Annotated in this window: 99 protein-coding genes (2 of these 99 only partly in view); 52 read left to right on the top strand and 47 right to left on the bottom strand. The window is 60.6% G+C overall.

What is annotated here, in order from left to right; genetic code table 11:
* The 7 genes from AYM40_RS29005 to AYM40_RS28975 form a co-directional block, all read left to right on the top strand.
* A protein-coding gene (locus tag AYM40_RS29005) for a porin (RefSeq protein ID WP_063499528.1) crosses the window boundary here: on the top strand, positions 1 to 246 show its 3' portion. It extends 873 nt beyond the left edge of the window; 246 of the gene's 1,119 nt are visible here — the last part of the coding sequence; its start codon lies off the left edge, out of view; it ends in the stop codon at positions 244 to 246.
* Between the two features lie 108 nt (positions 247 to 354).
* The gene (locus tag AYM40_RS29000; RefSeq protein WP_063499527.1) at positions 355 to 1,485 is read left to right on the top strand and encodes a YncE family protein; all 1,131 of its coding nucleotides are present in this window, start codon (positions 355 to 357) and stop codon (positions 1,483 to 1,485) included.
* Positions 1,486 to 1,602: 117 nt separating this feature from the next.
* Positions 1,603 to 1,935, top strand: coding sequence for a hypothetical protein (locus AYM40_RS28995; protein ID WP_063499526.1), 333 nt, complete (start codon positions 1,603 to 1,605; stop codon positions 1,933 to 1,935).
* Positions 1,936 to 2,099: 164 nt separating this feature from the next.
* Positions 2,100 to 2,663 (top strand): GlcG/HbpS family heme-binding protein, encoded by a 564-nt coding sequence (locus AYM40_RS28990; RefSeq protein WP_236720978.1) that lies wholly within the window; start codon positions 2,100 to 2,102, stop codon positions 2,661 to 2,663.
* Between the two features lie 39 nt (positions 2,664 to 2,702).
* A complete protein-coding gene (locus AYM40_RS28985) occupies positions 2,703 to 3,905 on the top strand; it encodes an acetamidase/formamidase family protein (RefSeq protein ID WP_148662324.1) in 1,203 nt (400 codons plus the stop codon).
* A gap of 102 nt (positions 3,906 to 4,007) precedes the next feature.
* A complete protein-coding gene (locus AYM40_RS28980; RefSeq protein WP_082855371.1) occupies positions 4,008 to 5,297 on the top strand; it encodes an MFS transporter in 1,290 nt (429 codons plus the stop codon).
* Between the two features lie 162 nt (positions 5,298 to 5,459).
* The gene (locus AYM40_RS28975) at positions 5,460 to 6,419 is read left to right on the top strand and encodes a fumarylacetoacetate hydrolase family protein (RefSeq protein ID WP_063499525.1); all 960 of its coding nucleotides are present in this window, start codon (positions 5,460 to 5,462) and stop codon (positions 6,417 to 6,419) included.
* A 63-nt stretch (positions 6,420 to 6,482) separates the two neighbouring features.
* Here AYM40_RS28975 and AYM40_RS28970 read toward each other — a convergent pair whose 3' ends face one another.
* The gene (locus AYM40_RS28970) at positions 6,483 to 7,358 is read right to left on the bottom strand and encodes a helix-turn-helix domain-containing protein (protein WP_158515344.1); all 876 of its coding nucleotides are present in this window, start codon (positions 7,356 to 7,358) and stop codon (positions 6,483 to 6,485) included.
* Between the two features lie 291 nt (positions 7,359 to 7,649).
* Between AYM40_RS28970 and AYM40_RS28965 the strand changes: the two genes are divergently transcribed.
* Positions 7,650 to 8,438 (top strand): alpha/beta fold hydrolase, encoded by a 789-nt coding sequence (locus AYM40_RS28965; protein ID WP_063499523.1) that lies wholly within the window; start codon positions 7,650 to 7,652, stop codon positions 8,436 to 8,438.
* Positions 8,439 to 8,461: 23 nt separating this feature from the next.
* Here the strand turns inward: AYM40_RS28965 and AYM40_RS28960 are convergent, their stop codons facing one another.
* On the bottom strand, positions 8,462 to 8,665 hold the full coding sequence (locus AYM40_RS28960; protein WP_063499522.1) for a hypothetical protein: 204 nt from the start codon (positions 8,663 to 8,665) through the stop codon (positions 8,462 to 8,464).
* A gap of 375 nt (positions 8,666 to 9,040) precedes the next feature.
* Between AYM40_RS28960 and AYM40_RS28955 the strand changes: the two genes are divergently transcribed.
* Entirely contained in the window at positions 9,041 to 11,953 is a 2,913-nt protein-coding gene (locus AYM40_RS28955; protein WP_063499521.1) for an ATP-binding protein, read from the top strand.
* Positions 11,954 to 12,019: 66 nt separating this feature from the next.
* On the opposite strand, the gene AYM40_RS28950 is transcribed toward AYM40_RS28955, so the two are convergent.
* The 4 genes from AYM40_RS28950 to AYM40_RS28935 all read right to left on the bottom strand — a co-directional run bounded on the left by AYM40_RS28950 (position 12,020) and on the right by AYM40_RS28935 (position 18,921).
* Positions 12,020 to 13,558 carry an efflux transporter outer membrane subunit gene (locus tag AYM40_RS28950; protein WP_082855369.1) on the bottom strand — a complete coding sequence of 513 codons (1,539 nt, stop codon included), beginning with the start codon at positions 13,556 to 13,558 and terminating at the stop codon, positions 12,020 to 12,022.
* Positions 13,537 to 14,658, bottom strand: coding sequence for an HlyD family secretion protein (locus AYM40_RS28945; RefSeq protein ID WP_063499520.1), 1,122 nt, complete (start codon positions 14,656 to 14,658; stop codon positions 13,537 to 13,539). The genes AYM40_RS28950 and AYM40_RS28945 overlap by 22 nt, the downstream gene beginning before the upstream one ends.
* Positions 14,659 to 14,722: 64 nt before the next feature.
* A complete protein-coding gene (locus AYM40_RS28940; RefSeq protein WP_236720977.1) occupies positions 14,723 to 16,333 on the bottom strand; it encodes an MFS transporter in 1,611 nt (536 codons plus the stop codon).
* 221 nt (positions 16,334 to 16,554) lie between these two features.
* Positions 16,555 to 18,921: a DNA polymerase II gene (locus tag AYM40_RS28935; RefSeq protein ID WP_063499519.1), complete on the bottom strand. Its 2,367-nt coding sequence runs from the start codon at positions 18,919 to 18,921 to the stop codon at positions 16,555 to 16,557.
* A 171-nt stretch (positions 18,922 to 19,092) separates the two neighbouring features.
* On the opposite strand from AYM40_RS28935, the gene AYM40_RS28930 reads away from it, so the two are divergent.
* A complete protein-coding gene (locus tag AYM40_RS28930) occupies positions 19,093 to 19,518 on the top strand; it encodes a PRC-barrel domain-containing protein (RefSeq protein ID WP_063499518.1) in 426 nt (141 codons plus the stop codon).
* Between the two features lie 185 nt (positions 19,519 to 19,703).
* Here AYM40_RS28930 and AYM40_RS28925 read toward each other — a convergent pair whose 3' ends face one another.
* A complete protein-coding gene (locus AYM40_RS28925) occupies positions 19,704 to 20,714 on the bottom strand; it encodes a DUF2891 domain-containing protein (protein ID WP_063499517.1) in 1,011 nt (336 codons plus the stop codon).
* 208 nt (positions 20,715 to 20,922) lie between these two features.
* Positions 20,923 to 22,119 (bottom strand): amidohydrolase family protein, encoded by a 1,197-nt coding sequence (locus AYM40_RS28920; RefSeq protein WP_063500778.1) that lies wholly within the window; start codon positions 22,117 to 22,119, stop codon positions 20,923 to 20,925.
* A 292-nt stretch (positions 22,120 to 22,411) separates the two neighbouring features.
* On the opposite strand from AYM40_RS28920, the gene AYM40_RS28915 reads away from it, so the two are divergent.
* Entirely contained in the window at positions 22,412 to 23,293 is an 882-nt protein-coding gene (locus AYM40_RS28915; RefSeq protein ID WP_063499516.1) for a LysR family transcriptional regulator, read from the top strand.
* Between the two features lie 142 nt (positions 23,294 to 23,435).
* Here the strand turns inward: AYM40_RS28915 and AYM40_RS28910 are convergent, their stop codons facing one another.
* From AYM40_RS28910 to AYM40_RS28860, 11 genes are all read right to left on the bottom strand, one after another.
* Positions 23,436 to 24,758, bottom strand: coding sequence for an NAD(P)/FAD-dependent oxidoreductase (locus tag AYM40_RS28910; protein WP_063499515.1), 1,323 nt, complete (start codon positions 24,756 to 24,758; stop codon positions 23,436 to 23,438).
* Positions 24,758 to 26,050: an NAD(P)/FAD-dependent oxidoreductase gene (locus AYM40_RS28905; protein ID WP_063499514.1), complete on the bottom strand. Its 1,293-nt coding sequence runs from the start codon at positions 26,048 to 26,050 to the stop codon at positions 24,758 to 24,760. Before AYM40_RS28905 ends, AYM40_RS28910 begins: the two co-directional genes overlap by 1 nt.
* A 73-nt stretch (positions 26,051 to 26,123) precedes the next feature.
* A complete protein-coding gene (locus AYM40_RS28900; protein ID WP_063499513.1) occupies positions 26,124 to 27,734 on the bottom strand; it encodes a DUF3138 family protein in 1,611 nt (536 codons plus the stop codon).
* A 39-nt stretch (positions 27,735 to 27,773) separates the two neighbouring features.
* Complete coding sequence (locus AYM40_RS28895) at positions 27,774 to 28,685, bottom strand: ABC transporter permease subunit (RefSeq protein WP_063499512.1); 912 nt, start codon at positions 28,683 to 28,685, stop codon at positions 27,774 to 27,776.
* On the bottom strand, positions 28,682 to 29,656 hold the full coding sequence (locus AYM40_RS28890; protein ID WP_063499511.1) for an ABC transporter permease subunit: 975 nt from the start codon (positions 29,654 to 29,656) through the stop codon (positions 28,682 to 28,684). The genes AYM40_RS28895 and AYM40_RS28890 overlap by 4 nt, the downstream gene beginning before the upstream one ends.
* Positions 29,653 to 30,816, bottom strand: coding sequence for an ABC transporter ATP-binding protein (locus AYM40_RS28885; RefSeq protein ID WP_063499510.1), 1,164 nt, complete (start codon positions 30,814 to 30,816; stop codon positions 29,653 to 29,655). Before AYM40_RS28885 ends, AYM40_RS28890 begins: the two co-directional genes overlap by 4 nt.
* Positions 30,817 to 31,025: 209 nt before the next feature.
* The gene (locus tag AYM40_RS28880; RefSeq protein WP_063499509.1) at positions 31,026 to 32,147 is read right to left on the bottom strand and encodes a polyamine ABC transporter substrate-binding protein; all 1,122 of its coding nucleotides are present in this window, start codon (positions 32,145 to 32,147) and stop codon (positions 31,026 to 31,028) included.
* Positions 32,148 to 32,220: 73 nt separating this feature from the next.
* Entirely contained in the window at positions 32,221 to 33,663 is a 1,443-nt protein-coding gene (locus tag AYM40_RS28875; RefSeq protein WP_063499508.1) for an aspartate aminotransferase family protein, read from the bottom strand.
* A gap of 61 nt (positions 33,664 to 33,724) precedes the next feature.
* Positions 33,725 to 35,059: a glutamine synthetase family protein gene (locus AYM40_RS28870; protein WP_063499507.1), complete on the bottom strand. Its 1,335-nt coding sequence runs from the start codon at positions 35,057 to 35,059 to the stop codon at positions 33,725 to 33,727.
* A 32-nt stretch (positions 35,060 to 35,091) separates the two neighbouring features.
* Complete coding sequence (locus tag AYM40_RS28865; RefSeq protein ID WP_063499506.1) at positions 35,092 to 35,886, bottom strand: gamma-glutamyl-gamma-aminobutyrate hydrolase family protein; 795 nt, start codon at positions 35,884 to 35,886, stop codon at positions 35,092 to 35,094.
* Positions 35,887 to 36,215: 329 nt separating this feature from the next.
* The gene (locus tag AYM40_RS28860) at positions 36,216 to 36,419 is read right to left on the bottom strand and encodes a hypothetical protein (protein ID WP_035516723.1); all 204 of its coding nucleotides are present in this window, start codon (positions 36,417 to 36,419) and stop codon (positions 36,216 to 36,218) included.
* Between the two features lie 436 nt (positions 36,420 to 36,855).
* Between AYM40_RS28860 and AYM40_RS28855 the strand changes: the two genes are divergently transcribed.
* From AYM40_RS28855 to speB, 3 genes are all read left to right on the top strand, one after another.
* A complete protein-coding gene (locus AYM40_RS28855) occupies positions 36,856 to 37,407 on the top strand; it encodes a cupin domain-containing protein (protein WP_063499505.1) in 552 nt (183 codons plus the stop codon).
* Between the two features lie 89 nt (positions 37,408 to 37,496).
* Positions 37,497 to 38,990 (top strand): aldehyde dehydrogenase, encoded by a 1,494-nt coding sequence (locus AYM40_RS28850; protein WP_063499504.1) that lies wholly within the window; start codon positions 37,497 to 37,499, stop codon positions 38,988 to 38,990.
* 135 nt (positions 38,991 to 39,125) lie between these two features.
* A complete protein-coding gene (gene speB, locus AYM40_RS28845) occupies positions 39,126 to 40,094 on the top strand; it encodes an agmatinase (protein WP_063499503.1) in 969 nt (322 codons plus the stop codon).
* Between the two features lie 186 nt (positions 40,095 to 40,280).
* Here speB and AYM40_RS28840 read toward each other — a convergent pair whose 3' ends face one another.
* From AYM40_RS28840 to AYM40_RS28815, 7 genes are all read right to left on the bottom strand, one after another.
* A complete protein-coding gene (locus AYM40_RS28840) occupies positions 40,281 to 41,900 on the bottom strand; it encodes a T6SS phospholipase effector Tle1-like catalytic domain-containing protein (RefSeq protein ID WP_063499502.1) in 1,620 nt (539 codons plus the stop codon).
* 32 nt (positions 41,901 to 41,932) lie between these two features.
* Entirely contained in the window at positions 41,933 to 42,376 is a 444-nt protein-coding gene (locus tag AYM40_RS28835) for a DUF3304 domain-containing protein (RefSeq protein WP_063499501.1), read from the bottom strand.
* Positions 42,377 to 42,407: 31 nt separating this feature from the next.
* On the bottom strand, positions 42,408 to 43,361 hold the full coding sequence (locus AYM40_RS28830; protein ID WP_063494433.1) for an IS5 family transposase: 954 nt from the start codon (positions 43,359 to 43,361) through the stop codon (positions 42,408 to 42,410).
* Complete coding sequence (locus AYM40_RS40735) at positions 43,294 to 43,653, bottom strand: hypothetical protein (protein ID WP_148662323.1); 360 nt, start codon at positions 43,651 to 43,653, stop codon at positions 43,294 to 43,296. Before AYM40_RS40735 ends, AYM40_RS28830 begins: the two co-directional genes overlap by 68 nt.
* 103 nt (positions 43,654 to 43,756) lie before the next feature.
* A complete protein-coding gene (locus AYM40_RS42810; protein WP_236720976.1) occupies positions 43,757 to 44,254 on the bottom strand; it encodes a MarR family transcriptional regulator in 498 nt (165 codons plus the stop codon).
* 32 nt (positions 44,255 to 44,286) lie between these two features.
* The gene (locus AYM40_RS28820) at positions 44,287 to 45,306 is read right to left on the bottom strand and encodes a VTT domain-containing protein (RefSeq protein WP_063500777.1); all 1,020 of its coding nucleotides are present in this window, start codon (positions 45,304 to 45,306) and stop codon (positions 44,287 to 44,289) included.
* A 379-nt stretch (positions 45,307 to 45,685) separates the two neighbouring features.
* Positions 45,686 to 47,632, bottom strand: coding sequence for a putative bifunctional diguanylate cyclase/phosphodiesterase (locus AYM40_RS28815; protein ID WP_063499499.1), 1,947 nt, complete (start codon positions 47,630 to 47,632; stop codon positions 45,686 to 45,688).
* A 659-nt stretch (positions 47,633 to 48,291) separates the two neighbouring features.
* Between AYM40_RS28815 and AYM40_RS28810 the strand changes: the two genes are divergently transcribed.
* On the top strand, positions 48,292 to 48,570 hold the full coding sequence (locus tag AYM40_RS28810; protein ID WP_006049832.1) for an HU family DNA-binding protein: 279 nt from the start codon (positions 48,292 to 48,294) through the stop codon (positions 48,568 to 48,570).
* A gap of 263 nt (positions 48,571 to 48,833) precedes the next feature.
* On the opposite strand, the gene AYM40_RS28805 is transcribed toward AYM40_RS28810, so the two are convergent.
* From AYM40_RS28805 to AYM40_RS28795, 3 genes are all read right to left on the bottom strand, one after another.
* Positions 48,834 to 49,952, bottom strand: coding sequence for a 3-deoxy-7-phosphoheptulonate synthase (locus AYM40_RS28805; protein WP_063499498.1), 1,119 nt, complete (start codon positions 49,950 to 49,952; stop codon positions 48,834 to 48,836).
* 122 nt (positions 49,953 to 50,074) lie between these two features.
* The gene (locus AYM40_RS28800) at positions 50,075 to 50,881 is read right to left on the bottom strand and encodes a DUF72 domain-containing protein (RefSeq protein WP_148662322.1); all 807 of its coding nucleotides are present in this window, start codon (positions 50,879 to 50,881) and stop codon (positions 50,075 to 50,077) included.
* Between the two features lie 159 nt (positions 50,882 to 51,040).
* Positions 51,041 to 51,772: a TetR/AcrR family transcriptional regulator gene (locus AYM40_RS28795; protein WP_063499497.1), complete on the bottom strand. Its 732-nt coding sequence runs from the start codon at positions 51,770 to 51,772 to the stop codon at positions 51,041 to 51,043.
* A 279-nt stretch (positions 51,773 to 52,051) separates the two neighbouring features.
* Here AYM40_RS28795 and AYM40_RS28790 point away from each other — a divergent pair, with 279 nt between their 5' ends.
* The 4 genes from AYM40_RS28790 to AYM40_RS28775 all read left to right on the top strand — a co-directional run bounded on the left by AYM40_RS28790 (position 52,052) and on the right by AYM40_RS28775 (position 57,904).
* Entirely contained in the window at positions 52,052 to 53,233 is a 1,182-nt protein-coding gene (locus tag AYM40_RS28790; protein ID WP_063499496.1) for an isovaleryl-CoA dehydrogenase, read from the top strand.
* 134 nt (positions 53,234 to 53,367) lie between these two features.
* The gene (locus tag AYM40_RS28785) at positions 53,368 to 54,975 is read left to right on the top strand and encodes a carboxyl transferase domain-containing protein (protein WP_063499495.1); all 1,608 of its coding nucleotides are present in this window, start codon (positions 53,368 to 53,370) and stop codon (positions 54,973 to 54,975) included.
* Positions 54,976 to 55,003: 28 nt separating this feature from the next.
* Positions 55,004 to 55,789 (top strand): enoyl-CoA hydratase/isomerase family protein, encoded by a 786-nt coding sequence (locus AYM40_RS28780; RefSeq protein ID WP_063499494.1) that lies wholly within the window; start codon positions 55,004 to 55,006, stop codon positions 55,787 to 55,789.
* A gap of 87 nt (positions 55,790 to 55,876) precedes the next feature.
* On the top strand, positions 55,877 to 57,904 hold the full coding sequence (locus AYM40_RS28775) for an acetyl/propionyl/methylcrotonyl-CoA carboxylase subunit alpha (protein WP_063499493.1): 2,028 nt from the start codon (positions 55,877 to 55,879) through the stop codon (positions 57,902 to 57,904).
* Positions 57,905 to 57,913: 9 nt separating this feature from the next.
* Here the strand turns inward: AYM40_RS28775 and AYM40_RS28770 are convergent, their stop codons facing one another.
* From AYM40_RS28770 to AYM40_RS28760, 3 genes are all read right to left on the bottom strand, one after another.
* On the bottom strand, positions 57,914 to 58,705 hold the full coding sequence (locus AYM40_RS28770; protein ID WP_063499492.1) for a phosphate/phosphite/phosphonate ABC transporter substrate-binding protein: 792 nt from the start codon (positions 58,703 to 58,705) through the stop codon (positions 57,914 to 57,916).
* 19 nt (positions 58,706 to 58,724) lie between these two features.
* Entirely contained in the window at positions 58,725 to 59,003 is a 279-nt protein-coding gene (locus tag AYM40_RS28765) for a hypothetical protein (RefSeq protein WP_063500775.1), read from the bottom strand.
* Between the two features lie 617 nt (positions 59,004 to 59,620).
* Complete coding sequence (locus tag AYM40_RS28760; protein WP_063499491.1) at positions 59,621 to 60,379, bottom strand: TetR/AcrR family transcriptional regulator; 759 nt, start codon at positions 60,377 to 60,379, stop codon at positions 59,621 to 59,623.
* A gap of 377 nt (positions 60,380 to 60,756) precedes the next feature.
* On the opposite strand from AYM40_RS28760, the gene AYM40_RS28755 reads away from it, so the two are divergent.
* From AYM40_RS28755 to AYM40_RS28720, 8 genes are all read left to right on the top strand, one after another.
* The gene (locus AYM40_RS28755) at positions 60,757 to 61,545 is read left to right on the top strand and encodes an enoyl-CoA hydratase/isomerase family protein (RefSeq protein ID WP_063499490.1); all 789 of its coding nucleotides are present in this window, start codon (positions 60,757 to 60,759) and stop codon (positions 61,543 to 61,545) included.
* A gap of 395 nt (positions 61,546 to 61,940) precedes the next feature.
* Positions 61,941 to 63,041, top strand: a complete 1,101-nt coding sequence (locus AYM40_RS28750) for a porin (RefSeq protein WP_063499489.1) — start codon at positions 61,941 to 61,943, stop codon at positions 63,039 to 63,041.
* 85 nt (positions 63,042 to 63,126) lie between these two features.
* Positions 63,127 to 64,530: an MFS transporter gene (locus tag AYM40_RS28745; RefSeq protein ID WP_063499488.1), complete on the top strand. Its 1,404-nt coding sequence runs from the start codon at positions 63,127 to 63,129 to the stop codon at positions 64,528 to 64,530.
* A 393-nt stretch (positions 64,531 to 64,923) separates the two neighbouring features.
* Positions 64,924 to 66,657: a CocE/NonD family hydrolase gene (locus tag AYM40_RS28740; protein WP_063499487.1), complete on the top strand. Its 1,734-nt coding sequence runs from the start codon at positions 64,924 to 64,926 to the stop codon at positions 66,655 to 66,657.
* A gap of 70 nt (positions 66,658 to 66,727) precedes the next feature.
* A complete protein-coding gene (locus tag AYM40_RS28735) occupies positions 66,728 to 67,516 on the top strand; it encodes an enoyl-CoA hydratase/isomerase family protein (RefSeq protein WP_063499486.1) in 789 nt (262 codons plus the stop codon).
* Between the two features lie 186 nt (positions 67,517 to 67,702).
* Positions 67,703 to 69,439, top strand: coding sequence for an AMP-binding protein (locus AYM40_RS28730; protein WP_063499485.1), 1,737 nt, complete (start codon positions 67,703 to 67,705; stop codon positions 69,437 to 69,439).
* 119 nt (positions 69,440 to 69,558) lie between these two features.
* Positions 69,559 to 71,313 (top strand): FAD-dependent oxidoreductase, encoded by a 1,755-nt coding sequence (locus AYM40_RS28725; RefSeq protein WP_063499484.1) that lies wholly within the window; start codon positions 69,559 to 69,561, stop codon positions 71,311 to 71,313.
* Positions 71,314 to 71,505: 192 nt separating this feature from the next.
* Positions 71,506 to 72,453 carry a hydroxymethylglutaryl-CoA lyase gene (locus tag AYM40_RS28720; RefSeq protein WP_063499483.1) on the top strand — a complete coding sequence of 316 codons (948 nt, stop codon included), beginning with the start codon at positions 71,506 to 71,508 and terminating at the stop codon, positions 72,451 to 72,453.
* A 31-nt stretch (positions 72,454 to 72,484) separates the two neighbouring features.
* Here AYM40_RS28720 and AYM40_RS28715 read toward each other — a convergent pair whose 3' ends face one another.
* The 3 genes from AYM40_RS28715 to AYM40_RS28705 all read right to left on the bottom strand — a co-directional run bounded on the left by AYM40_RS28715 (position 72,485) and on the right by AYM40_RS28705 (position 75,365).
* Positions 72,485 to 73,168: a TetR/AcrR family transcriptional regulator gene (locus AYM40_RS28715; RefSeq protein ID WP_063499482.1), complete on the bottom strand. Its 684-nt coding sequence runs from the start codon at positions 73,166 to 73,168 to the stop codon at positions 72,485 to 72,487.
* A gap of 178 nt (positions 73,169 to 73,346) precedes the next feature.
* Positions 73,347 to 74,420 (bottom strand): maleylacetate reductase, encoded by a 1,074-nt coding sequence (locus tag AYM40_RS28710; RefSeq protein WP_063499481.1) that lies wholly within the window; start codon positions 74,418 to 74,420, stop codon positions 73,347 to 73,349.
* A gap of 60 nt (positions 74,421 to 74,480) precedes the next feature.
* The gene (locus AYM40_RS28705; RefSeq protein ID WP_063499480.1) at positions 74,481 to 75,365 is read right to left on the bottom strand and encodes an intradiol ring-cleavage dioxygenase; all 885 of its coding nucleotides are present in this window, start codon (positions 75,363 to 75,365) and stop codon (positions 74,481 to 74,483) included.
* Positions 75,366 to 75,496: 131 nt separating this feature from the next.
* On the opposite strand from AYM40_RS28705, the gene AYM40_RS28700 reads away from it, so the two are divergent.
* Positions 75,497 to 76,462 carry a LysR family transcriptional regulator gene (locus AYM40_RS28700; RefSeq protein ID WP_063499479.1) on the top strand — a complete coding sequence of 322 codons (966 nt, stop codon included), beginning with the start codon at positions 75,497 to 75,499 and terminating at the stop codon, positions 76,460 to 76,462.
* A 106-nt stretch (positions 76,463 to 76,568) separates the two neighbouring features.
* Here the strand turns inward: AYM40_RS28700 and AYM40_RS28695 are convergent, their stop codons facing one another.
* On the bottom strand, positions 76,569 to 77,027 hold the full coding sequence (locus AYM40_RS28695; protein WP_335341202.1) for a MarR family transcriptional regulator: 459 nt from the start codon (positions 77,025 to 77,027) through the stop codon (positions 76,569 to 76,571).
* Between the two features lie 524 nt (positions 77,028 to 77,551).
* On the opposite strand from AYM40_RS28695, the gene AYM40_RS28690 reads away from it, so the two are divergent.
* The 8 genes from AYM40_RS28690 to AYM40_RS28655 all read left to right on the top strand — a co-directional run bounded on the left by AYM40_RS28690 (position 77,552) and on the right by AYM40_RS28655 (position 87,484).
* Positions 77,552 to 78,523 carry an amidohydrolase family protein gene (locus AYM40_RS28690; RefSeq protein ID WP_063499478.1) on the top strand — a complete coding sequence of 324 codons (972 nt, stop codon included), beginning with the start codon at positions 77,552 to 77,554 and terminating at the stop codon, positions 78,521 to 78,523.
* 22 nt (positions 78,524 to 78,545) lie between these two features.
* Complete coding sequence (locus AYM40_RS28685) at positions 78,546 to 80,015, top strand: aldehyde dehydrogenase family protein (protein WP_063499477.1); 1,470 nt, start codon at positions 78,546 to 78,548, stop codon at positions 80,013 to 80,015.
* A 122-nt stretch (positions 80,016 to 80,137) separates the two neighbouring features.
* A complete protein-coding gene (locus AYM40_RS28680; RefSeq protein ID WP_063499476.1) occupies positions 80,138 to 81,511 on the top strand; it encodes an MFS transporter in 1,374 nt (457 codons plus the stop codon).
* A 143-nt stretch (positions 81,512 to 81,654) separates the two neighbouring features.
* Positions 81,655 to 82,119, top strand: a complete 465-nt coding sequence (locus tag AYM40_RS28675) for a (2Fe-2S)-binding protein (RefSeq protein WP_063499475.1) — start codon at positions 81,655 to 81,657, stop codon at positions 82,117 to 82,119.
* Positions 82,116 to 84,344 carry a xanthine dehydrogenase family protein molybdopterin-binding subunit gene (locus tag AYM40_RS28670; protein ID WP_063499474.1) on the top strand — a complete coding sequence of 743 codons (2,229 nt, stop codon included), beginning with the start codon at positions 82,116 to 82,118 and terminating at the stop codon, positions 84,342 to 84,344. Before AYM40_RS28675 ends, AYM40_RS28670 begins: the two co-directional genes overlap by 4 nt.
* A gap of 91 nt (positions 84,345 to 84,435) precedes the next feature.
* Positions 84,436 to 84,780 (top strand): hypothetical protein, encoded by a 345-nt coding sequence (locus AYM40_RS28665; RefSeq protein WP_063499473.1) that lies wholly within the window; start codon positions 84,436 to 84,438, stop codon positions 84,778 to 84,780.
* Positions 84,781 to 85,052: 272 nt separating this feature from the next.
* Positions 85,053 to 86,204 (top strand): porin, encoded by a 1,152-nt coding sequence (locus AYM40_RS28660; RefSeq protein WP_082855366.1) that lies wholly within the window; start codon positions 85,053 to 85,055, stop codon positions 86,202 to 86,204.
* A 305-nt stretch (positions 86,205 to 86,509) separates the two neighbouring features.
* Positions 86,510 to 87,484 (top strand): amidohydrolase family protein, encoded by a 975-nt coding sequence (locus AYM40_RS28655; RefSeq protein WP_158515342.1) that lies wholly within the window; start codon positions 86,510 to 86,512, stop codon positions 87,482 to 87,484.
* 244 nt (positions 87,485 to 87,728) lie between these two features.
* Here AYM40_RS28655 and AYM40_RS28650 read toward each other — a convergent pair whose 3' ends face one another.
* On the bottom strand, positions 87,729 to 87,986 hold the full coding sequence (locus tag AYM40_RS28650) for a methyl-accepting chemotaxis protein (RefSeq protein WP_158515341.1): 258 nt from the start codon (positions 87,984 to 87,986) through the stop codon (positions 87,729 to 87,731).
* Between the two features lie 322 nt (positions 87,987 to 88,308).
* On the opposite strand from AYM40_RS28650, the gene AYM40_RS28645 reads away from it, so the two are divergent.
* Positions 88,309 to 89,085 carry an IclR family transcriptional regulator gene (locus AYM40_RS28645; protein ID WP_063499470.1) on the top strand — a complete coding sequence of 259 codons (777 nt, stop codon included), beginning with the start codon at positions 88,309 to 88,311 and terminating at the stop codon, positions 89,083 to 89,085.
* 146 nt (positions 89,086 to 89,231) lie between these two features.
* Here AYM40_RS28645 and AYM40_RS28640 read toward each other — a convergent pair whose 3' ends face one another.
* The 5 genes from AYM40_RS28640 to AYM40_RS28620 all read right to left on the bottom strand — a co-directional run bounded on the left by AYM40_RS28640 (position 89,232) and on the right by AYM40_RS28620 (position 93,712).
* Positions 89,232 to 90,098, bottom strand: a complete 867-nt coding sequence (locus AYM40_RS28640) for an alpha/beta fold hydrolase (RefSeq protein WP_082855364.1) — start codon at positions 90,096 to 90,098, stop codon at positions 89,232 to 89,234.
* A 51-nt stretch (positions 90,099 to 90,149) separates the two neighbouring features.
* Positions 90,150 to 91,259: a flavin reductase gene (locus AYM40_RS28635; RefSeq protein WP_082855363.1), complete on the bottom strand. Its 1,110-nt coding sequence runs from the start codon at positions 91,257 to 91,259 to the stop codon at positions 90,150 to 90,152.
* Positions 91,256 to 92,278: an LLM class flavin-dependent oxidoreductase gene (locus tag AYM40_RS28630; RefSeq protein ID WP_063499468.1), complete on the bottom strand. Its 1,023-nt coding sequence runs from the start codon at positions 92,276 to 92,278 to the stop codon at positions 91,256 to 91,258. Before AYM40_RS28630 ends, AYM40_RS28635 begins: the two co-directional genes overlap by 4 nt.
* 49 nt (positions 92,279 to 92,327) lie before the next feature.
* Positions 92,328 to 92,693, bottom strand: coding sequence for a VOC family protein (locus AYM40_RS28625; RefSeq protein WP_063499467.1), 366 nt, complete (start codon positions 92,691 to 92,693; stop codon positions 92,328 to 92,330).
* A gap of 230 nt (positions 92,694 to 92,923) precedes the next feature.
* Entirely contained in the window at positions 92,924 to 93,712 is a 789-nt protein-coding gene (locus AYM40_RS28620) for an enoyl-CoA hydratase/isomerase family protein (RefSeq protein ID WP_063499466.1), read from the bottom strand.
* Positions 93,713 to 94,359: 647 nt separating this feature from the next.
* Here AYM40_RS28620 and AYM40_RS28615 point away from each other — a divergent pair.
* The gene (locus AYM40_RS28615; protein ID WP_148662321.1) at positions 94,360 to 94,698 is read left to right on the top strand and encodes a hypothetical protein; all 339 of its coding nucleotides are present in this window, start codon (positions 94,360 to 94,362) and stop codon (positions 94,696 to 94,698) included.
* A gap of 253 nt (positions 94,699 to 94,951) precedes the next feature.
* On the opposite strand, the gene AYM40_RS28610 is transcribed toward AYM40_RS28615, so the two are convergent.
* A complete protein-coding gene (locus tag AYM40_RS28610) occupies positions 94,952 to 95,647 on the bottom strand; it encodes a MarR family winged helix-turn-helix transcriptional regulator (protein WP_082855362.1) in 696 nt (231 codons plus the stop codon).
* Between the two features lie 243 nt (positions 95,648 to 95,890).
* On the opposite strand from AYM40_RS28610, the gene AYM40_RS28605 reads away from it, so the two are divergent.
* Complete coding sequence (locus AYM40_RS28605; protein WP_063499464.1) at positions 95,891 to 96,181, top strand: DUF4148 domain-containing protein; 291 nt, start codon at positions 95,891 to 95,893, stop codon at positions 96,179 to 96,181.
* Positions 96,182 to 96,471: 290 nt separating this feature from the next.
* Here the strand turns inward: AYM40_RS28605 and AYM40_RS28600 are convergent, their stop codons facing one another.
* Positions 96,472 to 97,389, bottom strand: coding sequence for a LysR substrate-binding domain-containing protein (locus tag AYM40_RS28600; RefSeq protein ID WP_063499463.1), 918 nt, complete (start codon positions 97,387 to 97,389; stop codon positions 96,472 to 96,474).
* A 180-nt stretch (positions 97,390 to 97,569) separates the two neighbouring features.
* On the opposite strand from AYM40_RS28600, the gene AYM40_RS28595 reads away from it, so the two are divergent.
* On the top strand, positions 97,570 to 98,268 hold the full coding sequence (locus AYM40_RS28595; RefSeq protein ID WP_063499462.1) for a pirin family protein: 699 nt from the start codon (positions 97,570 to 97,572) through the stop codon (positions 98,266 to 98,268).
* A gap of 48 nt (positions 98,269 to 98,316) precedes the next feature.
* Entirely contained in the window at positions 98,317 to 98,739 is a 423-nt protein-coding gene (locus AYM40_RS28590) for a DoxX family protein (protein WP_063499461.1), read from the top strand.
* A gap of 136 nt (positions 98,740 to 98,875) precedes the next feature.
* On the opposite strand, the gene AYM40_RS28585 is transcribed toward AYM40_RS28590, so the two are convergent.
* Positions 98,876 to 99,760, bottom strand: coding sequence for a LysR family transcriptional regulator (locus tag AYM40_RS28585; RefSeq protein ID WP_063499460.1), 885 nt, complete (start codon positions 99,758 to 99,760; stop codon positions 98,876 to 98,878).
* Positions 99,761 to 99,861: 101 nt separating this feature from the next.
* Here AYM40_RS28585 and AYM40_RS28580 point away from each other — a divergent pair, with 101 nt between their 5' ends.
* The 6 genes from AYM40_RS28580 (at position 99,862) to AYM40_RS28555 (ending at position 106,108) form a co-directional block, all read left to right on the top strand.
* The gene (locus tag AYM40_RS28580) at positions 99,862 to 100,734 is read left to right on the top strand and encodes a pirin family protein (protein WP_063499459.1); all 873 of its coding nucleotides are present in this window, start codon (positions 99,862 to 99,864) and stop codon (positions 100,732 to 100,734) included.
* 344 nt (positions 100,735 to 101,078) lie between these two features.
* Entirely contained in the window at positions 101,079 to 101,978 is a 900-nt protein-coding gene (locus AYM40_RS28575; RefSeq protein WP_063499458.1) for a LysR family transcriptional regulator, read from the top strand.
* Positions 101,979 to 102,109: 131 nt separating this feature from the next.
* On the top strand, positions 102,110 to 102,784 hold the full coding sequence (locus AYM40_RS28570) for a histidine phosphatase family protein (RefSeq protein WP_063499457.1): 675 nt from the start codon (positions 102,110 to 102,112) through the stop codon (positions 102,782 to 102,784).
* A 186-nt stretch (positions 102,785 to 102,970) separates the two neighbouring features.
* Entirely contained in the window at positions 102,971 to 103,987 is a 1,017-nt protein-coding gene (locus AYM40_RS28565; protein WP_063499456.1) for a phosphotransferase, read from the top strand.
* A gap of 43 nt (positions 103,988 to 104,030) precedes the next feature.
* Positions 104,031 to 104,795: an SDR family oxidoreductase gene (locus tag AYM40_RS28560; RefSeq protein ID WP_063500770.1), complete on the top strand. Its 765-nt coding sequence runs from the start codon at positions 104,031 to 104,033 to the stop codon at positions 104,793 to 104,795.
* Between the two features lie 68 nt (positions 104,796 to 104,863).
* Complete coding sequence (locus AYM40_RS28555) at positions 104,864 to 106,108, top strand: acyl-CoA dehydrogenase family protein (RefSeq protein ID WP_063499455.1); 1,245 nt, start codon at positions 104,864 to 104,866, stop codon at positions 106,106 to 106,108.
* Positions 106,109 to 106,177: 69 nt separating this feature from the next.
* Here AYM40_RS28555 and AYM40_RS28550 read toward each other — a convergent pair whose 3' ends face one another.
* Entirely contained in the window at positions 106,178 to 106,870 is a 693-nt protein-coding gene (locus tag AYM40_RS28550) for a TetR/AcrR family transcriptional regulator (protein ID WP_063499454.1), read from the bottom strand.
* Positions 106,871 to 106,933: 63 nt separating this feature from the next.
* Between AYM40_RS28550 and AYM40_RS28545 the strand changes: the two genes are divergently transcribed.
* Together AYM40_RS28545 and AYM40_RS28540 are read left to right on the top strand one after the other, a co-directional pair.
* Positions 106,934 to 109,063 (top strand): alpha/beta hydrolase fold domain-containing protein, encoded by a 2,130-nt coding sequence (locus AYM40_RS28545; RefSeq protein WP_063499453.1) that lies wholly within the window; start codon positions 106,934 to 106,936, stop codon positions 109,061 to 109,063.
* 569 nt (positions 109,064 to 109,632) lie between these two features.
* The gene (locus tag AYM40_RS28540) at positions 109,633 to 110,784 is read left to right on the top strand and encodes a porin (RefSeq protein WP_082855361.1); all 1,152 of its coding nucleotides are present in this window, start codon (positions 109,633 to 109,635) and stop codon (positions 110,782 to 110,784) included.
* A 46-nt stretch (positions 110,785 to 110,830) separates the two neighbouring features.
* On the opposite strand, the gene AYM40_RS28535 is transcribed toward AYM40_RS28540, so the two are convergent.
* Entirely contained in the window at positions 110,831 to 111,604 is a 774-nt protein-coding gene (locus AYM40_RS28535; protein ID WP_236720975.1) for a Crp/Fnr family transcriptional regulator, read from the bottom strand.
* 181 nt (positions 111,605 to 111,785) lie between these two features.
* On the opposite strand from AYM40_RS28535, the gene AYM40_RS28530 reads away from it, so the two are divergent.
* The 3 genes in view from AYM40_RS28530 to AYM40_RS28520 are tightly spaced (at most 47 nt apart) and all read left to right on the top strand, a layout consistent with a single transcriptional unit that may run on beyond the window.
* Positions 111,786 to 113,429 (top strand): fatty acid--CoA ligase, encoded by a 1,644-nt coding sequence (locus AYM40_RS28530; protein WP_063499452.1) that lies wholly within the window; start codon positions 111,786 to 111,788, stop codon positions 113,427 to 113,429.
* Positions 113,430 to 113,459: 30 nt separating this feature from the next.
* Positions 113,460 to 113,939, top strand: a complete 480-nt coding sequence (locus AYM40_RS28525; protein WP_269465776.1) for a MaoC family dehydratase — start codon at positions 113,460 to 113,462, stop codon at positions 113,937 to 113,939.
* Positions 113,940 to 113,986: 47 nt separating this feature from the next.
* Positions 113,987 to 115,343, top strand: partial view of an alpha/beta fold hydrolase gene (locus AYM40_RS28520; RefSeq protein ID WP_063499450.1) — the 5' portion only. 350 nt of this gene lie beyond the right edge of the window; the window shows 1,357 of its 1,707 coding nt (coding positions 1-1,357); it begins with the start codon at positions 113,987 to 113,989; its stop codon lies beyond the right edge, outside the window.

Raw genomic sequence — 115,343 nt, 5'->3', positions numbered from 1 at the left:
ACCTACCAGGTCACGCCTGCCACGCAGCTGGTTCTCGGTTATCAGCACACCGGCTTCCAAGGCCACACGTGGAACCAGGTGACTGCAGCGGCGCTTTATTCGCTGTCGAAACGTACCCAGGTCTACATCTCCTCGGACTACCTGAAGGCGTCATCCGGTGTGGATGCCGTTATCGGCGGAAGTTTCGCGCCCTCGCTGGCGGGTCAGCAGACTGACGTGCGAGTCGGTATCTATCACGCTTTCTAACCCCGTCCATTTCGCAGATTCGTCTGCGTTGCGATAACCGAATTGGGGAAGTGCTCCCCGCCCCAGCTGCGGCTGGACATTTTAACGACTGATTGGAGGAGTCAACACATGAAACGTACCTACCTTGGACTGGCTTTAGCGGGTACTTTGGCGGCCGGCGCTTATGCGTGGGCGAGCGACGCGGCTGAGACCGCGCCCAAATGGCTTGCGAATATTCCGGTGACGAGCGCCAAGCCGTTCGGCTTCGATATCAGCGCGTCGGCGGACGGCAAGTACTACCTTGCGGACGGGGCAAACGCCACGCTGGACGTATTCGACACGAAGACGGCCACGCTGCTCGACCAGATTAAGGCGGACTTCGCCGGCATTGGACCCAACCATGACAAATCGGGCCCGTCGGGGGTCACCCCGTTGCCGGGCACGTCGCTGGTGTACGTGGGGGACGTCAATGCGGTCAAGGTGATCGACGTCGCCACCAAAAAGCTGGTTAAGACCATTACCGTCAGCAGTTCCGGCATTCGCGCCGACGAGAGCTGTCTGGACCCTGAGCATCACGTCGTGATGTTCTCGAGTGGCGCGGAGGAACCGCCGTTTGCCACCTTCATCAATACGGATAGCCAGGAGGTGATCGGGAAACTCACGTTGAAGGACTCGACTGGTCTGGAGGCGTGTGGGTACGACCCGAAGGGCAAGAATTTCGTGTTGAACAACGACGGTACGAAAGCCAACCCGAAAGGCGAGGTCGATGTGATTCCGGTCGCGTCGGTTCTCGAAGGCAAGCCTGCCATTGCGAACGTATTCACGCTGAAGGGTTGTGAAGGTCCGACCGGTCTCGCAATGGGCCCGGGCAACGATGCCCTGATCGGATGCGATCCGGACGAAGGTGGCAAGCAGACCTCGGTGATCATCGACCGTACGAACGGCAAGACCCTGGCCGAGTTGCCGTTCGGCGGCGCGGACGAAGTCGTGTACGACCCGGTGTCCAACCGCTACTTCCTGGCCGCCGGCCACCGTTCGGCCGACAACGTCTCGCAGGTTGGCAGCAAGACGGCTAAGTTCGACCCGGCGCTCGGCATTGTCGACGCCGCTTCGCGCAGCATCGTCGCGATTGTTCCGACCACGGCGGGTGCCCACTCGGTGGCGGTGGACGGCGAGTCTCATCGTGTCTTCGTGCCGCACGGCCCGGGCCACTCGGAGCAGTTCGCAGGCGCCGGCGTAGCGGTATTCGCAACGCAGTAAGCGACCTGGTAAGCGACCCGGCAGTCGTCCGGCGCGATCGCGCGCGCCGGACGGCGAGACTTCACGGCACCACGATCCATCTATCCTCAGTCATTCAACTTCCAAAGAGACTCAATCATGGTCCAGTTTCGTGCAGTTTCAGCTGCACTCGTCGCATCGCTTGGCTTGATGCTTGTCGACGCGCCTGTGGCGATGGCTCAACAACCGGCCAGCGGGGATCAGGCGTCCGCATCCATCAGCGCCTCAACGCCAAAGCAGGTCGCCAAAGCGCAGCGTAAGGCGGCGCGCAAGGCGCGGCGGGAAAAGAAGAACGCCGAGTTGAAGGCGCTCGAAAAGAACGGCTATCGAGAGTCGGGCAATCAGGATAACTATCCGCAGAACCTCATGGACGCGGAGCGCAAGGCAGCTGCATCGAAACAGGCTGCGCCGGCGTCCGCATCGGGTCAATAACGCGACTGAGGGTGGCGCTGGGGCCGCGTCCTCAGCGATAAGCCCGATCAAAGATTATCGGACTTGTTGGTAAGCGCGCAATCTTTCTGGTTATAGCGACGCGCCCCCCCCGGCATAAGCTTCATCTATCGAGCGTTGCTCGATATGTCATGAAGGAGATCAGCTTGAAATTCTGTCGTTCAACGCCGTCAAAAAAGGCCGTACTGGCCGCACTACTTGGTTCGGCTTGCCTCGCTTTTGTGGCCAACGTTTGCGCCGCCGACACGACCGCGGCGCAACAGGCGGCGTCCCCGCTTGCCAGCTATTCGCTGAGCATGAAGCAGGCAATGAAGCTCGTTGAGATCGCAACGGCAACCGCGCAAAGCCGCCATCTTGCAATGAGTTTCGCCGTGCTCGACCCGGGCGGCCACCTCATCATGGCCGTACGCATGGACGGCGCGCCCTTTGTCAGCGTTGATTTCGCACGCGGCAAAGCCTTCGCCTCCGTTGCGCTCGGCGGTCAGTCCGGCGCGACGCTGGAGCAGCGCTTCAGGGACGATCCTTCGGAGTACAGCAATGTTTCTGGGGCAGGGTATTTCGCCCCGTTTCTGCCGGCACGGGGTGTGTTTCCTGTCTTTGCCGGCGGGCATCTCTTAGGCGCCGTTGGCGCGAGCGGTGCGCCCTCCGAGATCGATGATCAGGTCATCAAGGGTGCAATTGAAGCAATCGGTGCGACGACTGTGCGATGACACGTCGTGTCCTATAGAAACGATATCAGGAAGATATTCATGAAACGCGAAACAGAACAACGCGATGCCGTGGGTGTAACTGGCGCCACGGACGACAGGCATGCTTCGACTAGCGATGCTACCGACGCTTGCCGCCGATCGATTCTGAAACTGGGTTTCGGTGCGTTTGCGGCGGGCGCTTTGGGTTTGTCCGGCGCAGCGCGCGCGCAAAGCGGCACGTCGCAGGAGGCGGCGGTTGCGGCAGCCTCGCGCGAAGGTCAGACCATCAAACTGGTGCCGTCGCTGGACACGGTCAGGGTCGGGCAGATCGAGCCCAGCGCGCCGACGGCGGTCATGATCAAGTCGGGCGATACCGTCTGGTATGACGGTACATGGACCAATTGGGGCAATGAAGCAAAGTACGGGCTGACCTTCAAGGAGCGCGAACCGATCCGCAAGAAGTACCCGAACGGTCCCTTCTCGCTGATTGGGCCCGTTTCGATCATCGGTGCCGAAGCGGGCGATCTGGTCGAGTGCCGTATGTTGAAGATGCGGCCGATCGACTGGGGCTGGAACTCCGCGCCTCCCGGCGTCGGCGCATTGCCGCACGATTTCAAGCCTTATCTGCGCTATCTGAAATTCGACAAGGAAAGGACCGCCGCCGCGTACGTGCCCGGCGTCAATATTCCGCTGAAGCCATTCCAGGCGTATATCGCCGCGCAACCGGCCGGCGAGAAACCCATCAGTGCGAATCTGGCCGGCAATTACGGCGGCAATCTGGACTGTGCCGTGCTGGGTGTGGACACGTCGATCTTCCTGCCTGTGCAGGTGAGCGGCGCGCGGGTGTGGACGGGCGGCTCCATGGGGGCCTCGGGTGAAGGTAACGTCGATCAGACCTCGATTGAGACAGCCTTCGAAGAGATGCGTATCCAGTACATCCTGCACAAGGGCGCTGCACTGAATGTGCCGATGGCAGAGACGCCTGATCACTGGATCGGCTTCGGGTTTTCCGACTCCCTCGAGAATTCACTGGTTGCCTGCCTGCGCCAGATGATCAGCTGGCTGTCCGCCGCCACCGGCATTGCACCGGAAGATTGCTACGGCATCTATAGCGTGGCAGGCAGCTTCCGTGTGACGCAATACGCCAATCAGACCGGGACGGTCTACTCGACCATTCCGCCCAAGGGTATTCACTGCATGCTGCCCAAGCGCATTTTTACCCCCGCGCTGCAGCAGCGCATCGCAGCGTCTATACGGGCCTGAGTCCATGGTGGTGCGTCAGTTCAAGAGGCGTGTGCTCACGCCTGGCTACAGCATGTCAGCCGGGCCGCGTGCCCGCGCTAGAGTTGCAAAGGAGATGATTCGATGATTGCGAAAGACCCAAAACCGTCCATGGAAGGCGGCCTGGCCAAAACACGCCGCATGGGGCCCGTGCTGGCCCTGCTGGTGTGCTTCCTGGTGATCGTTCTGGACGGATTCAACACCACGTCGATCTCCTTTGTCGTGCCGAGGCTCGCTCATGAATGGCATCTGGCGCCGGCGCTCTTCACCACCGTTTTCGTCGCGACGAACATTGGCGCGGCGATTGGTTTCATGATTTCCGGTCCGCTCGCTCAACGTTTCGGACACCGTTGCATTGGCGTCGCGAGTGTTGTGCTGTTCGCCGGGAGCACGCTCGTGACGGCGTACGCGAGCAATATCGCCAGCTTGTCCGTCATGCGCCTTGCCGCGACCGTCGGCTTGGGCGCGGCGTTGCCGATCGCCATTACGGCGGCGGCCGGCATCATTGGCGCGAAGCATAAGGTGGCGGCTTCCTTGCTCGTTACGACCGGCATGTCCGTGGGCGCGGTCGCTGGCGGCATGACCGGTGGTCCTCTGATGAGTCACTTCGGCTGGCAATCCATCTTTGTGACCGGCGGTGTCCTGCCTTTCCTGCTGGTTGTCGCGTTCTTTCGCATCCTCCCCGCGCGCAGCCCGGTGGTCGCGAATGCCGCCGCCGTGCGTGCGTCAAACCCGCTTAAGGCGCTGTTCGAAAATGGTCTGGGCGCCTATACGTGCCTGCTGTGGCTGTTTTCATTCCTGATCTTCATGGACGTCTATGCGTTGCTGTTCTGGGTGCCGACGCTGCTGGTCGACTTCGGCTTCTCCGCGGACCATGCGTCCGTCGGCATGGCGGCCTTCAGTATCGGTGGCCTGAGTGGCAACGTCCTGATGACGCTGGCTGTCACGATGATGACGCTTGCTGGCAGGCTCAGGGTGAAATCGGCGCTGGTTGTGGGCTTGTTGCTGGTGATTATCAGCGTCGGCAGCCTTAGCCAGGTAGCGGTGACGCCGGCCATCGTGCTGCTGTGCATCGGTGTGATCGGTGCCGGGCTGGTCAACGGCATCATGGGCCAAACCGCGCTCGCAGTCGCCTTCTATCCGCCGGAGATTCGTGCAACCGGAGTGGGCTGGGGGCATGCGATCGGGCGGGTCGGTTCCTTCGTTGGGCCGGCGATTGGCGGAGGCTTGCTGTCGCTCGGTTGGCCGGTGCGCGAGATTCTCCTCACCTCCGTTGCGCCGGCTGGCGCCGCGATCCTCGTACTCGGCGCCCTGTCGCTGGTCGGTCGCAGAGCGGTGCAAAAGTTTCCCGATAGCGCCGTGGCGGAGAACTGAGACTCGCCACGTCACGCTTGCTCACTGACACATCGTCAATTGGACTCACGAACGCTCGAAAACGCCAGCGCGCTGCTGGCGCCAACGAGGCACATGGGACCGCGCGCCTACATTCAGACTGCGCATCCAGCTTCTTAATCCAACGCAAAGACATTTTCGATCATGAAGATTATTGCTTACGCCGACGGTGGCCGCATCGCACTCGGTATCGTCACCAGCCCGACTCATTTCGTTGCCGTCTCCGACATTGCGCCGGACCTGCCGTCCAGCCTCATTTCAATCCTGGAGCAGGAGGATGGGCTAACGCGCCTGCAACAAGCAGCACACGGACGGCAAGGCGATCGGGCCCTCGCCGACGTCACACTTAAGCCCTTCCTGGACCGCCCGAACGCGATGTGGGCCCTGGCGTTGAACTTCAAAAGCCATATCGCGGAAACGGGACTGCAAACGTCGATGGAGTATCCGCACCTTTTCATGCGTACGGCTGCGTCTTATGTCGGCGCCGGCGAACCGATTCTGGCGCCGCTCGAATCCGTGGCGCGCGCGTTCGACTATGAGGGCGAACTGGGTGTCGTCATCGGCGCGCCTGGACGTTATATTCCGGTGGAGCGAGCGCTGGAACATGTGGCGGGTTACACCTGCCTCAACGAAGGATCGGTTCGCGAGTTCCAGATGCACAATCGCCAATTCGGCCTCGGCAAGAATTTCGAGGCATCCGGGTCCTATGGGCCGTGGCTGATGACCCCAGACGAATTTGGCGATCCTGCCAGTCACACGATCAAGACTCGCGTCAACGGTGTCGTTCGTCAGAGCGCACCGCTCGACGATATGCTGTTGAGCGTTGCGCAAGTGATCAGCTATCTGAGTCAGGGTTATCGTTTGCGGCCTGGCGACCTGATTGCGATGGGCACGCCGGGTGCGTTGAAGCCTCAGCCGGATGATCTCGAAGGCAACGACCTCTCGCGTCAATACGGTCCCTTTCCGACACCGGGTCTGGTGCATATGCGGGCGGGAGACTGGGTCGAGGTGGAGATCGACGGACTGGGCGTGCTCGGCAATCGCGTAGCCACCGATACGGCCATTAGTGAAAGCGGTCACGCAGTAGCGAAGTCCGCGGCCTGATTGCAGTTACGGCAATCCTTGCTTTCAGGTGGTGTGGGGTCATTCGAGGCCCCACATCCCCGCTCAGCCGTGCTGATTGGCCAGCGTCACCGAATGCCTGCGAAACTCACTGGGTGGCACACCCATGTGTTGTGCGAAGAAACGGGTGAAGTGGCTGTGCTCTTCGAACCCCAGTTCTTCGGCTACATTGGAAAGCGGCTTATCACTAGCTCCAAGCAGCTGGATCGCATGAGACATGCGGACCCAATCGATATAGTGCTGCGGCGAAATGCCCATGCATAGCCGGAATTGCTGGAAGAATCTCGACCTGGACAGGCCGACTTGAGCCGCGACCTGAGCGACGGTGGGATTCGTCACCGACGCATGCTTGATGAAATCCACCGCTTTGCGGATGCGAAAATCGATCGGCCGGCCTGACGGGATGATGCCGGCCGTCAAAGCCGGATCGGCAAAATCCCGACCGAGTGCGGTCACCAGATCCGCAAGAATGGGCATGCAATCGTCGTCCTGGGCGACCAGGTGGTTGGTGATCGCCGCGGCGATACGATCCACGTGATGCCGCACGTCCGGCGTGACGACAACTCCAGCCTTCGGGAAGATGCTCGCGGTGCCGTTTTCAGCAAGTTTCAATTGCTGGCGCAGCCAGGGGGCTTCGATGACGAGGGAAAGGATCAGGGAAGGTTCGTCGTCGCTGCAGCTTTTCGAGTGTTCGATCCACGGATTCAGGCAGATTGCCCGCTCCGCTGTCAGCGCGCAATCGTCTGCGCCGATGCGGAAATTACAGTTGCTTCCGCCAAGATTGAAAAGGAACTGGTATTGGGCGTGAGCGTGAGCGACAAGCGGACGGCTAATCAAGTTCACCGTTGCTCGCCCGAAACTTCCTTGCAAAATCCAGACGGGCTTGTCTCCATCAATTGGTACTGTCGTCATACCCAACATTTCTCCACGTGGAACGAGGCAGTGCATTGCGCTTTGCCGGATTCCATGAATACAAAAAAGACGCTTCGGTAAGCGGCGAGATCTTGCGGCGAGCCAGTCGATTGAACATTCGCGTAGGCGCTACTTAATCAAAAGTAAGGAGTGCAGTCAATGGGTAGAAACCTGCGCTGACATGAAAGGAAGTTTATAAAGTCAGGACGATTTGACAAGCAATCGGCGCTTTTGGTCAGGTGTTCCGGCGCAGCTCGGCTTATATTGAATCCACCGTGTTATTCGAAAGTAGGGATCGGCATGCCGTTTTTTGAACGAGAAGGGATACGCTTCGCATACGATGAGTTCGGCCCTTCCGGGGCGCCCGTCGTTGTCTTTAGCCATGGTTTTCTGATGGACGGCGACATGTTCCAGCCGAACATTGCGGACCTCCAGAGCGAGTTCCGCTGCGTCGTTTGGGACCAGCGCGGTTTCGGGGCAACGGGAACCACGACCCGGCCCTTTAGCTACTGGGACTCCGCGCAGGATCTGATTGCCTTGCTCGATCATCTGGAGGTTGCCTCGGCTTCGCTTGTGGGCATGTCTCAAGGCGGCTTTATATCGATGCGCGCGGCCTTGCTGGAGCCGGATCGCTTTCGGGCGATCGCCCTGATATCGACACGCAGCGATGTCGATTCCGACGCAGTCAAGCAGTCTTTCGAAGAACTGAAAGCGGAATGGGCACGCAATGGGGCGAAAAATGTCGCGCAGAATCTGTCGGCGTTTCTGTTCGGCCCCGAGTACGCGGCATCGGCGTGGATCCGGAAATGGTTGAACGCTAGCGCGGATCACTTCGAACATCCGGTCAATGCCCTTGTCTCCAGGGACGACATCACGCCGCGCCTTGGCGAGATTACCCATACGTCGATCGTATTCCATGGACGCGACGACGCCGCCATCAGCCCTGACTGCGCAGAGGCGCTCGCCGCCCAGTTGCCGAACTGCAAAGATCTCATCCTGGTGGACCGGGCGGGACACACGCCGAATTTGACGCATGCCGATATGGTGAATCCGCCGTTACGGGATTTCCTGCTTCGCTATGCGCGCTAAGTAGAGACACCCGCTCCTCGATTTCACTTGCTGCCCGGCACGCCCGGACTGTTGTCCTGTGGCGCCTGAACCGGTGTATTTTGATCCGAGCCGCCCTGGTTCGCGCCGGGCGGTTGATAGCGGGTGTGTTCGTGGTCGTGATTCACATGCATATGCTCACTGGCAAAAGCCGGCGTAAAAAGGGACATGCTTAAAACCACAACCGCAAAAAACGCAGTGACTTTCATGATGATCCTCTCCGCTTGATCTGAAGCGCGTCGGTTTAACGCTCTATCCATTCTAGTCACGGTGAGAATCAGTGGAAACCCGTGGGTGGCTCGATCTGAGCGATCGCACGTACATTATTCGTTTTATGGACAACAACTTGGCCCTATCGTCGTTATTGGCGTAACCTCGTCGGCACGCACGGCGAAAAAGCGTTTCATGAAGCATGGTCGAGCGGCCCAGGCTCGGACCATTTTTCAATAACGTTGGATATGAGCCTGCATCCTCGCAATTGTTCGAAGGGGAATGGGGCGTTGCCATCGGCACATGACCTGAGCGGATCGCTGTTTCCCAGACATCGTGGTCTGGGATCCACGCTTGACATGTTGAGGCCGGAAATGATTCAGATCGGCAAACTGCAGTTTTTTATCGAACAGCGGGAGCTAAGGCGCGATGGCGCCCCCCTGCACATCGGCTCCCGTGCTCTCGACATTCTCGAACTGTTGGTCAACGCAAAGGGTTCACTCGTCTCCAAAGACCAGATCATGCGCGCTGTCTGGCCGGATACAGTCGTCGAAGAAAACAATCTGCAGGTCCATATCGTCGCGTTGCGCAAGGCTCTGGGTGAAGACCGCGAACTGATCAGGACGATACCCGGCCGAGGCTATCGGCTCCTGTTTGCAGAGGGAACGCAGAACGCGGAGCCGCACTGTGAGCCGCGCAGTCCCCCGGATGAAACCGCTATTGCTTTGCCCGTGCGCGATTTTGCGGTGCCGTCGAGTGCTTCGGTATTGATCGGCCGGCAGGACGACGTACTGGAGGTGACAGCCGCGCTCGAGCGCTCACAGATTGTCACGCTGGTGGGTGCTGGCGGAATTGGCAAGACCCGGCTGGCTGCGGAGGTGGCGAAGGGTCTGGCCGCAAAGTTTCCCGGCGGCATCGTATTTGTCCCGCTTGCGGCCGTGACCGATGCGCGATTCGTGCTGGACGCGCTCGCGACCGCGTTGGGCATGAAGCTGTCGGCAGGCCGCCTGTCGCTCGCGCATATCGCGGACGAAATGCAAGGCAGGCACGCGCTGATTGTTCTGGACAATTGCGAACATGTGATCGAAGCAGCAGCCGAAGCGGCCGTGGTGCTGGAAGGCGCAAGCGGCACCGTGCGTATCCTTGCGACCAGTCGCGAGGCGCTGAGAGTGCAGAACGAAGTGCTGTATCAGGTTCCCGCACTGCAGGTGCCCGACCAGCAGAGCCTGACTGACGAGGTTCTTCAGACCAGCGGGGTCCAGTTGTTTCTTGCGCGCGCTCATGCGCTCGATCCTCGTTTCTCTTCTGACGAGCGCAGCATTTTCCTGACCGGTCAGGTTTGCCGGTGTCTTGACGGCATCCCGCTGGCGATCGAACTGGCTGCCGCCCGCGCGGCCGTACTGGGCATCGACGTGTTGGCGGATCATCTCGGCGACCGCTTCCGGATCCTCACCGGCGGCTGCCGGACTGCGCTGCCGCGGCATCAGACGCTGAAGGCGACGATGGACTGGAGCTACCGGCTGCTCGATGACAAAGAGCGGACGATCCTGCGTTACCTGGGTGTGTTTGTGAACGGCTTCACGTTCGATGCAGTGAACCATGTCATTGCGGACAATCACTGGACGCCTGTCGAAATCATGGACGCACTGGGCGGACTGGTGAGCAAGTCGATGGTGATCCTGGAGTGCTGCGGATCGCTGCCGAGATTTCGTCTGCTGGAAACGACGCGCGCCTACGCGCTGCAACAACTGACCGACAACGGCGAGCGCAAGCGTGCCGCGCTGGCGCACGCCACCTATTTCTGCGAGCTGTTTGACCGCGTACGCAAGCACTGGGCCGAGCGGCCCGTGTCGGACTCGCTCGCGGATTTCTGTCACGAACTGGGCAATTTGCGCACAGCGCTGGACTGGGCGTTTTCGCCGTCAGGCGAACGCTCCGTTGGGATCGAGCTTTCAGCGGTGGCCGTGCCGTATCTGTTCGAGCTCTCGCTGGTCGAGGAGTGTTGCGAACGGGCGCGGCAGGCACTGGACGCGGCACAGGACGAGACGGCGTACGCCGTCTCGCCGATGACGAGACTGAGGCTCGGCGTCGCGCTTGCGTCGGGTCTCGTCTATACCGTCGGACCCACGAAGGATACGCATGACAGGTGGTCCGATGTATTGTCGCTGGCGATCGCCGTCGGCGATGCGCACTTCGAATCCCGAGCCGTGTGGGGGCTCTGGAATGCGCACCAGTACGGTGGTGAAGCGCACGAGGCACTGCTGCTTGCCCGCCGCTTCAATGCGCTTGCACAGCAGCACGGCGATACGACCAATAGGGTGATCGGGCGCCGTATTGAAGGAATCGCGCTGCATTACGCGGGAGAACAGGCCGCGGCCCGCGAGCAGCTTGAAGGAATGCTTAACACTTATGTGCCTGCCGTGCACCGCTGGAACGCACTCGGTTTCCGGATCGATCATGGCATTGTCGCGCGCGCGACACTGGCGCGGGTCCTGTGGGTTCAAGGGGAAACTGAGCGGGCATTGCGGCTGGCTGAGATTGCCGCCGAGGCGGCTCAGGACTACGCACATGAGATGGTGACGTGTTATGTGCTGGTCGAAGCGCTCGTGCCGATCGCGCTCATGATGGGCGAACGCGATATCGCGGCCCGAGCACTCGCGATGCTGCGGGACATTGCTTCCCGCGTGGGGTTTTCGATCTGGCTGAGTGCCTGTTCCTGTTACGAGGAGTATCTGTTTTCCGTCGTGCCCGGTGAGCATCGGCAACGGCTTGCCCTGTTTCGTTTAGCGATCGACAAACTGCACGAGACGGGTTTTCTGGCGCCTTTGACGTTCCTTCTTTGCCGCTTCGCACAGGCACAGGCGGACTACGGACGTTTTGACGAGGCGATGACGGCGATCAACGAGGCGTTGCGGCATTGCGAGCGGACCGGGGAGCGTTGGTACTACGCGGAGATTTGCCGGGTCAAGGGTGCGATCGTCCAGATGACAGGCGGGGGCGGCGATGCAGGGACGTGGTTTCTGGCCGGCTTGGAATCGGCCAGCCGACAAGGCGCGGGGGCGCTCGAGGTACGCGCCGCGAGCAGCCTCGCGAACTGGCTTGCCATGCAGGGCCGGCGAGCCGAAGCCCTGTCGCTTCTTTCGCCTGTGTGCACGCGCTTTCCCGAGCATCGGGGTTGGGGCGACGTGCACGACGCGCACGAACTTTTGCGCTCGCTGAAGGCGCCCACCCTGGCTGATGACAGCCAGCCTTTGACCGGTCCGAACGTCGCCGGCTATTGCAATTAGGAAGTGGGTGTTGTCGGCGAGCGGTTCGTTGCCACTAGCCGACGGCGCCACCTCTTGCTGCCTGCATCACGGATGCTGCGCGGCGGCACCGGAGGTGTCGGCCGCCTCCTGCCAGCCGCCACCCAGCGCTTTGTAAAGCGCCACGAGCGCAAGCGCCGTATCACGATCGCTTTGCGCCAGTTTGTCGTCGGCGGCGTACAGCGAGCGTTCGGCGTCCAGCACCGACAGGAAGTCATTGAGCCCTTGCCGGTAGAGCCGCGTCGCGATAGACACCGCCTCCCGGTCGGCGGCGACCTCGGCAGCCAGCCGCTCATGCCGCACTTGTGACTGCGCGTACGACACGAGCGCAGTCTCGACATCGCGCAATGCCCCTAGAACAGTCCGCTGATACACCGCCGTGGCCTCAGCAGTCCGCGCTTCTTCGGCGCGCATTTCGAAGCGGACCTTACCCGCATCGAAGATGAGCCAGCTGATGTTCGGACCGATCGAGAAATAGCGGCTCGGCGTGGTGAGAAACGTCGACGCGTTCAGGCTCTCCAGGCCCGCCACGCCAGTCAGCGAGAAGTGCGGATAGAGATCGGCCTGAGCGACGCCGATACGGGCGTTCGCGGCGGCAATCCGGTGGTCGGCCGCACGGATATCCGGCCGGCGGCGCAGAAGGTCGGACGGAAGGCCGACAGGCACGTCCGCCACGGCCAACGGAATCGCCTGCGGCGTATCCAGTTGGGCCAGCAGCTGTTCCGGCGGATGCCCAATCAGCGCGCCAATGCGATAAATGGATGCGCGTTCGTCCGCCTCGAATGTCGGGATGGCGGCTTCAGTATCGGAGACTTGAGCCTGCGCGCGCAGGACATCGAGACGCGAGGCGAGGCCGGCGTCGAACTGCGAGCGGGTTAGCGACAGCGAGTCCTGCTGGATGGACAAATTGCTGCGCGCGACGGCGAGTTGCCGCTGCACGCCGCGTAACTCGATGTAGTTGCGCGCAACCTCCGCGAGCAGCGTCAGCTCGACATCGCCGAGGTCCGCGACGGCGGCCTGATACGACGCGTCAGCCGCCTCGACGCCGCGACGCTTGCCGCCGAACACGTCGATCTCCCACGAAGCATCGAACCCCGCCTGCCATAGATTGCCGTTCGCGCCCGGACCGAGGCCGCCGGGCGGTACGCCGACCGGCACGTTTGCGCTGCCATGCGTGCGATCGTATTTCGCGCCGACGTCGACGGTAGGATATTGGTCTGCTCCGGCGATGCCACGCAAGGCGCGCGCTTCGCGTATGCGCGCCTCGGCAACGGCGAGCTCGGGCGCGGATTGCAGCGCGTCTGCCATCAGCGAATCGAGCGTGGCGTCGCCAAAGCCTTTCCACCAGGCGTCGTCCGAGGGTTGCGGTGCTTTCGCCGCGCCGCTTGCCGCGCCGGTTTGTTCGGTAAAGCTCGCCGGCATCGCTGGCTTGGGCGGCACATAGTCGGGGCCCACGGTGCAAGCCGCGAGGAGTCCAGCCGATGCAGTCACGCTAGCGGCAAGGCTGACGACAGAAGTGAAACGGCGCCGCAGGCCATGCTGGAGGCTCGCCGGCTGCGCCGCCGCTAGTTCCCGAAGCCGAGCCATGCCGGGCGCTCCCTGACGAAGATTTCCGTTTCGACAGACATGCCCGGCGAGATCAATTTAAGCGCTTGCCCAGGGTTGTCGAGTTCGATTTTCACCGGCACGCGCTGCACCACCTTCACGAAATTGCCGGTTGCGTTTTCCGGCGGCAGAAGCGCGAAGTGCGAGCCGGTCCCGCGCTGGATGCTGTCGACGTGGCCGCGCAGCCGCAAGTCCGGAAACGCGTCGACGCGGATCGTGACGTGCTGGCCCGGCCTAACATGGGTCAATTGCGTTTCCTTGTAGTTCGCGATCACATAGAGTTTGTCCGGGACCACTGACAATAGCGTTTGTCCGGGCTGCACAAAGTTGCCCTGTTCGACGCTCTTGTTGGCGACGCTGCCGGACTCGGTCGCGTAGATCTTCGTGTACGAGAGGTTGAGCGTCGCCTGCGCGAGCAGGGCTTGCGCCTGAGCGACCGAAGCCTCCGCCGTTTTCACCTGGGCGCGGGCAAGCGTCGCCTGCGCCTGCAATGCGTCGACCTTGACCTGGGCCGAGGTCACGGAAGCCCGCGTGCCGTCGGCGGCCGCCTTGCCCTCATCGACGCGCTCCGATGACACGGCGCGCACATCGGAGACGGATTGCAGCCGCGCCAGATTGGCGACGGCCAGTTTCGCATTGGCGCGGGCAACGTCAAGTTCCGCCCTTTGCTGGCCGATATTGGCGTCGGCCACCGCGACCTGATTGCGCGCCTCCTCCAGCTTGCCAACGGTCGCTGCGACATTGGCGCGCGCCAGATCCACCTGAACGACATAGTCGCGCGGGTCGAGTTCGACGAGGAGATCGCCGGCTGTGACCTTGCTGTTGTCGTTGACATGAAGAGTTTGCACATAAGCCGGGACCTTCGGAATGACCGAGACCAGATGCGCGTCGACATAGGCGTCGTCGGTCTCTGTCTCGTACAGGCCTGGCACCAGAAAATACGCGGCGATCGCCAGCAGGACGATCAGCGCAAGCAGGCCGAGGATCAGCCAGCGTCGATTGTCGGGCAGCGGGGGCGGTGCAGGCGCAATGGCGGAGGGCGGCGTGGTGGCCGGTTTTTGAACCGGTGGCGTTTCGCTCATCGCTGCCTCCGGCCGAGCGAATGGATCGGGTTTGGAACAGACAGGGTTTGCATGGCCGCGCTCCTTATTTTTTGGCTACCGGGGTCGGCGGAATGATGGGGACGAGGCACAGTGCGATTACGCCGACCGCCGCCATGAAGGCGAAAGCGTCCGCGTAGGCGAGCGTGGCGGCCTGGTGCGCGCCTGCTTCGGCGAGCATCCTGACTGCTGCGCGCTGGCTCTCGATTGGAGAATAACCGCCGCGCGCGACCAGCGTCGTGCTCACCGACGCGAGCCAGTCTTGCGTGACCGGATTGTCGTGGCGCAGGTGTTCGAACAGGCGCGATGAATGAAGTGTCTCGCGATGCCCGATGAGAATGGTCAGCAGCGCGACTCCGAGCGACGCGCCGAACTGCCTGAAAGTCATGTAAAGGGAGACGCCGTCGAGCAGCTTGTTCTGCTCGATCCTCGCCACCGTGCCGCTGCCCACGGCGGGCAGCAAGGGCGACAGGCAGCAGGCGTAAAGAATCAGCGGAATGACGTAGTAGTAGCCGGGGGTGTCCGTCGTCAGCAGGCGATTGAACAGGACCATCGACGCAATCAGCATGACGAGCGCGATCACGATCGTTTTGCGTTGGCCGAGTCGCGCGATAAGACCGACCATGAGCGGCCGGATGGCCGCCGCGGTCAACGCATAGACGCATAGGATCTGTCCGGTCTGAGTCGCGCTATGGGTATGGGTTGAAAGATTGCGCAGAAACTCGGGCAGAACGAACAGGCTGCCTGACAGGATCATGCCGGTGAAGACACCGATCAGCGCTGACGATAGCACGTAGCGGTCGCGCAGCAGGCCGAGCCAGAGGAGCGGCGTTCGATTCGCGGGACTCGCCTGCCAGACCACGAAGAGCAGCAGGGCCGCGCCGCTCGTCCAGGCCAGCAGGCGAATGTGAAAGGACCCGAACCAGTCGTCGATTTCACCGCGATTGAGGATGATCTGCAGCGAAATCAGCGCCGTGGCGAGGAGGACAATGCCGAGCCAGTCGGTCCGGATCACGCGGTCGGAGGCGGGGGGCGGAAGGGTCGGAAAGTAGCGGGCCAGCAGCCATATCGCGGCGGCCGCGTACAACAGGTTCGGCAGAAAGATCAGCCGCCAGTTGAAATGGTCCGTGATATAGCCGCTGACCAGGAGGCCCGCGGCGCTTGACAGATAGAGCAGCGTGGAAGCCTTCATCAACGAAGGGCTGCGCTGCGGTTTGGGCATCAGCACGTAGATGCTCGCGCGCCACCATACAACCAGGCCGGCCCCGGCCAGCCCCTGGATGGCGCGCCAGATCAGCATCGAATTCAGATCGGGGGATATCGCACAGCCTATGGAGGCGATCGCGAACGCGACAATGGTCGAGATCAGGAAGCGCTTGTAGCCATAGTGCCCGGCCATCCAGACCGAAACCGGCACGCCGAGAAACAGCGCGCAGCTATAGACGGTCAGCAGCCAGCTCGCTTCGTCCGCCGATACGCCCAGCGTGCCGGTCAGATCGGCCAGCACCAGGTTCATGCTGTCGAATGTGTAGAACTCCATCCCGGTCGCGAGACCCAGGCCCATGAGCAGAAGGCGCGTATGCGCCGGCGGCATGGTGAGCGCCGCCATGGGCGGAGGCGAAGGCGGCACCGAGGTGGGCAGGGCCGTGTCACTCATTGAGGCGCGATCCCGCGACCACGCTGGCGATGGGCGAAAACGAGCCGTGCGGCATGGGAGACTCCTGGGTGAATGGGCGCTGCCGGTACCGCAAATGACGCGCATGAGTATGTGGATGGTGGCGCAAGACGACCTTAAAAGTCCTGAAGGGAGAATAAAAACGTCCAACGGTGCCGGTGCGGCGTTGCTGCCGCCGATGTTTCGACAGCGCGGCGCCCCCGTCAGAACAACTGTTTCTGCCCGGACATCAAGGTCGTAAAGTCGTCGCGCAAGAGCGGCAGGATCGCGTCGGCGACCGGTTGCAACTGCCGTGTCAGATAGTGTTCGTAGTCGATCGCCGAGCGCAAGGTTTCGAGCGGTTCGGGGCCGGCGGTCGTCATCACATAGCTGATCCAGCCGCCGTTCTGGTATTGCAGCGGACGCCCCTGTTGCCGGTTGAACTCGTCGGCCACACGTGCCGCGCGCACGTGCGGCGGCACGTTGCGCTCGTAGTCGCCGAGCGAGCGGCGCAGCCGCTTGCGGTACACGAGCTGATCGTCCAGTTTTCCTTCCAGGGTATCGCGCACATAGTCGCGCACATAGTCCTGATACGGCTGTTGCCTGAAGATTCGCCCATAGAGTTCCTGCTGGAACTGCTGGGCGAGCGGCGTCCAATCGGTCCGCACCGTTTCGAGCCCTTTGTAGACGATCTCCTCGCTGCCGTCCTGCAAAACAGTCAGCCCGGCATAGCGTTTCTTGCTGCCTTCCTCGGCGCCGCGAATCGTCGGCATGAAGAAGCGCTTGTAGTGCCGCTCGAATTGCAACTCGAGCGCGCTCTCGAGGCCGAAACGCGCTTGCAGATTTTGCCGCCACCACGCATTGATATGCTCGACGAGCGCGCGGCCGATACGGCTCGCTTCTTCTTCGCTATGGGCGTGCTTCAGCCACACGAAAGTCGAATCCGTGTCGCCGTATATGACCTCGTAGCCTTGCGCCTCGATCAGCTCACGCGTGGTATGCATGATTTCATGACCACGCATGGTGATCGACGACGCGAGACGCGGGTCGAAGAACCGGCAGCCGGTGGATCCGAGCACGCCGTAAAAGGCGTTCATGATGATCTTCAACGCTTGCGAAAGCGGTTTGTTGTGCTCACGTTTGGCGGCTTCGCGCCCTTGCCATACCTGGCCGACGATCGACGGCAAACAATGGCGGGTGCGCGAGAAGCGTGCGCCGAGAAAGCCCGGCACCGATCGATCGTCGCCGGGATTCAGCATGCCTTCCACGAGCCCCACCGGGTCGATCAGAAATGTACGGATGATCGACGGGTACAGGCTCTTGTAGTCGAGCACCAGCACGGAATCGTAAAGGCCGGGCCGTGAATCCATCACGAAACCACCGGGGCTCGCGGCACCGGCGACGTCGCCGAGATTCGGCGCGACGTAGCCTTGCCGATGCATCCGCGGCATGTACAGATGCGTGAACGCGGCGACCGATCCGCCGCTGCGGTCCGCGGGCAGGCCGGTGACCGTCGCGCGCTCCAACAGAAACGGCAGCAACTCGGTCTTCGCAAAGATACGCGTGACCAGCTCGCAGTCTTTCAGGTTGTACTGCGCAAGGGCGGGCTTGTCTTCGTCGAAGCGGCGCTGGATTTCATCCATGCGCTGATAGGGATTGTCGATCGCCTTGCCTTCGCCCAGCACGGAACGCGCTACATATTCGAGGCTGAACGAAGGGAAACTCCACGTTGCGGAGCGCAACGCTTCGATACCGTCGATGATCAATCTTCCTGCCGCACCCGCGAAGAAATGGTTCTGTTTATGGCCGTGCTCGCGCCATTCCATCACTGCGCCGCCGCGGCCGAGCCGCAGCGGCACGCGATATTGTTCGGCGTGCTGCTGCAGCACACGCAAATCGAACTGCACCAGGTTCCAGCCGATGATCGCGTCGGGGTCGTGCCGTTCCAGCCATGTGTTCAATTTTTCGAGCAACTGGGCGCGGGTTTCGCAGTATTCGAGGTCGAAGTCGACACCGCTGGCGTCGCCGTTCGGCGGTCCCAGCATATAGACCTGACGCTGTCCGCACCCTTCGAGCGCGATGGAATAGAGCTCGGCGTGCGCGCTGGTTTCGATATCGAGCGACACCAGCTTCAAGGGCGGCCGGTAGTTCGTAGCCGGCTTCAATTCGCTGTTCAGCAGCGGGCCGGCATGCTGTGTGTCGCCACCGAACCACACCGGCGCCGTGATGAAGCGTTCCATCATGTAGCGCTCGGGCGGGAAAATGTCGGCCTCGTAGACATCGACACCGCCTTGTTTCAGGCGTTTCTCGAAGCCCGTCAATTGCCGGTACTGCAGACAGTAAAGCCCCATCACCGGCCGATGCTGGAAATCGCGGAGTTCGAGCGGGCGCAGATCGAGCGGCGCCTCACGGCGCAGGATCGTTGCCGCGCGCTCCCGGTGCTCGGCCGGAATGAAGGCCACCGAAGGCTGAGGGCGCAGGCGGATGTGACGGGGCCCGCCGTCGGTTGCCAGCCAGAACTCCACTTCCGTGCCGGCGGGTGTATCCCGCCAATGTCGGGTCAGAATGAAACCCTGTTCAAGCTCAGTCAAACTTGCACCTCTAAACGGGCGTCAGCGCCTGGCTCGATTTTACCGGTATGCGGTTGTGGCCGTTGCCTGTCTGGATGCAGACGCGCCGCGCAGTCTGTATGATCGTTTTGCAGCGCTTCCTGCGGCGCGGGCCTTGCGCCGGTCAAGTCCACCAAGAACGGAGTGAACGATATGACGTTGAGCAAACTTGTTGTTGTGGTCGCCGTAGCTGCAGCCAGCTTTGGTGCGCAGGCGCAAGTTGCCGGTACGCAACCCTTGAGCGTCACGGTCGAGCAGTCGAATGCGCTGCTGAGCGGCTGGAGCGTGAAGAAGAGCATTCTCGGCAAGGCTGTGTACAACGACCAGAACGAAAAGATCGGTTCGATCCGCGATCTGGTGGTGGCTCCCGATGGCTCGCTGTCCGCCGCAATCGTCGCCGCCGGCGGATTTCTGGGCGTGGCGTCGCATGACGTAGCGGTACCTGTCGCTGCGCTGGATATTCGTTCTGGGAATTTCTATCTGGCTGGCGCGACCAAGGATGCCTTGAGGGCGACCCCCGAGTTTCAGTACAACAAGGTTCAGACGCCGCCGAAGCCTAAAAAGCTGACCGGCGAGTAAGGCACGGAGCCGGCGGATTCGCGGGCCCAGTCGCAACAGGCGGTTCCCGACTCGCGCGGTAAAACAAAACGGCAGAAAACGGCGCTCGCGGCGCGAATCGGTAGATTGCTAAAACCGTTTCACGCTTGCGGCGCCGTTTTTGCATTCGTATTTTGCCTTCAATGAGGGCCCTGTCCGGCCACCGTTCACGCTTCCAAAGCGAGCGTGGCGAACGTGCCCAGCCAGTGTTCGCCCATATAGTCGCCGGCCACGTGCGGCAGGGCGCTTTGCAGATGACGCTCGGCCGAATCGAACAATACGGTCCGGCGCACGTCGCCCGCGGGCAGCGCGCGCGCCAGCGACCGCTGGCACCATGCGCGGCTCAGATTCAGGCCATCCAGGTGGGCAATCTTGCCGTCGGTGCGGTCGGTCACGGTGACGGGTTCGAACAGCGTGGCGGGCTTCTTCGCGCCGAGATCCGGCAGAAAACGCCTGAACCATTCGACGAACTGTGCGGGCGGCAACACGCGCCGCATCAACTCCGCCTCCATTAGCGAAGGCGACAGGAACTCGTCGCCGGCGGGCTCCCATGCCTGACAGGCGACATCGTTCAGAAACCAGCGCTCCGCCGTATTCACCAGCAGCGCCTCAAGCGATTCACGCGACGTTTGCCGCGCGAAATCGAGCGTGAGCGCCAGCGCGAATGCCATGTTGAAGTGCGTCCCGACGCGCAACGGGTAGGTCGCTTTCGGCAGAAATTCCTCGAAGCGCCCGACAAAGGCCTCGGTAAGCGGCGCAAAAGTCCTGGACCAGCGCGCGGCTTCCGATAGCTTCAGCGAATGGAGTTGCGCGCTCAGCGCGAGCAGCCACGCCCACCCATACGGGCGCTCGAAGCCGCGGTTATGCGGCAGATCGAGATACGCCAGTTCGCCGGCCACATTCGCTTCGGTGAAATGCGCGTCGACCACCGCGACGATGCGCGCCGCTTCAGGCAGATCGGGAAAGCGGTCGAGCAGATGCAGGATCAGCCAGTAGCCATGCACGCACGAATGCCAGTCGTAGCTGCCGTAAAAAATCGGATGCAATGCGCGCGGGCCTTGCACGTCTTGCGGGCCGGCAAGCGAATGGGTCAGCTTGTTTGGATACTCGCGCGTGAGGTGAGCGAGTGCGAGATTGGCGAATCTGGACGCGAATTCGGGCGTGAGTTGAAGGGTCATCGGCGCCTCCTCAAAAGCGGCATACGAACAGGTACGACAGTATGGTATCGACGATCGGCAATAGTAAAGTGGTCGGCCACTGTGCCTTGAGCGCGCCGTTCTGGTCGTTCCGTTCCAGCAGCGCGGCCGTTAGCCGTGCTCGATCAGCACGTCGACCGGTTGCCTATCGTTCATATGCGGATTTTTCTAATGAGGTGCTCGCGCACGGTTATACAGCGTCGACCAGCTCGCCGTCGCGCGCGACGATGCGTCCGTTCGCCATGACCAGCTTGCGCTTCGGCCGGGCAGCCACGGCATGCGCGACGCATTCCGCATCCACTAGCACGAGGTCCGCGCGTGCGCCGACCCGCAGGCCATAGTCGGCGAAACCGCAACATCGAGCGGCAGCGTCGCTCACACAGTCGAATGCAATCGCGAGGTCGTCGTCGCGCCGCAAGTCGTAGCGCATGCCGATCAGCATCGCGCGCTCGAGCATGTCCGGGACGCCATACGGCGACCAGGTGTCGCGAATGCCGTCGTTGCCGCCGAAGATCGTGATGCCTTTGTCCCTGCAAAGCTTAAGCGGCGGAACAGGGCAAGACGGCGGCGCGCTGGTCAGCAGCGCCACGCGCAGATGTGCGATCCGCTCGAGCAGCGCGTCGCGCTCACGTTCTGGTAATGCGCCGAGGCAAAATGCGTGGCTAACGACGACCTGACCCTGCATGCCCATCGCCTCGACGCGATCGAGCAGCAGTTTCAGCGTGAATGCGCCAACTTCGCCGGGTTCGTGCAGATGAATATCGATCGGCTTGCGGTAGCGTTCCGCGAGTCCAAAGGTCGCGTTCAGCGACGCGACGGGGTCGCCGTCGATCAAGGCAGGATCGAGCGCGCCGAGTACGTCGGCGCCTGCGGCGAGCGCGCTGCCGAGCAGTTCGACCGTGCCGGGACGGATCAACATCCCCGATTGGGGAAACGCGACGATCTGCATGTCCAGCACATCGCGCATCGATTGGCGCGTGTTGAGCACACCTTCGATGTAGCGCAGCCGCGCGTCGGTATCGACGTCGACATGGGTGCGCAGGCGCGTCGTGCCTGCCTGCACGAATGCCCGCGCTAGCGCGAGCGAGTGGACGGCCGCATCGTGTCCCGACGTCTTGCGCCATTCGCGCTCGTTATTGATCCGGTCGATCAGTGCGGGTCCGACCTCGTTGCGATACCACGACCGGCCCCAGTGGCTTTTGTCGAGGTGCGTGTGCCCTTCGACGAAACCCGGCAGCAGCAACGCGCCGCCGCCGTCCTCGGCCAGCGCGCCGGGTTGCGCGTCGACCTGCGGCCCGAGCGCCGCGATGCGACCGTCGGCGATGGATACGGAAACCGTCTGGCCGTCAGCCAGCCGGACATTGGAGAGCAGAAGAGAGCGAGTCATGTTGGTCATGCCGATTCGACGGAAGTGGCAATACGGGCCCGCAGCGCGCGCAGCGCGGCGCTGACGACAATGCTTGATGTTATCCATCTCGCCCGGCATTCGAAAATTAAATGTTCAACTGCCAGTCAGTTAGAAACCGAATACTATTGGTCAGATGTATGCCGTTGTCAGGCGCAGCGTTGCCTGACTGCAGCGGAGCAGCGATGTGCCGTTCATGAGGCCCGCGCGCGATTGCCGGCCTGCCTGATGCGTGATAGAAATCGGCGTCCGCATTCAAGGATCAAATGGTTCGATGAAACACAACGCCAAAGCACGTACACCGTTGTTCGATCTGGATCTGCTGAAGGCCATTGTCATGGTGGCCGATTGCGGCACGTTTACTGCGGCTTCCGCACGGCTTCATTCCACCCAGTCCACCGTGAGCCAGAAAGTGCGGCGCCTGGAGGACATGGCAGGACACAAGCTTCTCGAGCGAGGCAGTCGCGACGTAACGCCGACCGATGCCGGCGAAACCTTGCTCGCCTATGCACGCCGGATGCTGGCCCTCAACGATGAAATGATCGAGGCGCTGTCGGGCGCGACGGTGGGGCTAACTGTCCGGCTGGGCGTGCCGGAAGATTTCGTCGGCGGCCCGACAACCCATATGCTCGCCGCGTTCAACCGCAAGCATCCGCAGGTCAAGCTGGAAGTGACCAGCGGATTGAGCCGCGACCTGAGCAACAGCTACGATCGCGGCGACCTCGATCTGATCCTCGTGAAGCAGCGGCGCAACAGCCGCGAGGCGGTCGCGTGCTGGCCGGAGCAATTGAGGTGGATCGACAGTGCGAAGAGCCCTTCGATCCAGCTTGATCCGATTCCCATCGTCGCGTTTCCGCCGCGCGGGCTGTACCGTGACGACATGACCAATGCGATCGAAGGGCTCGGACGCCGCTGGCGGATGAGCTTCATCAGTTCGAGTTTGAGCGGAATCCAGGCGGCCGTTGCCGATGGTCTCGGCATCAGTCTCCTGCCCGCGCGCGCGGTGACGGCGGACCACGTCGTGCTGACACCGAAAAGCGGGCTGCCTGCAATCGAAACCATGGATATCGCGCTGCTTCACCGCCCGACAGCCGATGCCGCCGTCAAGGAACTCGCGCGTGCGTTGGCGCGTATGTTCGGGCCGCAGCGCCGATGAGGCACGCGAACATTGGCGGCCGTGGTCGTGGTCGTAGTCGTAGTCGTAGTCGTGGTTCTGGGTGTGCAGCATGTGCGGGGGATGCACATGCACAATGGGCGGGCGCTAATAAAGGCACTCAACTCGTTGCCGGAAGAGCCGCCTAGAACAACTCGAGAATCCGGTGATACATCATCCCGAGTTCTAGCGCCGGCCCACGCAGTGCCGGACCGCCCGGAAAGCGCGCATGCCGCAACTGTGCGAACAGATCGAAGGCCGCCGTCTCGCCGGCCATGGCTTTCGCAATCACGCGTCCGGCGATGCCGGTCAACGCGACGCCGTGCCCGGAAAAGCCTTGCACGTAGAAATAGTTCGGATCGATCGAGCCGAAATCGGGTGCGCGATTGCGCGTCACGTCGACAAAACCGCCCCACGCATAGTCGATTCGCACATCGCCGAGTTGCGGGAACACGCCGATCATGCGCTTGCGAATCTCTTCGCCGAGTTGCACGGGCGACGCGCCGGTCGAACTCGCGCGCCCGCCGAACAGCACGCGATGATCAGCCGACAGACGGAAGTAATCGAGAAAGAAGTTGTTGTCGCAAATCGCCTCGCGCCCTTTGATCAGGGCGTCCGCACGCGCTTTGCCTAGCGGCTCCGTGGCGACGATATACGACGCAATCGGCGCGATGCGCGCGGCCACCGGCGCGGGCAATACATCGCCGATCGTCGCATTGCCGCACGCCGCGACGAAGCGGCAGCGCACCTCGCCGCTAGCGGTACGCACTACAGGCCGCGCACCGCGCACGACTTCGATTACCGGCGAATGCGCGAACAGTTGGGCGCCTTCACGGCGTGCCGCATCGGCGAGGCCGAGGCAGTATTTGAGCGGATGCAGATGGCCGGAAAACGGATCGTAGACGCCGGCCAGATAGCGTTGCGAAGCGACGCGTGAACGCACTTCATCGGTATCGAGCCACGAGAGTTTCGTATAGCCCCAGCGTTGCGAGGCCGACTCCATCCACGAACGCAAATCCGGTACGCGCTTCGGTTTGGTCGCCACCGTCAGATAGCCGGCGGTGAAATCGCAATCGATGCCGTAACGCTCGATGCGCTCGCGCACCAAAGCGACACCCTCCACCGACATCGCCCACGCAGCACGCGCGCCGTCGAGACCGAGCTGACGTTCGATGATCTCGTCTTTCGCGAAGCCGACCAGGGTCTGGCCGCCGTTGCGGCCCGATGCGCCCCAACCCGGACGGTGCGCGTCGAGTACGACCACCGATAACCCGCGCGCCCGGCATTCCAAGGCCACCGACAAACCGGAGAAGCCCGCGCCGATCACACAGACGTCGGCCTCCAGGGCGCCGTCGAGCGTCGGATCGTCGGCAAACAGACGCGTGGCGCTCGCTTCGTAGTAGGAGTTGGCGATCAGCGCATCGGCGCGGCGGTCGAGGGTGTTAAAGCCAGGCGTCGGAGCATTCATCAAAGCAGGTCCTTCATTCGGTACCAGGCCATCGCAAGCACGAGGGCAGGGGTGCGCAGTGTAGCGCCGCCGGGGAAGTCGCGGTGACGAATCTTGCCGAACAGATCGAAGCGCGACGCCTGGCCGTCGATCGCCTCGGCGATCAGCTTGCCCGCGAGGCCGGTGGTGTTCACGCCGTGGCCGGAGAAGCCCTGCGCGAAATACATAGTGGGCGACAGCCGGCCGAAATGCGGCGCGCGATTCATTGTAATGTCGACGAAACCGCCCCACGCATAGTCGATTTTGACATCGTCGAGTTGCGGGAAGGTCTTCAGCATATCGCGGCGCATCGCCTCGGCGAGGTTGCGCGGCTCGAAGGTCGAATAGCTGACTTTGCCGCCCCACAGCAGGCGGTTGTCCGGGGCTGGCCGGAAATAGTCCAGCACGAAGCGGCTGTCGCACACGGCCGCTTTTGCCGGCATCAGCGCTTCGGCGCGATCGGGGTCGAGCGGTTCGGTGGCGATCACGTAGGTGCCGACCGGCATGATCTTGCTGGCGAGATCCGGTGCGAGTTCGCCGAGATAGGTATTGCAGGCGAGCACGACGAATTGCGCGTTCACCTTGCCGCGCGCGGTTTCGGCCACATGCCGGCCGTTTTCCTGGCGCAACGCGGTGACGCAGCTGTCTTCGAAAATCTGTACGCCGGCGGCGCGTGCCGCGCGCGCCAGGCCGAGCGTGTAGTTCAGCGGATGCAGATGGCCGCTGTCCGCATCGAACAGGCCGCCGAGGTAGCGTTGCGATTGAACATAGTCGCAGACGCCATCGGCGTCGACATAACTGAAGCGGTCATAGCCGAAGCGCCGTTGCGCTTCGTCGCGCCATTTTTGCAGCGCATCCGTATCGCGCGGCTTGTTCGCCGCGGTTAGATAGCCGATGGTCAGGTCGCAGTCGATCTGATGCTTCGCGACGCGCTCCTTGACGATATCCAGGGTTTCAAGCCCCATGTTCCAAACTCGCTTCACGTCATCCGCGGGCATGAACTTCGCGAATGTGTCGATATCGCAGGCAAAGCCGCCGATCAACTGGCCACCGTTGCGGCCGCTCGCGGCCCAGCCGACTTTCGATGCTTCGAGCACCGCGACCGAATGACCGCGTTCGGCGAGATTCAACGCGGTCGAGATGCCGGTGAGGCCCGCGCCGATCACGCAAACGTCGACGTTGAGCGTTTCTTCGAGCGGGGGATGGCGGGTGGTGTCGTTAGCGGTTGCTGCGTAATACGAGGTGACGTGAGGCTGGTTTGAGAATCGGAGCATAGGCAGAGCATGCGGAAGAGACCTTGGCGCGTGGCCCGCGGTCAAGCCGGGCCACGCGATGAGGCGGGTCGTTTTAGAACGAGTAGATGAACTGCGTCGCGAGCAGGTCGTTGGACTTGCCGTACGAACCGTCGTTCTTCAGGAACACCTGTTTGTTCGCCCAGTCGTGACGGTATTCCACCTTGACCGTGATCTGCTGGGTCGGGTAGAACAACAGATCGAGCGCGGCGTCCTGATGGATTGCGCCCCTGCACTCGAAGCCGAGGCCGCCGTTCGTCTTCGAATTGGCGAGGCAGTCTGCGCCGATGCCGAAGCCGTCAGCCGTGTCCATGCCGTTCGCATTCAGCGCAACGCCGCCGCCTCCGCCGCCGTTCTTGCTGTCGACCAGCAGGTCATAGCGAGCGGTCACGCCCATGCGGCCCACCACCGGCATGCTGAACTTGCGGTGCGCGAGCAGCGACAGGCCGTACCATTGTGCCTGGCCGCCGTTGAATGCGGCGTTCTGCTGCTGGCCGTAGTCGACTTCGGCGTTGTACTGGACGTCGGCCTGCGTGTAGGCCAGATCCGCTTCACCGAAGAAGAACGTGCCGAAGGCGTTGGATGCCTGACCGCCCACGCCGTAGACGAACGAGCCCGGAATCGGGTTGCCGTTGGCGTCGGTTGCCTGTGCGCTAGCCAAAGTCTGACGGCCGATATTGAACGAGCCGCCAATATCCAGCGCGCTCGACCACGTGTAGTCGACGCGAGCCGTGAAGGTCGGGATCTTGTTGCTGCTGCTGATCGGGTCGCCCAGCGCATTGGTGCCCGTCTGCACCACCGAGCCATACGTGCGGTACTGTTCGTTGCCCAGCATGAACTTCCATGCCCAGTTGCTGCCGTCGCCCGTGTAGTTCACGCCGACGCCGACATAGCTGCCCGGATCGGAGAAGTCATACAGCAGGTTGTGCGTGAGCGTCAGCATCTGGTTTGACTGCTGCACTTCATAGCCGCCGAAGCTCGGCATCAAACCGGCCACGAAGGTCGTCGTTGCCGTCACCGGGACGGTCACGACAGCCGTATTCAGAATGTTGTTGCCGATATTGCCGTGCTCGTTGGCCAGCAACGTGATGCCGTTGCCGCGGTTCGGCATCAACGTGACCTCGGCGGAAGGCGCCATCGGGCCGACACCGAAGGTCTTCTTGATGTCGAGGTACAGATCGCCGAACGTACTGTTGAAGTAGTTGTAGCTGCTTTCGTGGTTCGCGAACAGGAACGACGAGCTGCTAGCCGCGCGGTTGTAGATATAGGTCGGATCGATATAGCCCGTCACCGACAGACCCGCGAGAGGGCCGGTATTCTGCGCGTCCACCAGCGAATCGACCTTCAGCTGCTGGTTGGCGAGCTGCTGCTTCATCGAATCGACCTGGTCGTTGGTCAGCGTCGCGCGTGCCTTGCCGTAGTCCGGCGAAGAGATGTCCACCGGCGCTTCCGCGACGGCCGGCGCCGGGGCCGGTGTGGCCGCAGCCGTAGCCGTAGCGGTAGCCGCTTTAGGCTTGGATGCTACCTCCGAGCGCAGCTGCTTCACCTCCTTCTGCAGTGCGTTGAGCTGGGCCTGGAGCGCCTTGATCTGGTCGCTGGTGGCGTCTGCCATGGCAAAGCCAGGCAGACTCCCCGCCACCAACAGACAGATAAGCTTCTTTCTCATGCAAAATTCTCCTTATTGGTCGTATTGCAAAAAGACTTCTTATGCGCTGGCCGTATCGAGCGACTTCCGTACGGCGGCTTGTTGTGGTGCTGACGGCAAGGGGTCGGCGGCTTCGGCGAGTGCGAAAGCCATCTGCATGTCGCGGTTGCGCTTGCGTTCACGCAGCTGCATCCAGCGGTTGACGGCGATTACGCCGATCGTCACCGTGGTGATGAAGATAGTTGCCAGCGCATTCATTTCCGGATTCAAACCGAGGCGCACGCGCGAGAATACGACGAGCGGCAGCGTGGTCGAGCCGGGACCCGACAGGAACGCGGACAGCACGAGGTCGTCGAAAGACAGCGTGAACGACAGCAGCCAGCCGGACATCAGCGCCTGCGAGATCAGCGGCAGCGTGATCAGGAAGAACACCTTGAGGGGCGTGGCGCCGAGATCGAGCGCGGCTTCTTCGAGCGACTTGTTGAGCTCCTTCACCCGCGATTGCACGATGATCGCCACGTAGGACACGCACAGCATCACGTGGCCGATCCAGATCGTGAAAAGACCGCGGCCCTTCGGCCAGCCGAGCATCTGTTCGAGCGCGACGAACAGCAGCAGCAGCGAGATGCCCTGAATCACTTCGGGAATCACGAGCGGCGCGTTGATCATGCCGGCGAACAGCGTAAAGCCTCGAAAGCGTCCGAAGCGGGCCAGCACGAAGCCTGCCCACGTACCGATCACGACAGAGGCGAACGCGGTCAGCAGGCCGATCTTCAGCGACAGCCACGCGGCATTGAGCAGTTCGTCATCCTGCAGCAGCGCGCCATACCATTTCAGCGAGAAGCCGGACCAGACCGTGACGAGCTTCGATTCGTTGAACGAATACACCACCAGGCTGATGATCGGGATATACAGAAACAGAAACCCGATGGTGAGTACAGTCGTGGACAGCGTTTTATTAGGCTTGATCATTTCGCGCCCTCCAGTTCCTTGACCTGGTAGTACTGGAACACGGCCATCGGCACGAGCAGCAGTAGAACCATGGCGACGGTGACGGCGGATGCCATCGGCCAGTCCATATCGTTGAAGAATTCATCCCACATCACACGGCCGATCATCAGCGTGTCGGCGCCGCCCAGCAGTTCAGGAATCACGTACTCGCCGACCGCCGGAATGAACACCAGCAGACTGCCGGCGATGATGCCGTTCTTCGACAGCGGCAAGGTGATGCGCGTGAAGGCGGTCCACGGTTTGCAGCCGAGGTCGTAGGCCGCTTCGAGCAGCGTCAGATCCATCTTCACCAGGTGCGCATACAGCGGCATCACCATGAACGGCAGGTACGAATAGACCATGCCGATATAGACGCCAATATCCGTGTGGTAGAGGCGCAACGGCGAATGAATCATGCCGATGGCCATCAGCGTGTGATTGAGCAGGCCGTCGTCCTTCAGGATGCCGATCCATGCATAAACGCGGATCAGGAACGACGTCCAGAACGGCAGCATCACGCCCATCATCAGCAGGTTGCGCCGGGTGGGTTCCGAGCGGGCGATGTAGTACGCAATCGGATAGCCGATCAGCAGGCAGAAGAAGGTCGAGATCCCGGCCATCTTCAACGAGCTGATATACGTCGCGACGTACAGATCGTCCTGAAGAAGGAACGCGTAGTGGCCGAGCTGCATCGCCAAATGCACCATGCCGTCCTTGACCGTCACGAGATCCGTGTACGGCGGAATGCCCAGGCGCAGATCGGCGAAGCTGATCTTCAGCACCAGCACGAACGGCAACGCGAAGAACACGAAGAGCCACAGGAACGGCACGCCGATCACGGTCGTGCGGCCCGACGGCAGCAGCATGGAAAGGCGTTGTTTCAGCGAGCCGAGCAGACGGCTGCCGGACGGCGCGCCGAGCGCCGCGGGGGAGGAGGTAGTGGGATTGCTCATTGCGTCAGCACCACGCCGCTAGCCGGCGACCAGTAGACGAACACGTCGTCGTTATAGGAAGGGGCACCTTCGCTCATCAGGTGCGAGCTGGAGAGATTCGACACGATCGTCTTGCCGCTCGGCAGGCGCACGTGATACAGCGAATAGCTGCCCATGTACGCGACGTCCGAGACCACGCCGCGCGCCCAGTTGTGCGGCGTAGAAGGCTTGTCGAGCGAGACCTTCACGCGTTCCGGACGCACCGAGATGCCTACCGGCATGCCGAGCGGGCCGGTAATGCCATGGCTCACATAGATGCGCGATTCGAGGTCTTCGCTTTCGACAAAGATGTGATCCGGTTCATCCGCGACCACCGTGCCTTCGAACAGGTTGGTCGAGCCGATGAACTCCGCCGAGAAGCGGCTATTCGGAAACTCGTAGACCTGGCTGGGCGAGCCGATCTGCACGATGCGGCCTTCGCTCATCACCGCGAGGCGCCCGGCCATCGTCATGGCTTCTTCCTGATCGTGCGTGACCATCACGCAGGTCACGTCGACCTTCTCGATGATGTTGACCAGTTCGAGCTGGGTTTTCTGGCGGATCTTTTTATCGAGCGCCGACATCGGTTCGTCGAGCAGCAGCAGCTTGGGGCGCTTGACGAGCGAGCGGGCCAGCGCCACACGCTGCTGCTGTCCACCGGACAACTGATGCGGCTTGCGCTGCGCGTATTTGCTCATCTGCACGAGATTGAGCGCGTCGCCGACGCGTTCCTTGATCTCGTTCTTCGGCACGCCTTCCTGCTTGAGGCCGAACGCGATATTCGCTTCGACGCTCATGTGCGGGAACAGCGCGTACGACTGGAACATCATGTTGACCGGCCGCTTGTACGGCGGCATCGCGGCGAGATCTTCGCCGTCGACAAAAATGCGCCCGGACGTCACCGTCTCGAGCCCTGCGAGCATGCGCAGAAGCGTGGACTTGCCGCAGCCGGAGCTGCCGAGCAGCGCGAACAGCTCATTCTTCGCAATGCTCAGGTTGACGTTGTCGACAGCGGTGCTGTCGCCGAATTTTTTCACGACGTTTTCGATGCGAACGAATTCGTCTGGTTTCGATTTTGTCGTCGATGCGGGGCGGGCCATCTGGGTGGCGCCGGCTGCGCTTTTTTGTGTCGTCGAGTTCATGATGTAACCATTCCTTGCGGATCACGGGCGCAAGTGTCTCCATACGAGGCGCGGAAAGCGGCTCACAAATGCGCTGCGATCGGAAAACATGGGACTGCGCGCAGGTGGGACGCTGGAAGCGCGCAGGCTGACTACCGTTACTGCCATTCATGCGCTCAGGGTTCGAGCGATCCCTGAGCGCGGGATCGATTCTTTTTAATTTGGCTTAATCAATGGCCGGTTTTAAGCTGCGCCCAAAGACGATTTTCAAGGCGCAGAACATCGGTCGGCATCGGCTTCATCAGTGTCATCTTGCTCAACACTTCGTCGCCCGGATAAACGGTCTTGTCCTGACCGACCGCCGGTGTGACGAACTGGCGCGCGGCCTTGTTCGCGGTCGGGTAGAACACTTCGTTGGTGATGGCAGCGTTGACCTTCGGATCTTCGATGTAGTTGATCCACTTCAGTGCGGCTTCAGGATGCGGGGCGTCTTTCGGGATCACCATCACGTCGAACCACAGCAGGCCGCCTTCCTTGACGTTCGAGAATTTCACTTCGTATGAACGCTTGGCTTCTGCAGCGCGGCGGCTGGCGATGCCGACGTCGCCCGACCATGCCACCGCGACGCAGACGTCGTTGTTGGCGAGGTCGTTGATGTAGCCCGACGAGTTGAACTGGGTGATATACGGGCGGACTTTCTTCAGCAGTTCGAACGCTGCCTGATAGTCAGCGGGGTTTGTGCTGTTCGGGTCCTTATGCATGTATTGCAGCGCGGCAGCGAAGACGTCGACGGGCTGATCGAGGAACGACACGCCGCAGCCCTTCAACTTCGACAGATTGGCCGGGTCGAACACCAGTGCCCAGCTATCCACCGGGGCATTGGCGCCGAGCGCCTTCTGCACGGCTTGCACGTTGTAGCCGACACCGTCAGTGCCGTAAGCCCAGGGCACACCGTACTGGTTGCCCGGATCGGCATCGGTAATCATCTTCATCAACACGGGGTCGAGGTTCGCGAGGTTCGGCAGCTTCGACTTGTCGAGCTTCTGATACACGCCGGCCTGAATCTGCTTGGCCATGTAGTTCGACGTCGGGACCACGATATCGTAACCGGAGCTGCCCGCGAGCAGTTTGGCCTGCAACGTATCGTCACTATCGTAGTTGTCGTATTTGACGTGAATGCCGTCCTGCTTCTCGAAGTTCGGAATCGTGTCCTTGGCGATGTAGTCCGACCAGTTGTAGACATTCAGTTCCGTGTCGGCCGCAAGGGCCGGCGTAACCGACAACGCCGCAAAACCCGTGAAGGCGAGAAGCGCGGCCCCCGCGACCGCATGACGAAGATGACAAACGCTCATGGTTTTTTCCCTTGATATGAAGAACCGGCATGAGCGTGATTTGTGGGTGTGCCCATGCCGGAACAAACTGCCGTTACGAAATTCCGAGTTGTTGTGCGGTCGCATCGACGGCTTTTTTGGCCTTCGAAACGATCTCGTCGATTTCCAGCTTATTGATCACGAGCGGCGGTGAGAGCAGCATCCGGTCGCCGGTGGCGCGCATGATCAGGTTGCCATTAAAGCAGAAGTCGCGGCAGATCGTACCGACGTCACCGCCATTGGCGAAACGCTTGCGCGCTTTCGGGTCTTCTGCGAGTTGCAGACCGGCCACCAGACCCGCGCCGGAGATTTCGCCGACGATCGGGTGATTGGCGAAGGTGTCGCGCAGCTTCTTCTGGAAGTACGGACCCGTGTCGGTTTTGACGCGCTCGATGATCTTCTCGTCGCGCAGCAGTTTCAGATTGGCCACCGCCACGGCTGCCGCCACCGGGTGACCGGAGTAGGTGAGGCCGTGATTGAAGTCGCCGTGCTCGATGATCGCTTTGGCCACGCGATCATGCAGACCGACTGCGCCCATCGGCACATAGCCGCTCGTCAGGCCCTTGGCCAGTGTGATCAGATCCGGCTCGAAACCGAAGTGCTGATGCGCGAACCATTCGCCGGTCCGGCCGAAGCCGCCGATTACTTCGTCGGCGACCAGCAGGATGTCGTACTTGCGGCAGATGCGCTGGATTTCCGGCCAATAAGTTGAAGCCGGGAAGATCACGCCGCCCGCGCCCTGGAAGGGCTCACCAATAAACGCGGCGACATTGTCCGCGCCGATTTCGAGGATCTTCGCTTCGAGTTGCTGCGCACGGGCCAGCGCGAATTCTTCCGGCGTCAGATTGCCTTCTGCTTCGCCGAAGAAATACGGCTGGTCGATATGCACGATGTTCTCGACCTTCGAGGGCATCTGTTCGTGCATGTAGCCCATGCCGCCCAGCGTGCCGCCGGCGATCGTCGAACCGTGATAGCCGTTCTTGCGCGAGATGACAAACTTCTTCGAATGCTTGCCTTGCGTCGCCCAGTATTGATGGACGATGCGCAGCACGGTGTCGTTGCCTTCCGAACCGCTGTTGCAATAGAAGAAGTGGTTGAACGGTTCCGGTGCCAGTTCCGCGAGCAAGGCCGACAGTTCGATCACCGGCGGATGCGTCGTCTTGAAGAAGGTGTTGTAGAAGGGCAGTTCCTGCATTTGCCGGTACGCGGCGTCGGCCAGTTCCTTGCGGCCATAACCGACGTTCACGCACCACAAGCCGGCCATGCCGTCGATGATCTTGTTGTCTTCCGAATCCCACAGGTACACGCCTTGCGCCTTGACGATCACGCGGCTGCCGGCGCGATTGAGCGAACCCATATCCGAAAAAGGATGGATGTGGTGTGCGGCGTCAAGTGCGCGGTATTCGGCGGTGCTGCGTTGTTGCGTGGCTTGTGCGCTTGCGGCGGCGCTGGGTTGCGCCGGTTGCACGTAAGCGACTTCTTCTGTTCTGTAGCTCATACTGCCTCCAATTTTTTCGCGTTTGCGGGCGACGTCGTGAATAGAGACCCTGGATCCGGTCTTAAACGTGCAGCAGCAAATGCCGGCGTTCCCACGAGCTGATCACGCGGAAAAACGCTTCGTATTCGGTTTCTTTCAGTGCGAGGTAAGCCTTGACGAATTTTTCGCCGAGAATCTCGGCCATCGGTTCGCACGCGCCCATCAGCGTCAGCCCCTCTTCCAGATTGCGCGGCAACTGGTAGGGCAGTTCGTAACCGTCGCTGAGCAGCGGCTCGGTCGGTTCGAGCTTTTGCGTCATGCCAAGATACCCGGCAGCCAGCGTCGCTGCGATCGCCAGATACGGATTGCAGTCCACACCCGGAATGCGGTTTTCGATGCGGCGCGCGGCCGGGCCCGAATGCGGAATCCGGAAGCCCACCGTGCGGTTGTCGTAACCCCATGCCACGTTGATCGGCGCGGCCATGAAGCGCGACAGGCGGCGATACGAGTTGATGTACGGCGCGAAGATCGGCATCAGCGCCGGTGTGTATTTCTGCAGGCCGGCGATATAGCCGGTGAACATCGACGTGGGCTTGCCGTCCGGACCGGTGAACAGGTTCTGGCCGGTTTCTTCGTCCACGAGGCTCTGGTGCATGTGCATCGCCGAGCCCGGTTCGCCTTCCATCGGCTTGGCCATGAAGGTCGCGTACATCTTGTGACGCAGCGCGGCTTCACGCACCGTGCGCTTGAACAGGAACACGCTGTCGGCGAGTTTCAGCGGATCGCCGTGCATGAAGTTGATTTCCATCTGCGCGGCGCCGACTTCGTGAATCAACGTGTCGACTTCCAGTTCCTGCACTTCGCAGTATTCATAGATGTCTTCGAACAGCGGATCGAATTCGTTGACCGCTTCGATCGAATACGCCTGGCGGCCGGTCTCCGGACGGCCCGTCCGGCCGATCGGCGGTTGCAGCGGCAGATCCGGATCCTTGTTCATGTCGACCAGGTAGAACTCCAGTTCGGGCGCGATAACCGGCTTCCAGCCTTTGGCCTTATAGAGTTCGAGCACGCGGCGCAGCACACGGCGCGGCGAGATGGCAACGGGCGTGCCGTCGAAGTGAACGCAATCGTGAATCACCTGGGCGGTCGGATCGACGGCCCACGGAATCATGCGGATGGTGCTGGCGTCGGGCACGCACACCATGTCCGGATCGGTGACGCCGGTGAGCGTGCCGTCTTCCGGATAGTCCCCTGTGACGGTCTGGATCATCACCGCCTGCGGCAAGCGCATGGACTCGCCCGATTCGAACTTGCTGCGCGGAATGATCTTGCCGCGTGCGATCCCGGCCATATCCGGAATGATCGCTTCGATTTCGGTGACGCGGTTCTTCTTCAGGAATTCGTCGATTTCATGCATGGTTATTCTCTCAGTTTTGGTGCGCGACCGGCTCAGGCATGCGTGGCAGCGGCGGATGCCGCGCCATAGCCGGCCTTGGTGCGCATTCGATCGCGGCAGGCATCGCCGAAGGCGCGAAAGATCGCGGTGGAAAGCGCGTCGTTGGCATGCTTCCATTCCGGGTGCCACTGCACACCCAGCGCGAAGGCACGCGCATCTTTCACACTCACCGCTTCGATCAATCCGTCCGGCGCGGTGGCTTCAGCCACCAGTCCCACGCCCAACCGCTCGACGCCCTGACCGTGCAATGAATTCACACGCGCTTCATTCGTGCCGCCCGCGAGGCGCTGCAACAAGCCGCCCTGCGTCAGCGCGATCGAATGCGACGGTGCGTATTGCACGTCGAGGTCGTCTTCCTTGTTCTCGCGATGGTCGTTCAAGCCGGCCACCGCGTGAACGCTTTGATGCAACGTCCCGCCGAACACCACGTTCATTTCCTGAAAGCCCCGGCATACCGCCAGCACCGGCACGCCTGCGGCGATCGCCGCGCGCAGAAGCGGCAGCGTCGTCGCATCGCGTGCGGCGTCGTGCAGCGTGCCCGGCGCGCTGGGATGACCACCGTAGCGATGCGGCTCGACATTCGAATAGCTGCCGGTAAACAGCAAGCCGTCGACGGCGTCCAGCACGTCCTCGGTGGACTGACGCTCGCCGAGCGCCGGCAACAACATGGCCAGCGCCTGGGAGCCGTCCACGATCGCGGCGATGTACTTCTCGCCGGTGACGTGCGACGGGTGGACTCCCATCATCGTTCTGTCGGCGCTGATGCCGACGAGAGGTTTGTTTCGCATATCGGATAGACGTGTATGTTCCCCGCGGGACGCGGCATGAACAACGTTAAACACAGCGCGACACGATTCCGCAACCGGACGTAAGGCGTCAGGCCACCGGCGTAGTGCAGGCGTCCGTCGTCAACAGAACGCGCCGCGCGTGGTAGTCGGGGGTGGCCGTTCGATTCGATCCGCTGCGACGCGCAACTGATCTGATCCGTATGAGGCGCATAGGAATCCCTATGAGGCGCATAGGCGGCAGACGGCGCCGCACATGCACGAACGCCTGACTCAAGAGAGCGCGCTCACGCAACCGGACAAATCGAACGGCAAAGAAAAGGGGGGAGGCGCTACGGCAGCAGCGAGGCGACTTCGTCCGTGCGTACGGCAATGAAGGCGCGCGCGGAGATGGAGTTGTGACGTCGAACTGAACGGCGGGACAGGATCGTGAAGACGGACAGGAAGCGGCGGAACGCAAGGCTGCCGTTGCTGCCGTCGGCGATGGCGCCGTCAGCGCGAGGACAACTCGCCTGACTACGATTCCATCTCACCAAAGGGCCTCGGACTCTCACGATTACACTCGACTAGCGACGTTGAAAGTATTGAACGCTTGCTCGAAAAACGCACGGGGCGTTTAAAGAAACATCACGCTGGGATGATCGCCTTTGACCTATGCGAACCGGGTTCGCTGCATCAAAAAACACCCTTTCGTGCTTCGTGACGTCGGCATGACGATCGCCTGAGAACCATCGTATACGAGCCAATAATGCCGTCAAATCATTTTTATAAAAGATTTATCAGGGCTTTCCCGGGGGTGTCGTCAGAATCTCAGCCTGTGGGAACATTCATTGCGCACGTCATATTTCGGAATCCTTTCAGGGTTTTCCCCAGCGGCGCGACGATTAAAGTGATTAGAATATTCAACACTCGCGGGTGCAGGTTGCCCGAGCTCACGCGCCTCGATCGTCTCCCATGTCAGAGAACCTAGCGATGTCCATAGAAGTAGCGACCCGCCTGCAGTACATCCGTAAGAAGAATGGCCTGTCCCAGCGTGAACTGGCCAAACGGGCAGGGGTGACCAACGGCACGATCTCGCTGATTGAGCAGAACCGCGTGAGTCCGTCGGTTGGGTCACTGAAGAAGCTGCTCGAATGCATACCGATGAGTCTTGCCGAGTTCTTCACCTTTGAGGTCGAAGTGGAGCGCTGTGTCGTGTCGCGCCGCGCCGACATGCCGAATCTCGGCAATGAGTCGATCGAGTTCTATCTCGCGGGCTCCAGTGTGAAAGACCGCAACATGGGCATTCTGCGCGAGGTCTATCAGCCTCTGTCGGATACGGGGCCGGAAATGCTGGCGCACGAGGGGCACGAGGGCGGGGTGGTGGTTCGCGGTCAGATCGAACTGACGGTGGATGGCGTCACGTGGCTGCTCGACCCTGGTGACAGCTATTACTTCGAAAGCCGTCTACCGCATCGTTTTCGCAATCCCAGCGCGGAGCATCTCTGCGAGATCGTGTCGGCCAATTCGCCGCCCACGTTCTAACGACTCCGCGCCAACGCGCCGCGACGCAGTTCCAGGCAGCTCGAAATCGGAGCCGGCGTGCGTCGAGCGCATAACATTGAGGCATCCTGATGGACAAGAAATCTCTCGCTTTCTGGCAAGACAAAGCCGCTACGCTTTCGATCGAAGGCCGTGCGTTTATCGACGGCGAGTACCGTGACGCCGCAGGCGGCCGCACCTTCGACTGCCTGAGCCCGATCGACGGCAAGCTGCTTGCCAAGGTGGCCGACAGCGGTGCGGCGGATGTCGACGCCGCCGTGGCAGCCGCACGCCGCGCGTTCGATTCCGGCGTGTGGTCCGGCCTCAATCCACGCAAGCGCAAGGCGATTCTCCTGCGCTGGGCCGCGTCGATCCGCGAGCATAGGGACGAACTCGCGCTGCTCGAAACGCTGGACGCAGGCAAGCCGATCGCCGACACCACCTCGGTGGACGTGCCGGGCGCGGCCTATTGCGTCGAGTGGTTCGCTGAAGCGATCGACAAGGTCGGCGGCGAAGTCGCGCCGGCCGATCATCATCTGGTGGGCCTCGTGACGCGCGAGCCGATCGGTGTGGTCGCCGCGGTGGTGCCGTGGAATTTCCCGATCCTGATGGCGTCGTGGAAGTTCGGCCCAGCGCTCGCCGCGGGTAACAGTGTCGTGTTGAAGCCTTCGGAGAAGTCGCCGCTTACAGCGATTCGCCTCGCTCAGCTCGCGCTGGATGCGGGCATCCCCGCCGGCGTGTTCAACGTGGTGCCGGGAGCAGGCGAACCGGGCAAGCTGCTGGCGCTGCATCAGGACGTGGACTGTCTCGCCTTCACGGGCTCGACCAACGTCGGCAAGCTGATCATGCAATACGCCGGCCAGTCGAACCTGAAGCGCGTCTGGCTCGAACTCGGCGGCAAGTCGCCGAACATCGTGATGCCCGATTGCCCCGACCTCGACCGCGCGGCCAATGCGGCGGCCGGCGCGATCTTCTACAACATGGGCGAAATGTGCACCGCCGGTTCGCGCCTGCTCGTGCATCGCGATATCAAGGACGTGTTCCTCGACAAGCTGATCGCCGCCGCGCGCAGCTATACGCCGGGCAACCCGCTGGATCCGCAAACCTCGATGGGCGCGATCGTCGACAACGTGCAACTCGAACGCGTGCTCGGTTATGTCGAAGCGGGCCGCGCCGAAGCGAAGCTGTTGCTGGGTGGATCGCGCGTCAAGCAGGAGACCGGTGGTTTTTATATCGAACCTACCATCTTCGATATCCCGGCTTCCGGGGCGAAGGTTGCGCGTGAGGAGATCTTTGGGCCGGTGTTGTCGGTGATTACTTTCGACACGGTTGAGGAAGCGATCAGGATCGCTAACGACAGCGAATACGGTCTCGCCGCTGCCGTGTGGACCTCGAACCTGACCACCGCGCATGAGGTGTCGCGCAAGCTGCGTGCCGGTACGGTATGGGTCAATTGCTACGACGAAGGCGGGGACATGAATTTCCCGTTCGGCGGTTACAAGCAATCGGGCAACGGCCGTGACAAGTCGTTGCACGCGCTGGAGAAGTACACCGAGCTGAAGTCCACGCTCGTTCGGCTGCGCTAAAGGATTCGCAAGCCAGCGCGGCGGCGCGCAGCAGGGCGCCGTCGCGTTCCCAATGAATCCGAAGCCGGACGCCGTACGCATCACCAGGAAGCCCCGCGTGCGGCTCCGGCATGTTTATCAGGTATCAGGTCATCTATGACTGAACTCGTTTATGGCGACGGCGCGATCCGTCGTTCGTCGCTTTATGGCTCGTCGATCGAAAACACCTATGCGGGTGTGTTGTCGTTCATGCGCCGCAAATACACCCGCGAACTCGACGGCGTCGACGTCGTGGTCTCCGGCGTGCCGCTCGATCTGGCTACCACGTTCCGCTCAGGCGCGCGTCTCGGCCCCGCGGCGGTGCGCGCGGCGAGCGTGCAGTTGTCGGAGTTGCACCCGTATCCGTGGGGCTTCAATCCGTTCGACGATCTTGCCGTGACCGATTACGGCGATTGCTGGTTCGACGCGCACAATCCCATGACGATCAAGGAGTCGATCGTCGATCATGCGCGCACGATCCTGCGCTCGGACGCGAAGATGCTGACGCTCGGCGGCGATCACTACATTACGTATCCGCTGCTGATTGCGCATGCGGAGAAGTATGGCAAGCCGCTCTCGCTGATCCATTTCGACGCCCACTGCGATACCTGGGCCGACGACAGCCCGGACAGCCTGAATCACGGCTCGATGTTCTACAAGGCAGTGAAAGACGGGTTGATCGACCCGAAGACCTCGGTGCAGGTCGGCATTCGCACGTGGAACGACGATTTTATGGGGATCAATATCCTCGACGCCGCGTGGGTCCACGAACATGGCGCACGAGCCGCGGTGGAGCGGATCACGTCGATTGTCGGCAAGCGGCCCGCGTATCTGACCTTCGATATCGACTGTCTCGATCCGGCGTTCGCGCCCGGCACGGGTACGCCGGTGGCGGGCGGTTTGTCGTCGGCACAGGGGCTGGCCATTGTGCGTGGGCTCGGTGCGTTGAATCTGGTGGGCGCGGATGTGGTGGAAGTGGCGCCCGCGTATGACCAGAGCGAGATCACGGCGATTGCGGCCGCGCATATTGCGTGCGATCTGTTGTGTCTTTGGCGGCAGCGGAAAGTGGCTGAACGCCAGGTGTAGCGGCTTGCATTTGAAAGCAGCCGTGCTTGCATTCGACGCGTGTTTTTGTTCGTAATAGCGGCAACCAGCGGCGCGGCGCATCCGGCACATGTTGATACGGATTGCGCTTGCCCGCTGGCCTCGATAGCGGTCGCACGGGTTCTCTGCCACGTTATCGACGACACGCCCGCTCACCGGGCAACGCAGCTAGGCCGCAGCGGCATTGCCAGGTTGGCGGATGCCGCGATTGTTGGCCTGGTAGCTGGATTGGTCGCAATGAATGCCGCGCGGGTCGTACAACGCGCACGGCCACGACGTGAAGTGCGCCACTGAATCATGCACGTATTCCGCCAGCAATCCGTCCACCGCGGATGGCACTGCGTTTTGCTCATCCCACGCAGCAAGAATCTGTTCTTCATAGGCGCTTCGTGGACGCGGTGCCGGTGGCGGCCAGTCGCGGCTGCCGGCGCGCGGATCGACGGGGTTGCGCAGAAACGCGACCCGCTGCACGAGGCGGCGCTGCTCGGCAAGCAGTTGCCGCGCCTGTTCTTCAGGACGGGGCGGGACGTCATAGACCCACCTGTTGGGCGAGCAGGCGGGATGATCGCTATCGGTGGCGGGTGGCACGCTCGCGCAGGCTGTCCGACTGACCTTGCCATAGAGCTGCCCGAGTACGCGCGTGTCGGTGGACTGCCGGGCTATCATGCTGCGCCACTGAAAGTTCAGACGGCGATGGGCCTGGATCAGTGATTCCACGTCGCTGCCGCTCGCAGCAGGCAGGGCCGCCATGTAGCCGCGATACAGGCTCACCACCGGATCGTCGTCACCTAGCTCATAATCTGCGCGTAGTTTTGTATCCATCTGCTCCGGCAGTTGCAGCGGTACGCCAGCACGCAGCGCCTCGGCAAGCATATGGCGCAGCGGGATGCGCGACAGCCGGTTGCTGCGGCCCTGCTCGTCGGGCGCGTAGCCGCCGCCCACGTCCGAATGCACGCCGGGGTAGACGACTTCCTCGCAGTTGGCGGGATAGGCGCGGTCTACCCGCACGGAGTCGAGTGGAAACGCCTGTCTTACCTCGTGTGCGGCGACGTAATGCACGCACCGCTCCACTTCGGGCGGGATCGCCAGTTCCGCACCCCAATCGAGATGCAGTGCGGGTCCGCCGACCGACGCGACCGTATCGAACAGCCCCATGAACCTGATACGCAGCGGCACGCGCTCGCCATCCGGCGCTTTCCACCTCAAGCCACCATCGGTGCGCTCGCACCGGGTTTCAATCAGTTTTCGCACGAAGGCACGCGCCTCAGTAGCTCCACGCGAGAAGCCGAAGATGGCGAGGCTGATGAACTGCATGTATTTCCATGAAGGTGGACTCCATTCGCGTTCGAGGATTTGGGAAAACTCGGCGAGCGCAAACTTGATGCGCATGTCGCCACCGGCGCCCAACCCGAGTCCTAGCATGCCGCCCTGATCATCCCCGAGTGCGTCGGTGTAGCCCATGATCTTACGAATCTTGAACGGTGTGCCAACGCCTGGGATGTAGCGAGCGGATATCCCTCGTTTCTTCCGGTCATCGATCGCAGCCCTGAAGAGTTTGGCGACGTTCGACAGACGGTTAAGCGGGGTGTCCCGGTCCAGATTATTGTTGGTGCCGTCGAAGAAGAAGCTGAGCTTGGGATACAGGCGGCATTTGGCGTCTTTGAAAGAGTGCGGGCCGTCTTTGTTATCCGGGCGAAAGAGCTCACCAATGAGCTTGTCTCCGCCCTGACGGGCGGCCAGCTTGAATTCCTGGTCGGCAATTGGTGCGCCGGCTTGGCGAACAGTCATCTGTTTCCCCTTAAACGCTTTTGATTTGAGAGTTACTGATCGGCGCAGCCTGAAGCAGTAGGCGAAAACGCAAGTTCTGCCTTGTCGAGGTCACGCAGAATCACGCAGACGTAGGCGTCGTCCTTCATCGGATCGCGATCGCTGTGCGGGCCGCTTGCCGGGAAACGGGCGACCACCGTGCGCTGTTCGTCTGGTTTCAGAACTGCTTTTGTCTTCGGATCTTCTTCCCAGCCCCACGTCCACGTGACCGTAACGGGTTGACTCCAATCCTCAAGACCCGGGTAGCAGCAGGCAGCCTTGCCTCCTCCTGATTGCCTCGTTGCATCTCCCGCCCAGTACTTGTCGATAAAGATGTTAAGGAAGCTCTGCACAACTAGCTTTGAAGCGTTACCTTTCACATCGAGCGCAACCTCGGCGTTCAGATCTTTGTTGGTGAGCTGATTGCGAGGGGTTTTCCGCGCTCCGGAGCGCTCCAACCAGACATATGGCCTTCATCGGCCCGGTGTTTCAAGCTTTGCGCAAAGCTCTGCGAGCCATCCATAAATTGCCCAAAGCAAACAGCGTGGTGATCTGGGCGATGTTCTTCGGCAAACCACGATAGCGCGTCTTCATGTAACCGAACTGCCGCTTGAGGATGCGAAACGGGTGTTCGACCTTGGCCCGAATACCCGCCTTCAGGCGTTCGATCTGATCGTATATCGCGTCCAACGAATCACTCAGATCCAGTTTCCTGCGCTTTGCCGGTCGCATTGCAACATGCCAACGCACCGCCTCAGGCTCACAACGCTTTTCGATACCCTGATATCCGGCGTCCGCGTACACATCCGTTTCTTCACCATGCAGCAACGTCTGGGCTACGGTAATGTCGTGAACATTGGCCGCCGTTCCAATGACCGTATGGACCAGGCCCGAATCGGCGTCCACGCCGATATGCATTTTCATCCCGAAGTACCAGTTGCCACCTTTCTGCGTTGATTGCATTTCAGGATCGCGCGTGCCGGAGCCATTCTTTGTCGAACTGGGCGCGGCGATCAGGGTGGCGTCGACTGCCGACCCAGCCTTAAGCATCAGGCCTTTCTCCGTCAGGATTTCATTGACCAGCGCCAGCATTTGCACCGCCAGACCGTGCGTTTCCAGCAGATGGCGGAACCGGAGAATCGTGCTTTCATCCGGCAAGCGGACCATCCCGCCGTCGAGACCCGCGAACTCGCGATACAGCGGCACGTCATAGAGTGCCTCTTCCATGGCAGGGTCTGACAGACCGAACCATTGCTGCATGAAATGAATCTGCAGCATCGTCGCAATCGGGAACGGCGGCCGACCGGTTTTGCCCGTGGGATAGTGCGGCTCGATCAGCGCAATCAGCTTCAACCAGGGCACAACGCGTCGCATCTCATCGAGAAATTCCCGCTTGCGCGTGCGCTTCGTTGACAGATCCAGACCAAGACCAAGTTGCGTCATTACACTGCTCCCCACCTAATTGGCTCTGCTTCCAGGATAGCTCAGCAGCAACGCAATGCCAGGACTTTTGCAGACCTTCCTTAACGGCGTAACGGTCCGTATGATTGATCGGCACCATCGCCATCGCCGCGCCCTCTCCGGCGAATGGGTCATCGGGCAGTCCGGTTCCCGCGCAAGCCGACAGGGTCAGCAATGCACCAACGGCCAAACCGCTCACGCACCGTGAAAGTGCGCCTCCGTTGCCATAACGGATGCTGCGATGTCGGGAAATCGTCTTCAGTTGGGTTGCCATTCACCGTCCGGCCAATAAACAAAGGTTTATCGGATGCTGACCGGGCACGGATCAGATATCACCGCGAGCCCCATAAAAGTCATCCAGTATCAGCGTCCATCTTTCAACGCCCGAATATATAGAGGACTTCTATCGCAAAAAAGCGAATTCGTATGTTGATGGGGTAGGCTCGCGCCTCGACGATTCTGGCGCTCTCATGCACGCGCGGCTGGTTGAATGCAAACCGCTCCAGGCAGGCTTGTTCAATCGGCTTGAAACGCAACCGTCTCACTTGAGGCGTCAGCCCATTGACGACGATCGATCGGGTTGACGCCGGCCTTCGCGTAAGCCGAGCGTATAGGCAACGAGCGCGCCGCTCATGATCGCCAGTTGCAACATCAGCATGTCGCTCGCGCGCCGTTTGCAGGCGTTTGGCTTTGCGCTTGCCGGAAGCGGTCAAAGCAAGCGCGACGGAACGTTTATCCGTGCCGGATTTCTTTTCGACGAGACCCGCGTCCACCAGACCCGCAACGGCGCGGACCGCGGCCGGATGCGAAAGATCGACCGCCTCGCGCAATACTTCAATGGATGAATCGGAATATTGACCGACCGCGTTGAGCATGGCGCGGGTTCAAGCGCCCGCGCTTCCCATCATCACTTCGCCAATCGCGCCCGCACGGTGTACTCGCCCTCGTGGCCCTCGTCTTCCGCCATATGGGCCATCGCCGTCTCGAAGTCGGACGGCAACGGCTCGACCGGATATCCGCGTTTTTCCCACGCGTCGAGGCCGCCCTTGAGCGCGCGGACGTGATGGATATTCTTCCGATGCAACTGCGTGACGATCTGCTTGGCCGTCGCTTCGTTAGGACAGACGCAGTAAACGACAATCCGCCGCTTCAGTAACTCGGGCTGCAGGGGCTCCGGCGAATCGAGATCCAGCAACTGGGCGCCGGCAATCCGGTGTGATTCTTGCGCGCGTATGCTGCGCGGCCGCGCATCGAGGATCAGCGGCGGCTCATTGGATTTCATCAGTTCATCGAGCTGCTCCGGCGAGATGCGTACATGCGCGAGCCAGCGGCGAAATTGCCAGCGGCGCACCCAGCGATAGAGGAGTGCGGCAACGAAGATCGCCGCGAACGCGTCGAAAATCGTGCCGCCGTTATGGCGCACGAGCAGAACGAGCTGCACGATCTGATCGTCAAGCGCCGCACCGCCGATCACCCATACGCTGGCCCACAGCGCCGCGCCGACAAAATCCCACAGCAGAAACACGCCGACTTTGATTGGCGTGGTGCCGAGCAGCGGCGCCGAAATCAGACCGAGGCCGGGCAGGAACTTCGCGATGGTGAGAATCGGCGCGCCGTAGCGTTCATAGGTATTGCGTGCGACGCGCGCGGTGGTGTCGAGCGAGAGCGAGAAGCGCACCAGATGATTCAGCAAGCGCCGGCCGTACGCCCGTCCGGTGAAAAACCACAGCGAGTCCGCTATCAGCGTTGCGCAGACGGCGGCGCCAATGATGCTGGCGTAAGAGGTCTGTCCCATAGCGGCCATGGTTCCACCAAGGATCAGCATCGGCGCCGCTGGAACCGGCAGGCCGAGTTGCGTGACGAGCACGCTCATGAATACGGCCCAGACGCCCAGCGAGGGTGGAATCGCAACCGGAAAATGCCACACAACCACGCTCCTTTTGATGCAATGAAGGATTTGAAACCGTCGGTGCCCAGTCCGTGCCCAGTCGGCGTGCGTTGCGAACACGTCATACATGGTCGGTTCCTGCCGGACAGCGGGAGACCGCACTGCTCGTTCAGCCGGCCGGCACGAACACAGCAGCACAACGTTCGGATTTAAGCACAAGTTGGCAAAAGGGCGCTGCGAGGCGGGCTGAATGCCTGCAAAGATTCAAGTGGGCGGAACGCACCCGCGCTGCTGTCTTACGCCGTTGCGCGTATGAGAGGCTTTCACGTTCCCCACCAGATGATCCTGCCGACCGGGCCGGATGCCGCGGATTGAGAGGAGGTGCGGCAGTGCGCGGCCAGGCTCTCGCCGCATAGCCCTATGCGAGCGACGCTTGTAGATAGTCAGTGACGGCGTTCGCCCGCATCGGCTTGCCGAACAGATAGCCTTGCACCGCACGCGCGCCCAGCGCTTTGACAACCTCCGCTTGCGACGACGTCTCGAGTCCTTCCACGACACACTCGAGTCCGAGGTTCCGGCACAGATCGAGCACCGACTTGACGATCTTCTTCGACGCGCTGTTGGAATCCACGTCGCTCATGAAGCTGCGATCGATCTTGATCGTATCGAAGGGCAGGCGATGCACATAGCTGAGGCTCGAATAACCGGTGCCGAAATCGTCGAGCGAAACACGGCAGCCGGCTTGCTTGATCATCGTGAGCGAGCAGTGGGCCTGCTCGAAATCGCGCGTGACCGCGGTTTCCGTGATCTCGAAGTTGACGTGATGCGCGGGCACGCCGCTGCCCAGCACGATATCGACCAGGCGGCGAGCGCGCGGCGAAGTCGAGATATCGATAGCGGAGAGATTGAACGACAGATAGAGGTCGGACGGCCAGCGCGATGCTTCCTCAAGCGCTTTGCGCAGCAGCACTTCAGTGACGCGCAGAATCAGTTCGGTACGCTCGGCAATCCGGATGAATTCCTCCGGTCTGACCGCGCCTAGCCGCGCATTGTGCCATCGACCGAGCGCTTCCATGCCGATGGTGCGTTGCGTGAGCACATCGTAAATCGGCTGAAACTCGAGGAACAGTTCGGACTCCAGGTCCGCATGGCGGAGTTCCTGGGCGACGAGACTCGAGCGCCGGATCCGCGTCTCATGTTCTCTCGAGAAGATCACAGGCGTGCCGCGGCAGCCTTCCTTGCCGACATACAAGGCCGCGTCGGCACGTTCGAAAACTTGCTGGACCGTCGTGCCTGCTTCCGGAAACGTTGCCCAGCCGATCGTTCCTGTCAGTTCGGCGACATTGCCGGCCACCCGGTACGGCTGGCTGAGTGCTTCGCAGATGCGCTCACCCAACTCGACGAGCGTCTCGTTTTCCAGTTTGTGCTGGGCCAGCACGCCGAATTCGTCGCCGCCCAGGCGCGCGAAGAAGATGCCAGGCTCGGCGAGCGCCAGCAGCCGCACGCCGACTTCCTGCAGCACGAGATCGCCGCTTGCATGTCCATAGATATCGTTGACCTGTTTGAAGCCGTCGAGATCGATCAGCCCGACATTGAAGCCGCCACCGGTTCCGGGCGCGTGTTCCGATAGCGCGTGCAGCGAGGCGAAGAAGCTGCGCCGGTTGGGCAGGTCGGTCAGGCTGTCGATGCTCGCGAGCCGGAAGTTGTCGTCGCTGAGTCTTTGCGTATTCTGCTGGCTTGCCTGCAATTCGCGCTGCGCATGCACAACGCCGGTGAACGTCCGGTAATACAGTTCAATGATGAAGGCGAGTGCGACGCCGACCAGCGTCATGTCGATCGCCATCGCGATGAAGACAGGAGAGCGCGTGGAAACCAGAAATGTCGAAAAGCTCAGGACGACGATCGAAAGCAGAAGCAGGGCAGCCGCGCGCAGATGCATGAGGCAGAACACGCAACCGACCAACGTCGTCGCCATGTAAAACGCGACTTGTGCCTGCTCGTAGGCCGTGCCGTAGGGAAACAGTAGTAGCGACCAGGTGCTGAAGGCGACGGCGAAGAGGCCCGCGAGCCAGATCAGCTTGCGCAGTTCGGGCACGGCCTGTTCGTGCGTCAGAGGCCGGCGCCGGACGCGCCACCAGCGCGCGCAACGGATGACGCACAGCGTGCAGAGCGCCCCGGGGAAATATAGGGACAACCATGCCGGCGCCAATTCCAGATGCGTGACAGCCACAGCCATCGTGTTGACGATCAGGATGAAATAAAGCAGCGGTATCTGGTAGCCGAATGCCTGGAGTTGCGAGCGCACGAGTTCAGGGTCGCCTTCCGCGACCGATAGCGCTTCTCTCAATCTGGCTAACCGATCCATTCCCGTCCTTGTAACATTTGCAGCGCAGTCGCAAATTTGTATATCGGCCGCTCCGGAGGGACCTTGAGGGCGCTTTCAGTGGAAATAAAGCATGCGCGGTGAGCGAACGGTAAATACGCCCGGCGAGTGACTCGGCCGCGAGTCATTTGTGCCGCGCCAGCTTGCACGAGATTTGCCGACCGGCGACGCAAAGGCGCGTCCCGCTTTGCGGTGCCGACCAACGTCGCACAGTCAATATCGCAGGCCGCGGCGGTGGCGCAAGACCATGCGGAGGGCATCGCGCATGTTGCATTTGGGAGAATTTTCGTTGTTTTACTTTTCCCGGATTTTTAATTGCTGAACACGGTGCGGGGCTGAATGCCGAATCTTTGCGATCCGCCCTAAGATAAGAAAAAAGCCTGACTGCAGCTGGTTTTTCACCGCTAAATCACTGAAATTGCAACGGATTGTGATAAGCCAAGGGCAGCCCTAAAGCGGGAGAAATGCGTAAGCGCGCGATTCTTATGGCACTTTGGGACAAAAAAACGTCAAATTGCCGCTGGGCGGGCGATACAAGGCTTACATCCAAGGTTTGCGCGAATACGCGCCTATGCGTTAGTGTGTCGGTCCCGGCGCAACAGATGTGGCGCCGGTTCCATGATTACCATACGGGAAGTGCTATGAACAAACAGGAACTGATTGATGCAGTCGCCGCAGCGACGGGCGAAAGCAAAGCGGCCACCGGCCAAACCATCGACGCTATCGTCGAAGCGGTGACCAAAGCCGTGGTGGGTGGTGATACGGTGCAACTGGTCGGTTTCGGTTCTTTCTCGACCGGCGCGCGCGCAGCACGCGTGGGCCGCAATCCGTCGACCGGTGCCGAGATCCAGATCGCCGCAGCCAAGACGGTGAAGTTCACCGCCGGCAAGGCATTCAAGGAAGCCGTCAACGCGTCGTAATGCAACGCGCCTCGCGCTGGAGCATCCACGCGCGTGGCTGTAGCGCGCGGCGCCCGATGCATCGGGCGTGAGGAATCACGCGCTGCCCAACCCCGGTGATGGTGTCGAATCGCTGGTTGGTGCGGCGCGTGGGGTGCTTATGACGGTGTTGTTTGCTTCAGTTTTGCTTCAGTTTTGCCTCATGCACGCTCGCGGTCCGGCCGTTGGTGACGGTTGGCGACGGTCATTGGATGCGCGAGATCGTGCAGGCCGCGCCGGCGAGTTCAGCCCGCGCGCCGTTTTCGGGTCGCTTCGGCGAGAGTATCGAGTGCCGGTTCGGTTTGCGCCCAGCTTACGCAGGCGTCCGTAATCGAGACGCCGTAACGCAGCGGCGCACCGGCTTTCAGATCCTGACGGCCTTCTTCCAGATGGCTTTCGAGCATGACGCCGATGATGCGGTGCTCGCGCTGCGCAAGTTGCTGCGCCAGATCCTGCACCACCTCCAGTTGACGCAAATGCGATTTGCCTGAGTTCGCATGCGAACAGTCGATCATGACCTGCTCGCGCAGGCCTGCCGATTTGAGCGCCGCGCAGGTTGCTTCTACGGATGCGCTGTCGTAATTCGGCCCTTTCTTGCCGCCGCGCAAGATGACGTGGGCGTCGTCATTGCCACGCGTCTCGAAGATCGCCGCCATCCCCATCTTTGTCATACCCATGAACGCGTGACTCGCGCGCGCCGCGACGATTGCGTCCGCGGCGATTTGCACACCGCCGTCCGTGCCGTTCTTGAAACCGATCGGGCAGCTCAATCCCGATGCAAGCTGCCGGTGACTCTGGCTCTCCGTCGTGCGCGCGCCGATCGCTCCCCACGCGATCAGATCCGCGATGTATTGCGGACTGAGCAAGTCGAGAAATTCGGTGGCCGTGGGCAGGCCGAGGCCGTTGATGTCGAGCAGCAGTTGCCGTGCGAGACGCAGACCTTCATTGATGCGGAAGCTGCCGTCGAGGCGCGGGTCGTTGATATAGCCTTTCCAGCCTACCGTTGTGCGCGGTTTTTCGAAGTAGACCCGCATGATGATCAGCAGATCGTCCTTGTAGGTCTGCGCCGCGACCTTGAGCTTATGGGCGTATTCGATTGCCTGGTCGTGGTCGTGAATCGAACACGGGCCGACGATCATCACGAGCCGGTCGTCACGGCCGTGCAGAATGTCGGCGATTTCCGCGCGGGTTTTCTCGACGAGCGTCTGCACCGAAGGCGGCACAGTCAATTCGTCCTGCAGCAGGGCAGGGGAAATCAGCGGACGTACGGCGCCGATACGAACGTCGTCGATGCGCGTGGTGTCCTGGGTGGCGTCGGCCGAGCCAACTTCCTGATCGTGCAAAGGATTGTCGATGGCACTCAAAATATTCTCCCGGACCTTGGATGTTGAGGGGGCCTCACGGCCTGAATGTGTGAGTGTTGGTGCGTCGGTGCATGGGTTAGCTGCCGGGATTATGACACTCGCGCGTGCGGGCCGGATGATCGTTATTCGAGGCGCTTGATCAGTGCCATGGCGGCTGCCGGATTGCGTTCCTTGAAGCCGCTGATGACATAGAGGTAGACGTCGCGCGCCGTGGTTTTTGCGGGGGCCGCGGCCGAGGTTTCCAGGTCGTCCGGCGTCGTGCCCGCGGCGAGTTGGCGGGCGCGTTCGACCCAGGCGTCTAGGGCTTCGGTCGAATAGCCTTTGGCTTCCTTGTCGCTTGTACCCATGATGCGGGCGTAGACGAATGGCGCGGTAATGTCGGCGATTTGCGGGTATTCGCCGTCGGCTGCCAGCACGATGGCGACTTTGTACTTTCTGGCTAGCGCGATGAATTCGGGGGTTTTGAAGGTGTCGTTGCGGACTTCGATTGCGTGTCTTAGTTTTTGGCCTTCTATGCTGGCGGGCAGCAGTTTCAGAAAGGCTTCGAAGTCTTCGGGGTCGAATTTTTTGGTGGTGGCGAATTGCCAGTTGATCGGGCCTAGCTTTTGTTTTAGCAGTAGCACGCCGCTGGCGAAGAAGCGTTCGATGGTTTCATTGGCGTCTGCCAGGATTTTTCTGTTTGTTGCGTAGCGGGGGGCTTTTAGCGAGAAGACGAAATCTTCCGGGGTTTCCTGATACCACTTTTCGTAGCTTGCTGGTTTTTGCAAGCCGTAGAAGGTGCCGTTGATTTCTATCGATGTGAGGTGTTGGCTCGCGTGTTGGAGTTCGCGATTTTGCGTGAGGTCTGGTGGGTAGAAGGTGCCTCGCCAAGGGGCATAGGTCCATCCGCCTATGCCGATTCGGATTTTGCCGGTTTTCGGGGATGGCATTTGTGCCTCTTTTTGTTGTGGCTTCGCCGGGAGAGGTAGATTAGCGTATTTGGATGGTTTGGTTGTCTTCGAAATCAAGGAAGGCCCAACCCTGCGGGCATACAGACAAAATTTATGACAGGCCCAAAGCGCCATGCAGGCAAAAAAACCAAAAAATCACTATCCACCGCGAGGCGCCCGAGCCGCCTCCTCAAACCGCCGGTTCGCCTCGGCCACCTCGGCCCTGAACTGCTGCAGAGCCCTCACCGACACATCGGGCGGCGTCAGAGCCGCCCACAGAACATCGATCAACTGATCCGCGGTAGCGTCGATGTCGATATGGCGGTTCGCCAGCGTGGCGTCCCACAACACATGTTCCATCGGCCCGAACACCATCGAGCGCAGCAGCCTCAATGGCATATCAGCCCGAATCTGCCCGGTTTCCTGACCCTGCGCCAACACCCGCATCAAGGGCGCCGTGTACTGCCGCTGCAATTCGGTCAAAGCCTCACTCAACTCATGATGCCGAGCCCGCCCTTCAGACAACACCAAAGCACACAGGTCCGTGCCATTGACCAGCATCAACCGCAAATGCGTGCGCACAATAAAAGCAAATTGCTGCCGCACATTGCCATCGCGCGGCAACCCGGATTCGATCGCTTCAATGATTTCGTCATACCAGTCGCCGATCACCCGCGCGCATAACTCGCGCTTGCCGCGGAAATAACTGAATACGGTCGCCTCGGAAATGCCCAGGCGCTGCGCAATCTCCGCCGTCGTCGCGCGCTCGTAACCCTTCTCGGAGAATACGTCGCGGCCCGCCTGCAAGATCTCCTTCACGCGCTGCTGCGACTTGCGCCCGGCCGGCTGGCGGCGCGAGGCAGGTAACTCAGCCTTCAAGACAACCGTCATATGAGTTCAGTTCAGTTTTGTGGGGTCCACAACCCCGATGACAGCGATCCTATCACGGTATGGCAGCGTCTGAGCTACGCCGAATGGTTTCTGAGTGACACTCAAAAATACCTATTGACGCTTACGTAAATCTGGCGTGAGAATGCGCCTTGAACGTTTCGCGCCTCGTGCGGGATGGTGAAGGCGGCCCACAAGGCCGTCGCCGTCCGCTGAGCCGCACTCAGACGAGCTGGTGGCCACTCAGGCCTCGGCCCGCCAACAAACTCTGGAGACACAGCAATGAGCAACCTGCCCGGTTTGCAATTCCCGCTCGGCGAAGAAATCGAAATGCTGCGTGACAGCATCGCAGGATTCGCTGCCAAAGAAATCGCCCCGCGTGCCGCGGAAATCGATCGGTCGGATCAGTTTCCCATGGACCTGTGGCGCAAATTCGGCGACCTGGGCGTGCTCGGCATGACCGTTTCGGAGGAATACGGCGGCGCGAATATGGGCTACACGGCGCACATGGTCGCGATGGAAGAAATCTCGCGCGCGTCGGCATCGGTCGGTCTCTCGTACGGCGCGCACTCGAATCTGTGCGTCAACCAGATTCATCGCAACGGCACGGCTGCGCAAAAGGAAAAGTATCTGCCCAAGCTGGTTTCCGGTGAGCACATTGGCGCGCTCGCCATGAGCGAACCGAACGCGGGCTCGGACGTCGTCAGTATGAAACTGCGCGCGGACAAGAAGGGCGATCACTATGTGCTGAACGGCACGAAAATGTGGATCACCAATGGCCCGGATTGCGACACGCTCGTCGTCTATGCAAAGACCGATCTCGAAGCGAATTCGCGGGGCATTACCGCGTTTATCGTCGAGAAGGGCATGAAAGGTTTCTCGGTCGCGCAAAAGCTCGACAAGCTCGGCATGCGCGGCTCCCATACCGGTGAACTGGTGTTCGAGAATGTGGAAGTGCCGGAAGAAAATATTCTCGGCCAGCTGAACGGCGGCGTGAAGGTGCTGATGAGCGGCCTCGATTACGAACGCGCCGTGCTCGCCGGCGGCCCGACCGGCATCATGGTCGCGGTCATGGACGCAGTCGTGCCGTATATCCACGACCGCAAGCAGTTCGGCCAGCCGATCGGCGAATTCCAGCTGATTCAAGGCAAGGTCGCCGATCTGTACACCACGCTGCAAGCGTGCCGCGCGTACCTCTACGCAGTGGGCCGGCAACTCGACACGCTCGGCAAGGAACACGTGCGCCAGGTGCGTAAGGACTGCGCGGGCGTGATTCTGTACACCGCTGAAAAAGCGACGTGGATGGCCGGCGAGGCGATCCAGATTCTCGGCGGCAATGGCTATATCAACGAGTATCCGGTCGGCCGTCTGTGGCGCGATGCCAAGCTCTATGAAATCGGCGCGGGCACGAGCGAAATCCGTCGCATGCTGATTGGCCGCGAACTGTTCGCCGAGACGGCTTGAGCCACAGCAGTGCGCAGTGTGCTGCCTGACAGATCACTGCGGACCACTGCAGCATAAGGCGCGCAACTGCGCACAACCCAATGCAGTGCGTCACTGCAGGCCGACAAAAAGCGGCGAACCGGAGAAGCCACGCAATGCCGATCATCGAATCAAAGCTGAATCCGCGCTCGGACGACTTCCGCACCAACGCGGCGGCGCTCGAAGCGCTAGTCGCCGATCTTCGCGCGAAGATCGAGAAACTCGCGCTGGGCGGCGGGAAAGCGGCGCGCGACAAACACACGGGCCGCGGCAAATTGCTGCCGCGCGATCGTATCGAGAAACTCCTCGATCCGGGCACGCCATTTCTCGAGTTCTCGCAACTCGCGGCCTATGGCATGTACCACAACGATGCACCCGGCGCAGGCGTCATCACCGGCATTGGCCGCATCGCAGGGCAGGAGTGCGTGATCGTCTGCAATGATGCGACGGTCAAAGGTGGCACTTACTATCCCGTCACCGTGAAAAAGCACGTGCGGGCGCAGGAAATCGCCGCCGAAAACCATTTGCCGTGCGTCTATCTGGTCGACTCGGGCGGTGCGAATCTGCCGAATCAGGACGACGTGTTCCCCGATCGCGATCACTTCGGCCGCATCTTCTTCAATCAGGCGAATCTGTCCGCGGCCGGCATTCCGCAAATCGCCGTCGTGATGGGCTCGTGCACGGCGGGCGGCGCCTATGTGCCGGCCATGAGCGATGAATCGATCATCGTCAAGAATCAGGGGACGATTTTTCTCGGCGGACCGCCGCTCGTCAAAGCCGCAACCGGTGAAGTGGTGAGCGCGGAAGACCTCGGCGGCGGCGACGTGCATACGCGTCTGTCGGGCGTGGTCGATCATCTCGCGCAGAACGACGCGCATGCGTTGGGCATTGCGCGCAGCATCGTCGGCAATCTGAATCGCTCGAAGCAGGTGCCGGTGGCATTGCAGGAGCCGAAGCCGCCGCGCTATGACGTGAAGAGCATGTACGGCGTGATTCCCGTCGATACGCGCAAGCCGTTCGATATCCGCGAGGTGATCGCGCGTATTGTCGACGATTCCGCGTTCGACGAATTCAAGGCCCGTTACGGCACCACGCTCGTGTGCGGCTTCGCGCATATCTGGGGGCATCCGGTCGGCATCATCGCGAACAACGGCATTCTGTTTTCGGAGTCGGCGCTCAAGGGCGCGCATTTCATCGAACTGTGCTGCCAGCGCAAGATTCCGCTCGTGTTCCTGCAGAACATCACGGGTTTCATGGTGGGCCGCAAGTACGAAAACGAAGGTATCGCCCGCAATGGCGCGAAGATGGTGACGGCCGTGGCCACGGCGAAGGTGCCGAAGTTCACGGTGATCATCGGCGGTTCGTTCGGGGCCGGCAACTATGGCATGTGCGGCCGCGCGTATTCGCCGCGCTTCCTGTGGATGTGGCCGAACGCGCGCATTTCGGTGATGGGCGGCGAGCAGGCGGCGTCGGTGCTGGCCACGGTCAAACGCGACGGCATCGAAGGCAAAGGCGGTTCGTGGAGCGCCGAAGAAGAGGATGCGTTCAAGCAGCCGATCCGCGAGCAATACGAGCATCAGGGGCACCCGTACTACGCGAGCGCGCGTCTATGGGACGACGGTGTGATCGACCCGGCGCAAACGCGCGACGTGCTCGGTCTCGGCCTCTCGGCGACGATGAATGCGCCGATCGAAGACACGCGTTTCGGCGTGTTCAGAATGTGACAGAGCGCTACGGAAGAGGGCTGCAACGATGCAATACGAAACGCTGAATGTCGCATTCACCGGTCAGATCGCCACGGTTACGCTGAACCGGCCGGACGTGCGCAACGCGTTCAACGAAACGATGATCGCCGAGGTGACCTCGGCCTTCATCGCCTTGAGCGCGCGCGACGACGTGCGCGCGGTGGTGCTTGCCGCGAACGGCAAGGCGTTCTGTGCAGGCGCCGACCTGAACTGGATGAAGAAGATGGCCGGCTACTCGGACGACGAGAACCGCGCCGACGCAATGCTGCTCGCGAACATGCTGTCGTCGATCTATCGCTGCGCCAAACCGGTGATCGCGCGCGTGAACGGCGACGCGTACGCGGGCGGCATGGGTTTGATCTCGGCGTGCGATATCGTCGTCGCGGTGGAGGGCGCGCGGTTTTGCCTCTCGGAAGCGCGTCTCGGCCTGATCCCGGCCACCATCGCGCCGTACGTGATCCGCGCGTTGGGCGAGCAGGCCTCGCGCCGCTACTTCGCGACCGCCGAGCAGTTCGATTGCGCGACGGCGTACCGCCTCGGCCTCGTCAGCGAAGCGGTGGGCATGGAGCAACTCGACGCCACCGTGCAGCAGATCGCTGAGACGCTGTGCGCAAACGGCCCGCAAGCGGTGCGTGCCTGCAAGCAACTCGTGCAGGACATCGCTGGCCACGAGTTGAACGAGGTCATGATCGAGGACACGGCGGCGCGCATCGCGCGTACGCGAGCGGGTGCGGAAGGCCGTGAAGGCGTCGCGTCGTTCCTCGAAAAGCGCACACCTTCCTGGCGCAGTTGAAGCGTCACAAAGGCACCTATCCCGAGGCGCATGCTGGCCTCCACCAGAACAACACAGCCCCGAACGGGACCATCACCGAGATACCTCATGTTCAACAAGATCCTGATTGCCAACCGCGGCGAGATTGCGTGCCGTGTCGCCGCGACCTGCAAGCGGCTCGGTATTGCGAGCGTGGCCGTGTATTCCGATGCGGACGCCAACGCGAAACACGTGGCCGCCTGTGACGAGGCGGTGCATATCGGCGGCTCGACCGCGGCGGAAAGCTATCTGCGCGTCGAGCGCATTATCGAAGCCGCTCGTGCAACCGGCGCACAGGCGGTGCATCCGGGCTACGGCTTCCTGTCGGAAAACGAAGACTTCGCGCATGCCTGCGAAGCGGCCGGCATCGTATTCATCGGACCGCCGGTCGAAGCGATCGCCGCGATGGGTTCGAAGGCGGCCGCGAAGGCGCTGATGCATGCGGCCGCCGTGCCGCTCGTGCCGGGCTATCACGGCGACGACCAGGATCCGCAGTTACTGCACCGCGAAGCGGATGCCATCGGTTATCCGGTCTTGCTGAAGGCGAGCGCGGGTGGCGGCGGCAAAGGCATGCGCGTCGTCGAGCGCACGGAAGATTTCGCGGCGGCACTGGCATCGTGCAAACGCGAAGCGGCCAGCAGTTTCGGCAACGATCGCGTGCTGATCGAAAAGTATCTGACGCGGCCGCGTCACGTGGAAGTGCAGGTGTTCGCGGACCGTCATGGCGGCGCGGTGTATCTGTTCGACCGCGACTGCTCGGTGCAGCGGCGTCACCAGAAAGTGCTGGAAGAAGCGCCGGCACCGGGCTTGTCCGAGGACATCAAGCGCGAGATGGGCGAAGCGGCCGTGGCCGCCGCGCGTGCGGTGAATTACGTCGGTGCGGGCACGGTCGAGTTCATCATGACCGGCACGGGCGATTTCTACTTCATGGAGATGAACACGCGCCTGCAGGTCGAGCATCCGGTCACGGAAATGGTGACGGGGCAGGACCTGGTGGAATGGCAACTGCGCGTCGCTGCGGACGAACCGCTGCCGCTCACGCAGCAACAGCTGAAAATCGACGGCCACGCGATCGAAGCGCGTATCTACGCCGAGCATCCTGCACGCGGCTTCCTGCCGTCGACGGGCACGCTCAAGCATTTGCGCATGCCGGAAGGCGTCGAATTCTCCATCGGCGCGGCCGGCCTGGGCGAGCCCGGCCGCAAGGCGCCGGTACGCATCGACAGCGGCGTGCGCGAAGGCGACACCATCACGCCGTTCTACGATCCGATGATCGCCAAGCTGATCGTTCACGGCGCGACGCGTGAAGAGGCGCTCGCGCGTATGAGTCGTGCGCTGCGGGCCTGCGAAGTGGTCGGCCCGCATACCAACGTCGAGTTCCTGCAACGCATCGTCACGAGCGAACCGTTCGCGACCGGCGATCTGGATACGGGTTTGATCGAGCGTCATCACGATGCCCTGTTCGCGCCCGTGAAGAAGCCCTTCAAGGAGGCGTTGGCGCTCGCCTGCGCCGCGTTGCTGACGCGCGAAGGCGGCACCGCCCATGGCGCGTCGCCGTGGGATGCGCTGTCTCACTGGCGCCTTAACAGCGGCTATACACAAACGCTCGGCTGGCGCGATGTCGAGAACGACGCGGCTTTCGAAGTCACGTTTGCCCGCGACGGCGCCACACAAACCCTCGAACGCGATGGCGTGCGCGAGGACTTCACATGGTCGGCTGGCACGGGCGAGCACGAATACCGCGCGACGATCGGCGACGCGCGGGTAACGGGGCGCGTGTTCATCGACGTCGATACGTTCCACGTATTCTGCCTTGGCGAGGCGCTGGCGTTCGAGTGGCAGAACCTGCTCGCGCATGCCGCGGATGCTGAAGGTGGCGAAGGCCGCTTGACCGCGCCGATGCCGGGCAAGGTGATCGCGGTGCTGGTCGAACCGGGCACGGTGGTGGAGAAGGGCACGCCGCTGATCGTGATGGAAGCGATGAAGATGGAGCACACGATCGGCGCGCCGGCGGCAGGCACGGTGTCGGAAGTGCTCTATGCGGTCGGCGATCAGGTCGCCGATGGGGCACAGCTTCTGGTGCTGAATGTGGGCTGACCGCGAGTCTTAAGCGAGGCGCGCGTAGCCTGAGGCACGTGCCTCGTTTTCGAGTTGCTCGATCCGCTCGTAGTCCGTGAGCGGCAACGCGGAAAAGCCCTTCAAACGCAGGCGTTTGGCGCGCTCGGGCTGTGCAAGGTGCGCCTCGCTCAGTGCCTCGCGCAGCGTCTCGATTGTCGCGGCCGGCACGTTGTTGGAGGCAATCAAGGGCAAACCCGGAGAGGCTGCCGTCACGCCGATTTGCCGAACCTGCCGTGCCAGTTCCGGCAATTCATCGCAGACAAACGCGAACGTCACGCAGTCGATGGCGGCGACGTCCGCGCGATTTTCGACCACCGCTCGCAATGATCCAAGATGCGAACCGGTGCGCAGGACCGCGCTGAAAAACGCACCGCCGCGCGCAAGCGGCGCCACCGCATGGCGAAACACGTTCATGCCGCTGTTCGAATCGTCCTGATTGTAGGCGGCACGTGCGCCACGGCACGCCGCGAGCGAATCGAACTGCGCCTCTGCCCGCGTGACCAGTACGCTCGAATACTCCGCGCCTTTGCAGCCGGGCGCGTCGAAGCGCGGCGTGGCGATCAACTGAACCTGTTCGTTCAAACCATGCATCAAGGGATAGCCGCAGGTTTGCGAGAGCAGTACGTTGGGGCGCCGCCAGAAGCCATGCAGTTCCTCGTCGGGTTCGACGACGCGGCACGCCGGCTTCACCATGCGCAAGACGTCGTCCAGCCACTCGCGCCACGCAGTGGCGAGCGTGGGCGTCACGTTGTACATCGGCAGGGCGGCGATCCAGGTCATGGACGCGATTCTGGCATGCCTAATGTCTGACCATTCGGAATTCGTCGAGCCCCAGCCGCACGGGCTCGATCTGTTTGAACGGCCATTTACACACCACCACCTTCAATATTTCCAGTTGCGCGTTTTCGAACGCGATGAGCAAATCGCGGCGCCGCTTGCTGGCGGCTCCGCAATAGGTCATCAGTGCCTCGGCGCTGACCTCGAAGATCTGCACCCGTTCGTCAAAACAGACCCGGAAGGCGACCGTTGCGCATTCCGTGACACAGGGCCTGAATCCTTCATCGACATATACCGACATGGCTTTCTCCTGCCGCCCGCCCGAGTAATCAGGATAACCGGCCGTCAGTTTTCGGTATGTGGGAAAGCCGGCATTCGGTGTGAAAATGCCTGACACCCGCTTCACCTTGCTGACCTTGCCGGTCGGAAACAGAACTCGCCCGCGTGGAGGCGTGCGTAATCCGATTTTGCGCCAGGATGCCGGGCCCGTCATTCAGCGTTCGAGCGACAGTCCGTCCGGCGCGGCAACGTCCTCGGCAACCGGTGGCCCCATGCAGAAGAGCGCATGGCCTTCGTCGATGGTGGCGTCTGCGGGTTCTTCGTGCACGGCGGCGAGCCTTAGCTTCTTCCACCGCGACTCGAGCGGTGCAGTCGGCAATGAGGCGGCCAATGCAGCAGGCAATCAGGCGGGTGTCGCGAACCGTGGCGCATAGGCGACGTCAGACCAGCGAAACGGCAACGCCTCGCGACTGCGCCGCACTTCGGTAATACGAAAGCGCACCAGGCGCTCGGCCAGGGGAATCGATGTGATCAGGAAAAGGCTTGAATCGCCGGTGGACGGCTAGCGTCTGCCAGACCATCATCTTTAAAGCGAGTCGGATCGATCTTCCCTGAAACCCGGCAGTAGTGCGGGATATCTCAACTGTTCTTCGCGCGTGCGGATACGCGGGTCCGATTGCCGGACTTGCGCGAACGTGATTCGACCGTGTCCGAACGTTGCGTCTCCGGTTGCTTGCTAAAGACGAGTGCCTCGACCATCTGCCAATACGCCTCAACGACCTTGGGATCGGACGCAGAAACATTGCTGGTGGCGAGCATTTCCGGGCCGAATCCAGAAAGCGTTGATGTCAGGCTGATCATGAGATAGTGCAGGAGGATCGGTTCGACTTGGGGCAAGGTGTGTTCATCCTGCGCCTCGCGAATCTGCGGAATGATCCAGCTGATCAATGGCTTGAGCACCGTGTCGGCGAGCCACTGTAACCGAGGGCTGTACACCAGGAACTCCTGGAGCATGAAGCGATGAAACTCGGGGAAATCAACCGTGAAGCGAAACAAAGACCGATACACAAGTTTTACGCGGTCCGCCGCCATGGCAGGGGGCGTATCGGTCAGATAGGCATCCCACTCATGGCGAATGCGTTCGAACACATACTCCGCTACCGCCTGCCAGAGATCGTCCTTGGATCGGTAATGGTATGTGATAAGCGGATGTTGCAATCCGATGCGATCCGCGATGCTACGAATACTCGCAGCCTCAAAGCCCTTCGAGGCGAATTCGGCAAGTGCCGCGTTCAGGATCGCGGAGCGGGTTTCCTGCGACCGCTGCTGCTCTGCGCGTTTGAGTTCGGTTGGTCTGCTTTTGTTACCAACGCTCCTGGAACCTGTGCTGTCCGCCATTTGGTTTCTCGATTCGGAATTTCGTTATTCAGTTGCGTCCGTGCTCCAGTGCCGTTCGCCTTCCGACAGACCAACACCGTGCAGGCGTTGCAGGATCCGCGATCGTCAACAAAGGTATCACACACTCGCATCGGATCTTGAGCGCCGCTGAACCCGTTGAGCGCAGTCGATTTGCGCCGGCACAGTAACACACTATTTGCATCGCACATGCCGCATGCCCAGTCGATCCGCCGTCCCATGCTGTCCATTTTCCTTTTAAATTTACTGTTCGTAAAGTATAATATGCGTAAGTTGCCGGCTCCTGGTGTTCCGCCCGGCCCACGACAGAACTGAGTCCGACTACAGATTTACAGATTTGATTCACGGATCAAGGGCACATGGAAAGCAAAATCACGCTGACGTCAAATAACGACATCGCCTTCGTTACGATGGTGAACGAAACACGCGCGAACTCGATCGACAAGGCGTTCTGCGATGAGCTGCTGGGCGCCTTCGAGGATATTGAGGCGTCGTCCACGTATCGCGCAGTGATACTTCAAGCCAGAGGCAGAATATTTTCAGCCGGCGGAGATCTTCGTCAAATTCTTGACGGGCTGCAGCGTTCCGATTCCTCCCTCGAATCGTTGATTAGCGCACTGAACACCACGATCATGGCGATGCGGCGCTTGCCAATACCTGTGATCGCTAGCGTTCAGGGAGCGGCGGCAGGTGCGGGTTTTTCGCTGGCAATGGCGTGCGACCTGGTGGTGGCGTCGAGCGCTGCCCGCTTCGTCGTCGGCTATGCCAAGCTAGGAACATCCAGCGACGGTGGTCTGTCTTTTCATCTGGCGCGTCGATTGGGGGCCGCGAGGGCATTGGAGATCATGCTGACGCGGGACTCGTTGAGTGCCGACGAGGCTAGCCTGCTAGGACTCGTCCAGCGTATTGCCGAACCCGCTTCCTTGCAGGACGCCACCCTGGCGCTCGCGCGGAAAGTCATGGATGTACCCGCGGCGGCGGTTAGAGAAACAAAATCGCTGGTTGGAATGGCAGCCGAAGATGGCCTTGAGCGCCAGCTTGAAGAAGAAAAACGTGCGTTCCTGAGATGCGCGTCGACGAAAGCGTTTTCCCAGCGAGTCGCACAATTCGTCGCGGACTCTGCTTCGCCCAGAAGCGCATCGACCTGACGATAAAAACCTGGTCTCAAGGAAGGTCAGCAAACGTCCTGACCTGATGGCGCTTTTGTCCGATGCCGGCGTGCCGGGTTGGACGGCCGCGTGACGCTTAAGTTGGTCGAATGCACGATCCTGTGTGCAAGCCGATGCGGGATAACAACGCGTTGGCGTCCTCGTAACGTCGCTACCACACAACGCCACCATCGGCTTCCGATCCGTTGGACTGCCAGATTCAATCCCCTTCTCGTGGTGTCACGCACCCGTTCTCTTCATCATCAGGCGAAATATACCTGGGGATACTCCTATCCAAATTAAACTATACGACCGGAAAATTTAGACCTATCCTTCTTTCAGCGCCTCTGATGTACCGGTTGGTAGTGAATTCAAAATTGCAGGGGAGACTGGAGATGAAGAGATTGTCCTGGGCCGCGGCGCTGCTTTGTATCACGCCTGCGGTGGTGTACGCCCAAAGTTCCGTGACACTGTACGGTCTGCTGGATGAAGGCTTGACCTACTCAAGCAATCAAAACGGACATTCCGCGTGGTTGCTTCAGAGCGGAGGTGGATCGTTGTCCAGATGGGGACTGCGCGGTGCCGAAGACCTGGGGGGCGGTTACAAAGCGGTCTTCACATTAGAAAACGGCTTTGATCTGTCTAGCGGAAACCTCTCGAACAATGGGCGTCTGTTTGGACGGCAGGCGTACGTTGGCATTTCAAGTCCGTATGGGACGATCACCCTTGGTCGTCAGTACGAGGAAGTGGCCGAAATGCTCTCCACCGTCGCGGCCGGGTTGAACTGGGCGGTCTACTTCGCTCATGCCGGCGACGTTGACAACGCTGGCGGGAGCATACGAATCAACAACTCGGTCAAATACGCCAGTCCGAAAATCGGCGGCTTCACATTCGGTGCGCTCTATAGCTTTGGTGGGCAGCCCGGACAATTCTCCACGAATAGCGTGACGTCGGTGGGACTGAGCTACACGGGAATAAACCTCCCGCTGTATATAGCGGCCGCCTATACGATCATCAAGAATCCGTACGCCGCCGCATTCGATAGCACCGCGCCGCGAAACATCATTTACGCCCCGTACGTGCAGAGCGCGGAGAGCGAATCCATCGCAGGGGTAGGTACATCGTACAAGATCGGCAGTGCTTCAGTTGCCTTTGAGTACACAACGACGCGATTCAAGAAAGGCTTCCTTGGCAGTGACGTGCGGTTTGACAACTACGAGGCAAACGTCGGTTATTTCATTACACCCTTTCTGTTCGCAGGTGCGGCGTACATCTACACGCACGGCAAAGTGGGGGCGACCTCCGCGAGCCCAATCTATCGGGCAATCGATCTCTACACCAATTATTTCCTGTCGAAGCGGACGGATATTTACTTTGCCGCCGAACTGCTGAAAGCGGCGGGCTCGGCGACTCAGGCGCAGATCACGCTGATTCCTTCACCGTCGAGCGGACAGACTCAGGGCTTGTTGCGAGTCGGAATCCGTCACCGGTTTTAACGGCCCTGTGATGTCGGTGCTGTCGAGCGACAAGTGAAACCCGGTCGACCCCGGAACCCGGTGGTCGATCATCAAGGATGATGCGATGAAAAGCATAGGCTATGCCCAGCGGGATGTGCGCAAGATTTTTAACGATATGCCCGTGGGGCGAAAGCAGTGGACGGTGCTCCTCATCTGCTTCGCAGCAACAGCGATCGAGGGTTTCGACACGATCGTGATCAGTTTTATCGCGCCTGCAATAAGCCAGCACTGGCAGCTTTCGAGCGCGGCGCTCTCGCCTCTGGTGGCCTTTGGATTAACCGGACTGCTGATTGGCTCGATCGTTGGAGGAACAATGGCTGACCGTGTCGGTCGTCGAACGGTAAGCATCGTGGCCATCGCCTGGTTTGGAATCGCTGGTGTGATGTCGAGCGAAGCGCAGTCGATATTTCAGCTGGTTGCCTGGCGTTTTATAACCGGCCTCGGCATCGGGGCAGCGATGCCCGCTACATCAGCGATCGTCGCGGAATATAGCCCCGACCGTTCACGGTCAGCGATGCTCGCATCGACATACTGTGGATTTCTTTTCGGTGCGGCAGCCGCTGGTTTCGTGACGTCGTCGGCTATTGGGACGTTGGGTTGGCGAGGCATGCTTGTATTGAGTGGTCTTATGCCGCTTGGCGTTGCCGCGTTATTCGCATGGCAAGTACCGGAGTCACCGCTCTACATCGTGGCCAGCCGGAAGTCCAGCGAGCAGGCGAAACGAATTCTTGGCAAAGTGTTTCCGGCCTTAGACCTTTCTGGAATGCATTTATTCATCGCCGAAACGCGCGAATCGTTCAGCGGAAGCGGGGCGCTATTGAGCGGTGAATACCGGCTCGGCACCGTGTTGACGTGGTTTACCGAGTTTGCCGGTTATCTGGCGTTCTTTCTGATTGGGAGCTGGTTGCCGACGCACCTGAAGCAGGTGGGGCTATCGATGCACGACGCCTCGCAGGTATCGTCGATGTTCCAGTTCGGTGCGCTTGGCGGGGCGGTTCTTTTCGCTATCCTTGTGCGTCGCTATAACGTGGCGTCGGTCATTTCAGTGGCTTTCGGCGCAGGCTCCCTGCTTGTCATCGCTTTAGGCATGTCCGAAACCAATCAGTGGCATACGGGCGTGGTCTTCTTGTCCGGGATAGCTGTTGGCGGCCCGCTGATCTGTGTCAACACCATTCCGGGCATCTTCTATCCCACTGCGCTCCGTGCCTCCGGTGGGGGCTGGAACGTTGCGATCGGACGGCTGGGATCAATTGTCGGTACGTCGTTGATAGGCTTGATAGTCATATCGGGCTTTCCATATCTGTTCACCTGTGTGCTGTTGTCGATACCGCTCTTGATGGCTTGCGTATGCATGACCGTCATGGCGCGAGTTCTCTCTGCACAACGGCGAAAACTGAACGAACACGCACTGAACATCAGTACGGTATCGGCAGGGGATCCACCGTTGCCGAACACCACCATGCAGTGACGTAGGGCAGTGGCAGGAGCGGCCGATTGTGCTCCTGTTTTTCCGGTACTTTGACGGCACATGGCACGTTTTTCCCCAGGAGAGTCGCGGTCCAACAACGCGGATCCCCTGAACGGGAAAATGCTGCCCGGTTGTTCGCACGTTAGGTGTACGGGCATTCAGTCCCCCAAGCTTTACAAAATTGCAGACGAAGATGCTCTTTGGACTTGAAGAGGCACGTAGTTCGTCTTGCATACTTTACGAACGTGAAGTATAGTGAATTACGGAACCTGCTTGATCGTGCGACTTTCCCAAAGAGCGAACACGAAAGCGCATGTCGGCAGGTAAGGAATATTTTCAGACCGGACACGGCTGTCAGTCGAGGCCATACGTGCCAACGAAACAGGAGGAGAGATGATTGAGCAACGCGACGTTATCGTAACGATGCGGGACGGCACCCGTCTTGCGGTAGACGTCTATCGGCCGGATGCGGATGGTAAGTATCCCGTACTGTACGCTTCGGCGCTGCACAACAAGGATCTTCAAGGTCCGGATATTGCGGATGTCTTGCCCCCGCAGCCCGCGCATGCTCCGCTCTGGTTCGGACCTATCGAGGCTGGGGACACGCGTCGCTTTCTTGCGAATGGTTATGTACACGTAATTGCGCAACCGCGCGGCTCCGCCAAGTCGGAAGGCCACTATGGCGAGGAGAATACCGACCATTACGACATGATCGAATGGATCACGCAGCAGCCGTGGTCCGACGGCAAGGTCGGGATGGTGGGTATTTCGGGCTTTGCCGGTGAACAATGGCGTGCGGCGGCGCAAGGCCACCCCGCGCTCAAGGCGATCTTTCCGTACGACGCTTGTAGTGCGTACGGCGGTATGTTCGGGTTTCGGGACTTCAATCCTGGTGGTGTCGTCCACACATTCCCTTACTTGCTCGACGTTTTCAGTACTGTGCACGAGCCGCGCGGTGTGCCGGGTACGTTACCCGATGCGCAGGAGGAGCTCTGGCGCGCAGCCATGCGCAATCCCGACTACAAGATGTACATCAACCTGTACAACATCCTGACGCAGAAGGGGCAGAGAACGGGGGTGATGTACCACATCATGACGAACCCGTGGGAGCCGGACGGGACAGTTGAGCGAGCCGAAGAAGTCTTCAAGTCGATCAAGGTGCCGTTCTATACGGGTTCCGGCGCCTATGCCTACACCTACAAATTGCACTGGCTTGGCGCCCAGCATTACTTCAAGAATGTCAAACAGCCGCGTAAGCTGATCTTTACGGGTCCCGCGCATCTGGAACGGCCATTCCATCAATACCACGACGAGGTCATTCGCTGGTACGACTATTGGTTGAAGGGTATCGATACGGGCATCATGGATGAGCCCCCGGTCCGCTACTGGGTCATGGGCGCCAACGAATGGCGAACAGGTAGTGACTGGCCGTTGCCTGAAACGCAATGGGCGAAGTACTACCTCGCAGGCTGGGAGCAGCTTTCTACAGACGCCCCTCGGCCTTCGGCGGAGGTCGGCAATGCACATCGGGAGCCGGATGTCTTCACGCAAATGCCGCTCAAAAAGACATCCAGGGTTGAGCGCCTGCGCTACATGACCGATCCGCTTGCGCAAGACGTATTGGTAGCGGGGCCGATTTCGCTGACGCTTTACGCAGAGATTGACCAGCCAGACACGAACTGGATCGTCGTCCTCAAGGACGTGGGTCCGGACGTATCGGTCGTTACCGCACGCGTCGGCGAACGGACGGTTCCGGAGACGTTGCCGGAGCGTGAACTTACCCGCGGCTGGTTGAAAGCGTCATATCGCGCAACGGATCCTGACCGATCTACGCCTGCGGAACCGTTCCACAAATTGACGAAAGGTTCGATCGAGCCGGTCACACCAGGCGAGATCGTCAAATATGAAATCCAGGTGCTCGCGACGGCAAACCAGTTTAAGGCCGGACATCGAATCTGTATCGAGATATGTAGTCTCGACGTGCCTACGGGAACGGGCGCGATGACCGACGTCGAGTACATTCCGTATCACGTTACCAGCAGCAATACGGTCACTCACAAGATTTACCGGGACGCGGATCGCCCCTCACATTTGCTGCTTCCAATCATTCCCTTGAATGGACAGTAATCCTGCATTGCGAATTCCAGCGGGGCGTCATGGACGCGTGGTGACTTTGACTGAAAAACGAGGTTAGACGATGAAAAGCATACGTTTTGAACGCGACGGGAAAGTTGGGAATATCGTCCTGGCGAATCCGCCCTACAACCGGCTCGATGCGCGGTTTGCACAGTGTCTCCGGGAGGCGGTTCACGAAGCTAGCGAAAGCGACATTCGGGTGCTGGTGATCCGGGCAGAGGGGCCGAACTTCAGTCTCGGTGGAGAAGTTCGCGAATGGCCAGATAAGGACCTGAACTGGTTCCGCACATTCGTCGCGGAAATCAACAGTTCGTATCGTGCAATCGAAGCGCTTCGCGTCCCGACGGTAGCGGTGGTGCAGGGCCTGGCTTTCGGCGGTGGCTTCGAACTCGCATTGAACTGTGACTTCATTGTGGCGGCGACCGACGCGGTGTTCCGATGCGTCGAGGTAACGACGGCGATGCTTCCTATTGCGGGAGCGCTGCAGCGGTTGGCCGAGCGAGTGGGGCGTAGCAACGCGTCCCGCTTCGCGATGCTGGGCGAACCGATTCCCGGCAGCGTGGCCGGAGAGCTCGGCATTGCGACGTACGTGGCTGAACCGGATGCGCTCGAACGTGTTGCTGCGGAGCTGGTTACGCGGCTTTCCGACGGCCCCACGCTGTCGTACGCAGCTACCCGCACACTGCTCAAGGTGTGGTCAAGCGGTGGCGTCAATGGTGCGGATGCCGCCATGCTGGATGTTTGCATGGACTTATACAACACCGAGGACGCCACGCGGGGTTTCATCAACTCGGCCAAGGCATTCGACGTCGACCAGGAGCCAGCGGAGATGGTCTTTCACGGGAAATAGGCTAACGTTTCCCAGTCATCAAGTTACGAAATCGTAACAATGATCAGCAATCCTGACCGTGAAATCGACCTACGCGTCTTTGCCGTGCAGCGTTCGGTAAAGTCCGGCGGCATTGCAAACACGACATAGCCTCGGTTCCACGGACTCCTGGTTAGAAACGTGTAGCAACGATTGGAGGATGGTTTCATGCATACTTTACCCGGTTCCCTTACGCTCGATGCGCCTGCCGATGGCGTTGCCTACGTAAGGGGTTCGACGGACGTTCCGTTGAGCGAGTCTACAGTCGGCCAGTTTTTAAGGGAAACAGCACGCCGGTTGCCTGATCAGCAAGCCGTGGTATTCCGCGAGCAACAGGTGCGGTGGACATGGAGGAAATTTGACGATCATGTCGATCAACTCGCCGCAGGTTTCCTGTCATTGGGAATAGGAACGGGGGATCGGGTCGGCATCTGGTCTCCGAACCGGTTCGAATGGTTGCTCACGCAGTTTGCGACGGCACGCATCGGCGCTGTATTGGTCAACATCAACCCTGCCTATCGCGTAGCGGAACTCGAGTACGCGCTGCGGAAAGTAGGATGTAAAGCGCTCGTCACTGCCGAGAGTTTCAAAACGTCGAACTACATTTCGATGTTGCTCGACATAGCGCCTGAACTGGCGTCGCAGAACCCGGACGAGTTGAGGGCCGCACGCCTGCCCGACCTTCGTGCGGTGATTTCCATGGGTGATTGGCGCGTGTCGGGCGTCATGTCATTCCACGCGGTGATGCAGCACGGAGAGGAGATTCTTCGAGACAAAGGGCGTGAGGCAATCGATAAAATCGAGCAAACACTTTCGCCCTACGACCCGATCAATGTCCAGTTCACGAGTGGCACCACCGGTAGCCCGAAGGGTGCAACGCTGACACATCGGAACATCGTCAACAACGCGCGTTTTGTCGCTATGGCGATGAAGCTGTCCGAAGCCGACTCACTTTGTATTCCTGTCCCGCTATACCATTGTTTCGGAATGGTGCTCGGCGTACTTGCGTGCGTGTCGGTTGGCGCGCAGATGGTCTTCCCGGGCGAAGGATTCGACGCAGGTGCGACTCTCGCGGCAGTCTCGGAAGAGCGTTGTACCGCGCTTCACGGGGTGCCGACCATGTTTATCGCTGAGCTTGGGCATCCGGACTTTTCATCGTTCGACCTGAGCAGTCTCAGGACCGGCATCATGGCGGGATCGCCTTGTCCTATCGAAACAATGAATCAGGTTGTGGCCAAAATGCATATGCGGGAGGTCACCATTGCGTATGGAATGACAGAGACCAGCCCCGTGTCGTTTCAGAGTGCAACCATGGATCCGCTAGATAAGCGCACCACAACAGTCGGGCGGATTCAACCTCATCTCGAGGTCAAGATCGTTGATTTCGATGGCAATACTGTACCTGTCGGTGAAACCGGGGAACTCTGTACAAGAGGATACTCTGTGATGCTGGGGTACTGGGAAGACGAAACGAAAACGCGCGAAAGCATCGTTGACGGATGGATGCATACAGGCGATCTCGCAACGATCGACGCCGATGGCTATTGCAATATCGTCGGTAGGCTGAAGGACATGGTGATTCGAGGGGGAGAGAACATCTATCCCCGCGAAGTTGAGGAATACCTCTTCAGGCATCCAAAGATACAGAACGTGCAGGTGTTTGGCGTGCCGGACGAAAAGAACGGCGAGGAGTTGTGTGCCTGGGTCGTGCTTCGGCAAGGTGAGGGTTCCACCGAGGAGGACATCAAAGACTTTTGCCGAGGGCAGATCGCTCACTATAAGGTGCCTAAATATATTCGCTTCGTGAGCGAATTGCCGATGACTGTTACCGGAAAAGTACAGAAGTTCGCAATGCGTGAGGAAATGATCCGCTATCTTAATCTGACCGAGCACAAGACCGCCTGACAGGTTCGCGAAAACCGAGCAGGTTCGCAAAAATCGAGACTCGTAAACTCGCTATGGATTAGGTATCCGAAATATATGGGCGCGGCGGGGTGCGAAAGTTTGAAAAATGGAGGTGTCGAATGTATGAAATAACCACGGATGTACTCATCGTCGGGACGGGGCCAGCCGGCTCCGCCTCTGCCGCGCTGCTTTCGACGTACGGTATCGATAACCTGGTCATCAACCAATATCGTTGGTTGGCCAACACGCCCCGAGCGCACATCACAAACCTGCGCACTATGGAAGTCCTGCGCGACCTCGGCCAGCAAGTGGAGCAGGAGGCTTACCTGCACGCGACCGATCAGGATCTGATGGGCGGGACGGTTTTCTGCGAAAGTCTGACCGGTGAGGAGATTGGCAGGGTGCCCAGTTGGGGACTGCATCCGCTGTCACGAGCGGAACGTCAATTGTCGAGTCCGACAAAGATGAACGATTTGCCGCAGACGTTCATGGAGCCGCTGCTGTTCAAGACGGCCTGCGCACGCGGTACTGAGGCGCGGATGAGCACGGAATATCTGAGTCATACGCAGACCGGAGACGGTGTGATCACGCTGTGTCGCGATCGCTTGTCGGGGGAGGAATTCACGGTCAGATCAAAATACCTGATCGGCGCAGACGGAGGAAATTCCAAGGTCGCAAAGGACGCGGCTCTGCCTTTCGAAGGGCAGATGGGTGTGCGGGGGTCGATGAACATCTGGTTCCGCGCGGACCTGTCTGAATTCGTTGCGCACCGCCCTGCAGTGTTGTACCCGATCATGCAACCGGGCGCGGAAGTGGGCGGTATCGGAATGGGCCTGATCCGGATGGTTCGGCCTTGGCACGAGTGGTTGATTGTTTGGGGTTATGACATCAATGAGCCTGCTCCGGTTGTGGACGAGGCAAAGGCCACCACGATCGCACGCCAACTGGTGGGCAAGCCGGATCTCGAAATCGAACTGTTGGGCGCGAATACCTGGACAGTGAACAACATGTACGCAACCCGCATGCAGGCGGGGAGAGTGTTCTGCATGGGCGATGCGACTCACCGACACCCACCTTCCGGCGGATTGGGCTCCAACACATCGATTCAGGACGCATTTAACCTCGCGTGGAAGCTTGCAGCAGTCATCAAGGGTCACGCAGGCGAAGCGCTTCTGGATACCTATACGGCTGAGCGTGCGCCGATCGCCAGGCAGGTCGTCACCCGCGCGAACCAATCGATTGCCGAATTCGCCCCGCTCTATAGCGCGCTTGGCATCGACAAATCGAACGACGCGGAAGTCTTGCAAGCGAATATGCATGCTCGAAGCGCGAGCACGGAGGCGGCGGAAAAGCAGCGGGAAGCCATTCGGGAAGCGTTGGCGTTCAAGCGATATGAACTGGACGCCCATGGCGTGGAGATGAATCAGCGCTATCAATCGAGCGCTGCGGTGACCGACGGGCAAGCCGAACCGACGTTCACGCGTGACCGTGAGCTGTATTACCACGCCACGACATGGCCCGGTGCGCGTCTGCCGCATGCCTGGATTTCCGACTCCCGTGGACGGCCGCACTCCACGCTTGACCTCGCGGGACATGGGCGATTCGTGCTGTTCACCGGGCTTGGAGGCGAAGCATGGGTTGAAGCTGCCTCAAGAGTTGGCGAGGAGCTGGGGTTGAAGGTTGACGTACACGTTATTGGTCCGCGGCAGCCCTATGCGGACCACACTGGCGACTGGGCTCGCGTGCGCGAAATCAGCGACAGTGGTTGCGTATTGACCCGCCCCGACCATCATGTGGCGTGGCGTAGCCTCACGTTGCCGAATGATCCGGCAGCGGAGCTTCGCCGGGTATTGGCGCAGGTGCTTTCGAGGTAAATGCTGAAGGCGAGCGTCTCGCCTGGATTCGTGTGATGACCAATCCACGGCGAGACGTATACACAATTCGAGCACCGTCGGTCCTGCTAGTGGCAGGCATGCGGTCTCATTCTTTCACGGAGCTGCTTCTGCGGTGTCGCAATCGTGCCCCATGTCGCGGGTGTTGCTCCTTGCCACGAAATGGAGTCCAAAATGAATCAACAGGAGCCTTTGAGCGCCGGCACGACTAGTGGTCTTCCACGGCACGTACGCGTTGTTGAGGTCGGCCCCAGGGACGGTCTGCAGGCGGAAAGCAGATTCATACCAACCGACACCAAGATTGAACTGGTCAATCGGCTCGTTGGTGCCGGCGTACGACGAATCGAAGCGGCTTCCTTCGTGTCGCCAAAATGGATTCCGCAAATGGCCGACGGCGCGGCAGTCTTGGCTGGGATCGATCGCGAAGCGGGCGTCTCGTATGCCGCACTGACACCCAACATGAGAGGGCTTGAGGCCGCGCTTGAGAGCAAGGTCGACGAGGTCGTCATTTTCGGTGCGGCGAGCGAAGCATTTTCGATGCGTAACATCAATTGTTCTGTCACGGAATCACTCGAACGCTTTTCCCCCGTGGCGCGTATGGCGAAAGCAGCGGGATTGCGATTGCGCGCCAGCATTTCATGCTCCTTCGGATGTCCGTATCAGGGGCCGGTGAGCGTTGATGCCGTCGTCGATATGGTCAGGCGCTTTCGCGATCTGGGGTGTGACGAAATCGACATTGCCGATACGATTGGGGTGGGCACGGTACACCATGTTCAGCGGGTTGTTGAGGCGGCTTCCAGAGAGTTTCCGTTGGAGCAGCTTGCTGGCCACTTTCATGACACTTATGGGCAGGCATTGGCCAATATCGTCGGCGCGCTTCAGGTCGGAATGTCGATGTTCCACGCATCCGTTGGCGGACTGGGCGGTTGCCCCTATGCCAAAGGCGCCACCGGAAATGTTGCTACAGAAGATCTGCTCTACCTGCTGGACGGTCTCGGGATTGAAACGGGAATTGACCTGGACGCCATCGTTTCGATTGGCGATTGGGTGAGTCAGGAAATGGACAGGGAGAATGGCGCGCGCGCCGGTAGGGCACTGACAGCGCGCAAGGCACGCAACTGAGCTTGGTGCTTGGTGTGCCAACGGGGATCGCCTAACGTGATGCAGATGCGCCAAACACGAGCTGCTCTACGGTGCACCAATATTCTTTAGCCAGCGCCGGATCGGACGGTGATAGATTACTGGTCGCCGAAATTTCCGGAGCGAAGCCCGACAGGGTCGACGTCAGACTAATCAACATGTAGTGGAAAACAATCGGGTCGACGTTGGGTACCGCGTGCTCCTCCTGGACCGCGCGGATTTGCGGCAGCAGCCAATCGAGCAGTGGTTTCAAGATGATATCCGCCAGCCATTGCAGCCGCGAGCTGTAACCTAGCGATTCCTGAAGGACGAAGCGGTGAAATTCGGGAAAGTCTACAGTGAAGCGAAACAGCGCCCTATACGCCAGCTTGAGCCGATCGACTGCACTAGCTGGGCCAAAACTGAGTAGACTTGCATCGCGTTCTTGCTGGACACGTTCGAATACATATTCGGCCACCGCCTGCCACAGAATTTCTTTGGAACGAAAGTGATAGGTAATGAGCGGATGCTGCTTCCCGATTCGTTCTGCAATGCTGCGAATACTCGTGGCCTCGAAACCCTTTGATGAAAACTCGGTAAGCGCCGCATTTAAAATGGCCGAACGAGTTTCCTGCGCACGTTGCTGCTCAGTACGCTTCAGTTTCGCCGGGCGACGCGCCCGGGCGATTCTTTCATCAGGGAGTGCTCGTGACGCCATTTGCGAATACGCTGCGACATTTTGAAACGAATATCAATGAGTCACAGTAGCATAAAATTAAATAATCTACCGATTTTAAACCAGGGTCTGCTCCATAATTATCGATTGTGTCGACAGTACTTTGTATGAGCGCTGTAAATGCACTTTTGATAGAGTGACACGCAAACCGGAACTCGCTTTACAAGCCATCATTTGGCGCGCTACCGTCGAATGCCCGCTGCAACAATGCGCGAATCGCGCCGCGTTCTAGCGGACGCGGATTCCAGTAAGCGTTGTTGCACGCAATGTCGGCGGCCTGGTCGAGTTGTTCCTCGAGCATGCCGATTTCCTTCAGTGCGACGGGCGCACCGTTTGCGCGCGCGAGTTCGTATAGACCTTGCGCGGCATTGTCGTGTCCGATCGCCCGCGCGATCCGTCGCACCGCGTCGGGCACAGCGTCGGCGTTGTACGCCAATGCGTGTGGCAGCACAATGGTGTGGGTGGGTGCGTGCGGCAGATTGAAACTGCCGCCGAGCGTATGGCATAGCTTGTGATGCAACGCCATACCGACGCTTCCGAGCACTGTGCCGCAAAGCCAGGCGCCATAGAGCGCATCGGCGCGCGCAGATGGGTCGTTGGGCTGTGCGACGATTTTGGGTAAGCTGCGCGCAAGCGCCGCGATGCCCTCTTCGGCCATCAGGCTGGTAAGAGGATTTGCATCACGCGAATACAGACCTTCTGCCGCGTGTGCGATTGCATTGATGCCGCTTGTCACTGACAGGCTTACTGGCAGGGTCAGGGTCAGGTCTGGATCGTAGACTACCGTTTTGGGCAATACGCGCAAATCAGTGCCAGTCCGTTTCAGGCCTGATTCGGTCAACCCGAATATGGGCGTCATTTCACTGCCAGCGTAGGTGGTCGGCACGGCGAGAATGGGCAGGCTCGTCTCAAGGGCAAGACCCTTCGCGAGGCCAATTGCGGAGCCGCCGCCCACGGCGATGACGCAGTCGGCATTCAGCGATGCGGCAAGCGTGCGCACTTCCGTGACCAGCTCAACCGGCACGTGCATGGCAGCGCGATCAAACACACCCGCTGCGAGCGAACCTAACTGGTCGGCAACCGCTACACCCAGTGTGCGCTGCTCCTGACTACAGAGAACCAGAGCGCGCCGTACGTGCAGCGTGTGCAATTCACGTTCGATGTGGGTGCGTGAGCCGCTCCCAAAGACGACGCGTGTAGCGCGCCCGTTATAGACGAATTCAGATGTTGACATCGTGGGTCCCTTCTTCGGTGTGCCCGTTCTCTGGCACGTGCTGCGTATCGATATGCGCGCTCATGCTCCCTGCTCCGAAGGGTTAAGAACGAAGTCATAGTCGAGCGTGTAAAACCGGGTCTCCATCGCAGTGCCGTCCGGTGCGATACCCGGCGGATGCTCGACCCAGTCGACGATCAACGTTGAGCGCACGCCGAACACGGCGTCCGAGTCGAGATACTTGTCCCCATTCCGGAACACGTGTGTAATCAAAGGTTCGTACCCTGGCGCCTTGATCCAGAAGTGCAGGTGGGCCGGGCGCCACGGATGGCGTCCGAGCGCATCAAGCATTCTGCCAACCGGTCCGTCGTGCGGAATGGGATAGGCCTCGGCGAGAATCGAGCGGAAATGAAAGAGCCCGTCAGGCAGCGTCTGCAAACGACCACGGGCTTGATACTCTACCTTTTCTTCCAGAGGGTCCCCGTACTGCACGTCGTAGTACCCGTCTTCATCGGATTGCCAGACTTCGATCGCTGCCCCGGCGACAGGTTCTCCCGAAAGACCCCGAACGCTGCCGGTAACAAAACAGGGGAGGCCTGCCGCACCGTTGGAAATATCGTCTCCGTTCGCGTATTCGGGGGCGCCTGAAACAAAGAAGGGACCAAGAACGGTTGCTTCCGTGCATTCGGCCGGCTTGCGGTTGTTCTGTGTCGTAACCAGCATCGACAAACCGAGCGTATCCGACAGAAGTACGAACTCCTGACGTTTTTGATCAGTGATATGACCAACGTCGGTGAGAAAGTTAATTGCGTACAGCCATTCATTCTCGGTCAGTTTCACGTCTCTTGCGAACGAATGCAAATGCTGGACAAGGCTCGTCATCACGGTGCGCAGCCTGTCGTTGGTACAGCCGGTCATCGCCGCGAGCACCGCCTGGGTGATGGTGTCTTCGTTGATATTGCGCATGGTCTTTCCTTGAAATCCACGTTGCTGACCTCAGCCCTTGGATGGGGTCTCTTCCTACTGTAACGGCGTTCTTCGAGGAGAAATATGAGCTATAGTAAAAACATATTTCCAGTAAGCGGAAAAGTCGTCACATGGATCGCTACACGCAAATGGAGTTCTTCGTGCTGACGGCAGACCTCGGCAGCCTGTCCCAGGCGGCGGAGCGGCTTGGCATTTCAAACGCCGCGGCGAGCCGCATGTTGAGCGCGCTGGAAGACCGGTTGGGAGCGCGCCTCGTCGAGCGGACCACGCGCCGACTATGGCTAACGGATGCAGGGCGCGAGTATCAACGTCGCTGCGTGTCGATCCTTGCTGACCTTGCCGAAGCGGATATCGCAGTCAGCGACATGGCCCAGAGGCCAAGGGGCGTGTTGCGTGTGACAAGCTCGATATCGTTCGCGATGTTGCACATCGCACCGTGGCTGCCGGAATTCAATCAACGCTACCCTGAACTCGTTGTCCAGATAACGGCGGCGAACCGTTACCCGAATTTCATCGAGGCGGGCATCGATGTCGCGATCCGCACGCGTGAGCACGAGGGCGACTCGGGCATTACTGTGCGGCGGCTCGCGCATACGCGCCGCGTGCTGGCCGCGTCGCCTGCCTATCTGGCGCAGCACGGCGTGCCGGAGACGCCCGAAGACATCGCACAGCATAACTTGCTCGTCTATAGCTACGCGGCGAACCCACATCTGTTGCAATTGAAGCGGGACCGGGAACGACGCAACATTCCGATCAGTGCGGCGCTGGAGTCAAACGAAGGGCAGGTCATTTGCGCCGCAGGGCGCGCCGGGCTGGGGATCGTCATTCAGCCGCTGTACATCGTGCATGAGGATATCGTTGCAGGCCGGCTGATACCGCTATTGAGCGACTGGGAGTTGCCGCCTCTGACGATCAACCTCGCATATCAGAGCCGGCGGAACCAGCCTGCGAAAATTCGCGTGTTTGCGGATGCATTGAGCGAGCATGTCAAGAAACAGGATCTGGAAGCTCGCTGGAACACCGTGCCGAAGATTGCCTTCAGCGCACGCACTTCGCAGACAAACCAGGCCCGCTAATGGTCCAGCGAACGTGGCAAATCCAATCGAGGTCGTCGCGGCCGCCGTGGGATGCGTCAACTGGAACCGTTGACTCCGCGCAAAAAAACCGACCACTGGAGCGAGGTTAAGGCAGATCGTCAAGCGCGCCTGAGTTTTCGTACAACCTGAGCAACATGGAGCGCAACACCTTGACGTCGCCTGCGGCGAAGCCTGAGAGAACCACCGACTCATGGCGCTTTGCGACAGGGACGATGCGCAGAGCAAGCTCTTCTCCCCTTTCCGTTAGAACGACCCTGATCGACCGTCCATCTGTCTCACTCCTCTCCCGTCGCACCAACTCCTGCCCCTCGAGACGATCGATGATTCTGGAGAGCGCCGAAATATCCGATGATGCATGGACAGACAGTTCAGACAAAGTCTGACCCGGAACATACAGAAGCGAGGCACAGACTCGCCACTCGCTGAGGTTCAGGCCAAACGGTTTAAGTGCCTTCGAGAACGCGTTTCCCATTCGGCTGGTGGCACGTGCCATCAGGAAGGGAATCGCCTTTTCCAGTTCTTCTGGTCGCTTTGGAGTGTTCACGATCGTCGCCGGGATTGAGGGTTTACGTGAGCCAATATGTTTGATAATTCAATTATACCTTGCGCCCCAGTAATTGAATAATCAAATAATACGTCACCCGACTTAACCTGTGCGGTGCGATAGCGCCAGCGTTCTCGCACAACTTGAGCACCATCGAGCGAAGCGTCCGACCATCTCCTGCGGTGAAACCTGAAGGGGCCACCGACTCATGGCGTTTCGTGGCCGCAACGATGGGGGGGCGCAAATCCTTCTCCCTTTACCGCCGGGACAACCCCGATCGACCGTCTGCCAGTCGAGCTCCGCTCGCGTCTCACCGGTTCTCGACTCTCGAGACAGTTGACGATTCTGGAAAGAGGCGAACTGGCCCAGGGTTTACATGGGGTATACGTACTTGAAAAATCAAGTAAAGTTCGGCGCATATAGTTGAAAAATCAAATATCTCGCCGGGCGGGACAAACCCATGTGATGCCCCTCATCGTCCTTTTCACAGATGAGGTTGCGACGCGTTGAATTGGAGCAGATCAATGAGAAACAAGATTGCGCTTGAAGAGCACTTTGCGATAGACCTCACCATTGAGCAGTCGAAAATTTATGCGCCTGGTGCTGTTTGGGAAATGCTGAAGTCCAATCTGATGGACATTGAGCAGCAGCGACTCGAGCGCATGGAGCAGGGCGGAACGGAGTATTCGATCCTGTCGCTCAACTCACCCGGCATCGAGGGTATCCCGGACGCCAAACAGGCGATTGAAGTCGCGAGGCGGGCCAATGATGTCCTCGCTGAACACGTTGCCCGTCATCCGTCTCGCCTGGGCGGATTCGCCGCGTTGCCAATGCAGGACCCCGAAGCAGCGGCACGTGAACTCGAGCGCAGCGTAAAGGATCTCGGATTCCATGGCTTCATGGTGAATGGCTTTTCCCAGGTGGGCGATGCGGAAAATGTCGTGTACTACGACGCTCCGCAGTTCGCCGATTTCTGGGCGAGCGCAGCGGCCCTCGGCAAGCCTTTCTATATGCATCCGCGGGATCCGCTGCCATCGCGTGAACCGATTTACGACGGTTTTCCGTGGCTGACCGCGGCGACCTGGGCGTTCGCGGTGGAAACGAGTATTCACGCGCTGAGACTGATGACGTCCGGTCTGTTCGACCGCAATCCCGGGTTGCAGATGATTCTTGGCCATCTCGGCGAGGGCATCCCGTACAACGTCTGGCGCGTCGACCACATTCTCAAAAAGGCGCCACGAGGGCTGCCGTGCAAGCGCAGCGTGGGCGAATATCTCCAGGAGAACGTCTACCTCACGACGAGCGGGAATTTCAGAACGCAGACGCTTCAGTCCGCGATGCTGGAGGTTGGCAGTGACCGGATCATGTATTCGGTCGACTACCCGTTCGAAACGCATGACGAGGCGTCACAGTGGTTCGACACGTGCTCGATCAGCGAAACCGATCGCGTGAAGATTGGACGGGAAAACGCACGGCGTCTGTTCGGTCTTGAATGATTCGGGAAACAGGAGAAACAGGATGTCGGTGACAGAATTGGCGCCAGCAGACGTGTGGCATAACAAAATCTATAGTGGCGGATGGAAAACTGGCGGCGCGGGTACGATCCCAGTGACCGAGAAGGCTACCGGCGCGGAAATGGGATCGATCGGCTGTGCGTCCGCCGCCGACGTGTCCGCTGCCGCCGCTATCGCGAAAGAGGCGCAGTCTGCCTGGGCCGCGAGACCAGGTCCTCAGCGTGGGGATATTCTGCGTGAGGTCGTTCGTTTGTTGCATGTTCATCGTGACGAGATTGCGCTTCAGATTGTCCGCGAGACCGGGTCGATACGGCAGAAGGGGCAGATGGAGGTGCAGATGGCGATTCGGGAGATACTCGAAGGTGCCGCGTTGGGCAGCCGGCCATCGGGCGTGATTACGAGCAGCGACGTGAAGGGGCGGCATAGCGTTGCGCGCCGGATTCCCCTGGGCGTGGTCGGCGTCATTACGCCGTGGAACTCCCCGTTCATCCTGGCCGCACGAGCCATCGCGCCGGCGCTCGCAACTGGCAACGCCGTGCTGCTCAAGCCCGATCCTCAATCGCCGGTCAGCGGCGGCGTCCTGTATGCGCGGCTGTTCGAGGCTGCGGGGCTGCCCGAGGGGCTGTTGCATGTCCTTCCCGGTGGCGCGGAAACGGGTGACGCCCTGGTGCGGGATCCGCTTGTCAACATGATCAGCTTCACGGGATCCACGCGGGTTGGGCAAGCGATCGGCGCAGTAGCGGGCGGCCTGCTCAAGCGAGCGAACCTCGAACTCGGTGGCAAGAATCCCTACGTCGTACTTAGCGACGTCGATGTCGAAGCCGCGGCGAGCGCCGGGGCATGGGGATCGTTTTTGCATCAGGGTCAAATCTGCATGGCCGTGGGCCGGCATCTGGTTCACGAAAGCATTGCCGACGCCTACATTGAAAGCCTCGTCAGGCGAGCCAGGGCGCTGACGGTGGGAGATCCCTTCAAGGACAATGTTCACCTGGGCCCCATCATCAATGAACGGCAGGCCGCAAACGTCGATCGCATCGTAGCGGACTCTGTAGGCAAAGGCGCGAAGATTCTCGCCGGTGGGTCCCGCGACGGGCTGTTCTTTAAACCGACCGTCATGGTGGACGTCTCGCCGGGAATGCCTGCGTTCGAGGAAGAGATCTTCGGTCCCGTCGCCGCAGTGACCGTGTTCAAGAACGATGACGAAGCGGTAACGCTCGCCAATCAGACCCGGTATGGCCTGGTTGCGGCAGTGGCTTCCTCCGATTTGCGGCGAGCCCAGCGGATCGCGGACCGACTGCACGCCGGCATCGTCCATATCAATGACCAGACGGTCAATCACGAGGTGTTTGGCCCGATGGGCGGTCTGGGTTTGTCCGGCAACGGGCATAACTACAGCACCCTGACCAACGCGGACCAGTTCACGGAATGGCAGTGGGTGACAAGCCGCGATGATCTTCCGGCTTATCCGTTCTAGCAAGGTGCTGTGCCGGGCTCGCCGGATACGGGCAAGGATTCGCGTCACCCGGCGGCAATGTTGAGAAGACAGAAATGACCCATTGGCAGATGATTTCATGCTCAAACGGAGCGAGGTGAATAGTGACTCCTGATACTGCGCAGCGAGTGGAAGAGGCGCCTGCTTCGATCGTCGACATTGGCGCGCTGATCGATGGCCAGCCGTTGAGCACCTTTCAGAAATGGATCATGGTAATGATCGGGTGTTCGGTGGTGATGGATGGGTTCGACGTGCAGACAATGGGTTTTGTCGCACCTGCGATTGTCCGGGCGTGGGGCATCAGCGCGGCCGAGCTCGGCCCCATTTTCGGCGCCGGCTTGCTGGGGATGCTCGTGGGCTCGATCGTTCTCGGCGCCATGGCCGATCGCGCGGGGCGCCGGCCGGTGCTGATCGGCGCGACCGTCTTCTATGGCCTATGCATGCTCGGTACCACCCTGGTTCAGAGTGTGCCGGAGTTTCTTGTCATTCGTTTCTTGACCGGTTTCGGTATCGGTGGCGTGATGGGTAACGCTATCGCGCTGGTCAGCGAGTACAGTCCGCAGAAACATCGGGCGTCGCTGATGACATGGGTCTCGTGTGGCTTCACGGGTGGGGCAATCGCTGGAGGGATCCTCTGCGCGACCCTGCTCCCGTCGATGGGCTGGAGGTCGGTGTTCCTCGTTGGGGGCATATTACCGCTGGTCATTGCCGTCGCGATGGCCAGGTATCTGCCAGAATCGCTCCAGTTGCTGGTGATCAGGCAGCGCAGCCCGGAAAGGGTTGCTCGGTGGCTCGCGCGAATCGCGCCGAACGTCCAGGTCGGTCCGGCGACCCGCTTTGCCGTTCACGGGCAGCCGCAAGCGAAAACCTCAGTTGGCGAGCTCTTTCGCCATGGCCGCGGCACGATGACGCTGTTGCTCTGGGGTATCAACTTCGCGAACCTGCTTGATCTCTTTTTCCTGTCGAACTGGCTTCCGATGCTTTCCTTGCGAGTTGGCCACGAGGTGTCGACGGCTGTGCTCATCGGTACCTCATTGCAGATCGGCGGTACTGCGGGTGCGCTGCTGTTGGGCCCATTGATGGACCGCTTCGGTTTCTATCGTGTTCTGGCGCTCAGCTTTCTGGTGGCGACGTTTTCGGTTGCATCCGTCGGTCTGCCTGATCTCTCAACAGGATTGCGCTATGCCGTCGTGCTGATAAGCGGCATCTGCATTGTAGGCGGGCAGCCGGCGGTCAACGCGTTGACCGCGACGCTCTATCCAACCTCGCTGCGGGCCACCGGGGTGGGCTGGAGTCTGGGAATTGGCCGGGCGGGTTCAATTATCGGTCCTGTAGTTGCCGGGCAATTGATCAAACTGCAGTGGTCGAACACCGCGCTGTTTGTCGCGGCCGCGGTGCCCGCACTGGCATCGTGTCTGATGCTTGTTTTCCTCAGCCGTGTTTCGGCGCGAAATCGGATCGATTGCGTCGAGTGTTAGCGGGTCAAGATCGAACTTGCGAGAATATCTCGATCATTAAATTAGTATTGCTAATATAAAAAGAGTATTCGCGATAAAAATTTCGGCGCCGGTTTTTTGATCCACAAAAAATGCATCAGGGATGAGAATTCAAGGGAGATGACATGGGCATTTCGATCGCGGTGAATGGCAAGCGACACTTTCTGACGGTGGCAGCTAATACCCCACTGCTCTACGTGCTGCGCAACGATCTCCAGTTGAACGGTCCAAAGTTCGGTTGCGGCGAGGCGCAGTGTGGTGCATGCACGGTCATGGTCGGCAACGATGCGACGCCCTCATGTGTTTTTCCGGTCGGTGCGGTAGGCGCGGCTCAGGTGACTACTGTCGAAGGCCTGGGCCATGGCGAACGGCTTCATGCGTTACAGAGGGCCTTCCTCGCTGAGCAGGCCGCACAGTGCGGCTATTGCTCGAGCGGGATGCTGATGGCCGCAAAAGCGCTGCTGGAACGAATCCCCGATCCGGACCCGGCGGCCATACGGCGCGAGTTGGCCGGCCAGAAATGCCGGTGTGGCGCGCACAACCGAATCGTCCGTGCGATTCAGCGCGCAGCGGCGGAGTTGCGCGGATGAACACCTTAAGACTTTCTCGACGCGCGTTCGGCAAGCTGGCCGGGGCGGTGGTTGCGACGTTCTCGCTGGCGCCATTTTCAGAGTTTGCGCGGGCCGAACCGGGGCTCCCGGTTGATCTTCGCGCCAATCGCAGGCTTGACGGTTGGATTCGAGTCGACGACCAGGGGACGGTCACGATCTTCACGGGAAAGGCTGAGCTGGGGCAGGGTATTCTCACCGCGCTCTTACAGATCGCCGCGGACGAACTCGATGTGGATTTGGCTAGGGTGCGCATGATTTCCGCGGATACGGCTCGCAGCCCGAACGAGACCTATACCTTCGGCAGCCAGTCGGTCGAGCAAGGCGGGGCGGCGTTGCGCGCTGCCGCGGCCCAGGCGAGGGCGGTCCTGCTTGGCGTGGCAGGCCACCGATTCAACGCTTCGGCGGCTGATCTTCGCGTCGAGAACGGGGTGATTCTGACCGCCGACGGCCGCCGCATGACCTACGCGGAGATCGTGAGGGACGAACGCGAGCTTCTCGCGCGCGAGGTGACCGCGGACGCCACGCCGAAGCGTCCGTCGGAATACAAGCTGGTCGGCAAGTCAGTGCCGCGCATAGACTTGCCGGCAAAGTTCACCGGTGGTGCGGCATTCGTTCAGGATATGCGTCTGCCGGGCATGCTTTTCGGCCGCATCGTGCGGCCTCCGAGGTATGGCGCGCAGCTGGTTTCGCTCGACGATGCATCGGTCAGGGCGCTCGCGGGTGTCGTTGCCGTTGTTCGCAATGGCAACTTCCTCGGTGTTGTCGCCGAGCGCGAAGAGCAGGCGATAGCCGCGCGCCGTGCGTTGCAGGAGGCGGCGCAGTGGAGTGCGGATTATGTCGCGTTGCCGGACGTGGACCATCTCCAGCCGGCATTGCAACGCTGGCGAAGCGAAGATGCCGTGGTTGGCGAATCGGGACAGAATACGCCCGCGCCCGATAGCGCGACGCAACTGGACGCTACTTACTCTCGCCCCTACCTTTCCCACGCGTCAATTGGGCCGTCGTGTTCCGTTGCGCTGCTCAAGGACGGGCACATGACCGTCTGGTCTCATACGCAGGGCGCGTTTCCGCTGCGCGGCAATCTCGCTACGGTGCTTGAAATGCCCATGAACGCGGTCGACGTGGTGCACGTGCCGGGTTCGGGTTGCTACGGCCACAATGGTGCTGACGATGTGGCGCTGGACGCGGCGCTGCTTGCTCGTGAGGTGGCGGGGCGGCCGGTCAAGCTTCAATGGATGCGCGATGACGAATTCGCATGGGCGCCAATCAGTCCAGCCATGGTGATGCGGGTCAAGGCGGCCCTTTCCAGGGAAGGCCGCATTGTCGACTGGAACTATGAGGTATGGAGCAATTCGCACGCAATGCGGCCGGGCCAACCCGGTGGGGTGAATCTGCTGGCCGCGTGGCACCTCGCCAAGCCCTTTCAGCCGTCGGCGCCCGTACCGATTCCACAGCCATACGGCAATGGCGACCGCAATGCAGTGCCGCTCTACGATCTGGCGCGCAAGCGAGTGACGAACCATCTGCTGCTGGACTCGCCGATTCGCACGAGTTCGCTCCGCACGTTGGGCGCTTACGGAAACGTATTTGCGATCGAGTCGTTCATGGACGAGCTGGCGCTCGCGGCAAATGTCGATCCGGTTGCGTTTCGCCTCGCGCACCTCAGTGATCCGCGTGCGATTGCCGTGGTGCGGGAGGCGGCAGGCCAGTCCGGATGGCAGGCCGGGTTGAAGGGCGACGGGCAGCGCGGGCGCGGCTTCGCGTATGCCCGTTACAAAAACATTGGGGCGTACGCGGCGATCGTCGTCGAGGTGCACGTTGACCGCTCCACGGGATTGGTCAGTGTGACAAAGGTAAATGCGGCGATTGACGTGGGCCGCGTGATCAATCCTGACGGTGTGAAGAATCAGATCGAGGGTGGCATCGTCCAGGCATTGAGCTGGGCGCTCAAGGAGCGCGTCATGTTCAATCACACCGAAATCACTACGCGTGGTTGGCAGGACTACCCAATCCTGAGCTTCGCCGAGGTGCCCCCGATCGACGTGGTGCTGCTGGACATTCCGGATGCGGCTTCCCTGGGCGCAGGCGAATGTTCGCTCGGCCCGACGGCCGCCGCGCTAGCGAACGCGGTGGCCCATGCAAGCGGTGCCCGCATGCGCGATCTGCCTATGGTGCCGGCCAAAGTTCTCGAAAGTCTCGTCTGATGTGTGCTCGCCCCCGATCGGGGGCGAGTTGAATATGACACAGCCTTGAAGCTGCGTCTGGTAGACAAGAAATAGAAACAGGAGATCGGGTTTGGATACTCAAGTCATCATTGTCGGAGCCGGACCGGTAGGACTGACGTTTGCGATCGACCTTGGCGCGTCGCTGGGATACCGCGCCTGGTTGGCCGAGGTGCGCCCGGAGATCGGAGACGATACGCCCTCTGGGGCGGCTGCTCGCGCTCACCTTGCCGAAGTGGCGAACGTGGAGCAGCGCAAGTCGAATGAAATGATCGGCGCAGAGCTGGGCTATCGCTATGTGGACTCACCCATTATTGACAACGTGCCGGGCGGCCCGCAGCACGATCTGCGTGCCTATCTTCCCACTGCCTGGCCGGGCGCGCGACTTCCCCATATGTGGCTCTGCGCGCGAGGGTGACCGGACATAGCAACATGAACCGCGCATCGGATTCGATCAGCCGCCGCTGACCGAGCCGGGCTGAATCGAATCGATATTCGATCGGCCCTACGTTGCAGGCCCGACGCGCGACGGCGCAGGTGTGCCGTCGCCTTGTTGGGTGCCTCACCCGGAAGCACAGCGTGACCTTGTACCTAACCGATGACGAAGGCCTCGCCTATACGTCCGGGCAGAGCGTGAGTTACGGAGATCAGCATAACTTATTAAATTGAACCAGCATTGGAGACAGACAAATGAGTTCACAGTTGAATCGGGCCAGAGGTGGCCATTCATGGCGCCAGGTGTTTGGGTGGGCATTCTCGTTTCTTGCGGCGTTTGCGTCGAGCGCATCGCATGCGCAGAGCTCTGTCACGCTATATGGGGTCATCGACACCGGCGTTGAATATGTGACAAACGTCGGTCCTCAAAAATCCAGTTCAGTGCACATGCCCTCTCTCACGGCGTCGCTGCCATCACTGTGGGGTCTCCGTGGCAAAGAGGATCTGGGTGGTGGTCTGAAGGCGATTTTTGTATTGGAGTCGGGCTTTGCGCCAGCACAGGGGACGCTGAATCAAGGGGGGCGTCTGTTTGGCAGGCAGGCCTATGTCGGGCTTTCCGGGCGGTGGGGGACCTTGACCCTCGGCCGTCAATATTCGCAAATCTTTTGGGCGATATTAACGGGCGACACGCTGGCGCCGAATATCTTTGCCGCTGCCGATCTGGATCCCTACTTGACCCAGCCGCGCGTTGACAATGCGATCGCCTACACCTTCACCTCATCGGGCCTGACCGTGGCCGTGACATATTCGCTCGGACGCGACGCGGTGGATAGTGCGCCGGCCGGAGGGTGCGCCGGCCAGTCGCCGACCGACTGGCGAGCGTGCAAGGCAATGTCTGGCATGGTGAAATATGACGCGGGGAAATGGGGCGTAGCGGCGGCCGTCGATCGCAACTATGGAGGGGGCGGCACCGGCTCGCCCCTGCCGCATAGCTCGCAAACCGATACGCGCGCCGTCATCGATGGCTACGTGAAGTTTGGCAACTCGACCTTGGGCGCGGGATTCCTTCATCGGATCAATCACGGCGTGCAGACGCCGGCCATTTTCGACGCGACCAGCAACTACTGGTGGGTCGGTGGCTCCTATCTTCCCCTTCCGGATATTGCTCTTGACGCACAGTTCGGCCATATCACCGTGAGCGGCCACGCCGCAGGGGGCTCCGTGATCGCAGCGCGCGCGATGTACTTTTTCTCCAAGGCCACCTCGGTGTACGTCACTGCAGGGCGTGTGTTCAATCAGCGCAACGCAGCGTTCTCGATTGACGGTGGTGTGGTCCCGCCCGCTTCGACGCCGTTGCCCGGCGTGGATCAAACCGGCGCGATGGTGGGTATTCGCCACCTGTTCTAAATGGTGCGTGGCCGCTCGATACCGCTGCACAGTAGGCCTGGGCCGGTCGCCGAGGCGGCGGCCCTGCGCCTTCTGACCATGCGTCGCTAATTCCTGTGTTACGACATACCTTGACTCTATACTTTCCATATGTATAGTATTGTGCAGGGACTGGTCGGGCCTATGCCACTTGCGCGGCATAGGCGCCGATAGCGAGTTCTGAACTGCCGTCGATCATTTCGGGTCGGACCAATGCGCCGGCCTTCATGATTGGCGGCCGCGCCGCCGAACTGATCAAGGCTGTCCATTAACGCAGGAATATGACCATGTCCCTCACTATCGACGTTCACCACCACTTCCTTCCCGACGTCTTCTGGCGCGCAACGAACGACGCGCACAGCCCCGTCGGCGGCATCGTGCCCGCGCCCTGGTCGAAGGAGTCCACGCTATCGTTCATGGATGACGCCGGGATCGACGTTGCGATTACATCCATCAGCACGCCAGGCGTCCATATGGGCGATGATGCCGCCGCCCGCGATCTTGCCCGCCGCGTGAACGAACTGTCGGCAGAGTTGATCCAGGAGCGTCCCGACCGCTTCGGCGGATACGCGGCACTGCCGTTGCCCGATGTCGACGGTGCGTTGCGCGAGTTGGAATACGCTCTGGACGTTCTTAAGCTGGATGGTGTCGTCCTTTTTTCCAATGCGCGCGGCATTTATCTCGGCGATACGCGATTCCGTCCGCTGTTCGACGAGTTGGAAAGGCGCGGCGCTGTCGTCTTCGTGCACCCAACGTCGTCCCCAGACGCCGCCGCCCGCAGCCTTGGACTGCCGGATACGCTGATCGATTTCACTGCTGACACGACGCGAGCGGTGGCGCAACTCCACTATGGCAATACCTTCGCACGCACCCCGAACGTGAAGTACATTATTTCTCACGCCGGCGGCACGATTCCCTATCTGGCGGCGCGTTTTTCAGTCGTCGACGAGATGAGTGTGATCCCCGGTGGTGAAGAGCGCGGGACCGCTGCGGACACGCTTCGCAGGCTCTATTGGGACACGGCGGTGTCGTGGCAGCCAGCTGTCCTGCAGATGCTTCGTTCTGTAGTCGGCATGGACCAGGTGCTTTTCGGCTCCGACTATCCGTATCTTCGCCGAGATCTAGCCGTCGCTTGCCGCCATGAGGTCGAGACAGGCGCGGGGCTGAACAGCGACGAAAGCCGGGCGGTCCTGGCCGATAATGCGCTGAAGCTGTTCCCGCGGCTGGCGGCGCTGAGGGCGACCGGGAAGGAAAGCGCCTGAACGCCGCGAACTCGGCCTTCATGGTGACGGTCTGCGAGCGCGGAGAGGGGACTTCGGCTAGCGCGCTTGCGGAACTGGAAATGATGATTGATCGCGCTGCCGCGTTTCCGGTATCGCGGCAGAGTCCAGGTAGTCAAGCGCCGGTGCTATCCCACATCAGGCAGGATTTCTTTAGATCAATTGCACCCATTGGTTGCGACCGTCGATGAAGGCAACTTCCCGGCGATACGTCTTTCCAGTGAAGTCAGGACCTTGCTTCGAGCATCGGCTCGTTCGCATCAAAAAGCTTGAACGAAGACACGGTCGTTTTAAGCGTGTTTGCCTGTTCCTCAAGTAGTTGAGTAGCAGGCGTAGCCTGTTCGATCAGCGCCGCGTTAGCTTGCGCGATCTTGTCCATCTGAATGACTGCCTGATTGACCTGTTCCAGGCCATGACTCTGCTCGACAGAGGCTGCCGTAATTTCGCTGACCATCTGTGATGCATGCGTAATCGCGGATTGCAACGATCGCGCCTGCCACCGTACGTCCAAAAATTGCCATGCCTTGTCTTCGACCCGGTTGTTACTCTTCCGAAGAAGTTATTTGAATAAAAGGAATGGCAAAAAATGTGTACTACTGATGAAATGAGAGGCTGAAAAATTCAGACGTTTATTCCAGCAGATCGCTTGTCCCTGATCGTCGCAGCTTGCCGGTGTTGAATTCAACAATAATGAATGAGATAATTTATGTTGAACACTATTGGGGTCACCCCTAGACGTGTCAACATGGCGACCGTCCGTAGAAACCCGGGGCGGTGATTTTTTGTGACTTCCATACGGCCGAAAAATGACCAATGTGACTGCGAGGCGCGGCATTCAGTCTGTCGAGATTGCGTTCCGAATCCTCTCCGCGTTGCAGACGAGTGAGCGAGCACTCCCGCTCAAGGAGATTGCTGCGTTGTCCGAACTGTCGCCGAGCGCGACGAGCAACTACATGATTAGTCTGGTGCGAACCGGGCTTGCGTCGACGGACGAAAAGCCAGGGTGCTACAAGCTCGGGCCGGCGTCGCTTGCTTTGGGTATGAGCGCGATTAACCAGCTGGACGGATTCGATATCGTTCGCCGGGAGGTGATCGCCTTGCGGGAAGCAACACTGAGTGGCGCGGCCGTGACCGCATGGACCGAGGATGGCCCGGTTAGTCTCTTTAAGCAGGAGGGGCAGACGCGCAGTATTCTCGAGTTGAGAACCGGTCTGATTCCGCTGGTCACGACGGCGGCGGGAAAGCTGTTCATTGCCTGCCTTCAGCCCGGGCGCACCGACGATCTCATCAGCCGCGAACTGTCTGCGGAACAGGAATGGAGTCCGGCTTCCTTGCGGGAAGAAGCGATCACTGAATTGCGCACCTGTGGCTTCACAACGGTCCATCGCGGGGACATGGGTTACGTGTCTGTCGCGGCCCCGATCTGGGACAGGGACGGATATCTTCGATTTGCCATCAGTCTCATCGGATCGCCCGCAACACTGGACACGGAAATTGAAGGTAAGCAGATAAAAGCGCTACTCGATAGCGCGGTTCGAGCTACGGTTGCACTGGGCGGAAAGGTCCCCAGCAAAATTGGGTAGAAGCCGGGCGCGCGATACCGATGCGCGCCATCTGTCCCGGCGAGCGACAAGCAATGGACACATTAGGGCCTGTTATTAGCGTGAACAGGCCCTGAAGCGAGGGCAGCGGCCTGCGCCGCAGCCTCCTCATTGCATTCATCCTTCCATCAGTCTGTCCCGGCTGCGGCAGCTGCCAACACGATGGAATTGAATGCCCCCGGCGCTTCGAGCTTCGGCATGTGGCCGATTGCATCGAGTACGTGGAGTGTCGAATCGTGAGCAGCCTCGTGAATCGGCCGGGCATGGTCGTCGATGGGAGCGACGCGGTCCAGGTTGCCGATAATGACGGAGAGCGGCGCCTGGATCGAAGCAACGACGGATGGCGTATATGTGGAGAAAAGCATATCCACGGCGTGTTCCCAGCCTGTGGCGGTCACCGCGTCTCTCAGCCGTGATACGACCGCGCGAACCAGGGGACCGGCGTTCGGAGCGACCAGCGCGTTGACCACAGCGGCGCGCGCCTCGGGCGATTGTGCCGCTGCGCTTCGCATCAGGACTTCTCGCGCCTGGTCGCGCTCCGCACCGGATAGATGTCCTCGTGCAACATTGGGCGCGCTCAATACGAGAGCGCGTGTAGCCGACGGGTACCGCGCCGCAAACGTTGCAGCGATGACACTCCCCCATGAACTGCCTACGACGGTCGCACGCGCAATGCCGAGCGCGGACAGCAGGGCCATGAGCGCATCCGCATAATCCGTGGCGGCCGGCGTGCCGATCGCAAAGGGGCTGCTTTGTCCATAGCCGGGTGCATCCCAGGCAATCACCCGATGGTGCCTGCACAGTGCGGCGAGCTGCGCGCGATATCCCGCCGAGCTCGAACCAATGCCATGCAGCAGCACGATGGCGGGCGCGCGCTCGTCGCCGGCAACCCGATACGTGATGACCCGTTTGTCGCCAAGTGTCGGGAGATTCAATGCTGCCTGTTCGATGGCGGGCAGCGAGGATTCAAGTAGTTGGCTATCTGTTTCAGTCATGATGGGAGTTTGGCCGATATATTGGTCGCTTTAACTTGGGCAAATGCCAATTCACGCGTCTCCCAATGCAGCGGAGATCTCGTGTGCGGCGTCCCTGAGGGCTTCTGCACAAGGGCTGTCAGCCGCGGCATCGAAATGCTCTGCTGGGCCGATCGCCGTCAGTGCCAGCACGGCCAGTCCGCTCGGGGAAAGAATGGGCACGCTGATGGCGTTGGCGAGCACCCGGTCGTCATAAAACGGCCCGGGGCGCCTTGTCGCGACATGCGAAGCCCTGACGGATTCAAGTACGCTGGCGAATGATTCCGCGGTGAGGGTCAGTTCGCCAGACGCTTGTCGTCCGTTATCACGCAGCTCCGCCGTCACGAATCGATCGACCGCTTCAGGCGGAAGAAACGCCGCGAGAGCCAGGCCCGAAGCGGAAGTCGTCACCGGTAGCACAAGTCCCAGCGGCAGATCGGCGACCACGGGCGTGGTCGCGGCTTGCCACGCGATCACCGTGGGACCGTGATTGCCCCACGCTACCAGCGCAAGCGTCTTGTCCAGTGTATGCGCGAGCCGCAACATGGCGCGGCTGGCCAGCCGGACAGCATGCGGCTGCGATTTCATCGCACCCTCCGTTCCGACCGGTGCGCGGCCGAGGTCGTGCGGGTCGGCGACCAGATACTGCCCGCCGCCGAATACCAGTGGCCGCCGCGTGCTCTGGCGAATGCAATCCACCGATCCGACAAAAATCACATGGTCTCCGCCTGGAAAGCGGGAGACCACCTTGCACTCCAGCCATGCGCTGCAATTGCGCAGTAGCGGCAGCCCGTCGACCCCAAGGTCATAGTCGATGCCGGAGAATTTGTCCGGCGAGCGGGTCGCAAAGTGATTGGCGAGGTCGTATTGGTGCTCTGCCAGGATGTTGATGGTGAATCGTTCGGCATCCTTGAACGCAGAATGGCTTCCCGCGGAGGTCGCCTGGCTCCATAAAACGAGGGGTGGATCCAAAGAAACTGAGGAAAACGAATTTGCGGTGAGGCCGTGCATGCCTCCCTCGGCATCGCGGGTGGTGACCACGGTGACACCGGTGACAAAGGACCCTAATACGTCTCTCAACTGGCGTTTGTCGAACGTCCTGATTGGAGGACGTTCGTGGTCTACCAGAGTGCTGCCATTCATGATGGAACCTTTTGCAACTCGCTGAACGCGGGCATGACGGACTCGTGAAAAAGCCCAATAGATGTCTTGGCTTCGGCGACGGACATGTCGCCGAACATGAACGTTCCGATGAGGTAGTTGAAGTCCCCATCGTGCGCCTGCTCCAGCAGTTTTTCACGAACGGTTTCCGGGCGGCCCACTACGGCGAGGCCCGATTCCACGAGCGTTGCGATGGTCGGCGGAAGCTTCTGGTTGACCGGTTCCGTCCCGTGCTTTTTCCAGAGCTTGTAAAAGTTCGGATAGAAGACTGACCATGCCCGCGAGGCAATTTTCATGGCCTCCTGGTCCGTTTCCGCGACAACAATATAGCGATTCACGCCGATGAGCGGCTCAGCGGCGGACGGATGCCGTTTGGAGAATTCTTCGCGATATCGCTCGGTGATGGCTCTGACGCGTTGGACCGGGCCGCCGCACACGATGTTCATCTTCTCCTGGGCTGGCCATACCGTCGACTCCGGCGACGCCAGCGCGTACCAGGTCGGAGGGGGCGTCTGCAGCGGCTTGAGTTCGACCGGCATGTCGTTGAATTGCCAGAACGTCCCCTGATAGTCGAGGGTATCCGAACTGAGATACCGCTTGATGATTTCATACGACTCGATGTATCTGGCCTGAGCCGTGGCCGGATCGATACCGAGCGCCGCGATTTCGTGGGGCGAGGCGCCTCGCCCCACGCCATACTCCAGGCGGCCGCCGCTCAGATTGTCGAGCATGCAGATTTCTTCGGCAAGACGCACGGGGTGGTGGATCGGGAGAATGTAGACCAGCGGAGACAGGCGCAGTGTCCTGGTGCGCTGCGCGGCAGCGGCAAGAAACACGCTTTGCGACGGGCAAGCGCTCAGCGTGGTCGCATGGTGTTCCGACATGTGATAACAATGGAAGCCGAGCCTGTCGTAAAACTCGATAATTTCCATTCTATCTTCGTACTGCTTATGAATAGGCAGTCCATTGCGATCGTTTTGGTCAAATATACCGAATTTCATCGATTTTCCAGTAAGGTGCGAATTGAGTGGTCTTCTGACTTGGCGCGACTTAGTGCGCCGGAGATTTGCTGAATACCTGAAAGATGTTTTCTTCCGGATCCTTGTAGGTGGCAACAATGCCGTGCGTACCCATGTCGCGCTCTGCGAGTAACTGGCCGCCGGCGGACAGGATTTTCTGCCGAACCTCGTCCTGGGCCTCCCCGGCGACCTGGAAGACGGGGACGGCCCCGACGGCTCCTTGTGCCGCTTCTTCTACCGAGCACAGTGCGAATGCGCTGCGCTGCAGGCGGAATTGAGTCCACTTGTTCTCGTCGCGGAACTGGACAGGCATCCCCAGCGCCGAACCATAGAAATTTTCCAGCCGGCCAATATCCTTCGCGACGAAATAGACGGTTTGTATATCGACTTCTGCCATGGCAGCACTCCGGTAAAGTGTGACAACGGGATTGATGTGATCTCATCGCCGAGGAGCGTCACGCTGTGTGTTGTTCTTTCAGTCCAAGCTCGTCGGTCATGATTTTCCGTATCTGGTACTTCTGGATTTTTCCCGTCACGGTGGTGGGAAACGAGTCGACAAAGCGGATCTACTTGGGGACCTTGCGCAGCTGCAAGCCGGTCTTCCGCGCCATGGGCCTGTCTGATGGCTCATTTGCCGAGAAAAACGACCGGAGCCGGTTCTTCGCCGCGCGCGACGGCTTCTGCACGTGCAGTTCGCCCTTTCCTGGCGTCTTCCGTCATGTGCAGCCCCATGGTGAGATCGAGGACCAGCGCGTCGGCACCGGGCACGCCGCCGCCTGACCATGCCTTGAGGAGGGCGCGAATGGCGCCATACGAGCGCGTAGGGCCGTTGGCAAGTTTGATGGCGAGATCCTCGGCGACGTTCTCGACCTGATCTTCGCCGACGACGAAGGCGGCAACGCCGAGCTGACCGGCGGTCGCGCCGGACATGGGTTCGCTTAGCATCGCGTAGCGCGCCGCATACGCACGGCCCACTCGTTCCGCCAGGCGTTGCACGCCGCCCGCGACAGGTGCCGAGCCAACGGACGCTTCAATACACCGGAAGGTGGCGTTCTCTGCGGCGACAATGAAGTCGCAAGCGAGAGCCAGCTCGAATGCGCCGCCGAATGCCGCACCGCGCACTGCGGCAATCGTTGGAATCTGGAGGGATTCGATTGACCGATAGGTGTGGTGAATCTGCGATATGAACGTCCGCCAATCATCGAAACCTTTGTCGATGAAATCGAGGACGTCGCCGCCCTTGCTGAAGTCGGGCCCCTGTGCACGGATCAGGAGCGACCGGATATCGGCCTTGCTGGCTTCCCGGACGGCCCTCTCAAGGCAGTCGGCGAAATCAGCCGCGATGAGATTCGAGGGAGGATTGGCCAATACGATATGGCCTACGTTCTGACGACGTTCAAAATAGATGCTGTCCATTGAAAGTAATCCTTAATAAATGATGGCGATCCTGAAACTTCGATGTCTCCTGCCAGGCGCTGTGCTGTGTATTCAACAATAGTGAATGCGTACAGCATTGTTGTATATTAGGATGCCGGTGGAGGCGTGTCAACCCATTCGTCGATGACGGCATGCTTGGGACCGCATCTCGGGTCCAAGCCGGAAAGGGTCGGCGTGAAGCGATTCACTAAGTGTTGGCGTTCAAGCGACACGAATGCGGCGTCCGTGGCGTGGGCCTTTATCGTCCTACGGCGCGCAATGGTGCTTTGCGATTCGGGACATGTGCGAACTGTGGTTGTGGAGATAGCATTCCCGGCGGGTCGAACCAGCGGTAATTTCATTGGTTACCGACAGGGCAACTCTGGAGTTTCATCGTGACGAAAGCGAACACTCCGGAACGACACAATTTGCAAGGCGACGCTTCCCGGGTCGACTACGCGACATTCGCCAAAATGCTTTGTTACAAGAATCGCCACAACAGTCTTTGGAGCCAATTCGGCTGCTGTGGCTGACACAAAGGATGGCTGAACGATGTGGAAAGCAATGGTGGATGTTGCGATCGCGATCGCGAGCGCGCGCGATGGCAGGAAGCTGGACATCGATCGGGCGAAGAGCCCATCCAGTACTTGCTCGAACTCTTTATCGATGTCGCGGTTGAGCTGGCTTCAGATGGTTATCAGCGCGGGCAACCTCAATTGCCGGTGGTAGCGTTCACCGCCGAGGAGCATCCTGTCACGCTTTCGCGTACCAATCCTGGCCAGGAGTTTCGAGCACTATTGATGCGGCTGGCAGTTGCCGCAAACGCAGTGGATGCCGGGGTGCTGACGGATACGTTGGTGATGCTTTGGGAGGGTGCAACATCCAATTTCAAATCGAGCAGCGATTCCCGGCGGATCGCTCAGCGTTTGCCGGCCTTGGTCGACCACATAGTCAAGAGCTACGTCCCAGGTCCGGGAGGTGCGTAGCCGTGGCAGTCCGACAACTGGCAGATTCCGGGCGTTACCGAAACGAGTAGGCCATATAGGAACGCCGTTGCTCTAACTACGATGCTGTCAGCAAGTTCACTTCAACTAAAAACAAGGAGTAGCTAATGCGTTCATCCGTGAGCAAGGCGACTTTCGTTGCTGTAGCGCTGCTGCTGGGCCACGTCGTACTACCCGCAGAGCTTGCAGGATGCACAAAAAAAGGCCGCCGCCACAGTGTAATTAACGACTGTAATTAACGACTGTTGCGGGATGGCCGTCGCGCCGCTTTGGTTCGAGATGCCGACTCGATGTTTTCGGTGTCTTCGATTGCCGGGACGTTCAATTCCTCCATCAGGGCCAAGGTACGCAAACAGAACTCCGTACCGCTTGCCCGCTCGGCTTCCGTAAAGTGCGCCATAGCAGGTGCGATCGAAGACTCTTCCGCAAGCTTCACAATGGCTTTTTCGACAACGTCAAGGCCCTTCCTGGTCAGATGAACGATCGACCCGCCGCCGTGACTCGGGTCGGACTGGCGTTCGACCATGCCAAGGCTCGCGAGCCGATCGATCTTCTTGGTTATTGCGCCCGAAGTAACGAGCAGGGAGCGATACAGATCGGTCGGCCGCTTTGCATACGGGTGGCCGCTGCGACGCAGCGCCAGCAGGACACGCATGTCTGACCCGCTGATACCCCAACGTTCCTGGCACCTCTTGTCAAACGCGACTTCGACGAGCGTACCGATGCGCATGAAATAAACCGCGAGCAGGAAGTTCGAAAGATCCAGATTTCTGTATTCCCGCTGCCACTGCTGGGTGATGAATTCGACGTTGCTGCTGCCCGGAGAATGTGGGTTCGTGGCAGCTTCGGCGCGGCCGGCTTCGGGCTGGGTCGAGACAGACTTCTTGCGGGTTCGAGCGGACGTGGCTTGCTTGCTGGCGGCTAGGCTCATTTTCGCGGCTTCCTGGGAAGGTCATGCAATCGCGACCGATTGTAACTCAGCGACAGCAATCGTCTGTAGTGACGAATGGATCCGCGAAATGGTCACCCGTGTTGGCTGATTGTTGCGGCTTTAGCAACAGAGAGTTGGGGAAATTAGTACTTACCCTAGTTATTTTTGCCCATTAGACTCGGTTCAACCGTGACAGGGAAACTCTCGTAGCGCCACTAACAAAAATCGTTGAGGTACGTCATCATGAAGTCGTTCACCAGGATGGTTCTTATCGCTGCCCTTTTTGCAGCACCGGTTGTGTCGTTCGCACAGTCCAGTCAGCCGGAAAGTCGTGCGCAGGTGCGTGCCGATCTGGTGCAGCTCGAGAAAGCGGGCTATGACCCGCACGACTGGATTCACTACCCGGAGAACATCCAGGCCGCTGAAGCAAAAGTCGCGGCTCAGAACGCCATCGCTCAAGCCCAAGCCCCCGTTTCGGGATACGGCGGTGCTGTTGACGGAACGTCTCGTTCGGGCGCGGCAAGCGGTATGTAATATTGGGCGTTAGGCGCATTTTCGAACATCGCGCAATTTACGGCTGAGTGTTTCCCGCCTGTATCGGTAGGAAACCTCGGCCGTTTTGTTTTAGGTGCGTCTGCCGTGCGTCGTGTCCCGCACAGACGTTGGCCTGCTTATCGACGACCGGGTCCTGGTTGGGCTTCCGTGAGGCGCTGCTCCCGCGAATCGCGAGTCCTTCAAGTTCATGGCATTGAGTGCCGGCCCGCATACTGCACGCTGAAACCGCGGCGCAAGTTGCAGGACACAACGCAACGCGGGCGGCCGCTCTAGCGCTGCCGGTTCAGATCGTCGAATCCCGCAACGAGCGCATCGAGCAGGTGACGGACGGCCGGAACCATGCCTCGGCGCGTGGGGAAGATCGCATGCACAAGCCCCGGCGTGGTAGCCATGCCGGGCAGCAGGTGCTGCAGACGGCCGGCCTGAATATCGGCCTCAACCAGCTCCCTCGGCAGCATTGCCACGCCGACGCCCGATATTGCCGCAATCCGAAGGCTCGCCAGATCGTCGGTCGCCAAGCGGGGCTGATGCGCCCATGAGGTCACGCGCCCTTCAGCGTCGACCAGGTTCCAGACAAATCGCTCGCCGCTGCTGGCCATGGAGAGGGTAGGCCATGCCTTCACGGATTCGATTGAGCCGGGCGCCGGATGGCGTGCCGCCAACGCGGGACTGGCAACCAGAATGTGGATCGACAAGCCTAGCTGGCGGACCGCGAGATCGGTGTTTTCCAGCGGCGGAAGCCTGACCCGGATGGCAAAGTCCAAGCCTTCCTCGACGACATCCACGCGGCGGTTGGTTGCATCCAGCAGAACCTGGACGTCGGGGTTGTCCGCGAGGTATCGCGCAATGATCGTGGAGATGCCGGACTCCAGCAGGGCCACGGGGCAGGCGATGCGGATGGTGCCCTGCGGCCTGGAACGCGTGCGGTCCACGATATCTTTGGCGGCCTTGGCTTCCGCTACCAGCGCAAGGCAATGCTGGTGGAACTGCCGCCCGGTTTCCGTCAAAGACAGGCTACGGCTCGTGCGATTGAGCAGGCGGACGCCAAGTTCTTCTTCCAAGGCACGAACGCGACGGCTGAGCTTCGAGGTCTGCAGGCCGAGGGCGCGCGCGGCCGCCGTGTAGCTTCCATGCTGGACCACCTCCGCGAAGAGCCGAAGATCATTGAGGTCAGTGATTGCGTTCATGGGCAGACTTCAATCCCCTCTAATCGTTCTACTGAGGGCAATGATACGTTTCATTGTTGGATCTATGCATGAGTTCGTTGCAAATATAGCATCCTTCCCATCACCTGCATCAGCGCCGCATTCGGTCGGTCGCACAGGCGACAGGCGCCGCATTTGCGGCGGCGGGAAACGGAGGCGGACATGCTCGCACACAGGCGTTGGGAATCATTGGACAGGGCGGAACGAAATTGGCTGCGCGCGAAATACCATTTCGCGGTTAGCGCCGATGGTAATCCCGAGCATGGAGCATTGGGTCCCCTGATCGTCTGGAACGACGACGAGATTGCTGCCGGCAGCGGGTTTCCCATGCACGGGCACCGTGACGTGGAGATCATCACCTATGTACGCCAGGGCCTGCTTGGGCATCGAGACACTGTGGGATCCGACGGAACGATTCAGGCAGGCGATGTCCAGGTCATGAGCGCCGGTACGGGCATACGCCACACCGAGTTCAACAAGGGCGAGGTGCCGCTCAAGGTCTATCAGATCTGGCTGCTGCCTCGTGAAGCCGGTGGCGAACCCGCGTGGGATACCAAGCCGTTTCCCAAAGTCGACCGGTCAGGGCGCTTCGTAGTCCTTGCCAGCGGGTTCGCCGGCGATGAAGAGGCGCTTCCCATTCGCGCCGATGCGCGTGTGCTTGGCGCAATGCTAAAGGCAGGCGAAAGCGTTCGACACGAGTTGGGTCCATCGCGTCGTGCCTATCTTGTCGTGGCCTCGGGACGCATCGAATTGAATGGCGAGCCCGTTGGGCCGCTAGACGGCGTGGCGATCACGAAAGTCGCCGCGGCGCAGATTTCCGCTCTTGAAGATTCCGAGCTGGTGATGGTGGACGCCGGCTAATTCCCTCTCTTGTACTCCACCTGCGCAAATCCATTTCAGGAGATAGTAATGGAACGTTTCAAATTTCTTCCGCTGTTGGGTCGCATTCTGATCGGGGCACCGTTTGTCATGAGCGGGCTGGGCAAGCTCGCAGCGTATGGTGCGACGGTTGGTTATATTGCAGCCATCGGCCTGCCCGTGCCGCCACTCGCGTTCGTTGTTGCCGTGCTGACCGAACTGGGCGGCGGCTTGCTGCTGTTGTCGGGCTACCGGGCTCGTGTCGTCTCGCTGGCAATGGCGGTGTTCTGCGTGGTCACGGCGATGTTCTTTCACCATAACTTCGCAGATCAAAACCAGATGATTCACTTTCTCAAGAACGTGATGATGGCCGGTGGCCTGCTGCAGATCGCCTACTTCGGTGCCGGCGCCTTCAGTCTGGATGCGCGCGCCGGTCGGTCGGGCTCGCGTGCGGCATCGCTGAGCGCGGGTTGAGAAGGCGGCTCCGCTGAGACGTCCAGGCGGAATTCCGCCTGGACGACACCGATCTGGATATCGAAATGGACAATCTGTCCTGGTGGACCGACATCCTCCTTAACAAGCTCCGTGCGGCCAGATCGCGGCAATCAGCCTACTTCCCCAGTTGTGCAATGAAGGCGCGGGCAGCCGGTCCCGGCGGCGCGTCTTTGCGGTAAACAACCTTCATCGGCATCATCACGTCGCGCGGTAGACCTTCAAGGCGAATCTTCACCAGCGTGCCGCTTTCGAGCTCCGCCTTGACCATGTGCAGGGGCATATGGCCCCAGCCCAGGCCCGCCTTCAGAAAGGCATGCTTGGCCCCCAGATCCGCGAGCCTCCACGTCGAGGTGGCCAATACACCGAATTCGCGTCCCTGGGACAGTGCGGTTCGGTCGCTCAGGACGAGTTGCACGTGCTTCTTGATTGCGGCCGCCGAAATGACGCCTCGGAAACTGGCGAGCGGGTGAGAGGGACTGACGACCGTAACCAGTTCGAGCTCGCGCAAGGATTCGACCTGCAGTTCGTCCGTCACGATCGGCAGAGTGCCAATCACGCCAATGTTGCACATCTGATCAAGCACCAGTTTCATCACACCACCCAGCGCCTCGACATAGAGCCGCAGCGGCGTGTGCGGATAATCCTTTTGGGATTGAGCCGCCGCGCTCGTCAAGCTGTCCATGGGGTACATCACGTCCATCGCAACGGAGAGCTCGGGCTCCAGACCCTCTCGCATCGCGCGCGCTCGCGCCTTGAAGCCATCGATCGTGTCCGCTACGGAACGGGCGTCAAGCAGCAAGCTCTTGCCTGCGTCGGTGAGTTGCGGGTAACGGGCAGTGCGGTCGAACAGCTTCACCTCGAGCTGTGCCTCGAGATTCGCGAGGGTCTGGCTGACCACCGATTGCGCGCGCCGGAGCTTCCGTCCGGCTGCTGAGAAGCTGCCTTCATCGACTGCCGCGATGAAGGTCCGGATCTGGTCCAAGGTAATGCCGTCGAGCATATCCATCGCTCCTGTCGATATATAGGATCTAAAAATATAGGCTTTTAAGATGGAGTACAAGCCCTTACCTTACGTGTATCGCGTTTTCTTGAGGTAGAGCCATGAACATCGACACAGCCGTACTCAACCCGATTCCTGAAACAACGCTGGCGCCGCGCCGGATCGCTTTTCGCACCCGTGGCAGTGCGCACGGCGGCATTGCTCGTCTGGCCAGTCCCTCCGATATCGGCGAGTTGATCAAGCCTTTCGTGTTCCTCGATCACGCCGTGGTCGTGCCGACTGGCAAGCCGATGTTCGGGTTCCACCCGCACTCGGGCATCGCAACCCTCACGACCGTGCTGAGTGGCGGAATCTCCTATGCGGACACGACCGGCAAGCATGGCGAACTTCCAGCCGGCGGCCTCGAATGGATGAAGGCCGGCAATGGTGTCTGGCACGACGGAAACGTATTGCAAGGCGAACCCGTACGTCTCTTTCAGCTCTGGGTCGCCCTTCCGCCCGCGCTGGAGAATTCGCCGCCGGAAAGCCAGTACATCTCGCCAGCCCAGGTCCAGCGGGATGGTCCGGTCCGCGTCATCCTCGGCCGCTACGGATCGGCGGCGAGCGATATCCGCGCGCCTGAAGGCATGAACTACTTCCATGTTGAACTGGGCGCTGGGCAGACGTGGCGATACGTGCCACCTGCCGGGCACAGCGTCGCGTTCATGGCGATCGACAAGGGCCGGCTGAACGCATCCGAGCCGATCGAGGCAGGGGAACTCGCCGTGTTCGAGGAATCCGACGGGGCGCCCATCGAGCTGCATGCGGAGGGCGCGACGTCGTTTGTCATCGGCTCCGCTATCAAGCATCCCCACCCCCTTGTGCTCGGCCACTACTCGGTGCACACGAACCCGGACGCGCTTGCACAAGGTGAGGCCGAGATCCGCCGCATCGGTCGCGATCTGGCCGCGCAGCGTCGCACCGCTGCGGCGTGAAAAACCTGATTCGCGCTTTGTACGGAATGGTCCTGTATTCCGCGAAAGCCATGCCGCAGGGGCAGTCCGCCGACGTGTTCGCCATGATCCGTGAAAATTTATAGGCGTTGCCGGGTTAAGCGGGGTGGGCGGACGAGTCGATCCCCGTCTTTGCGATCGCGCGGAGACGAGGGATAGGTGTGCGCGAAGCGTCCTCATTTCCCGGTTTGGCTGTTTCGCACTGGCAGGAGTAGACTCGCCGGGTTTGCTCCGTGATACCACACCGATCGGCGCTTTGCGCCGATGCATGCGCGTGAACGGGAGGAGTCGAAAATACAGTTCGAGTGGCGTCGGGGAATTCGAAAATGCGTCTGTCAAAGGTTGATCTGAATCTCTTCGTGGTCTTCGAAGCTGTCTACAGAACGCGAAACCTGACGCGCGCAGCGGAGCTGCTGTTCATCACTCAGCCTGCTGTCAGCAATGCGTTGGCGCGCATGCGCAAAGCATTCGACGATCCGCTTTTTGTCAGTACGTCGGCCGGCATGATGCCGACGCCCGTTTCGGAAAACATCATCGGCCAGGTTCGCGAGGCGCTGCAGCTGCTTGACTCGAGTACTCACGTCGGGGGACGCTTCGACCCCGCCTCGTCTGAGCGTACGTTCCGGCTCAGCATGACCGACCTCACGGAGGCGCTCCTTCTGCCTGCACTGGAGGAGGTGCTGCAGCGGCTGGCGCCCGGCATCCGCATCGAAAGCTACTTCACGACGCGCAGAGAGGTTCCGGAAGCATTAGCCAGCGGTGCGGTCAATCTTGCCATCGACGCGCCGCTGATTGACGACCCCTACCTCGAGCAGGGGCCGCTGGGTCGCGACCGGTATGCGTGCATGCTGCGCCACGACCATCCGTTCAAGAGGAAGAAGCTGACGATCGACGACTACCTCGGGTTCGGTCATATTCACGTATCCAGCCGCCCCCAGGGACCTGGCCTTGTCGATGCGGAAATGAACAAGCTGGGCCTCAGGCGATCGATTCAGACGCGGGTTCAACACTATATGGTCGCTCCGTTGATCGCGATGCGAACCGATCTCGTCCTCACGGCCCCCCTCGTGCTCCTGCAGCGCTATGACGCGCGAATCCTGGAGCTGCCGTTCGATCTTCCGGATCTCGAGTCTCATTGCTACTGGCATCGAAGCGTGACCGGGGACCCGGCGCATCGCTGGTTGCGCGAGCAGATTGCCCGCCTCATGCAGGAAATGAACCAGTAGCCGGGTCTGCGGGGGCCTGGCGGCCATAGGTCCCCGGTGTCACCAAAATTTATGGCGAGCTATCACAACAATCAATTTCCTGAATGATGCGGCGCTGGGTATTCTGCTAGCCATACTGAGACGAGGATGGCATGGCAGAACTCTATCTTGTACGGCATGGCCAGGCGTCTTTCGGCGCCGAAAATTATGACGAGCTATCTCCTTCCGGCCGCACGCAATCACGTTGGCTCGGCGAGTACTTCGCGCAGGCGAAATTGCGCTTCGATCGCGTTGTCATCGGCACCATGCAGCGGCATCGGCAAACGGCCGATGCCATTCTCGCCGCAATGGGTGGCCCGCAAGTCGAGATCGCCCACGACGCGGGTCTGAACGAATACGATTTCCAGGCATTGTTCGCCGCCCTCGGCGAACAGGGCATGCCGCTGGGTTTGTCGGTCTCAAGTTCGAAGAAGGACTTTTACAAAGGGCTCCGGCACGTGCTGCAGCTGTGGGCCGATGACCGCTTGCCGGGCTCTGTTCCAGAGACATGGCATCAATTCCAGACACGTGTCCAGCGTGCGCGCCTCGATATCCAGCGGGCCGGCGGCAAGCGCGTTCTGGTGGTGAGTTCGGGCGGTCCGATCGCGGTAACCGCCCAACAGGTTCTGCAGGCGCCTGCTGCGGCCGCGATTGCACTGAACATGCAGATTCGAAACAGCAGCGTTTGCCAGTATGTCTTTAACGACGGCGCGATGTCGCTAGTCAGCTTCAATTCAGTGCCTCATCTCGAACATGCCGAGCGGCATGAATTTGTCACCTACGGCTGACCTCGATCCGGATTCTCACTCAATGAACCACCCCCACGCTCACTCACGTTCGCTGCCCCCCAAGGGGGCTGTTGCCTCCCTCGGGACGGCCCAGCGGGAGAAAATGAACCACCCCCAAGCTCACTCACGTTCGCTGCCCCCCAAGGGGGCTGTTGCCTCCCTTGGGACGGCCCAGCGGGAGGCAACATGAACGGCAGCCTTCATTTCGACATCGAAGATCTCTCACGTTATCTGACGGCGCACGTGTCCGGATTTCAAGGGCCGTTGTCCGTCGAGAAATTTCCCGGCGGACAGTCCAATCCGACGTTTCTTTTGAAGGCGCACAGCGGGCGCTACGTGCTGAGGCGTCAACCTCCCGGCGCACTGCTCAAGTCCGCCCATGCCGTTGACCGTGAGTTTCGCGTGCTGTCGGCGCTCGGCCGAACACCAGTCCCTGTCGCGCGTGCCTGGCACCTTTGCGAGGACCGCGACGTCATCGGCAGTCTGTTTTACGTCATGAGCTACGAAGATGGGCGAATCTTCTGGAATCCGGCGCTGCCCGAAGTCCCCGTCGAGGAGCGCGGCGCCATCTACGACGCACTGCTCGGCACGATGGCGGCGCTCCACGACGTGGATATCGACGATGCCGGATTGTCGGACTACGGCCGCCCGGGCAACTATTTCGCGCGTCAAATCGACATCTGGACCAGGCAATATCGCGCCGCGCAGACCGATAAATTGGAGGCGATGGAGTCGCTGATCGAGTGGCTGCCTGCGCACTGTCCGGCGGAAGCCGGAAAGCAGTCGCTCGTGCACGGCGATTTCCGTATCGACAACCTCATTTTCATGCGCGATGCGCCGCAAGTTCGCGCTGTTCTCGACTGGGAGCTATCCACGCTAGGCAATCCTCTGGCTGACATTGCGTACTTCTGCATGTGTTTGCGGCTCCCGCCCAGCAGTCATATCGCCGGACTCGAGGGCTTGAATCGAGAGGCGTTGGGGGTGCCGGACGAGGCGTCGATTGTCGAGCGGTATTGCGAGCTGCGGGGCATTTCGTCGATTGAGAACTGGAACTTTTACCTGGCGTTCAGTTTCTTCCGGCTCGCCTCTATCGCGCAGGGCGTGAAGAAGCGGGCCTTGAGCGGTAACGCATCGAATGACAAGGCGCGCCAGGTGGGGGAGATGGCTGAAGTGCTTGCGAAGATGGGCGTTGACCTGATCTGAAGACAGGCAGGAGAAGCGGAACGTAGACATATTGGAGGAGATTGTGACTACTAATTTGTTTGACCTGAAAGGAAAGATTGCGCTGGTGACGGGCGCGAGCCGCGGTATCGGTGAGGAGATCGCCAAACTGCTCGCCGAGCAGGGTGCCCATGTGATTGTGTCGAGCCGCAAGCTGGAAGATTGCGAATCGGTGGCGCGCGAGATCAAGGAAGCGGGCGGGAGCGCTGAAGCGCAACCGTGCCATGTCGGGCGTGTCGAGGACATTCTCGCGATCTTCCAGCATATTCGCGCACGGCATGGCCGGCTGGACATCCTCGTCAACAACGCGGCGACGAATCCGTATTTTGGCCACATTCTCGACACCGATCTGACGTCGTTCGAAAAGACGGTGGAAGTCAACCTGCGCGGTTACTTCTTCATGTCCGTGGAAGCGGGCAAGTTGATGCGGGAGCACGGCGGCGGCGCGATCGTCAACACGGCTTCGGTCAATGCGTTGCAGCCTGGCGACCGGCAGGGAATCTACTCGATCACCAAAGCCGCCGTTGTCAACATGACGCGGGCATTCGCGAAGGAGTGCGGGCCGTTGGGGATTCGAGTGAATGCGCTGCTCCCGGGACTGACCAAAACCCGCTTTGCGGGGGCACTGTTTGAAGACCAGGCCATGTACGAAAACTGGATGTCCAAAATCCCGCTGCGGCGTCACGCGGAACCTCGTGAGATGGCGGGTACCGTGCTTTACCTGGTGTCCAACGCTGCGAGCTATACCAATGGAGAGTGTGTCGTCGTCGACGGTGGACTGACGATCTAGTCACGTGGTCGAGGCACGCCGTTGGCTGATGCGTCGACGACATTAACCAGGAACAAGGAAGAGTAAAAATGGATTTTGCATATAGCCCGAAAGTCGAAGCGCTGCGCACCCAGGTGCGTGCGTTCATGGACGCTCACATCGTTCCGCGCATCCGCCAATGGCACGACGAAGTGAGTGCAGGTCAATATCCGGTTTCCTTTATGGAAACCTTGAAGGAGCAGGCACGTGAAGAGGGTCTCTGGAACCTGTTCCTTCCGCATCTGCGCGATGACGAGCCCGGTACCCGCCTGACGAATCTCGAGTACGCGCCGCTGGCTGAAATCATGGGGCGGGTGTCGTGGGCGTCCGAGGTGTTCAACTGCAATGCACCGGACACGGGCAATATGGAGTTGCTCCATATGTTTGCCACGCCCGCTCAGCGCGAAGCGTGGCTCAAGCCCCTTCTTGACGGCAAGATCCGCTCGGCGTTTGCGATGACGGAGCCGGCTGTGGCCTCCTCGGACGCGACCAATATCACGACGTCGATTCGTCGTGATGGAGATGACTATGTCATCGACGGCCGCAAGTGGTTCATCACGAATGCAGCGCACCCGAATTGCACGCTCTTCATCGTGATGGGCAAAACGGATCCGGACGCACCGAGCCACCGTCAGCAGAGCATGATTCTCGTGCCCCGCGATACACCCGGCGTCAAGGTGATCCGCAATATCACGGTGGTCAATCACGTGGCACCGGAAGGCCACTGCGAGATCGAGTTCAAAGGCGTGCGCGTACCTAGGGCTAATCTCCTCGGTGAAGAGGGCGGCGGCTTTGCGCTCGCGCAGGCGCGCCTTGGCCCGGGACGGATTCACCACTGCATGCGTTCGATCGGCGCCGCGGAGTTGGCGCTTGAATTGATGGTGGAACGGGCCCAGGCTCGCACGACATTCGGAAAGAAGCTGTACGAGCACGGGGCCGTCGCCGAATGGATCGCGAAGTCCAGAATCGAAATCGATCAAGCGAGGCTGTTTGTTCTCAAAGCCGCGTGGATGATCGACAACGTGGGTGCGAAGGAGGCGCGCAAGGAGATCTCGATGATCAAGGCGCTCGTACCGAGTGTTCACACCGCCGTTTGCGAGCGGGCGATGCAGGTGTTTGGCGCGATGGGGCTGAGTCCCGACACGCCATTGGCTGATAGCTGGACGTGGGGCCGTGCGTTGCGGTTCGCGGATGGCCCGGACGAAGTTCACTTGCAGAGCATTGCACGTATGGAAATCAAGGCGCAGCCCTATGAGCCGGGGAAGGATAGTCCGTACCTGACGGCGTCGGTGTAACGCATAGGGTCATTTCCAAAAAGTGGCCTTGCGGGGGGGCCTTGGGTTTCCGACGCGTGGGCGAGACGACTAGCGCTCGCCGTCAGATCCGCCTCCCAGCAGGGACCGCGTTTCCTTCGACGGTTCTGCCGCGAGTACGCTTTCAAAGCTGTCCATCAAGCTGGACACCGCGTATTGCGGCGACCAGAGCCCTCCCGAATCGCCACTGTCCCGGCTCGCTTCCCACGCTGCCAGTGCGGCATTGCCGTAGATGCTGACGAGCGACAGCCGGTGGTCGACGATGGCTGCCGGAATCTCGGCAAGCAGGTCCCGGAGCAGGGCGTTGCAACGCTGATAGCCCAGATTCCACTTGTTTTCCAGCGCTTCCCGCAAGAACGCGCGGTTGTTCAACTGCAAGTTGGCGATCATGCGGATGTACGTCGCCTGACCCGTACGATCCGCCAGCTCAAGCATCGGAAAGAGCAGCGCGCCTAATACCGCTCGCACGGTTATCCCTTCCTCCGCCTCCAGTCTGTCGAGCCGCGCCTGACGGTCTTCGTCTATCAGACGCGCGCCGTCGACGACCAGCTCACGTGCCAGTTCCAGTTTGTTGCCGAAGTAATAGCGCAGCGAGGCGCTGTTGCGCTGCCCAGCGGCGGAGATGATGTCCTGCACGGACACGCCGTCCAGTCCACGCAGCGCGAACAGGCGCTGGGCTTCTTCTTTTAAGCGAATTCGTGTCTCCGCCCCATCCGAGCGAAGGGTTTTCCCTGGCGTTGTCATTACTTTACCGTGTCGAGTTAATTAACTAAACTTGAATAACTAACCGAGAAGGAGAAACTTAGTATGAAAGTCATAGTTGTTGGAGGAGGCATTGGTGGCTTAACGACCGCTCTGGCGCTGCTGCGCCACGGCATCGAGCCGATTGTACTGGAGCGCGCGCCGCAATTGACCGAGGTCGGGGCGGGTGTCCAGATCGCTGCGAACGGCACGATTGTGCTGCGGGAATTGGGGCTCGAGCCGGCGCTGGCGAGCATTGCGACCGTGCCGGAGCGCTTTGATTACCTCGAGTTGTCAACGGGACGTCTCCTGTACGTTGCCCCGCTCGGCAAGGAGGCAGAGGCCCGTTACGGCGCGCTGCTCTACAACGTCCACCGCGCCGACCTGATCGACCTGCTCGCGAAGGCCGTGCCGCCCGGTGTGATCCGGCTGGGGGCCGAATGCGCGTCGGTTTCCCAGGATGACGAGGGCGCCTGCGTCACGCTGCAAAACGGCGAAGTGATTCGTGGCGACGCCGTGATCGGCGCGGACGGCATTCACTCGGCCGTCCGGACGGCCCTCCGCGGACCGGAGGAGAAGCAGTTCGCCAACATCCTGATGTGGCGCTCGCTGATCCCTGCCGACCGGCTCAAGGGTCTGAGGCTGCCGGTGGCGGGGAACAACTGGTTCGGCGTGGGCCGGAATATCGTCTCCTACTGGGTGCGCAAGGACCTCTACAGCATTCTTGCGTCGGTGCCGGCAACCGAAGTGAGTCGCGAGTCGTGGACGCAATCGGGCGACGTCGCGCAACTGCGGCGCTCGTTCGAGGGGGCCGAGCCGACCGTCCAGAAAATGCTGGAAGCCGTGGACTCGACGTTCATCACGGGGATGTACCACCGGGATCCGATCGAACACTGGAGTACCGGACGGATCGCGCTGCTGGGCGACGCCGCGCATGCAATGGTGCCCTACCTGGCGCAAGGCGCCTGCCAGGCGATCGAAGACGCCTGGGTGCTCGCCACCTGTCTCGCGAACCATGGCCCGGCTGGCGTTCAGGACGCGCTGCTGGAATACGAACGGCGCCGTCAGCCGCGTACGACGCGGATTCAGGCGGGCGCGCGATTTGTCGTCGATTGGGCCCACGAGCCCGACGAGGCACGGGTACGCCAGCGTAATGGACGCCTGAAGGGACTCTCGCGGATCGATCCGCTGGCCGAGGCTTCGTGGTCGTTCGCCTGGGGGCACGACGTCCTCGAGGCCGCCAGGCTGCCGCCGGGCGAGGTCGTTGGCTTGAGCGCGGCACGCGAAGGAAAGCGGATGGTGCGCCCCGAGAGCCAGCGCGCTTTCGATCTCTGGAAAGGCGTGTTCAAGCCGGATGACATTGCGCGCGGCGACCGGGGGCAGCGTGCAGCCTACGAACGGTTCCTTCTGGAGCAGTTCCCGGCGCCCGCAAGCACCGAAGCGACGGACGTCGATCTTCACGGGGTGAGCGCGTTGCGCGTGGTTGCGGCGGGAGCAGGGCACAAGGCGACCGTGTTGCACTTCCACGGCGGCGGCTACGTGCTCGGAACGGCTAAGAGCTCGGTTGAATACGCCAGCCGTCTCTCGCACGCCCTGAACGGTCCGTGCTACACGGTCGACTATCGCCTCGCGCCCGAGCATCCGTATCCGGCGGCGTTCGACGACGCATTCAGCGCTTATCGCGGCTTGCTCGCTGCGGGTGTCGATGCGTCGACGGTGTTCCTGAGCGGCGAATCGTCCGGCGGCGGCCTGGCACTCGCGCTGGCGGCTGCGTTACGTCGCGCGGGCCTGCCGTTGCCGGCCGGCGTGATTGCAATCTGCCCGCTCACCGACCTCACGCTTGGTGGCCCCTCCGTCATGGCGAATTCGGGAGACGACCCGGCCGCGAATCGCGAGACGCTTTCCAACCTCGTCGCGTCTTACTTCCAGGGCCACGAGCCGACCGATCCGATGGTGTCGCCGCTGTTCGCGGACCTGGCCGACCTTCCGCCGGTATTCCTTTCGGCCGTGAACGGAGAGGTGCTGGAAAGCGACACGACTCGCTTTGCGGAGCGGGCAAAGGCAGCCGGCGCGAACGTGCAGTTGAAGATGGTGGCCGATTCGGTTCACGTCTTCACGCTCTTCCCGTTCCTGCCGGAAACCGCTGAGACGCTCGAAGAAATCGGCCGGTGGAGCCGTCAGCTCCTTCAGAAGTAGCACGACGCATCCGCCTCGCGAATTGCGACATGAAGTCGAAGCGCTGGCCGGATTCCTGCGGCAGCGCTGCGGCATCGCCCGGGGCGAGCGCGTGGGGCTGGCGTCGCCTTCGTCGGCGAGCACGCGACGGAACAAGAAGGTGAAACGCGGAGTCGCATGCCCAATTCGAAGGCCGCCCCTGAAATATGGCGGGGGAGAGGTTCTCGTTCTATGGCGCCTGTGCGATCTGCTTTGCCAGGCGCCAGGGTTATCCCGCACGCCTGTTCAACGCGGCGGAATAAGGCGTGCCGCGGTGGTCGCTGCGTTCGCAGCACGGAATGTAAATTTTCTGGCAGTTGCAGTCCCCGTTTCCGGGCAACGTGTGGTTGTGGGCACAACGCCTCGATCGGAGCCGGTGCCTCCAGAGGACGAAGTTTTCGTCGAGCCGGCAGGTTGATCAAGTCGTCTCGACCCATCGAGTCACGCAACGCGAATAAATCAAGCGCTCGAGCTCCGCTGGCAATAAATCAGGTCTAGATGTTATTCATATAGTTCGTAGTGCAACATAATCATAATATTGGAGTCTGTAAATGAGGAAGGTAAGGAGATTGTCCGGAAAGGTGTTGCATCGACGCAAGGCCGGCTTGTTGGCTGCCATCATGTCGACTGCGACGATGTACTCCGTCCCAGCAGCGGCGCAGTCGTCGGTAACGCTTTTCGGCCTCGTCGATCAGGGAATTCGGTACGCGACTCATGCGGATCCGCAAGGCGATTCTCGCGTCCAGCTCGCCAACGGCGCAAGCGAGAGCGCTTGGGGACTCAAGGGCGCGGAAGACATCGGCGGCGGAACGAAGGTCGTGTTCCAGATCGAGAATCGCTTCTTCCCGAATTCCGGGGCGACCGACCCCGCTTATCCGTTCTTCAACACCGCATTTGTTGGCGTGCAGTCGAGCAGTTACGGGAAGCTGACAATGGGCCGCCAGCTCAACCCACTTGCCGACGCGGTTCTGAGCGCCTTCATCACCAATCCATGGCTGCCGACTTTCTACCAGTTTCGGCCGGAAGTCACGATGGCTCAGGGCGTGTGGACCAGCAACATGGTCAAGTACGCGGCGCGATGGCAATACTTGACGACTGAGGTGTCCTACGCGTTTGGTGGCAATGCGGGCGCATTCGGCTCGGGAAGTCAGATTGGGGCATCGATTCTCTATCTGCCCGGCGCACCATTGCGTCTGGCTGCCGCGTACCTCGACTCGCGCGATGCCGTGAACGGTTCCGCGCACTTCAAATCCTGGACGGCAGGCGGGTCCTATTCGTTCGGCGATACGACGGTCATGGCCGGCTGGGCCGTGAACAGGCAGGACGCCAAGTTCGTCGGCAATTTCCCTAACGGTCCCTTCAGCCAGCCGGAATTGTCCGCGCTGGAATTCAATACGTTCAGTGCCCGGCAGATGTTTTATGGTGGGGTCACACAGCTGATCGGGAACGCGACGCACCTTTCTGCGAACGTGTGGCGCACGATTCAGACCGGGAAGACGCAGGCAGCCAACGGGAACGCGACGCAATTCCAGCTGCTCGCGGACTATAACTGGTCGAAACGCACGGATACCTATCTGGAAGCCGATTACTCGCTGTACCGCGGCGGAATGGTTGGCGCACAGTTCCAGGGCATCAACGCCCTGAGCTCGGCGTACGGCACGACCCAGCTAGGCATCACGGCTGGCTTGCGGCATACGTTCTAGCGCCGGGACGGCGAGCGGTTCGAGAGTGCACCGGCGGGAGCGATCATTAAGAATCCTGACAGGACGCGAGGACGTCCTTCGAACATATTTCGATTCGACCATACCGGAGAGCGATCGCTCCTTTTTCGGCCAATGCCTTGAGCTCCAGCGACAGTGTCTGGCGCGTGATGCCCAACATCATGGCCAGCGTGTCCTGCGAGACGCTGACGTTCTGGCGACTCTGCGGCCACATGGTCACGTCGCCCGACGCGAGCAGCAGCAGGCGGCGGGCAACGCGTGCGCGTGTCGAGTGCAGCGTGGCATCTTCGATTATGCGATAGAGCCAATTCATATGGATGGACTGCAACTCGGCGATGGCCCGGAGGAACGCCTGACTCTGCATCAGTTCGTCAAAGGCAGGTGTCCTGACCACGAAGACGGTCGATCGCTCGATCGCGACGACATCGCGCGGGCGTGGGTGGCGACCGGTCATGGAGGTCTGTCCAAACCAGTTGCCGGCCTCGATGACGGCCAGGATCGCCTCCTTGCCGTCTTCACGAAGCGTAAAGGCCTTGAGTCTGCCGTCCTTGAGACCATAGAAGCCGCTCGGCGTATCTCCCCGGCGGAACAGAAATTCGCCAGGCTGCAGCGCGATCAATTCGCTTCGTTGGATAAGCGCCTCCTGCTCGGCCGCAGGCAAGGAGCAGAACCACTGGTTTGCCCGCATTTCTTCGGACGTTTCGGTCATGAATGCCATGTTGAAGCGGTCAATGTACACATCTGCTGAAAACACGACGGAGGATCGCAAGTCCAGCGGCGAGACGCGGGAAGTACGGGACATGCGAACGCCTGTCTCCCCAGACTGTATCCCCCGGCTGTATCCGCAGCATTCCCCCATTCGGGGGGTACTTCCCGAGCCCTGACACTCGGATCATTGTGCGAACGCGATGCCACGGCAGGCAGAGAAAAATAAGTAGATCAGTATTCGCTGGCAATCCATTGTTGGACTAAAGGAGATATCGATGCAGGACGAAGTCAAGACGCAAGGGTCCACGGCCTACGCCTATCCGTTGCTGATCAAGCAGCTGTTGCTCACGCCGTTCGTTCAGGCGCAGGACGAGGAGATCGTCTACCGGGATCAGTTCCGGATGACCTATGCGACGTTGCGCGAGCGTATCGCACGCCTCGCCAACGGTTTGAGCCAGCTTGGCGTGCAGCACGGCAGCACGGTTGGGGTGATGGATTGGGACAGCCACCGCTACCTCGAGTCCTATTTCGCCGTTCCGATGATGGGCGCTGTCTTGCAGACCGTGAACGTGCGTCTGTCCCCGGCGGAAATCGCCTACACGATCAATCACGCCGGCGCTGAGGTCCTGCTGGTTCACACGGATTTTCTGCCGGTCGTCGAAGCGATCAAGGACAAACTGGAAACGGTGCGTACGTTTATCTGGATCGATGAGCCAGGTAGCGAAGCGGGTGCACACAGTATTCCCTTCTCGGCTGAATACGAGTCGATGCTGGCGGCGAACAGCACGAGCTACACGTTCCCCGATTTTGACGAGAACACGCGTGCAACGACGTTCTACACCACCGGTACGACCGGTCTTCCCAAGGGTGTCTACTTTACGCATCGGCAACTGGTGCTGCACACCATCACCCTGATGGCGGCACTGGCGAGCCCTGTCTCGGGACAGCGTTTCCATCGTGGCGACGTGTACATGCCACTCACCCCGATGTTTCACGTCCACGCATGGGGCGTGCCGTATATCGCCACGGTCATGGGTGTGAAGCAGGTCTATCCCGGGCGTTATATGCCGGACCGGCTCGCGCGACTCGTGCGCGAAGAAGGCGTCACGTTCTCGCATTGCGTCGGCACGATCCTGCACATGCTGCTCTCGTGCGAGGAGGGCAAGGCGACGGACATGAGCAAGTGGAAGGTCATCATCGGCGGCGGCGCGTTGCCGCAAGGCCTCGCCAAGGCGGCGCTGGACCGGGGCATCGACGTGTTCGTCGGCTACGGGATGTCGGAAACCTGCCCCGTGCTCAGTCTCGCGCAACTGCCGCCCGGAGCCGAAAAACTCGACGCCGACGAGCAGCTTCGCCTGCGCTGCAAAACGGGCCGGCCCGTTCCGCTGGTTGACCTGCGTGTCGTCGACGACAACATGGACCAACTCGTCCACGACGGCAATGCCACCGGCGAGATCGTCGTGCGCGCCCCGTGGCTCACACAGGGCTACCTGAATAATCCCGAAGCTTCCCAGCAGCTTTGGGCCGGCGGCTATCTCCATACGCAGGACATTGCCAATATCGATCCGACGGGCAACATACAAATCACCGACCGTTCGAAGGACGTGATCAAGTCCGGCGGCGAGTGGGTTTCGTCGCTCGAGATAGAAAATCTGATCTCGCAATACGCTGGCGTTTCCGAGGTGGCCGTCATCGGCATCAAGGATGAGAAGTGGGGCGAGCGGCCAGTGGCGCTGGTCGTGCTCGAGGAGGGGATAGCAGTCACGGAGGACGACATCAAGCAGCACGTACTGTCGTTCAGCACATCCGGAAAGATATCGAAATATGCGGTGCCGCAGATCGTGAAGTTCGTCGATGCACTCGGAAAGACGAGTGTCGGCAAGATCAACAAGAAGTGGCTGCGCGAGCAGTTCGCCTGATTGGCGAGCAAATTTCCGGGAGTGGAAGCGATGAGTATGGGAAATGACTGCGTCGGGAATTACAGCGTCGCCACCATCGGCGACTTCGTGGGTCGCGAGCTGGGGGTGTCGGACTGGGTGGTGGTCGATCAGGCGCGCATCAATGCGTTCGCCGAGTGCACGGGCGACAGGCAATGGATTCACGTGGACGAGGAGCGGGCGAAGCGCGAGAGTCCGTTCGGCGGCACGATCGCACACGGTTATCTGACGCTGTCGTTGCTGGCGGCCATGGCGATCGAGATCGGCATGGTTCCAAAGGACGCTTCGGCGGGCCTCAACTACGGTCTGGACAAAGTGCGCTTCATGACGCCCGTCAAGGCAGGTGCGCGTGTGCGTGGTCGTGTCACGCTCGTGTCGGCGCAGAGCAAGGGCGGCGGCCGCATCCTCATCAAGGCAATGAACGAGTTGCAGATCGATGGCGAGGACAAGCCGGCACTGGTGGCAGAAACCCTCGCGATGCTGGTCGCGTGATCCATGACTTTTTGCATAGCGGAAGATTTTCCCGAAGGAGCGGCAAAATGGCGGTAACGACTGAAAGCCCACGGCAAAGCGAAAAGGCTGATGATCTCGCGGCGTCGGCTGCCGAGGGAGCGCTGGGTCCCAATCCCTTTGTCGGCCTGCGGCTGTGCGATATCGTCGCAACCGCGCAGCAAATCGGCGCTCAGGCATGGCGGCAACCGGGGTTGGTCATGGAGCAGGAGGTGGCTTTCGCTCGCGAGCTTTTCGGGCTCGTCTCGGGTAGTGCGGAATCGACACCGCCCAAGGGCGACAAACGCTTCACCGACGCCGCATGGCAGAACAATTCGCTGTATCGCGTGACGCTGCAAGGCTACCTCGCGTGGCGCAATGCCCTTGCGGGTTTCGTCGAGCGCTCCGGGCTGGATCCCGATAACAAGGAGCGGGCGCGGTTTGTGATGTCGCTGATTACCGACGCGGCGTCCCCGACCAACACGCTGCTGGGCAATCCTGCGGCGCTCAAGAAGGTCATCGATACGGGTGGCGCCAGCCTGCTGGACGGCTGCAACAACATCGTAATGGACCTGCTCAAGAATCGCGGCATGCCCGCGCAGGTCAACAAGACGGCTTTCGAGCTCGGCAAGAACCTCGGTACATCCACCGGCGCGGTCGTTTTTCGCAACGAAGTGCTGGAACTGATCCAGTATGCACCGACGACACAGGACGTCTACAGCCGGCCGCAACTGATCGTGCCGCCGCAGATCAACAAGTTCTACATCTTCGATCTGTCCGAGGGCAAGAGCATCGTCGACTACCTGGTGAAGAACGAACTCCAGATGTTTGTCGTCAGTTGGCGCAATCCGACCGCGGCTCAAAGCCACTGGGATCTGGACACCTATGTCAGCGCGCTCGTGGAAGCCATCGCGGCTGTGCGCGAGATCACCGGGTGCGACGACGTCAACCTGCACGGCGCCTGCTCCGGTGCGATGACCATCTCGGCTTTGCTTGGACATCTCGCGAGCCGGGGGGATGCCACGGTCAATGCCACCACACTGATGGTCGCCGTACTCGACAATACCGCCGACTCGCAACTCGGCCTCTTTGCAACGCCCGAGGCCATTGCGGCGGCCAAGCAGCACAGCATTTCACGCGGGGTGCTAGCGGGCGAGGAGATGGGGCGCGTCTTCGCCTGGATGAGGCCCAACGATCTGGTATGGAACTACTGGGTCAACAATTACCTGCTGGGCAACGCACCGCCCGCCTTTGACGTCCTTTACTGGAACAACGACACGACCCGGCTCCCGGCGAAGCTGCATGGGCAATTGCTCGACATTTTCACGCAGAACCTCTTCAGCAAGCCAGGCGCGCTGACGATACTGGGCACGCCGGTCGATCTGTCCCAGGTCAAGTGCGACAAGT

This window comes from Paraburkholderia phytofirmans OLGA172 (genome assembly GCF_001634365.1).
Lineage (GTDB): Bacteria > Pseudomonadota > Gammaproteobacteria > Burkholderiales > Burkholderiaceae > Paraburkholderia.
The sequence above is the reverse complement of the archived record's forward strand: the minus strand, read 5'-3'. Positions and strand labels throughout refer to the sequence as shown.

Coding starts and splice junctions, on each gene's coding strand:
- AYM40_RS29000 (WP_063499527.1), top strand. CDS start 355: ATGAAACGTACCTACCTTGGACTGGCTTTAGCGGGTACTTTGGCGGCC.
- AYM40_RS28995 (WP_063499526.1), top strand. CDS start 1,603: ATGGTCCAGTTTCGTGCAGTTTCAGCTGCACTCGTCGCATCGCTTGGC.
- AYM40_RS28985 (WP_148662324.1), top strand. CDS start 2,703: ATGAAACGCGAAACAGAACAACGCGATGCCGTGGGTGTAACTGGCGCC.
- AYM40_RS28980 (WP_082855371.1), top strand. CDS start 4,008: ATGATTGCGAAAGACCCAAAACCGTCCATGGAAGGCGGCCTGGCCAAA.
- AYM40_RS28975 (WP_063499525.1), top strand. CDS start 5,460: ATGAAGATTATTGCTTACGCCGACGGTGGCCGCATCGCACTCGGTATC.
- AYM40_RS28970 (WP_158515344.1), bottom strand. CDS start 7,358: ATGTTGGGTATGACGACAGTACCAATTGATGGAGACAAGCCCGTCTGG.
- AYM40_RS28965 (WP_063499523.1), top strand. CDS start 7,650: ATGCCGTTTTTTGAACGAGAAGGGATACGCTTCGCATACGATGAGTTC.
- AYM40_RS28960 (WP_063499522.1), bottom strand. CDS start 8,665: ATGAAAGTCACTGCGTTTTTTGCGGTTGTGGTTTTAAGCATGTCCCTT.
- AYM40_RS28955 (WP_063499521.1), top strand. CDS start 9,041: ATGATTCAGATCGGCAAACTGCAGTTTTTTATCGAACAGCGGGAGCTA.
- AYM40_RS28950 (WP_082855369.1), bottom strand. CDS start 13,558: ATGGCTCGGCTTCGGGAACTAGCGGCGGCGCAGCCGGCGAGCCTCCAG.
- AYM40_RS28945 (WP_063499520.1), bottom strand. CDS start 14,658: ATGAGCGAAACGCCACCGGTTCAAAAACCGGCCACCACGCCGCCCTCC.
- AYM40_RS28940 (WP_236720977.1), bottom strand. CDS start 16,333: ATGAGTGACACGGCCCTGCCCACCTCGGTGCCGCCTTCGCCTCCGCCC.
- AYM40_RS28930 (WP_063499518.1), top strand. CDS start 19,093: ATGACGTTGAGCAAACTTGTTGTTGTGGTCGCCGTAGCTGCAGCCAGC.
- AYM40_RS28925 (WP_063499517.1), bottom strand. CDS start 20,714: ATGACCCTTCAACTCACGCCCGAATTCGCGTCCAGATTCGCCAATCTC.
- AYM40_RS28920 (WP_063500778.1), bottom strand. CDS start 22,119: ATGACTCGCTCTCTTCTGCTCTCCAATGTCCGGCTGGCTGACGGCCAG.
- AYM40_RS28915 (WP_063499516.1), top strand. CDS start 22,412: ATGAAACACAACGCCAAAGCACGTACACCGTTGTTCGATCTGGATCTG.
- AYM40_RS28910 (WP_063499515.1), bottom strand. CDS start 24,758: ATGAATGCTCCGACGCCTGGCTTTAACACCCTCGACCGCCGCGCCGAT.
- AYM40_RS28905 (WP_063499514.1), bottom strand. CDS start 26,050: ATGCTCCGATTCTCAAACCAGCCTCACGTCACCTCGTATTACGCAGCA.
- AYM40_RS28900 (WP_063499513.1), bottom strand. CDS start 27,734: ATGAGAAAGAAGCTTATCTGTCTGTTGGTGGCGGGGAGTCTGCCTGGC.
- AYM40_RS28895 (WP_063499512.1), bottom strand. CDS start 28,685: ATGATCAAGCCTAATAAAACGCTGTCCACGACTGTACTCACCATCGGG.
- AYM40_RS28890 (WP_063499511.1), bottom strand. CDS start 29,656: ATGAGCAATCCCACTACCTCCTCCCCCGCGGCGCTCGGCGCGCCGTCC.
- AYM40_RS28885 (WP_063499510.1), bottom strand. CDS start 30,816: ATGAACTCGACGACACAAAAAAGCGCAGCCGGCGCCACCCAGATGGCC.
- AYM40_RS28880 (WP_063499509.1), bottom strand. CDS start 32,147: ATGAGCGTTTGTCATCTTCGTCATGCGGTCGCGGGGGCCGCGCTTCTC.
- AYM40_RS28875 (WP_063499508.1), bottom strand. CDS start 33,663: ATGAGCTACAGAACAGAAGAAGTCGCTTACGTGCAACCGGCGCAACCC.
- AYM40_RS28870 (WP_063499507.1), bottom strand. CDS start 35,059: ATGCATGAAATCGACGAATTCCTGAAGAAGAACCGCGTCACCGAAATC.
- AYM40_RS28865 (WP_063499506.1), bottom strand. CDS start 35,886: ATGCGAAACAAACCTCTCGTCGGCATCAGCGCCGACAGAACGATGATG.
- AYM40_RS28855 (WP_063499505.1), top strand. CDS start 36,856: ATGTCCATAGAAGTAGCGACCCGCCTGCAGTACATCCGTAAGAAGAAT.
- AYM40_RS28850 (WP_063499504.1), top strand. CDS start 37,497: ATGGACAAGAAATCTCTCGCTTTCTGGCAAGACAAAGCCGCTACGCTT.
- speB (WP_063499503.1), top strand. CDS start 39,126: ATGACTGAACTCGTTTATGGCGACGGCGCGATCCGTCGTTCGTCGCTT.
- AYM40_RS28840 (WP_063499502.1), bottom strand. CDS start 41,900: ATGACTGTTCGCCAAGCCGGCGCACCAATTGCCGACCAGGAATTCAAG.
- AYM40_RS28830 (WP_063494433.1), bottom strand. CDS start 43,361: ATGACGCAACTTGGTCTTGGTCTGGATCTGTCAACGAAGCGCACGCGC.
- AYM40_RS40735 (WP_148662323.1), bottom strand. CDS start 43,653: ATGGCAACCCAACTGAAGACGATTTCCCGACATCGCAGCATCCGTTAT.
- AYM40_RS42810 (WP_236720976.1), bottom strand. CDS start 44,254: ATGCTCAACGCGGTCGGTCAATATTCCGATTCATCCATTGAAGTATTG.
- AYM40_RS28815 (WP_063499499.1), bottom strand. CDS start 47,632: ATGGATCGGTTAGCCAGATTGAGAGAAGCGCTATCGGTCGCGGAAGGC.
- AYM40_RS28810 (WP_006049832.1), top strand. CDS start 48,292: ATGAACAAACAGGAACTGATTGATGCAGTCGCCGCAGCGACGGGCGAA.
- AYM40_RS28800 (WP_148662322.1), bottom strand. CDS start 50,881: ATGCCATCCCCGAAAACCGGCAAAATCCGAATCGGCATAGGCGGATGG.
- AYM40_RS28795 (WP_063499497.1), bottom strand. CDS start 51,772: ATGACGGTTGTCTTGAAGGCTGAGTTACCTGCCTCGCGCCGCCAGCCG.
- AYM40_RS28790 (WP_063499496.1), top strand. CDS start 52,052: ATGAGCAACCTGCCCGGTTTGCAATTCCCGCTCGGCGAAGAAATCGAA.
- AYM40_RS28785 (WP_063499495.1), top strand. CDS start 53,368: ATGCCGATCATCGAATCAAAGCTGAATCCGCGCTCGGACGACTTCCGC.
- AYM40_RS28780 (WP_063499494.1), top strand. CDS start 55,004: ATGCAATACGAAACGCTGAATGTCGCATTCACCGGTCAGATCGCCACG.
- AYM40_RS28775 (WP_063499493.1), top strand. CDS start 55,877: ATGTTCAACAAGATCCTGATTGCCAACCGCGGCGAGATTGCGTGCCGT.
- AYM40_RS28770 (WP_063499492.1), bottom strand. CDS start 58,705: ATGACCTGGATCGCCGCCCTGCCGATGTACAACGTGACGCCCACGCTC.
- AYM40_RS28765 (WP_063500775.1), bottom strand. CDS start 59,003: ATGTCGGTATATGTCGATGAAGGATTCAGGCCCTGTGTCACGGAATGC.
- AYM40_RS28760 (WP_063499491.1), bottom strand. CDS start 60,379: ATGGCGGACAGCACAGGTTCCAGGAGCGTTGGTAACAAAAGCAGACCA.
- AYM40_RS28755 (WP_063499490.1), top strand. CDS start 60,757: ATGGAAAGCAAAATCACGCTGACGTCAAATAACGACATCGCCTTCGTT.
- AYM40_RS28750 (WP_063499489.1), top strand. CDS start 61,941: ATGAAGAGATTGTCCTGGGCCGCGGCGCTGCTTTGTATCACGCCTGCG.
- AYM40_RS28745 (WP_063499488.1), top strand. CDS start 63,127: ATGAAAAGCATAGGCTATGCCCAGCGGGATGTGCGCAAGATTTTTAAC.
- AYM40_RS28740 (WP_063499487.1), top strand. CDS start 64,924: ATGATTGAGCAACGCGACGTTATCGTAACGATGCGGGACGGCACCCGT.
- AYM40_RS28735 (WP_063499486.1), top strand. CDS start 66,728: ATGAAAAGCATACGTTTTGAACGCGACGGGAAAGTTGGGAATATCGTC.
- AYM40_RS28730 (WP_063499485.1), top strand. CDS start 67,703: ATGCATACTTTACCCGGTTCCCTTACGCTCGATGCGCCTGCCGATGGC.
- AYM40_RS28725 (WP_063499484.1), top strand. CDS start 69,559: ATGTATGAAATAACCACGGATGTACTCATCGTCGGGACGGGGCCAGCC.
- AYM40_RS28720 (WP_063499483.1), top strand. CDS start 71,506: ATGAATCAACAGGAGCCTTTGAGCGCCGGCACGACTAGTGGTCTTCCA.
- AYM40_RS28715 (WP_063499482.1), bottom strand. CDS start 73,168: ATGGCGTCACGAGCACTCCCTGATGAAAGAATCGCCCGGGCGCGTCGC.
- AYM40_RS28710 (WP_063499481.1), bottom strand. CDS start 74,420: ATGTCAACATCTGAATTCGTCTATAACGGGCGCGCTACACGCGTCGTC.
- AYM40_RS28705 (WP_063499480.1), bottom strand. CDS start 75,365: ATGCGCAATATCAACGAAGACACCATCACCCAGGCGGTGCTCGCGGCG.
- AYM40_RS28700 (WP_063499479.1), top strand. CDS start 75,497: ATGGATCGCTACACGCAAATGGAGTTCTTCGTGCTGACGGCAGACCTC.
- AYM40_RS28690 (WP_063499478.1), top strand. CDS start 77,552: ATGAGAAACAAGATTGCGCTTGAAGAGCACTTTGCGATAGACCTCACC.
- AYM40_RS28685 (WP_063499477.1), top strand. CDS start 78,546: ATGTCGGTGACAGAATTGGCGCCAGCAGACGTGTGGCATAACAAAATC.
- AYM40_RS28675 (WP_063499475.1), top strand. CDS start 81,655: ATGGGCATTTCGATCGCGGTGAATGGCAAGCGACACTTTCTGACGGTG.
- AYM40_RS28670 (WP_063499474.1), top strand. CDS start 82,116: ATGAACACCTTAAGACTTTCTCGACGCGCGTTCGGCAAGCTGGCCGGG.
- AYM40_RS28660 (WP_082855366.1), top strand. CDS start 85,053: ATGAGTTCACAGTTGAATCGGGCCAGAGGTGGCCATTCATGGCGCCAG.
- AYM40_RS28655 (WP_158515342.1), top strand. CDS start 86,510: ATGTCCCTCACTATCGACGTTCACCACCACTTCCTTCCCGACGTCTTC.
- AYM40_RS28645 (WP_063499470.1), top strand. CDS start 88,309: ATGACCAATGTGACTGCGAGGCGCGGCATTCAGTCTGTCGAGATTGCG.
- AYM40_RS28640 (WP_082855364.1), bottom strand. CDS start 90,098: ATGACTGAAACAGATAGCCAACTACTTGAATCCTCGCTGCCCGCCATC.
- AYM40_RS28635 (WP_082855363.1), bottom strand. CDS start 91,259: ATGAATGGCAGCACTCTGGTAGACCACGAACGTCCTCCAATCAGGACG.
- AYM40_RS28630 (WP_063499468.1), bottom strand. CDS start 92,278: ATGAAATTCGGTATATTTGACCAAAACGATCGCAATGGACTGCCTATT.
- AYM40_RS28625 (WP_063499467.1), bottom strand. CDS start 92,693: ATGGCAGAAGTCGATATACAAACCGTCTATTTCGTCGCGAAGGATATT.
- AYM40_RS28620 (WP_063499466.1), bottom strand. CDS start 93,712: ATGGACAGCATCTATTTTGAACGTCGTCAGAACGTAGGCCATATCGTA.
- AYM40_RS28610 (WP_082855362.1), bottom strand. CDS start 95,647: ATGAGCCTAGCCGCCAGCAAGCAAGCCACGTCCGCTCGAACCCGCAAG.
- AYM40_RS28605 (WP_063499464.1), top strand. CDS start 95,891: ATGAAGTCGTTCACCAGGATGGTTCTTATCGCTGCCCTTTTTGCAGCA.
- AYM40_RS28600 (WP_063499463.1), bottom strand. CDS start 97,389: ATGAACGCAATCACTGACCTCAATGATCTTCGGCTCTTCGCGGAGGTG.
- AYM40_RS28595 (WP_063499462.1), top strand. CDS start 97,570: ATGCTCGCACACAGGCGTTGGGAATCATTGGACAGGGCGGAACGAAAT.
- AYM40_RS28590 (WP_063499461.1), top strand. CDS start 98,317: ATGGAACGTTTCAAATTTCTTCCGCTGTTGGGTCGCATTCTGATCGGG.
- AYM40_RS28585 (WP_063499460.1), bottom strand. CDS start 99,760: ATGCTCGACGGCATTACCTTGGACCAGATCCGGACCTTCATCGCGGCA.
- AYM40_RS28580 (WP_063499459.1), top strand. CDS start 99,862: ATGAACATCGACACAGCCGTACTCAACCCGATTCCTGAAACAACGCTG.
- AYM40_RS28575 (WP_063499458.1), top strand. CDS start 101,079: ATGCGTCTGTCAAAGGTTGATCTGAATCTCTTCGTGGTCTTCGAAGCT.
- AYM40_RS28570 (WP_063499457.1), top strand. CDS start 102,110: ATGGCAGAACTCTATCTTGTACGGCATGGCCAGGCGTCTTTCGGCGCC.
- AYM40_RS28565 (WP_063499456.1), top strand. CDS start 102,971: ATGAACGGCAGCCTTCATTTCGACATCGAAGATCTCTCACGTTATCTG.
- AYM40_RS28555 (WP_063499455.1), top strand. CDS start 104,864: ATGGATTTTGCATATAGCCCGAAAGTCGAAGCGCTGCGCACCCAGGTG.
- AYM40_RS28550 (WP_063499454.1), bottom strand. CDS start 106,870: ATGACAACGCCAGGGAAAACCCTTCGCTCGGATGGGGCGGAGACACGA.
- AYM40_RS28545 (WP_063499453.1), top strand. CDS start 106,934: ATGAAAGTCATAGTTGTTGGAGGAGGCATTGGTGGCTTAACGACCGCT.
- AYM40_RS28540 (WP_082855361.1), top strand. CDS start 109,633: ATGAGGAAGGTAAGGAGATTGTCCGGAAAGGTGTTGCATCGACGCAAG.
- AYM40_RS28535 (WP_236720975.1), bottom strand. CDS start 111,604: ATGTCCCGTACTTCCCGCGTCTCGCCGCTGGACTTGCGATCCTCCGTC.
- AYM40_RS28530 (WP_063499452.1), top strand. CDS start 111,786: ATGCAGGACGAAGTCAAGACGCAAGGGTCCACGGCCTACGCCTATCCG.
- AYM40_RS28525 (WP_269465776.1), top strand. CDS start 113,460: ATGAGTATGGGAAATGACTGCGTCGGGAATTACAGCGTCGCCACCATC.